Here is a 113,316-nt window from a genome sequence, read left to right as displayed (position 1 = left end):
ACGTCGGGATCAGCGAGGGCCGCATCGCCGCGATCGGGGACTCGCTCACCGGGCGCCGGGTGATCGACGCGGACGGGCTCGTGCTCGCACCCGGGTTCATCGACATGCACTCGCACTCGGACCTGCAGATCCTCGCCCAGCCGGACCACCTGGCGAAGGTGTCCCAGGGTGTCACGACGGAGGTGCTGGGGCAGGACGGGCTGTCCTACGCCCCGGTCGACGACGAGACGCTCGCCGCGTTGCGGCAGCAGCTCGCGGGCTGGAACGACGACCCGGCCGGTTTCGCGTGGTCGTGGCGGTCGGTCGGCGAGTACCTGGACCGGCTGGACGAGGGCATCGCGGTCAACGCCGCTTATCTCGTGCCACAAGGAACCGTGCGGATGCTCGTCGTCGGGCACGACGACCGGCCGGCGACAGAGTCCGAAATGGACCGGATGCGGGAGCTGGTGGCGACCGGGCTGCGGGAGGGCGCGGCAGGGCTCTCGTCCGGCCTCACCTACACACCCGGGATGTACGCCAGTACCGCCGAGCTGGTCGCGTTGTGCGAAGTCGTCGGCGAGCTCGGCGGCTACTACAGCCCCCACCACCGCAGCTACGGCGCAGGCGCGCTGGAGGCGTTCGCGGAGATGGTCGACGTGTCACGCCGTGCGGGTTGCCCGCTGCACCTGGCTCACGCGACGATGAACTTCTCCGTCAACAAGGGCAAGGCGTCCGACCTGCTGCGCCTGCTCGACGAAGCGCTCGACGACGGCGTGGACATCACGCTCGACACCTACCCGTACCTGCCCGGCGCGACCTACCTGTCCGCGCTGCTGCCGAGTTGGGCCGCCGAGGGCGGGCTGGACGCGACGCTGGCGCGACTGTCCGATCCGGACACCCGTGAGCGCATCCGCGCGGACATCGAGGAAACCGGGTCCGACGGCGCGCACGGGGTGCCGATGGACTGGTCGACCATCGAGATCAACGGCGTCCGGAAGGCCGAGAACGCGCACCTCGTCGGGCTGACCGTCGCGGAAGCCGCGCGGCGCCAAGGGGTTCCGCCCGCGCGGCTGTACTTCGACGTGCTCGTGTCCGAGCGGCTGGGCGCCTCGTGCCTGATGCACGTGGGGCACGAGGAGAACGTGCGGACGATCATGAAGCACCGCACGCACACCGGCGGCAGCGACGGGCTGCTCGTCGGCGACCGGCCGCACCCGCGCGCGTGGGGCACGTTCCCCCGCTACCTCGCCCGCTACGTGCGGGAGCTCGGTGTGCTGAGCCTGCCCGAATGCGTCGCCCACCTGACCGGCAGGGCCGCGCGGCGGCTGCGCCTGACCGACCGGGGGCTGGTCCGCGAGGGCTACGCCGCCGACCTGGTGCTGTTCGACCCGGACACCGTCCGGGACACCGCCACCTTCGACGACCCCCGGCAACCCGCCGAGGGCATCTCCCACGTCTTCGTCAACGGCGTCGCCGCCCTCGACGACGGCTCCCCGACCGGCGCGCTCGCCGGGCACTCGCTCCGACGGAGGTCCGTTTGATCCACTGGTTGCAGCACACGACGGGCGGGCTGCTCACGCTCGCCGCCGTGTCCATCGCCGTCCTGCTGCTGATGATCATCAAGCTGAAGGTCGAGCCGTTCATCGCGTTGATCGTGGTGGGCCTGCTGACCGCGCTCGCCGCGGGACTGCCCGTCGGCACGATCGTCGGCACCGCGCAGAAGACGTCGGATTCGTTGCTGGAAAAGGGTTTCGGGGGCATCCTCGGGCACATCACGGCGATCATCGGGCTCGGCACGCTGCTCGGCTCGATACTCGAACGCTCCGGCGGGGCGCGCGTGCTGACCGGGGCGCTGCTGCGGTCGTTCGGCGAGAAGCGGGCGCCGCTCGCGATGGGGCTGGCCGGCCTGATCTTCGGCATCCCGGTGTTCTTCGACATCGGCATCTTCGTGCTCGCGCCGCTGGTGTACGTCGCGGCGCGGCAGGGTGGCCGGTCGATCCTGCCGTACTGCCTGCCGCTGCTCGCGGGCCTGTCGATGACGCACGCGTTCATCCCGCCGCACCCCGGGCCGGTCGCGGCCGCCGGGCTGCTGCACGTGGACCTCGGCTGGATCATCCTGATGGGCGCGGTGTGCGGGATCCCCGCCTGGTTCGTCAGCGGCGTGCTGTTCCCGAGCTGGATCGGCAAGCGGATGAACCGGTCCGTGCCGGAGGAGATGATCGTCGTCGAGGAGGAGGACGAGCACCCGCCGTCGCTGGGCCTCGTCACGGGCATCATCGCGGTGCCGCTCGTGCTGATCCTCGCGGGCACGTTCGGCAGCATCTGGCTGCCGAAGAACTCGGTGCTGGCCGGGATCGCGGCCTTCGTCGGCACGCCCGCGGTCGCGCTGACGATCACCGTGCTGCTCGCGTCCTGGCTGCTGGGCTACCGGCGCGGGATGAGCGGCAAGGACCTCTCCGAGCTGGCGGCGGCCTCGCTGCGGCCGGTCGCGATGCTGCTGCTCGTGGTCGGGGCCGGGGCGTTCTTCGGGGCGGTGCTGTCGGCGACCGGGATCGGCAAGGCGGTCGCGGACTCGTTGCACGACGCGGGCCTGCCCGTGATCTTCGCGGCGTACGTGATCAGCTGCGGGCTGCGGATCGCGCAGGGTTCGGCGACCGTGGCGATCGTGACGACGAGCGGCATCATCGCGCCGACGGTCACCGAGCTGGGCTACTCGCAGGTGCAGCTGGCGCTGCTGGTGGTCGCGATCTCCGCCGGGTCGATCATCGCCTCGCACGTCAACGACGGCGGCTTCTGGATCGTTTCGCGCTACTTCGGGCTGTCGGTCGGTGACACGCTCAAGACCTGGACCGTGCTGGAAACCCTGTTGTCCGTGACCGGTTTCGCCGTCGCCGCGGTGCTGATGGCCGTCGTGTAGGAGGTCGCCGGGCTGCATGGCTCGCAGTACCGGCCGGTCCACCTCGGCGAGATCGCCGCCGAGCTGGACCGGCCGGAGTGCGCCGTCACTGCTGCGGATAACCCTGCGGCTGCTGGTACTGCTGCTGCGGCGGGGCGTACTGCTGGTACTGCTGCGGCTGTTGCTGGGGCGCGGCCTGCTGCTGGGGCGCCTGCTCGGCACCCTCCGGCACGACGTACACCGCGGTGCCGTAGGCGGCGATCTCGCTGGCGGTCTGGGCGATCTCGTTGCAGTCGAAGCGCAGCGCGAGCACCGCGTTCGCGCCGTAGTTCATCGCCTCCTGCGCGAGCCGGCCGAGCGCCTCGTACCGGGAGTCCGAGAGCAGTTTGGACAGACCCTTCAGCTCACCGCCCGCCATCGCCTTGAACCCCGCGCCCATGGTGGAGAACATGTTCCGGCTGCGCACGGTGAGGCCGAAGACCTCGCCGAACACCCGGACCACTTTGTAGCCGGGCAAATCGTTCATCGTGGACAGCAGGATCGGGAACTGCTGCTGGGGATATCCCTGGGTCATGGCCGCAGCCTAAGCGATGAGGGGTTCGCGCGGTACCAAACCTCCGGTCTGCCCACGTGCCCGTAGCGCGGCTCGCGTCGCGCGAGCCCGTTGTCGGCCAGGTACTCCAGGTAACGGCGCGCCGTCACGCGGGACACGCCGGTCACCTCCGCGGCGGTACCCGCGGGCATCCCGTCGGGCGCGGCCCGCAGCGCGCCGACGATCGCGTCCATGGTCTGCGCGCTCATCCCCTTCGGGAGTGCGTTGTGCCCCGGCGTGCGCAACGCGGCGAGCGCGCGGTCCACGTCGGTCTGGTCGGCCGCCTCGCCGCTGCTCCCGCGGAACTCCGCGTACCGCTCCAGTTTGTCCCGCAGGGAACCGAAGGTGAACGGCTTGAGCAGGTACTGCACGACCCCGACGGACACCGCCGCCTTCACCACGGCGAGGTCGCGCGCGGAGGTCACGGCGATCACGTCGGCGGGATTCCCCGACGCCCGCAACGCACGGCACACCGCGAGCCCGTGCGTGTCGGGCAGGTAGAAGTCGAGCAGGACGAGGTCGACGGCGTGCCGTTCGCAGAACCGCAGCGCCTCGCCACCCGAGTGCACCACGCCGGCGACCGTGAACCCGGCGACGCGCTCGACGTACTGCCGGTGCGCCTCGGCGGCGACCGGGTCGTCCTCGACCACCAGCACCAGGATCACCGCGCCACCTCCCGGCGCAACGGCAGGCGGACGCTGAACACCGCGCCGCCGTCGTGGCCGAGGGTGATCTCCCCGCCGTAGCGGCGCACCACCTGCCCGACGAGCGCCAGTCCCAGCCCGTGCCCCTCCTGCGGTTTCGTCGTCCAGCCGCGCTGGAACACCGCGTCCTTCGCCGATTCCGCCACGCCCCGGCCGCTGTCCGCGACCCGCAGGAGCAGGCGCCCGTCGTCGTCCCGCACCGTGACGGTTACGCGCGGGCGGGCGGCGGCCGCGTTCTCGATGGCGGCGTCGATGGCGTTGTCGACCAGGTTGCCGAGCACCGTGACGAGGTCACGCGGTTCGAGGTCCAGCTCGTCGAGCGCGGTGTCGTCGGTGAGCACCAGCTCCACGCCGCGTTCGCTCGCCTCGGCGGCCTTGCCCAGCAGCAGCGCGGCGAGCACCGGCTCGGCGACGGCGCCCACGACCCGGTCGGTCAGCCGCTGCGCGATCTCCAGCTCCGCCGTCGCGAACTCGACCGCCTCCTCGGTACGGCCCATTTCCACGAGCGACACCACGGTGTGCAGCCGGTTGGCCGCCTCGTGAGCCTGGGAACGGAGGGATTCCGCGAGCCCGCGTGTCGTGTTCAGCTCACCGGTGAGCAGCTGCAGATCGGTGTGGTCCCGCAGCGTCACCACGATGCCGCGGGCGCGCTCGTCGGAGCGGACGGGCGCGGTGCTCACCACCAGCACCCGCGTGTCGGTCAGGTGGATCTCGTCGGTGCGGGGCTCGTCGTCGCGGAAGGCGGTCACCAGGTCGGCGGGCAGCCCCAGTTCCGCGATGGGCTTGCCGACCGGGTCGTCCCGCAGACCGAGCAGCGCCCGGGCGCCGTCGTTGCACAGCACCACACGGCGGTCCTCGCCCAGCAGCACCAAACCCTCGCGGACCGCGCGCAGCGTCGCCTCGTAGTAGGCGAACACGCTGCTCAGCTCGGCCGGGGCGAGGCCACGCGTCTGCCGCCGCAGCCGTCCGCTGACGAGCACGCTGCCCGTCAGCCCCACCACGAGCACGGCGGCCGCGACCGCGAACAACGGCCGCAGCCGCTGCGCCAGCTCCGCGGAGATCGCCTCGACGCGGATGCCCACCGCGACGAGCGCCACCACCCGGTGCTCGCGGTCGAACACCGGCACCACGGCACGCATCGAAGGCCCGAGGGTGCCGCTGTAGGTCTCGACGACGACACCGCCCTGGCGCGCCTCCGCCGTGTTGCCGAGGAACCGCTGCCCGATCACCGCCGGATTGGGGTGCGTGTAGCGGATGCCGTCGGGGTCCATGATCGTGACGAAGTCGACCCCGGTGTCGGCCCGCACCTGTTCCGCGTACGGCTGCAGCCGCGTGCTCGGGTCCGGAGTGGACAGTGCGTCGAGCACGGTCGGCGCGTCGGCGATGGTGCGGGAGACCGCCAGCACCTCGCGCGTGGCCCGCTGGTCCGCGGAGCGCGACGCGTCGAGGAACGCCAGCCCCGCCCCGACGCCCACCAGGGCGACGACGCCCGCGACCTGCACCAGCAGCAGCTGGCGGGCCAGACTCCAGCGCCGGTTCCGCACCCGTCGAGCCTAAAAGAGCTGACAGGACCGCGGCGGGGTGGGCATGCTTGCGGCGATGAGCGAACGGGCGGTGCGCCGCGTGCGCGAGCTGACCGGTGGGCCGAGCGTCCTGGACGGGCTCACCGGGTCCGACCTGACGACGTTCCTGCTCGACGTGTTCCGGCGTCGCGCGCGGGAGCGCCGTCCGGCCGACGTGCTGCGCCGCTACCGGGAGGACCGGTTCGCGACGCCTGGCACCGTGGACCTGTTGTCGCTGCGCCGGGCCGAGGACGCGCTGCTGACCGCGCTCCCGCCCGGCACCGACACCGTGTCGCTGGCTCCGCTCGTGCCGCTCGGCACGCACTGGGTGCTGGGCGGGGTGGACCCGCGCAAGGCGGTCGCGACCGTGCGGGGCACCGAGGTCGCGGCCGACTCGACGGTGGGTCTCGCACTCGAAGCCGCCGCACGGCGGACGGGTGCGGGCACGGTCCGGCTCGCTACCACTCAGCGCGTGACGCGGGCCCAGCTGTTCGACGGGGCGGGAGCGCACTTCCAGCTCTTCGCGTTCGTGACGGCGGGCCGTGCTCCGGATTTCGAACGGGAGCACCTCGCCGAGCACCTGCGGTTCCTGATCGAGGCGCTGCGGGGGCGGGAGTTCCGGATCGCGTTGACGTGCCTCGACCGCCAGGGCGAGGCGATCGCCGAGTCCGTCCGGTCCCTGCCCGGCGTCGTCGACGATCCCGCCAGGGAGCGCGGGCGCGACTACTACCGGCACCTCTGTTTCAAGGTCTTCCTGACCGGCGGCGAGGACCGGTTCGAGATCGGCGACGGCGGCTTCACCGACTGGACGGCGAAACTGCTCAGCGACCGCAAGGAGCGGCTGCTGACGACCGCGATCGGCGTGGACCGGCTGGCGCTGCACGCCAGGACGGGGTGAGGCGGGCGCGGGCCGCGTGAACTCAATGAACACAACCGTGACCGCGGCCACGGCGCCCCGCATAGTTCCCTGTCGAGTCGCGCCGGTGAGGGCGCGCCGTCCCCACTTGGAGGCAAGGGTGCCGACAACGCAATCCGCCGACGCCACGCCACGGCGCCGCGACCGGATGCACTACCTGTATCTCGCCGTCGTCGCGGCGGTCGTGCTCGGCGTCATCGTCGGGTTCCTCGCGCCCGGGTTCGCCAAGGGCCTCGCGCCACTGGGCACCGGGTTCGTCAACCTCATCAAGATGATGATCTCGCCGATCATCTTCTGCACCATCGTGCTCGGGATCGGCTCGGTCGCGAAGGCCGCGAAGGTCGGCAAGGTCGGCCTGATCGCCATCGGGTACTTCCTCGCGATGTCCACCGTGGCCCTGATCATCGGGCTCGTCGTGGGCAACGTGCTGCACCCGGGCTCGGGGCTGCACCTGGACCCCAGCGCCGCAGCGAAGGCGCACCAGCAGGCGACCGGCGGCGAGGGCAGCACGGACTTCCTGCTCGGCATCATCCCGACGTCGCTGCTGTCGGCGTTCACCGAGGGCTCGGTGCTGCAGACGCTGCTCGTCGCGCTGCTGGCCGGGTTCGCGCTGCAGAAGCTCGGGCCGGCGGGCAAGCCGATCCTGCGCGGGATCGAGCACATCCAGAAGCTGGTGTTCCGGATCCTGTCGATGATCATGTGGGCCGCGCCGATCGGCGCGTTCGGGGCGATCGCCGCCGTCGTCGGCAACACCGGCTGGGCGGCGCTGCGGAGCCTGCTGGTCGTGATGCTCGGGTTCTACATCACGTGCGTGCTGTTCGTGTCCATCGTGCTCGGCGCGATCCTGTGGTTCGGGGCGCGGATCAACATCTTCAGCCTGCTGCGGTACCTCGCGCGGGAGTTCCTGCTGATCGTGTCGACCTCGTCGTCGGAGTCGGCGCTGCCGCGGCTGATCGCGAAGATGCAGCACCTCGGCGTGAGCCGGTCGGTCGCCGGGATCACCGTGCCGACGGGGTACTCGTTCAACCTCGACGGCACCGCGATCTACCTGACGATGGCGACGCTGTTCATCGCGACGGCGCAGGGCAGCCCGCTGTCCATCGGGGAGCAGATCTCGCTGCTGGTGTTCATGATCATCGCGTCGAAGGGTGCGGCGGGCGTGAGCGGCGCCGGCATCGCGACGCTCGCGGGCGGGCTGCAGTCGCACCGGCCGGACCTCGTCGACGGCGTCGGGTTCATCCTCGGCATCGACCGGTTCATGTCGGAGGCGCGTGCGGTGACCAACTTCGCGGGCAACGCGGTGGCGACCGTGCTGATCGGCTCGTGGACGAAGGAGTTCGACCGGGAGAAGGCCGCGGCGGTGCTGGCGGGCCGGGAACCGTTCAACGAGACCACATTGCTGGACGAGGACGAGCAGACCCCGGAGGAACCCGCCAGGGAGAAGGCGCTCGCCTGAGTGCTGGTTCGTCGGCGCCCGCCCGGGTTTTCCCGGGCGGGCGTCTTTCGTGGGGGTCAGGCCAGGCGGTCGAGGAGACCGCGCCGACCTCGGCGCATCATGAGCGCGTGGTTGAGCTGGAAGAGCGGGCGCGCGACCGGGGAGAGGCGGCGCAGCAACGGTTTCGTGGCCACGACCTCCTGCGTGATGTCCAGCGTCGTGCCACGGGGGTGGCCGAGCACGCGCGCGGCGAGTGAGCCCTGGAGGTCACCGTCGAGGTGGACGCGCAGGCGGCCCGCGGACGCGTCCTGCTCCGCGCGGCGCATGCGGATCACCAGTCGGTACGGCAGCGTCGCCCGGCAGACCAGCTCCGCCGTGTCTTCGTCGATCTTGCGCACCGAACGGACGTCGGGCCACCAGCGCGGGTAGCCCTCGAGATCGGCCACGGCGTCGAACACGGCCCGCCGCGGGGCGGGCAGGAACCACGTGTCCCGGAACCGGTAGCCGTTGAGCCGCACGACCTCCAGTATGAGCGATCTTTCGCGGCAGCCCGCGAACCCCGGTGAGGCCGGCGTGGAAAGGTCGGATGTGCCCCATCGGGCACACGTCGTTGCGCCGGTAACGGTTCCAGCTGAGCGCGAATCAGTGGCTGTCCACGGCAAACCTCGTTTTCCCCGCTACTGGCGGCGGGCCTCTCACGACGCGATCCCGGATAACGGTGAGATAACGATCGCAACACGAAGGCGCCCCTCCGGCGCCTTGTGGGGCGTCAAGCGCAGAAAGCGATGGGGGTCCTTGTTGAGAACAAGAAGACGGCCGGCATCGATGCGGAACGCGGTGCTGTCCCTGCTGGCCGTGCTCGGCCTGCTGCTCGCCGGGTGCACGGGTACCGGATCAGCCGGCGCGGGCACCACACCACCCGCGGAAAACGCCGGGGGCCCGGTGACCGTGGCGGTCGCGGACCCGAGCGCGGTGGACATCCCGAAGATCGGGGCGCACTCGAGTCTCGTCCCGCTGGGGGTGAACGCCGACGGCACCGTCCAGGTGCCGCCGGTGGAGACTCCCCAGCAGGCGGGCTGGTATCACGAAGGCCCTCCGCCCGGTGACGTCGGGCCCGCGGTGATCCTCGGTCACGTCGACGGGAAGGGGCAGAAGGGCGTCTTCTACCGGCTGCACGAACTGAAGCCGGGAGACGAGGTCACCGTGTCCAGAGTGGACGGTTCCGTCGCCAGGTTCTCCGTCACCCGCGTCGATCAGGTCGACAAGGACCAGTTCCCCACCGAGGCTGTCTACGGCGACACCTCCGATCCCGAGCTGCGCTTGATCACGTGTGGCGGCAGCTTCGACCACGCCGCGCACAGCTATCGCGACAACATCATCGTCTACGCCAAACTGTCCTGAAAGGAAAACCCATGCCCACCATGAAGCTCCTCACCGCGGCCGGCCTGCTCGCCGCTGCCGGCAGTCTCGTCGTCCTGCCCACCGCGAGCGCCTCGGCCCCCAGCCCCTGCGAGGCTCTGTCGGACAAGGCGGCCACCCAGGCCGACGCAGGCAAGCTCGCCGCTGCCCGCGACGCCGAGTGCCTGAAGGCGCTGGAAGCCAAGAAGGCCCGGGCGGACGCGCATGCCACGCCGGACAAGGACGCCCGGGCCAAGGCGCTGGCCAGGGCCAAGCAGGTCCGCGTCCTTCCGCACGGTGCGCCGGAAACCGGCGACGGCTCGCTGGCGGGCTGAGCATCTCCCCGCGTTCCGGCGGGCGGCTCTCGTGGAGTCGTCCGCCGGAACGGCGGTCACGATCGTCCACGACCCGGTGGTCGCCGGTTCCGGCTGGAACGACTTCCTCACGACAGCGACAGCAGTGGTCGGCCCTTGAGCCCGAGGGGCCTGCGAACTCCGGTGAGACCGGCCCGGAAACCGGCCTCACCGAGCTGCCTCAGGCGCCTGCCAGCACCGTGCGGAGGAACTGGCCCGTGTGGCTCTCCTCGACCTCGGCGACCTGCTCCGGCGTGCCCTGCGCGACGACCGTGCCGCCGCCCGAACCGCCCTCCGGGCCCATGTCGATGATCCAGTCCGAAGTCTTGATCACGTCCAGGTTGTGCTCGATCACGATGACCGTGTTGCCCTTGTCCACCAGGCCGTTGATCACGCCGAGCAGCTTGCGGATGTCCTCGAAGTGCAGACCGGTCGTCGGCTCGTCGAGGACGTACACCGTCTTGCCCGTCGACCGCTTCTGCAGCTCGCTCGCGAGCTTCACGCGCTGCGCCTCGCCACCCGACAGCGTCGGCGCGGGCTGGCCCAGCCGCACGTAGCCGAGCCCGACGTCCACCAGCGTCTGCAGGTGCCGGTGGATCGCCTTGATCGGCTCGAAGAACTCCGCGGCCTCCTCGATCGGCATGTCCAGCACGTCCGAGACCGTCTTGCCCTTGTAGTGCACCTCCAGGGTCTCCCGGTTGTACCGGGCGCCCTTGCACACCTCGCACGGCACGTACACGTCCGGCAGGAAGTTCATCTCGATCTTGATCGTGCCGTCCCCGGCGCAGGCCTCGCAGCGGCCGCCCTTGACGTTGAACGAGAACCGGCCCGGCTGGTAGCCGCGCACCTTCGCCTCGGTGGTGGCCGCGAACAGCTTGCGGATGTGGTCCCACACCCCGGTGTACGTCGCCGGGTTGGACCGCGGGGTGCGGCCGATCGGCGACTGGTCCACCCGCACCAGCTTGTCCACCAGGTCCAGCCCGCGCACGCGCGTGTGCCTGCCCGGCACCTGCCGCGCGCCGTTGAGCTTGTTCGCCAGCACCGTCGCCAGGATGTCGTTGACCAGCGTGGACTTGCCCGAACCGGACACGCCCGTCACCGACACGAGGCAGCCCAGCGGGAACGACACGTCGACACCGCGCAGGTTGTGCTCCCGCGCGCCCACGACCGTCAGCTGCCGCTTGCGGTCGACCGGCCTGCGGATCTCCGGCACCGCGATGCCCTTGCGCCCCGACAGGTACTGCCCCGTCAGCGACTCCTTGCTGCGCAACAGCTTCTTGTACGGTCCACTGTGGACGACCTGACCGCCGTGCTCACCGGCACCCGGCCCGATGTCGACGACCCAGTCGCTGGAGCGGATCGTGTCCTCGTCGTGCTCGACGACGATCAGCGTGTTGCCGAGGTCGCGCAGCCGCGTCAGCGTCTCGATCAGGCGGTGGTTGTCCCGCTGGTGCAGGCCGATCGACGGCTCGTCCAGCACGTACAGCACGCCCACCAGGCCCGAGCCGATCTGCGTCGCGAGCCGGATGCGCTGCGCCTCGCCACCGGAGAGGGTACCGGCGGCGCGGTCGAGCGAGAGGTAGTTCAGCCCCACGTCGAGCAGGAAGCGCAGCCGCGCCTGGATCTCCTTGAGCACCGCGCCGGCGATCATCTTCTGCCGCTGGCCGAGCTTGAGCCCGTCGAGGAAGTCCGATGCCTCCTCGATCGACAGCGCGCACACCTCGGCGATCGACCGGTCACCGTACTCGGCGTGCTCCAGCGTCACGGCGAGGATCTCCGGCTTGAGGCGGGTGCCCTGGCACGCCGGGCACGGCACCTCGCGCATGTAGCCCTCGTACCGCTCGCGCATGTACTCCGACTCGGTCTGGTCGAGGCGGCGCTCCAGGAACGGGATGACGCCCTCGAAGTTCGCGTAGTACGAGCGCTGGCGGCCGTAGCGGTTGCGGTAGCGGACGTGCACCTGCTCGTTGACGCCGTGCAGCACCGCCTTCTGCACCTTCGCGGGCAGCTTGCGCCACGGCGTGTCCATCCGGAAGCCGATGGTCTCCGCGAGCGACTCCAGCAGCCGCTGGAAGTACTCGGCGCTCTGCCCGCCCGCCCACGGCGCGATCGCGCCCTCGGCCAGCGACAGCTCGTCGTCCGGCACCACGAGCTCGGGGTCGACCTCCTTGCGGATGCCGATCCCGGTGCACTCGGGGCACGCGCCGTACGGCGAGTTGAACGAGAACGAGCGCGGCTCGAGGTCCTCGATGGTCAGCGGGTGGCCGTTGGGGCAGGCCAGGTTCTCCGAGAAGCCCCGCACGCGGTGCGGGTCACCCTCCGGCAGGTCGACGAACTCCAGCTCGACCAGCCCGTCGGCCAGCCGCAGCGCCGTCTCCACCGAGTCGGTGAGCCGCTGCTTCGACGACGGCTTGACCGACAGCCGGTCGACCACGACGCCGATGTGGTGCTTCTCCTGCTTCTTCAGCTTCGGCGGGTCGGTGAGCTGGTACACCTGCCCGTCGACGCGGGCGCGCGAGTAGCCCTGCTGCTGCAGGTTCGCGAACAGGTCCTGGTACTCGCCCTTGCGGCCGCGCACGACCGGCGCCAGCACCTGGAAGCGCGTCCCCGGCTCCATCTCGAGCACCTGGTCGACGATCTGCTGCGGCGTCTGCTTGCTGATCGGCTCGCCGCACTGCGGGCAGTGCGGCTTGCCGGCGCGCGCGAACAGCAGGCGCAGGTAGTCGTAGACCTCCGTGATGGTGCCCACGGTGGACCGCGGGTTGCGCGAGGTGGACTTCTGGTCGATCGACACCGCGGGCGACAGGCCCTCGATGAAGTCGACGTCCGGCTTGTCCATCTGCCCCAGGAACTGCCGCGCGTACGCCGAGAGCGACTCGACGTACCGGCGCTGCCCCTCGGCGAAGATCGTGTCGAACGCCAGGCTCGACTTCCCCGAGCCGGACAGGCCGGTGAACACGATCAGGCTGTCCCTGGGCAGGTCGAGGTCGACGCCGCGGAGGTTGTGCTCGCGGGCGCCGCGAACAACGAGGCGATCAGCCACGCCAAGGTCCCTTCACTGGATATTCCGGCCGTCAGGCTGCGGCCGCGGCCATGCTAGGACGGACCACCGACAGAAACGGGCGCCGGCGGACCGCCCGCCCGCTCGGGCAGGAGGTCGTCCGGCGCGGATCGGGGCGATGGCGCCGTCCGGCGCGGTCGGGTCAGCCGCTCGTGCACCGGTCGTTCAACCAGTGTAGTGAGCAGCCAGCCGGTCAGGATCGCCGCGGCGACGACGAGCGGGAGCCGCGCCCAGCCCGGCACCCCGAGGTCCAGCAGCACCCTGGCGAGCACGTAGCCCAGCTCCTGGTGCACCAGGTACACGCCGTAGGAGATCCCGGCCAGCCACCTGATCGCCGGGGCCAGCGGGCGCAGGAACGTCCAGTCCGGCCCCTTCGCCGCGGCGCAGATCGTGACGAGGAGCACGGCGAAACCGAGGTCCGACGGCAGCCGCGCGGGATCGGTGGGCAGCGCCACGTGGTCAGGGTAGAGGTGCAGGTCCTGCGCGCACACCACGGCGGCGAGCAGCAGCGCCAGGTGCGCGCCGCGCATGCGGTCGCGGGACCACAGCCACACGGCGATGCCCGCGGCGAAGGCGTGCATCCGGTGCAGCCCGAAGCCGAACACCACGCTGTACGCCCACGGCGCCGGGTTGTGCACGCCGATCACGACGAACCGGACGAACAGCGGCACCAGCGTCAGCCCCCACGCGAGCGCCTGGAGCCGCCGGTCGCCCCGCAGCCACGGCACGCGCGCCCACAGCAGCGCGGCCGCCGCGAACACCATCAGCTGCACCGGCAGCGTCCAGTACGAGCCGTCGAGCCAGATGAACGACTGGTGCCAGCCCTGCACCATGAACAGGTTGATCAGCAGGTCCTTGCCGACGGGGACGTACCACGACGTCTTCCACGCGATGCCGTCCGAGGTCGGGCCGAACAGCGTCGCGAACCAGCCGCCGCCGAAGCCCTGCCCGTTGAAGACCGCGCCCGCCGTCCGCATCACGAAGTAGGTGACGACGACGGCGACGAGGTACGGCGGCAGCAGGCGCGCGACCTTGCGCCACAGCCAGCGGCCCGTCGAGCCGCGCCGGATCGTCTGGCAGACGAAGAAACCGGAGATGACCATGAGCCCGGCGGCGCCGAACTGGCCGGTGACGCGGAACGGGTAGTCGGCGAGTTCGGGGTGCGCGAGCGGGCCCTGGTGGGTGATGTGGCCCAGCATCACCGCCAGCACGGCGGCGACGCGGACGGCGTCCCAGCTGATTCTGCGCGATTTCTGGCGGGGCACGGGCTTCCTGGGGAGTTCGAGCGGGGTCTGGCAACGGGAAGCGAGGTTACGTTACGAATCTGAGACCGGGCTGAACGGGTGGAACTCGCCGCAGCGCGACGGCTACCGTGTGCCAGGTGAACGTCGTGGAGGACTACACCGGGCACGTCGAGCCGGGCGGGGACGCCGCACGGCGCACGCTCGGGGCGCTGACCATCACCAAACTGTCCGTCGGGCCGATGGACAACAACGCGTACCTGCTGGTGTGCCGGGCGCAGAACGAGGCGCTGCTCATCGACGCGGCCGCCGACCCCGAGCGCATCTCGGACCTCATCGGGCACGGCCCCGACCGGCCGGCGCTGCGCACCGTCGTGACGACGCACCAGCACGGCGACCACTGGCAGGCGCTGGGCGCGGTGGCGGGCGCGAACGGCGCGAACACGGCCGCGCACCCGCTCGACGCCGGTCCGCTGCCGGTGCCGCCGGACTTCCTGGTGGAGCACGGCGACACCCTCACCGTCGGCGACTGCACGCTCGAGGTGATCCACCTGCGCGGGCACACGCCGGGGTCGATCGCCCTGCTGTACCGCGACCCGGACGGCCCGCCGCACCTGTTCACCGGTGACTCCCTGTTCCCGGGCGGCGTCGGCCGCACCACCTCTCCGGAGGATTTCCGCTCACTGATCGACGACGTGGAGTCACGGATCTTCGACGTGCTGCCCGACGAGACGTGGTTCTACCCCGGCCACGGGGACGACTCCACGCTGGGCGCGGAGCGCCCGAAGCTCGCCGAATGGCGCGAACGGGGCTGGTGAGCCGGAAATCACCCGAACGGGGCCGCCCAGGTGCTGGGCGGCCCCGTTTTGTTGTGGGGCCGGTAGCCCGGTGGCAGCACCCGCGGCGCTGACGCCGGTGACGACCTGAGCGCGTGTAATGCCAGCGACGGGCGGCGCGACTCAACGCGCGTGAGCGAGATCGAGTCAGGCCGGCTGGCGCAACTCGTCGAGCTGCTCACCCAGGCATCCGTCCGTGTCCACCGCGAAGGGTCGTTGCGGGGTTCCGGGTTCTTCGTCGCCCCGGGCACCGTGCTGACCTGCGCGCACGTGACGGACGGAGTTTCCGGCGCTGTCGAGGTCGAATGGGGTGGACGGCGGTTCGCCGCCGACGTCGTGCACGCAGAGCCCGCTGTGGTCAACGCCAACCCCTGCCCACCGCCGGACCTGGCCGTACTGCGCCTGTCCGATGCGGAGGCGGTGGACCACCCGTGCGTGGTTCTCGACGATGAGCCGCTGCGGACCACGGACCGGGTGCTGGCCTGCGGGGTGGCTCCGGCGTTCGGCCACGCCCTCGAATCGGAGACGTTCGACGTGACCGGGCAGAAGTGGTTCAGCGGTGGGGACATCGTCAAGCTCGGACGGGGTCAGGCCGTGCCGGGGATGAGCGGCAGCCCGGTACTGAGCCTGCGTACCGGTCGCGTCGGCGGGATGTTGCGCACCACCCGCGACGCGACCAGCGCACTCGGTGCCTGGGTGGTGCCCGCGGCGCGGCTCCGGCAGACGCTCGCGGAACTCGCGCTCGAAACCGTCGAGCGGATGGATTGGACGCGGGTCGCCGAAGGCTGGGACGAGGTGGTCCGTGACGCGTTCGTCCCCCGGCCCGTCCTGCCGGAAGACGCCCCGCCGAGCCTGCTCCTCAAGAGCGAATACGAATTCGTGCCCTTCCTGGGCCGCAACGACCTGATCGAACGGATCGAGACGTGGCAGCGGCAACGCGGCCACCTGGGGGTGGCGCTGCTGACCGGGCGGGGCGGGGAGGGCAAGACCCGTCTCGCGAGGCAGCTCTGCGCGCGGGCGGCCACGCGGCCGGGAACGATCGCGGGCCTGCTGCACAAGGACGTGCCCGCGGAGGTCGTGGACCGGCTCGCGGCACTGAGCGGAACCGTACTGCTCGTCGTCGACTACGCCGACACGCGTGAGGACGAACTGGTGCGGTTGCTGGACACGCTCGCGCGGAACGGGGAGCGGACGAACGTCGTCCGGGTACTGCTGCTGGCCAGGTCGACCGGGGACTGGCTGGAGCGCCTGCAAGCCCGAAGTCCGGATCGCGTGGCCCTGATGCTGGAGTCGGCGCCGGTCTGGGCACTGCCCCCACTCGCGGAGGCAGCACCGCTGCACGCGGAAGCCCTGCGCCGGTTCGCGGAGCGGTTCGGCACGGCTGTCCGCGAGGAGTTCGCTCCGCCGGCGGACGGACACGCACTCACGGTCTGCCTGACCGCGCTCACCCAGGTCCTCGACGAGGCAGTACCCACAGCCGCCACGGAAGACTCCGGGCCGAGTGCCCGCCTGCTGCACCACGAGGCCCGCTATTGGCTCGATGCCGCCCACGCCGAACAGCTGCCGGACACCCATCCGGAGCTGCTCCGCACCCTCGTGTGCGCGGCAACGCTGCTGGGGGCGGACGATCCCGCCGAGGCCGAACACGTCGTCGCCGCCGTGCCGGAGTCCCCCGCAGGATACGAATGGCGGTACCTGCAGTGGTTGCGCGGGTTGTACCCCGCCGAAGCCGGTGTCGCACCGCTGGAACCCGACCGGCTCGGTGAGGACCTCCTGGCCCGCTGCCTACGACGTCGGCCAGACCTGCTGCAGATCCTGCTGACCGGAGCCACCGAGGCGCAGAGCGATCGAGCGTGGACGGTCGCGGCTCGCGCGGCCGCCCGGCACCCCGCGGTGGCGGAGGCGCTGTCGGCCGCTGTGCGGGCGGATGCACGCCGGTGGCTCGGGCCCGCTGTGTCCGGCGCGATCTCCGCCGGCGAACCGGCCGTCGCGGCCCCCCTCATCGAGGCCGGAACGCCGCTGATCCCCGATCCCCTCGTGCTGACCGAGGTGGAGCAGCGGATTCCGGCTACCTCGTTGGCTCTGGCCGGTGCCGCGCTGACGCTCGCGGAGACCGCGGTCGTGCTGTCGGCTGAACTACCCCCGACGGACAGGGCACTGCTGTTGAGCAGGTGTGCGACACGCCTGAGCGACGCGCGGCGTTATCCCGAAGCGCGCCGCCACACCGAGCAGGCGCTGGCGATCCGCCGGGAGCTCGCGGCGGCGGACCCGGCCGCGGAACCGCTGCTGGCCCAGTCGGTGCACCAGATGGCGATCCGGCTGGCCCGTGCGGGAGAACACGAGGACGCCGGCGCGTACGCACGCGAAGCGGTCGAGATCCGCCGACGGCTCGCCGAGGCCGGGACGGAGGACTCGCGCCGGGAGCTGGCCGCGTCGCTCAACAATCTGAGCGTGCGGCTCGCGGAGCTCGGGGAGGACGAAGAAGCGCTCGCCGCGATCGAGGAAGCCGTTGCCCTCAAACGCGGACTGTACCGGGAAGACTCGGACACCTCGCAGGCCTCGCTCGCCGTGTCGCTGAACAACCTCGCGGTACGGCTGTCCAGGCTGGGACGCGAGTCCGAGGCCCGAGACGTCGTCGGCGAGGCGGTGGAGTTGCGCAGGCTCCTCGCGGAGAGGTCTCCGGACTCGTACCTGCCCGCTCTCGCGCTGTCGTTGAACAACCTCGCCGCCCGGCTCGCGAACTCCGACCCGGAGGCGGCGTGGAAGACGATCCAAGAGGCCGTACACATCCGGGAACGGCTGGCGTACCTGATGCCGGACCGCTACCGATCGTCGCTCGCGGTTTCGCTGAACTCACTGGCGGCCCGCCTGGGTGCACTCGGTTATCACGAGGAAGCGCTCCCCCACGTCGACCGGGCGATCGCGCTCAAGCGAGAACTTCCGCCCACAGTGCCCGCGAACCGGGAGAGCCTGGCGACGTCGCTGCTCCAGCGAGCCAGCCGCCTGCAGGATCTCGGGCGGCTGGCCGAGGCACTGGACTCCGCGCGCGAGGCGGTCGCGATCCGGCGGGAGTTGCCGGACACGCCGCGGTACCGGAAGGCACTCGCCCGGGCCGAAGAACGCTGTGCGTTCCTCGTGAACGCGTTGAACGGGGGTCAGCCGTAGAGGTCGTCCACGAACGCGCGCAGATCCCGCAGGGCGGCGGGTCCGCCGGGGCGGACGGTCACGTCGCTGAGCCCGTCCGGTGCGACCGGTTCGGTGAAGCTGCGCACCGCGGCCACGACGGCTTCGCCCTTGATCCTCTCTTCGACAGCGCGCCGGTCGGCGGCGGCCGCCTCCTCGGTCTTCGCCCGCGCCTCGGATCGTGCCGCGTCGGCGTCGTCCTGCGCCGCGGCCGCGTTCTGCCGGGCCGCCGTGACAGCACCGCGGCCCACCTCGCGTCCGAAGATCCAGCCGACCGCTGTGAACGTGAGGGCTTCGACGGCACCGAACAGGTACACACGCCGCTGCCACACGATCTCGTCGCCGCCGGAGTTCAGGAACATGACCACCACGAGCACCGTGAACGCGAGCACGATGCCCACGGCGGTCCAGAACCGCCACGTCCACTGTGGCCGTTGATCATCCGCTTCAGCCACGGGCACCACCTCCGCGATCAGATTCCGGCCTGCCGGAAGGCCTGGGCGAACCCGGCGTCCGTGACCGCGCCGTTGCCTCCGCCGCCCGTCGAATAACCCTGCTGCGCCAGAGCCTGCACCGGGTCGAGGACCTCGACGCGAAAGTGGTGGACCCAGCCGTCTTCCCCCGCCAGCGGGACGAGCAGCGCGAGGCTTCCGCTGGGGTGAGGAACCACTCCCCAGAAGACGCGGTACATGCCGATCCGGCTGGTGCTCAGCCCGTCTGTCCTGATGTCCCGGTCTTCTGCCAGCCTCGGGGCGGCGGTGAGGATCGCTCGCTCCGTGGTGCCCGCAGGCGCCGTGCCAGAGACGGTGACGACGAAGCCGGCGGCACCGACCAGCTTGTGCAGCGTCTCCACCGGGGTGCCGACCGCCCGCGGGTCCAGAATGAGCTCGAACACGCCCCGGAGTCGGAATACTCCGTGGTGTCGTTACACCGAGAACCCCCACACCCTGAAACCCGACCGCACCGAGTGGCCGCTTTTCGCCCGGAACGGCGTCCCCGTGCCGTACAACTGGACCATGGTCGAGCGGCACAACGAGATCAGCGGCGGCCGGTTCGACGGTCCCGTCGTGCAGGCGGGCAGCATCGACCGGCTGACGCTGCACTTCCACGGCGGGCCCGTCGAGCCGGACCGGCCGCTGACGTCCTGGCGGGACCGGCCCCCGCTGTCCCCGGCCCTGCGTGACCTGCTGGAGGCCCAGCAGCGCGCGACGGAGGCGCTGCCGTACAAGCTGCTCGGCGTGCGTCAGCCCGAGCTGACGCAGGTGTACGTGCAGCAGACGATCCGCCCCCAGCTCGCCGAGCGGCCGCCCGAGCCCGGGCGCAAGCCGGAGCCGGAGCGCAAGCAGGCACCGGAGTCCGCCGAGCGCGTGCTGAGCATCACCGAAGCGCTCGACCGCGGCGGGCACCTCGTGCTCACCGGCGAACCGGGCAGCGGCAAGTCGACCGTCGGCTACCTGTACGTGCAGCAGCTTTCCGCGTACTGGCTCGGCGACGGTGACGGCCAGCCCCCGCTGAGCGAGCCCCTCCTGCCGTTGCGCGTGCCCGCGCGGGCGCTCGCGGCGAACCGGGCCTGGGCGGAACTGCTCGCCGCCGGCACCGAGGAAGCGCTGGGCCGCCTGCTGTCGGAACGGCCGCGGCCCGAGGTGTTCGCGCGCCGCGCGCTCGGCGCCCGCTGGCTGGTGTTCGTCGACGGGCTGGACGAGATCATCGAGCCGGAGACCCGCGCGCAGGTGATCGACGCCATCGCCTACCAGGTGCGCCGCGGCGCCGACCACCGCCTGGTCGTCACCACCCGCCCGCTGCCGGGCCGCGAGCTGGCGCCGTTCGAACGGGCCGGGCTCGACACCTACCACCTCCAGCCGTTCGGTCCCGGCGAGCTGGCCGAGTTCGCCGGCGCGTGGTTCCGCGCGCAGAACCCGGTCACCGCGACCGGCCGGGCCGCCGAGTTCGTCCGCCAGGTCGGCGACGGCCGGTTGCGGGAGCTGGTCCGCAACCCGCTGCTCGCCACGATCGCGGCGATCGCGCACACGCTCGAACCCCAGCGCCCGCTGCCCAACAGCCGCGTCGACCTCTACGACCGGTTCATGGCGTACCTGCTCGACGAAACGCCCAGCAGGCGCGACACCGTGGCCGAGCTGCGCCGCTCCCTGCGGGACCAACCGGAACGGCTCGCGTTCGCCGAATGGCTGCGCAAGCACCGCACGGACATCGTCGAGCAGCTCGCCGCGCACCGGCTGGAGAGCGAGTCGCCGCTGTTCGAAGCGGCGTGCGAGTGGGTGGCCGGCCAGGGCCTGGAGCTGCCGGAGGGCTGGCAGGAGGACCTGCGGGCGCTGCTCGCGAGCACGGGCGTGTTCGAGCAGACCGACGACGTCCTCGACTTCCGGCACTACTCGTTCGCCGAGTTCCTCGCCGCGCGCAGGCGCGCCCGCGAGATCTCCGCCGACTTCCCCGGGCTCGACGAGTGGATCGAGCGCGGCATGGGCCTCGCGACGCAGGCGTTCGCCCTGTTCACGTTCGTGCTGTGGGGCCGGGCGGGCAACGAACTGGGCCGCGTGTTCGAGGTGCTGCTCGCCGGGGCGAAGGACGAGGTGCTCTTCGCGGGACGGCTGCTCGCCGAGGGCATCGAGATCGGGGACCGGCTCGCCGCCGCTGTCGTGGACCGGATCCTCGACGCGTTGCTGGCGAACGGCGCCCGCAGGCATCCCTGGTCCGACGTGGAGGAGATCGGCCAGGTGCTCGTCTCGTTCGTGCCCGAGACGCTCGGCGCGCCCGCGATCGCCCGGCTGCGGGAACTGCGGGACGCTCCGGAGCTGTCGGAGGCCACCAGGCTCGAGTGCGCGGCGGTGCTGGGCCGCGTCGCCGACACCGCCGAAGCCGCCCGGTGGCTGGAGTCCTTCGCCGAGCGGGCGAGCCTGCCCGCGCTGCACCGGTGTGTGCTGGTGCTCAAGGAGCTGGTCCCCGACGGGGCGACGATCGGCGAACGCCTGCTCGTGCGCCTGGTGGCCGGCGCGGCGGCGGACTTCGCGAGGCAGCTCGCCCTGCTGTACCTGCTGGACGAACTCGGCCGCGGCGAGGCAGCGGCGCCACTGCTGCGGGAGGTGGTGGTGCGGTTGCGGGCCGATCCCGCGGTGACCGACGGCGCGGGCTTCCCGCTCGGCTCGCGGCTGGTGGACGTCTGGGAGGACGGCACCGCGAGCTGGGGCAACCTCGCCGATCTCGCGGTCCGGCTGCACTGCGCCGAGGAAGGGCTGTGGGCCGCGGAGAAGGTCTTCGCGCGGGAGTCGTCGTCCGCGGACGAGCTCAACGACGCGGTGCTGGCCGTACTGGCGGCGAAGGGCGGCGACGGCGTACCGGAAATCCTCGCGGCGACCGAAACGCGGCCCGTCGAACACGTGCTCGGCGTGGCGGTGACCCTGCAGGAGGAGTCGCACCCGCGAGCGGCCGCCGCGTTGGCGCGCAACGTGCTGGAGCGGCCCAACGCGGGGCCGTACGAGTTCGTGCGGGCCGCCCGCGTGCTCGCGAACTGCGGCGAGAGCGGTGAGCTCCTGCGACTGGTCGAGAACAAGCCGGGCCTGGGGATCGAGTACAAGCTCCGGCTCCTGGCGCTGGGTTCCGACCTCGGTGACCAGGGCGCCCTTCGCGAAGAGGCACTGTCCAGTTTGGACCATCCGGGGCTGGACAAGTGGGACCTCGCCAACGTCGTGCAGGCCCTGCTCGAGGACGGGGACGCGGCCACGGCGGAACGCGTGGTGCGGGCGGCGAGCGTTCGCGGCCCGGAGTACTGGGCGAGGCTGGCGGGGGTGCTGTGCGCGCAAGGGCACGGCGAGGCCGCCGACGAACTCGCCGGCAAGCTGCTCGCCGCCCAGGCGCAGACGGACCTCCTGGTCGAGGTGGCGCTGGCCGCCGCCGAGCACCGCCCCGCGCTCGCGGCGAAGCTGCTGGACGCCGCCTACCCCCGCCTGCTCGACTGCGACGGTTACCAGCGCCACCAGCTCGTGCGTGCGCTCACCAAGATCGGGCGGCGCGAGCAGGCGGTCGCGGCGGCCCGCCTGGCGACGCTCGCGACCGACGAGATCTGGGTGTCGTACTGCGTCGAGAACTGGATCGACGCCGGCGGCGCCGAGGCCGGGCGGGAGATCGTGGCGGTGCTGGTCAGCGTGGACACCCCGGCCGACAAGCGGATGGAGGCCGCGGACAAGCTCGCCAAGCTCGGCCTGCTGGAGCCGGCCGCGCGGCTGTGGCTGGACGTGGTCCGCCACCACGGCAGAGCGCTCGACCAGGCCGTGCTCGCCGCCCGCTGCCTCGTCGAGAGCGGGCACCGGGACGAGGTGGCCGCCCTGCTCGGCGAGCGGGGTGACCCGGTGCTGCGGGCCTGCGTCACGGCGCCGTTGCTAGATTCCTGACGTGGGGGAAGCCTTCGTCGAGATCTACACCGACGGCGCCTGCAGCCCGAACCCCGGGCCGGGCGGCTGGGGTGTGGTGCTGCGCTACGGCGGTCACGAGCGGGAGCTGTACGGCCCGGATCCGGGGCCGACGACCAACAACCGGATGGAGCTGATGGCGGCCATCCAGGCGCTGGAGACCCTGAAGCGGCCGTCGGCGGTGCGGCTCTACACGGACAGCACGTACGTGCGCAGCGGTGTGCTGTCGTGGATGCCGCGCTGGAAGGGCAACGGCTGGCTGACGTCGGCGAAGCAGCCCGTGAAGAACGCCGACCTGTGGCGGCGCCTGGACGCGGCGCTGCACCGGCACGAGGTCGAGTGGCACTGGGTCAAGGGCCACGCGGGGCACCCGGACAACGAGCGCGCCGACCGGCTGGCCGTGCGGGGCGCGAAGGAGGCGGCGAAGCTGCCGCCGGCGCCGGTGGCTCCGGAGCCGGAGCCCGTCGAGGAGGAGGGGGTGCTGCCGCTCGCCGTTCGGCGGCAGGTCCCCGGGCCGCAGGCGTCCGGGTCGCGGGCGTCCGCGACGCAGGCCTCCGGCGGCGAGCGGCGGCAGGGCGGGGCTCCCGGCGGCGGCGAGCGGCGGCAGGGCGGGGCTCCCGGCGGCGGTGAGCGGCGGCAGGGCGGGCCTGCTCCCGCTGCGGGGGCTCCGGCGACCACCGGCCAGGCACGCCCGGCTTCGGCGGCGGCAGCCGCGGGCGGGCGGCCGCGCCCGGCTACCGCGGGCGCCGCCAGCCAACCGGACCGCGCTCCCTCGGCGGCCGCCACCGGCGCGCGACAGCAGAGCGGCCCCACGGCGCCCGCCACGCAGCCGGGCGCCGCTGCCCCGGCAGCCACCAGACCGCGCCCCGGTTCCGCAGCGCCCGCCGACGGCAGGCGACAGCAGGGCAGGCCCCCGGCGCCCGCCACGCAGCCAGGCGCCGCTGCCCCGGCAGCCACCAGACCGCGCCCCGCTTCCGCAGCGCCCGCCGACGGCAGGCGACAGCAGGGCAGGCCCCCGGCGCCCGCCACGCAGTCGCACGCCGCCCCGGTACCCGCCACGAGCCGCTCCGCCACGGCCCCAGCATCAGCCACCAAGCCGCCCCCGGCACCCGCCACCGGCCCGCTCGCCGCTGCCCAGCAGCTGCCCGCGACCGCCCCCTCCCCTGCGGCCCCGGCAGCCACCAGACCGCGCCTCGCCTTCGGAGCGCCCACCGCCAGCGAGCGGCAGCAGAGCGCAGCGCCCACCGACCCCTCCCCCACACCCCCAGCCCCCACCAAGCCACCCCCCGACGAGGACGAGTGCGTCCACCAGATGCCCGTGTCCTGGTGCGCGCTCTGCAAACCCCTGCCGCCGGGGGTGTTACCGCGCGGGTACCGCGTCGAGGGGTACGCGTACCACAACGATCCGCACTGCCTCTGGCTCCACAAAGGACAGCGCCGCGCCGCCCGCCAGGGCATGAACATCCACGAGCCGGTGCCGATCGCGTGGGCGGAGGTCAGTCCCGGCGAGCTGGTGCCCTGCGAGTACTGCTGCACCCCCGCCTGGGTGCGACGGCACGCGCGCTGATCAGCCCCCGCCTGGGTGCGACGGCACGCGCGCTGATCAGCCCCCGCCTGGGTGCGGCGGCACGCCCGCTGATCAGCCCACGCCTGGGTGCGACGGCACGCCCGCTGATCAGCCCACGCCTGGGTGCGACGGCACGCCCGCTGATCAGCCCACGCCCAGCGCCTCCGCCGCGGGAAAGCGGTTTCTGCGCAACTCCGCTTCCGTGTACCGCACGCATTTTCGGTGCCACTCAAGGATTCCCGACATCCAGTACTTCAGGTGCTCCGCATGCCCCAGCAACGCTTCGCGCGTTTCGGCGGGGAGCGCGAGGTCCTCGAACAGGCCCGGCAGGTCGTTCGCCACGATGTGCTCGAACTGCTCCAGCCGCGCCCCCATCAGGCGTGCCACCAGCTGCGCCGCTTCGTCCCGTGACGTGCCGAGGAAGTTCTCCACCACCAGCACCAGGTTGTGCACTTCGCCCTCGTACTCGACCTCCTTCTGGTACGAGAACAGGTCGTTGGTGAAACACGCGTAGTCCTGCGCCGCCGTGTCCAGCTCGTGCAGCACGCGGTTGCGGTACAGCTCCGGCGGCACGACGTCCGCGTGCGCGAGGCGCGCGAGGCTCATCGTCATGTCCGAACCGAACGTGCGGCGCCGCATCTCCACGTAGTCCACGGGATCGGGGATCCGGTGCTGCGCCTGGTTCCACAGCTCCCACAGCCAGCTCTCCGTCATGTCCTCGACAGACCGCCGGAACGTCGCGCGATGCGTCTCAGACATCGGTCCCGCTGTGCGCCGCCACAGGTCCGCGAGGCCGCGCTCGATCGGGTTCGCCGGCGGAGGCGTCTCCCCCGCGTCGAGCGGCATGAACAACGGCAGGCGATCGGTGAGGTGCTTCGCCGCCGCGAGGTTGCGCGTCGCGCCGAACACGGCCGGGTAGTAGTCGTCGCCGTAGGTGCCCCACGACAGCCAGTCCGTCGACAGGTACAACTGCCCCGGCGTCGCGTCGGAGTGGATCATCGACGCGCAGTGGGCCAGGTCCAGCCCCCGGAACCGGCGCTCCGTCCACACCCCCTCCGAAAGCATCCCCATCTCCCGCGCCCACCCCACCGAGTACTCACGCGCCGCGTCGAGGTGCGGGCTCATCCGGACCGGGTAAGGCATGTACAGCTCGGGCACCTCCAGCGGCCCCACCGGCTGGAACGGCACGTGCGCGTGCTGCCGCGCCTTGCCCCGGATGCCCGGCAGGAACGACAGCCGCCCCGACGACGTGCCCAGCCCGGTCGGGCCGCCGAGCGCCGAATCCGCCGCCGCGCCCTCGTTCATGTACCGGCTCGACCGCGCGTGCCACTCGTGCCCGCCGGCCTGCCAGTCCTGCAGCCCCTTCACGTAGGCCGCGACCCCGGCCTGCTCGTGCGGTGGCACGGCGCGGTCGGCGAGCAGCGCGGGCACCTCGGTGAGCGCGGTGTTCTCGAACTGCTGCAGGCGCGAGGTGAGCAGGTCGTTGACGAGGTCGGCCGCCTCCTGCGTCGGGATGTCGAGGAACCGCTCGAACACCAGCACGGCGTTGGAGTTCTCGCCCTCCTCCCGCACCTCGCGCTGGTAGGAGAACAGATCGTTGCGCAGGTGCACCGCGTCGGCGAAGGTGTCGGTCAGCACCTGGATCTGCCGGGTGCCTGCCAGCTCGTCGGGCACCTCCGCGCCCACGGCGTACTCGACGAGGTTCGCCGACCACGGGGCACCGCCGACCTTCCGCCGCATCTGGATGTACTCGATGGGGTTGGCGATGCGGCCGCGGTCGATGTTGTCCAGTTCCCACATCGATTCGACCATCAGGTTGTGGGTGCTGGTGACGAACCGCCGGCGCCAGCCCTCCGACATCGCGGGCACGGTGCGGCGCCACAGGTCGCCCAGCCCCGCCTCCGCCGGGTTGGTGACTTCGGGCGGGTCGTCGGTCATGAACAGTTCGAGGCGGTCCAGGTACGCCTTCGCGCCGCCGAGGTCGCGGGAGTACTTGAACTCCTCGAGGAAGTGGTCGTCGAAGAAGAAGACCCACACGTACCAGTCGGTGACGAGGTCGAGGGTCGGCCCGTCGCAATCCGGGTGGGTGTACGCGCACATCAGCGCGTAGTCCATTTTGGCCAGCCGGTCGGCGTCCCAGACGAGCCCGCCGCCGGGGGTCGGCGCGTCGAGCATCCCCATCTGCCGCGCCCATTCCTCGCTGTGGGCGCGGGTGCGCTCGAGGTGCGGGTTGAGGCGGGCCGGGTACGGCAGGTAGAAGTCGGGCAACGCGAAAGCCTGCATGCGTCCGACCGTTCCAGCCCGGCCCCTCGCGCGGCGACGGCCATTCCGGCGGGACGGCCCCCCTGTCCGGTTGACGGGTGGCACCACCCTGGGTGCCGGTCCTCGCCGGGACGGCCCGCGTTTCCCGTTGCGCGGCACCGGGAAATCGGCGGCCGAGCAGGGGAACTCACCCGCTCGGCCGCGCCTCCCCCGTTCGGCTCAGTCCAGGAAGGACTCCACCATCGGCGCGACGAGGTCCGTCCGCCGAAGGACCTGCGTGTGCGTCGTGTGGGGCAGGATCGCCAAGTGCGCCTCCGGGATGAGGCCCGCCATCTCGGTGGCGTGCTCGAGGCGCACGAAGTCGTGGTCACCGAAGACGAGCAACGTGGGTGCCCGCAGTCCCCGCAGCTGCTCGGGCGACCAGCCGGTGAAGGCCCCCACCAGTGCGGACGTCTTCACGGCGACCGCGTCGAACCGCGACGGGTCGGGCGCGACCTGCTGGTAGGCCGTCACCATGTCCCGGAAGTCGTCCGCTGTCGGCATGCGGGTGGAGTTCGCCTGCAACGCGGGGTCTCGGATTTCGTCGTGGTAGCCGTCGGGCCGGTAGTGCGCCGACGCGAGCACCAGCCGGTCCACGCGTTCCGGCCGGGACACCGCCAGCTGCAGGGCGACGAGGCCGCCGAGGCTGAACCCGAACAGGTCCGCCCGCGCCAGGCCGAGGTGGTCGAGCAGCCCGGCGACGTCGTCGGCGAAGGCGGGCAGGGACGGCGGGCGGTCGGTGTCCGGCGTGTGGCCGTGGCCTTGCAGCTCGACGCCGATGACCTGCCGGCTCTTCGTGAGGCGGGGCAGGAGCGGGCCGAAGGAGGACTCGAAGGTGAGCAGACCCCCGTGCAGCAGCACGACGGGCCTGCCCTCCCCGTGCACCTCGTAGTACAGCTGCTGCCCGTTGACGGTCGCGTAGTCACCCATGCCAGTGCAGACCGCGGCGGCGCGGGAAACTCATCGCCGCAGCAGGATTCCCCTGACGTAAGCGGCCTGGCCGGCGTGCTGGAGGTCGTCGGACAGGACGCTGACCAGCCGCACCCCGAGGCTCACCGGCGGGTCCCAGTTCTCGTCGACGATGCGGTCCAGCTGGGACTCCTCCAGCCCGGCGAGCCACGCCACGGTCTGGTCGTGCACGGCGTCGTGGTAGCCGGTCAGCAGGTCCGCGGACGCCCGCACCGCGGCGACGTCCTCCGCGCTCTGGCCGTAGCCGGTGGCGCCGGGGCTGAACGGGAGATCGAAGCGTTCGTGCCAGCCCTGGGAGGTCCACACCTGGTCGGCGTCCTCCAGGTCGGCGAGGTGGTCGTCCTGCACGCGGGTCAGGTGCCAGACGAGCCAGGCGATCGTGTTGGCGCCCTCCGCGGGCGGGGTGGCCAGCTGGTCGTCGGTCAGTCCCTTGACCGCGCCGTGCACCACCTGCTGGACGCGGTCGAAACCATCGATCACGAGATCGGCGAGTGTCATGCCCCCAACCTAGGACCGCGCGATCGATCCCGCCGCCACGAGCTGCACCGCCACCAGCACCGCGACCGCCTCGGCCGCGAGCAGGCCGACGAGCACGAGCACCTGCGTGACGCCGGCCTGCAGCGGGCTGGCGCCCCCCAGCAGCACGCCGACGTAGGCGCCCGGCAACGTCACCAGGCCGACGGTGCGGGTCTGGTCCAGCGCGGGGATCAGGGCCTGCCCAGCGGACGGGCGGCAGATCTCCAGTGCGGCGGCCCGTGGCAGGAAGCCGAGGGCCAGCGCCGCCTCGTACTCGCCGTGCCGCGTCTTCAGCTCGTCGAGGGCGCGGCGGGCCGCCTGCGAGGTCGCCGACATCGCGCCGCCGATCACGATGCCCGCGATCGGCACGACCGCGATCGTCCGCCACGGCACGACGCCGGTGACCAGCACGAGCGCCAGCACGGGCAGCACCCCGGCGCCGATCGCCGCGGCGACGGCGGGCACGGCACGCGGCACGCCGATGCGGCGGGCGGAGGTGACCGCGGCGACGGCGAACATCAGCAGCACGAACAAGGCGGTGAGCCACCCGGCCCGCAGGATGGCGGTGATCACCAGGGACACCGCGGCCAGCTGCACGACGGCCCGCACCGCGGCGGTGACCACGGCCCGCGCGGGCCCCAGCTCGCCCAGCCACAGCACGACCGCGCCCAGCGCGGTGAGCGCCACCAGCACAACGGCGAACAGCGGGCCGAGGACGATCATCCCACCCGTCACGGGGGTGATCGTGCCATGAACTCCGGTCCGGGGGGGTTGGAGCGGCGGTGGGGGGTGGTGGGGAGGCGCCGAGGGGGGGTGGGGGCCGCAGGTGGCGAGGCTGCCCGCGGCGGCGGGTAGCCGCCGAGCGCCGAGACCAGCGGCGGTGGTGGGGCCGCCGAGCGCCAGGATGAGCGGCGGGGGTGGGACCGCCAGCGAGCGGCCGGAAGGCGCTGACTACGGCGGCCGACGGCGCAGGTGAGGGCCGCAGGCGGCGGGAAGCTGCCGAGGACCGAGACCAGCGGCGGGGCCGGGGCCGCCAGCGAGCGACCGGGCGGACGGCGCCGACCGCGGAGGCGGACGGTGCAGGCGGAGGCGGACGGTGCAGGCGGGGGCCGCAGGCGGCGGGAAGCTGCCGCGACGGCGGGACCCACGGTGGCGGGAAGCCGCCGAGCGCCAGGATGAGCGGCGGGGTTGGTAGCGCAGGTGGGCGCCACAAGTGACGAGGCCGCCAGCGAGCGGTGGGCAGCCGCCGAGTGCCGAGACCAGCGGCGGGTGGGGCCGCCAGCGAGCGACCGGAAGGCGCCGACTACGACGGCGGACGGCGCAGGCGGGGCCGTGGCGGAACGGCGCAGGAGGCCGCAGGTGGCAAGGCTGCCAGCGGGCGGCGGAAGCCGAGCGCCGGTGGCCTCGGAAGGCCACACCTCCGGCGGAAGGCGGAAAGCCGCCAGACCATCACGACGGAACGGCCGAGGCGCCGTCGGCGGGAAGGCGGCGAGGCGCCGTCGGCGGGAAGGCGGCGGGGCGCCGACCGCCGAGACGAGCGGCGGGCTGGCGATCGCGAGGCGCCGTCGGCGGGAAGGCGGCGAGGCGCCGACCGCCGAGACGAGCGGCGGGCCGGCGATCGCGGGGCGGCGGAAGCCGAGCACCGGGATGAGTGGCGAGGCTGGTGGCCTCGGGAGGCGGGCCCCCGCGGGCGGCGGAAGCCACCGACTGCCGCAGCGAGCGGGGTGCGGTGGGTGAGCCGTCGAGCGGTCGGCCGCACTCCCGGCGTTCCGCCCCCGAAGCCACGCCGATCAGATCAGGGCCGCCGCCCGCGCCGCCGCCCTCTCAGTCCAGGGATTTCGAGCAGCGGAGCATGGCCTCCGGGGTGCTCACGGTCGACGAGCTGACCGCCACCCCGTCGACGAGGATGTGGCACGTCAGGGTGCCCTCGCCGGCGTGCTGGGCGGTCAGGCTGACGTACCGCGCGGCGCTGCCCTCGACGGTGACGCTCCACGGCGCCCCCGCCTGCGCGACCTGCTCGATGGCCGCGCCCTTGCCCACGTAGGTGACGTTGCGGGCCGTGCCCGTCCCGGACAGCTCGTAGGTGATCACGTGCGTCACGACGGGGGGCGGCGGCGCGGCCGGGACGTTGACGCCGTTCAGCGTCGCCGGTGCCGGGCCGTCCGCGCGCTGCACGGCGACCAGCACCGAAACCACCCCGATCGCCAGCACCGCACCGAGCCCGGCCAGCAGCACGACCGTTCCGGACCGGAGCCTCCGCCTTGGCGCGGGGCCTACCGCGGGGACTACACCCATGGCAGGTCTTCTTCCGACTCATCGCGCTTCCGCCGAGCGCGTCAACTACTACTCGGGAGAAGAGCACGAATCGTTACCGTGCTGACGCCGTGCCAACTTCTTTCACTCGGACGGGGTAGGGAGCTGATCACTCACTTCGATCATCGATATCGCCGGTCTCCACGCCGACGACGCCCGGCTGGTCGGCCAGCACGGCCAGCAGCTCGTTCACGTTCCGCGGCCCGACCAGGCGCATCCGCAGGTCGATGAGGTGGCGGGCCTGCACCATAGTGCGGCCGTGCTCGTCCTCCTCCTCGCGTTCCAGGCTCCGCTGCTCGGTCACGGCGTGTTCCACCGCGTAACCCGATCGTGTGGCCAGCTCCAGGACCTTCCGCAGCACCCCTTCGCCGTCACGGTAGGTGACGCGCACCACGGACGTCGCGGGCCTGCGGCGCGTCGCGAGCCGGATCAGCGGCGGGTAGCCGTACACGACGAGGAAGTGCGCCGCGGTCACCACGGTCGCGAGCACCGGCAGGCCCGCCGCACACGCGCAGCCCACCGCGACGCTCATCCACACCACGGCCGCGGTGGTGAGACCACGCACGACGTCGCGGCGGACGAAGATCAGCCCGCCGCCGATGAACCCGATCCCGGACACGATCTGCGCCGCGACCCGTGACGGGTCCAGCACGATCCGGCCCTCCGCCAGCACGTCGGTGAAACCGTACTTGCTGACCAGCAGGAACAGCGCCGCGCCGACGCCGACGAGCGTGTGCGTCCGCAGCCCCGCGCTCTTCTGCTTGAGCTCGCGTTCGAGCCCGATCAGCGAGCACAGCAGCAGCGCGAGCAGCAGTTCCCAGATCTGCGTCCAGCCCTGGCCCATCGGCTCGCCGAACGACACCGCGACCACCTCCTCCGCGTCGGGGATCAAGAGCCCTTCATGATGCCCCGGTGCGGTCGGCGGCCTGCTGCTGGGCGGCGAGGAAGTGCGCGGTGTCCCTCGTGGCCGGGTAGAGCGCCCGGTAGTGGGCGTAGAACTCCTCGTACACGGCGGCACGCGTGGAATCCGGCCGCACCGTCGTGGCGACCGGGTTCCAGGAGCCGGGCTCGGCGCCGGTCGCGACGGCGGCCAGCAGGGCGTCGCCGTACGCCGCGCCGATCGTCTCGGCGGGCACCTGCTGCTCGCTGCCCGTCACGTCGCTCACGATCTGCGTCCACAGCCCGCCCTGCGTGCCCCCGCCGACCGCGACGAGACGCCGCGCCTCGCCGCCGGAGGCGTGCATCGCTTCGAGGTTGTGCCGCACCCCGTACGCGATGCCCTCCAGCGCCGCCCGGTACAGCTCGCCCAGCCCGTGCCCGGTCGTCAGCCCGGCGATCACGCCCCGGGCGTCCGGGTCGAACAGCGGGGTGCGCTCGCCCGCGAAGTACGGCAGCAGCAACAACCCACGGCTGCCCGCGGGCACGGCGGCGGCCTGCCGCACCAGTTCCGCGAAGTCGCCGCCGACGAGCTTCCGCAGCCAGTCGGTGATCGCGCCGGACGTCGCCATGCCCGCCGCGAGCGAGTACGTGCCGGGGAACGCCCCGCACGTCGTCCACAGCCCGGTGTGCGGCCTCGGGTCGGCGAGCACCTGGACGAGGAACATCGTCGTGCCGTACATGACCATCGTGTCGCCGGGGTCGGACACGCCGACGCTGGCCGCCTCCGCCCACGCGTCGACCGTGCCGCCGGTGACCGGAAGTCCTTGAGGCAGACCGGTTTCCGCGGCCGCGGCGGCGGTGACCGTGCCCGCCACCTCGGTGGGCCACACGAGCCGCGGCAGCTCGATGCCGGGTGCGACGCGCCCGGCCCAGTCCGTGGCCCACTCCCCCGCGCGCAGGTCGTACATCGGGTCGCACTGGCTCGCCGAGTGGTGGTCCAGCACGTACTCACCGGTGAGTCGGTGCACGAGGTACGAGCTGGCCATCAGGAACAGCCGCGCGCGCTCGAACACCTCGGGCTCGTGCCGCGCCAGCCACCGCCACTTCGGCCCGACGGCCTGCGACGACAACGCCGTGCCCGCCCGCTCCAGGATCGCCTCGGCGCCGAACTCCTCGGTCAGCTCCTCGATTTCCCGGTGCGCGCGGGTGTCCACGCCGTACAGGATCGCGGGCCGCAGCGGCCGTCCGCCGGCGTCGGCGGGCAGCAGCACCGGACCGATGCCGCTGACGGCCAGTCCCGCCAGCGGCCTGCCGTCCGCCGCCGCCACCAGCTCCCGGCACAGTGCCAGGAAGTCCTGCCACCACACGGTTTCCGCGTCGTGCTCCACCCAGCCCGGGTGCGGGTACGACGTCTCGTGCGAGCGCGAAGCGCGGGCGAGGATCTCGCCGCGCGACGTGACCAGAACCCCCTTCGAACTCGACGTGCCGATGTCGATCCCGAGCAGCAGGCCGCGCTCAGCCACGGGACCACTCGTCGACCCGCACGCCCAGCAGTGCCGCGGCGGCGCGCAGTTCGGCGCGGACGTCGCCGGGCACGGCGTGGATGTGGTTGGCCCCGAACTCCGACAGGAACCGCTCCCCCGCCACGTCGAGCCGCGCGAACGCGTGCGGCCACTCCGGTGTGGACTGCCGCATCAGCTCGGTGTTCGTGGCGTCGTCGTAGCTTTCGAACTCGCCGAGCATGAGCTGAAGCCGGTACTCCCCCGCCTCGCGGGTCAGCCGGCCCAGCGTCATCCGCCCCGGCGCGGCGATGTGCTGGACGGACGCGCCGCCCGCGGGGAAGAAGAACACCTCGGGGTAGAAGTGCACCTTCGCCAGGTTTTCCGCCGGGTCGTCGCTGCGGGCGGCGTACCAGGTGGCGTGCTGGCCGGAGTTGCACAGGTCCCAGATGTCGCGGTCGGCGTGGTAGTGCCGGACGTCGGCGAACAACACCGGGGTGCCGGTGATCCGGTGGAACAGCTGCATGGTCAGCGCGCCGTCCATGTCCGCCTCGGTGGCGGTGACGTGCACGTCCTTCGGACCGTTCCAGTCGTACGGGTCGTTGAGGAACGCTTCGGTGACGTCCATCGTGGCGAAGTGCTCGGTCAGCTCGGGCTGGCCCTTGATGCCGGAGAAGTCCAGCTTCCGCTCGGCGATGATGTCGCGGATCGCCAGGTACGAGCGGATCTGCCGCTCCAGCAGTTCCGGGGTGAGCTTCCTGCCGTCGTAGTGCACGCCCGCGGCGTGCGCCTCGATCCACTCGCGCGCCTTGGCCGCTTCGCCCGCGTCGGCCCGCTCCGCGCGCAGGACCAGTTCGTACTGGTCGATCTCCTCCACGTCGATCCCGAACTGGCGCATCCACTGGTCGGTGTTGGCGACGGCGGTGTTCATGCCCATAGGACGCCCGCCGAAGCGGCCGAACGTCGACCCCCGCAACGACGCGACGGCGCTCGCCGCGCGCGCTTGCACACCGATCTTTTCGACCAGCTCCGCGTCGTCCGGTGCGCCCCACAACCGCGTGTGCGCGCGGCCGATCTGGTCGAGCGCCCCGCCCGCGGCGAGCATGCCGACGAGCCCCGGCTCCGTCGGATCGGTGCTGGCGACGAGCACGAGCGGGCTGCGCGTGGCGTCCGCGGCGAGCATCGTGAAGTGCGGGAAGCTCCAGACGGCGTAGTAGAACACGGTGACGTCCACGCCGGCCGCGGCGACCTCGCGGGCGACGGACGTGGCGAGGGTGTTGGTGGCGACCAGTTCGCTCCCCGCGACCACGTCGTGCCCCGCTGCGCTCAGCGACCGGACGAGCGCGTCCTGTTTGGACTGGATGAACCCCGCGTTGCGGGCGTGCACATGGTCACGCCCATCGGAAATACTGACGACGCCGATGCGGGCCACAATGCCTCCTAGTGCGGGTAATCGATTACTCGGGACGCTATGCTTCGACGGACGGCACTGTCAAGGGTGCCGGGAAGGGAGGTCGCCGTGGCGACCATCAGCGACGTCGCCAGGAGGGCGGGCGTCTCCACGGCGACGGTGTCCAGGGCGCTCAACGGCAAGTCCACAGTGGACCCGGCGCTGGTGGCGAGGGTCCGCGCGGCGGCCGACGAGCTGGGCTACCACCCCAACGGACTGGCGCGGAACCTGCGTCGCCAGGAGACGGCGGTGCTCGCGCTGATCATCGCCGACGTGGAGAACCCGTTCTTCACGGCGATCGCGCGCGGGGTCGAGGACGTGGCGCAGACCGCCGGGTACTCCGTGGTGCTGTGCAACTCCGACGAGAACGCCGAAAAGGAGCTGCGGTACATCGACGTCGCGTTGCAGGAACGGGTCGCGGGCGTCGTGCTCTCCCCCGCCGACGCGTCCTCCAGCGTCGAACGGCTCCGGCAGCGCGGCACCCCCGTCGTCGCCGTGGACCGCCCGCTGACCGAATGCGACCAGGTGCTCGTGGACTCGCGGCTCGCCGCGCGGCAGGCCACCGAGCACCTGCTCGGCGCCGGGTACACGCGCATCGGCTGCGTCACCGGCCCCGCCGGCGTGCGCACGGCCGACGACCGCCTCGCGGGCTACCGCGACGCGCTCGAAGCCGCGGGCCGCGACCGCTACCTCGAACGCCGGGGCGAGTACCGCGCTTCCGGCGGCAGGCAGGCCACCGAGGCCCTGCTCGCCGAGTCGCCCGACGCGCTGCTCGTGGCGAACAGCGCGATGGCGATCGGCGTGCTGGAGGTGCTGGGCGAGGCGGGCCTGCGCCCCGGCCGCGACGTCGGCGTGGTCGCGTTCGACGACGTCCCGTGGGCCACGCTCGTGGACCCGCCGCTGACGGTCGTCGCCCAGCCCGCCTACGACATCGGCACCGCCGCCGCGCGGCTGCTGCTCGCGCGGATCGCCGATCCCTCGCTGCCGCCCTCCTCGACCGTGCTCGAGGCCCGGCTCATCGAGCGCGGCAGCACCCGGCGCGTCACCCCCCGGCGTTGAGCCTCGCGTAGACCTGGGCCGCGTTGTCCCTGGTGACCAGCTGCGTGCCCAGGGTCTGCGTCTTGGGCACCGGCTGGCAGTCCAGCAGGATGCGCTTGGCAGCGTCGATCGCCTCCTTGCCGCCGGTGGGGTAGAGGAAGGTGGCGGACAGCCTGCCCGCCTCGACGGCCTTGATGCCGCCGGATTCGATGGGCAGCCCGTCGATCCCGGTGATCGGCAGGTCCGCGCGGCCGGCGTTCTGCGCCGCGATCCGCGCGCCCTCGGCCATCGGGTCGTTCTGCGAGTAGATCGCCTGCACCTCGGGGTGCGCCTTGAGGATCGCGTCGGCCTGCTGCTGCCCCTTGTCGCGCAGCCAGTCGCCGTCCTGCGTGGCGACGATCTGGATGCCGCTGCCCTCGATGCCCTGCGCGAACCCGTCGCCGCGCTCCTTCGCCGGGGTCGAACCGGCGAGCCCGCGGATCTCGGCGATCTTGCCGCCGTTCGGCAGCAGCACCTTCGCGAAGTACTGCCCGGCCTGCCTGCCGATGTCCACGTTGTCCGCGCCGATGAACTCGGTGTACGCGTCGCCGTCGACCTTGCGGTCGAGGACCAGCACCGGGATCCCCTTGTCGTAGGCGCGTTTGACGGGCGCGGTCAGCGGGGTCGCCTCGTTCGGGCTGATGATGAGCAGGTCCACCTGCTGCGTCACGAAGTTGTCGACCTGCTCGACCTGTTTGGAGTTGTCCTGCGCGGCGTCGGCGAAGTTGACCTTGAACTGCGGCACCTGCGCCGCGGCGGCGCGGATGTCGTCGTCCATCCGCTGCCGGTAGGGCTCGGCGACGTTGGCCTGGCTCATGCCGATCGTGTAGCTGCTGGACGGGCCCCCGCACTTCCCCGGGGCGGACGGCCCGCCCGCGCCGGTGTTCTCGTGCGTCGTCCCGCAGGCCGCCAGCACGACGCACGCGCCGAGGACGAGGGCTGACTTCCTTGTCATACCAACCCCTTTTGTAGTCTGTTCAGGACACCGAGGCGGGCCGCAGCCGCTGCAGGCCCGCCGCGAGGACGATCACCAGCCCGATGACCAGCAGCTGGACGTTGGAGTCCACGTTGTTGAGCGCGAGGATGTTGCGCAGCACCCCGACCAGCAGCGCCCCGGCCACGGTGCCGACGACGGAGCCGCGGCCGCCGGACAGGCTGGTCCCGCCGATCACGACCGCGGCGATGGCGTCCAGTTCGTACATCGCGCCGTCGTTCGGCCCGCCGAAGTTGAGCTGCCCCGCGTGCACGATGCCCGCGAGCGCCGCGAGCAGGCCGCAGATCCCGAACACCACGACCTTCACCCGGCGGACCGGCACCCCGGACAGCCGCGCGGCCTTCTCGTTGCCGCCGATCGCGTAGACGTGCCGGGAGAACGCGCTGACCCGCAGCAGCACCACCGCGAGCGCGGCGACCCCGACGAAGATCAGCGCGGGGATCGGCACCACGCCGTCGAACGTCCGCTCGCCGAGCAGCGAGAACGCCACCGGCGCCTGCCCCGGCGCGTCGCCGTAGGTGATCGTGACGCCCTGCCCGCCCGACCAGATCCGGGCCAGGCCGCGGGCGATCTGCATCCCCGCGAGCGTCACGATGAAGGCCTGGATCTTGAACTGCGAGACCGCGAACCCTTGCAGCAGACCGAAACCGAGCCCGATCGCCAGCACGGCGAGCACCACCGGCACGACGCCGAGGCCGTTGTCGACGAGCAGCACCGCCGAGCCGACGCTGGCCAGGCCGAGCACCGAGCCGACCGACAGGTCGATCCCGCCGATGAGGATCACCAGCGTCATCCCGACCGCGAGGATGCCGATCTCTGAGATCGAGCGGACGACGTTGAACAGGTTGCCGGAGTCCAGGAACAGCAGCTGCCCGTTCTTGCTCGGCGAGTACACGACGGCCGCGAGGAACACCACCACCAGCCCGAACAGGCTCTGGAACCGGAACACCGCCGCCAGCACGTCGTGCCGCCGCGCGGGGACCTCCGTCAGTTCCGCCGTCATCGCCTGCCTCCCACCAGGTCCTCCAGCTGCCCCTGCCCCATCGCGGCGGCGAGCAGGTCCGCCTCGGAGGTGTGCCCGGTGTCCAGCTCCCGCACCGTGCGCCCGCCCTGCAGCACGACGACCCGGTGGCAGACGCCGATCAGCTCCGCGGGCTCGGACGAGGCGAGCAGCACGCCCACCCCGCGCTCCGCGACCTCGCCGAGCAGCCGGTAGATCTCGGCCTTGGCGCCGACGTCCACCCCTCGCGTCGGCTCGTCGAGCAGCAGCAGGCGGGGCTCGGTGAGCAGCCCGCGCCCGAGCACCACCTTCTGCTGGTTACCGCCGGACAACGCGCCCGCCGGGGCGCGCAGGGACGCGAGCTTCACCCCCAGTCGTTCCACGGAAGCCCGTGCCACCTGCTGCTCGCGCCTGCGCGGCACCCAGCCCAGCCGCGCGATCCTGTCCACAACGGACAGCACCGCGTTGGCGAGCACCGAGTGCTCCAGCGCGAGCCCGGAGATCCGCCGGTCCTCCGGCACGAACGCCAGCCCGAGCCGGAGCGCGTGCCGCGGGCTGCGCGGCCGGACCTCCTCGCCCGCCAACAGGACCTTCCCCTGCCAGGTCCCCTTGGTGCCGGCGCCGTACAGCGTCTCCAGCAGCTCCGTGCGCCCCGAGCCGAGCAGCCCGGCGAGCCCGACGATCTCCCCCTTCCCGACCCGCAGGTCGACCCCGGCCGGGTCCCTGCGCCCCGGCCGGGGCCGCCGCGTCCGCACCGCCAGACCCTCGACCCGCAGCAGCTCCTCCCCCGCCGCGGCGTTCCCGGTGGTGCGGAACACGAGGTGCACCGGGCGCCCGACCATCGCCTCGGACGCCTGTGCCGCCGTCATCGACCGCGCGTCGAACCCCGCCACCACCCGCCCGTTGCGCAGGACGGTCGCGCGGTCGGCGACGCGGCCGATCTCCTCCATCCGGTGCGAGATGTAGACGATCCCGGCGCCCGCGCGCCGCAGTTCACCGATCACCTCCAGCAGGCGCTCCACCTCGGGCGCGGACAGCGCGGACGTCGGCTCGTCCATGACGAGGATGCGGGCGTCGAGCGAGAGCGCCTTCGCGATGACGACGAGCTGCTGCTCGCCGGTGCGCAGCTGCTCCACGGGCCGCCGCGGGTCGAAGCCGACGCCGGCCCGCTCCAGCAGCGCGGCGGTGCCGCGCACCATCCGCCGCCGGTCGACGGCGCCGAGCCGGGTGCGGGGCTCGCGGCCGAGGAACACGTTCTCCGCCACGGACAACGCGGGCACGAGGTCGAGTTCCTGGTGGATCATCGCGATGCCGGCGTGCTGCGCGTCGGCGGGTCCGGTGAGGCGGACGGGCCTGCCGTCGATCCTGATCTCGCCGTGGTCGGGGGTGAGCTCGCCGGACAGCACCTTCATCAGCGTCGACTTCCCGGCGCCGTTCTCGCCCAGCAGCGCGTGCACCTCGCCGGCGTGGAGGGTGAAGTCGACCCCGCGGACGGCCTGGGTGCCGCCGAAGGACTTGCTGATCCCCGTCAGCTGGGCCAGCGGAGCGCCGTCGTGGTCCACGCGCACCTCCGCCGTCGCCCGGGAAATCGATTACCAGGCAAGCTAGAGTGACACAGGACACATGTCAAGCACATTCCCCGCGACCGCGCACGGAAGCGCACACCTGCGCTAGCCTGAGGGACGTGACGGTCGCGCTGAAAGCCGTGCTCGCCAGGGCGGGCCTCCGGATCGACGCCGCGGACTTCCTCGCGCTGGTCGAGGACGCGGCCCGCCGCCTGGACGCACCGGACCCGGAACCGTCCCGGTTCTTCACGCCCGCGCAAGGGAAAGCGCTCGCCGAAGCGGGTCTCGACCTCTCGCCCTACCACGAGGACGAGCCCGACCCCCGCGCCCGCGCGGTCGCCGCACACGCCGTGCTGGCCGAGTCCGCGCTCACCGTGCCCGCGGCGGCCGACCGGCTCGGCGTCGACGCCAGCCGCGTCCGGCACCGCCTCGCCGAGCGCAGGCTCACCGGCTGGAAGGACCAGGGTGGCTGGCGGCTGCCCGCGTGGCAGTTCACCGACGACGGCGTGCTGCCGGGCCTCGACACCGTGCTCGCCGCTGTGCCCGCCGACCAGCCCGCGCTCGTGGTCGCCGCGTTCATGACCCACCCGCAGGACGACCTGGTGATCGCCGGTGAACCGGTCAGCCCGCGGCAGTGGCTGCTCGCCGGTGGCGATCCCCGTCCCGTGGCGGCGCTCGCCGCCACGCTCGGCACGGCCTTCTGAGGCGGGCCCCCGCACCTGATGGCCCGGCTCCCCCTGCCGCCCGGACGCGGCACGCTCATCGCCGCTCGGCGGAACGAGGACGTCGTCGCCGTGCACCCGGCCACCAGCCTGGTCCGGATCTTCAGCGCGGGCGGCTCGCACCCGCAGCGCTGGAACACCTTCCGCCGCTTCGGCCCGCTGCCCCACGGCCGGTTCGACCCGCAGCCGCCGGGGCACGGCGGTGCCCCCGCCGAGGACCCGGGCAACGGCGTGGCGTACTTCGGGCTTTCCGTGCGGACGAGCGTTGCCGAGGTGTACCAGACGACGTCCATTGTGGACCGTCACACGAACGCGCCGCAGCTGGTCGTCGTGCACCCCTCCCGGACGTTGCGGCTGCTCGACCTGTCCGGGCTGTGGCCGACGCGGGCCGGCGCCTCGCAGGAGATCTCCAGCGGCCCCAAGCAGGTCACGCAGGCGTGGGCGCGGGCGATCCGCGCGGCCTTCGACGACCTCGACGGCCTGTGGTACCGCTCGTCGATGGACGGCGGCGGGCCCTCGGTGTGCCTGTGGGACCCGCCGGCCGCCGGGGCGCTGCCCGCCGAACCGGACGTGCTGCTGCCGCTGGACCACCCGGGCCTGGACATCCCGCTGGCCAGGGTGTGCGAGCAGCTGAACTACGTCCTGCTCTCCTGAAGCGGCCGCGAGTACCGCACCTCCGGCACGGCCTCGCCGCCGACGTCCAGGTCCGCCGACACCTCGTCGCAGCTCCAGCCGCGCGCCTCGTAGAACCGCCGCGCGGGCAGGTTCCCCCGCAGCACCCACAGCACCGCGTGCCGGAACCCGTGCGCGGCCAGGTGCCCGAGCGCCGCCTGGTGCACGGCGAACCCGGCACCCGTGCCACGCCACCGGGGATCGGCGTAGATCGCGCACAGCTCCCCCGTCGGCAGCACCGGGTGCCGGTCGGACTCCTGCCGCGCGGCGCTGACGAACGCGTACGCGCACGGCACGGAGTCCTTGCCCACCGCGACGAACATCGCCGAGGGCTCGGCGTCACCGCGCAGGCGGGCCGCCCACCGCTCCCGCACGGTCTCCTGTCTCATGCCGTCGAGGTAGGCGTCCGGCAGCAGTCCCCGGTAGGCGGCGCGCCAGCCCGCGATGTTGATCTCGGCGATCCGCGCCGCGTCCGCGGGCACGGCGCGCCGCACCGTCCAGTTCACGGTCCGAGTCCCTACAGGTACCGCGCCCACCAGTCGAGGATGGCGTCGAACCGCTGGATCCGGTGCCGCGGCTTGCCGGAGCGGCTCAGCTCGTGCCCCTCGCCGGGGAACAGCAGCATCTCCGCCTCCGTGCCGTTGCGCTTGAGCGCGACGTACAGCCGCTGCGCCTGCTCCAGCGGGCAACGCCAGTCGTGCTCGGAGTGCATGACCATGAACGGGATGCGGATGCGGTCGGCGTAGGTCAGCGGGCTGCGGTCGAGCTGCGTCTCCAGGTCGCCGCCGACGTACGCGTCGACGAAGGACCAGCCGATGTCGGAGCTGCCGACCATCGAGTCCCACGCGTTGACCGCGCGCTCGCTCCACGCGGCGCGGAAGCGTTCGCCGTGGTGCGCGGACAGCCACGTGGTCATGAACCCGCCGTAGGAACCGCCCATGACGCCGACGCGCGAGGAGTCGAGGTCCGGCTGCGCCAGCGCGGCGTCCAGCAGGGCCAGCAGGTCGTCGGCGTCCACGGTGCCGAAGGCCTTGACGATCGCGCGGCCGTGGCTCTGCCCGTAACCCGCCGACCCGCGCGGGTTGCCGAGCACGACCGCGTACCCGGCCGACGCGTACACCTGCGCCTCGTCGAACAGGCCCCAGTCGTACGCGGCGAAGGGGCCGCCGTGCACGACGAGCAGCACCGGGTGCGGGCCCTCGCCCTCGGGCCGGACCAGCCAGCCGTGCACGGGGTAGCCGTCGGGCGCGGTCGCGGTCAGTTCCTCCAGCGGCCGGGTCCCCTTCTCCCGCAACGGCTTCGACCAGTCGGTGAGCACCCGCTGCGTGTCCCCGTCGATGAGCACGACGTCACCGGCGCTGTCGGGACGGGCGATGACGGCGGCGATCCGGTTCCCGTCCGCGGTGAACGACCGCACCGCGGCCCGCTCCCCCGCGACGAGGGTGAGCTTGTCCAGCGGCGCTTCCTCCGCGTCCCGCGGCACCGCGCGCAGCTCGACCGCGCCGCGGTTGAGCACCGCCACGAGCACCTGGTCGCCGAACACCGCGGGCGCTCCGGCGCCGCCGAAGCAGTGCACGGTCTCGGCGTCGGTGACCCGGCGCGGGGTGGCGACGCCCTCGGACAGCTTCGCCGACCACAGCCCGGGGTTGCGGGCCTCGGCGAAGGGCCAGGTGAACTCGGCCCCGATGAACCACACCGTGCCGTCTTCGGTGACCGTCAGCTTCTCGACCCCACCGGCGCTGCGCACCACGAGCACCGGCTCGCCCCCGGCCGCGGGCACGGCGTAGAGGTCGGTCTCCTCCGTCTCCGCGTCGCCCCACTCGCGCTGCGCGACGACGAGAATCCTTTCGCCGTCAGGAGTCCACGTCGGCTCGGAGACATCGACCCGCTCGTCGGTCAGCGGCGAAAGTTCCTCGGCGGGTGCGTCGGTGTCGACGACGAACAGCCGCTGGGGCCGGTCCCGCAGGAAGCCGATGTTGTCGATCCGGTAGTCGTACCGCGTGATCCGCCGCGGTGCCTCCTCGGCGGGTTCGAGCTTCTCGCCGTCCTCGGTCGGCACGCCGTAACGGCCGGGCTCGGGCACGCGCGCGGTGAACGCGATCCGGCGCGAATCCGGTGCCCACACCGGCTGTCCCACCCCGAGCGGCAGGTCCGTCAGGCGCCGGGCGTCGCCGCCGTCGACGGGCATGACGTACAGCTGCGGGCTCGCCTTGGCCTCCGCGCGGAGGAAGGCGACCCGGCGCCCGTCGGGGGAGAGGACGGGCGCCGAGTCACGCTCGCCGTGGGTCCACTGGGTGGTTTCGCCGTCGAGGCCGATCCGCCACAGCGCGCCGCGGTAGGTGTTGCCTTCCGCGTGCGGGGCGGAGTCCCCCACGAGCAGCAGGTCCCCGTGGAGGGCCGGCGTGCCCGGGGTGCGGAGCAGTTCGATGTCGGTGGGACGCATACCCGGACAGTACAACTCAGCGTTCGCTTGCCTGCTCCACAGCCGCTTCCCGTGCGGAGTCCCGCCTGCTCTTCAAAAGGCTCGCGACGGTCGTGATCGTCAGGACGACGACGATGACGCCGAGCGACATCCAGTTGTTGATGTCCAGCCAGTCCGGCACCGCGTGGTACTCGTGCAGCGCGTGCAGGATCAGCTTGGCGCCGATGAAGCCGAGGATCACCGCGAGCCCGTAGGACAGGTAGACCAGCTTGTTCACCAGCCCGCCGAGCAGGAAGAACAACTGGCGCAGGCCCATCAGCGCGAACGCGTTGGCGGTGAAGACGAGGAACGCCTCCTGCGTGATGCCGAAGATCGCCGGGATCGAGTCGACCGCGAACAGCAGGTCGGCGCTGCCGATGGCCACGATCACCACGAACATCGGGGTCAGCCACCGCCTGCCGTCCCGCTTGACGGTCATCTTGTGGCCGTGGAATTCGTCGGTTACGGGGTAGACCTTGCGGATCCACCGCACGACGGCGTTCTCGCGGTACTCGTCGTCGTGGTCGTTGCCCCGCACCATGCTGATCGCCGTCCACACCAGGACGGCGCCGAACAGGAAGAACACCCACACGAACTGGTTGATGAGCGCCGCGCCGATCGCGATGAACACGCTGCGCATGGCCAGCGCGAGCAGTATCCCGACGAGCAGCACCCGGTGCTGGTGGATCAGCGGCACCTTGAACGACGCCATGATCACCATGAAGATGAACAGGTTGTCGACCGAGAGCGAGTACTCGGTGAGGTAGCCGGTGAAGAACTCGACGCCGGGGTCGTGCCCGGCGAAGATCCACACGCCGGCCCCGAACAGGACGGCGCACGAGACGTAGAAGACCACCCACTTGGCGGCCTCACGAGTAGTCACCTCGTGGGGTTTGCGGTCGACGATCACGAGGTCGATCGCGATCAGGACGAGCAGGCCGACGATGGTGGCGGCCCACAGCCACAGGGGCACGGACATCTGAGAAACAACCTCCGGTTAGCGCGCACAGCAGCTAGCCGGAGGTCTCTTCCGCCGGTTCCGAAGAACCGGCCGGCGGTACCGGGGGCCCCGAAGGGCCGCCGTGCTGACGACACCGCCGCGAAGGAATACTCCCCTCCACTATCCGGTCCATTCTGTCCGATCTCGGGCCGGCCCGCCAGCTAAGGTCAGCCTTATCACTCTTGACCGGGACCGCCGCCGCTCGTTCTCAGCAAACTTCCCATACGGTTTCGGGGTGCCCCGAATACCGCTGCCACACACCCGCCGCTCCCGGTTGCTGACGCTGGGTGTCGTCGTGGTGCTGCTCGCCGCCGCCGGGCTCGTCTGGGCCGGAGCCGGTGACGACGCCCCTCCCGTCGCGAGCCAGGACGCCGTGCTCGACGTGCCCGCCGCCCCCGGTTCCGCCGAGCTCGTGCACCTCGACACCACGCTGTACCTGCCCGACCGCACCCCGGCGCCGGCCGTCCTGCTGCCGCACGGGTTCGGCGGCGACAAGACGAGCGTGGCCGGGCAGGCGCAGGAGCTGGCGCGCCGCGGGTTCGTGGTGCTGACGTGGTCGGCCCGCGGGTTCGGGCACAGCACGGGCCAGATCGGGCTCAACGACCCGAACCTCGAAGTGGCGGACGCCGCCCGGCTCGTCGACTACCTCGCGAAGCGGCCCGACGTGCGGCAGGACGGCCCGGGCGACCCGCGCGTGAGCGTCCTCGGCGCCTCCTACGGCGGCGCGCTCGCGCTGCTGCTGGCCGGCACCGACAAGCGCGTCGACGCGATCGCACCGGTGATCACGTACAACGACCTCGCGCAGGGGCTCGTGCCGAACGCCGCGAGCGCCACCGCGCCCGCCGCGACCCCGGCCGCCGGGGCCTTCGGCGCGGACGGCGTGTTCAAGCGGTCCTGGGCCGGGATCCTGTTCTCCGCGGGAGCCGGGGGCACGGGCGCGGGAGCCGGAGGCGGTGCGGAGGCACCGGAACCCGGGCAGGAGAGCGAAAACGACAGCGGTGCGCAGGGCGGCGGAGGCGGTGCCGCGCCCGCCGCGGCGCAGCAGCAGCTGCCCTCGTCGGCGGCCGTTTGCGGGCGGTTCACGGCCGAGATCTGCCAGGCCTACACGGAACTCGCCACCACCGGCCGGGTCAGCCCGGCCACCGCCGACCTGCTGCACCGGCTCTCCCCCGCGACCGTGACGTCGAAGATCACCGTGCCGACGCTGCTCGTGCAAGGCGAGAACGACACGCTGTTCGGGCTCGACCAGTCCGACGCGACGGCACGGCAGATCGCCGCGGCGGGCGGGAAGGTGCAGCAGATTTGGTACGCGGGCGGGCACGACGGCGGGCAGCCGGGGCCGCGGCTGCGCGCGAAGATCGCCGACTGGCTGTGGTTCCAGCTCACCGGTGAGGGCAGCGACCCGGTGACCGGGTTCGCCTACGACGTGCAGGGTTCGCTGCGGGCGTCCGGTTCGCCGTCGGTGCGGATCGTGACCGCCGACGGGTACCCCGGCCTCGACGGCGGTGCGCCCCAACGGAACCCGCTCGCGGTGCGGGGTGGCGAGCAGACCGTGGTGAACCCGCCGGGCGGCGTGCCCGCGGCGGTCAGCGGCATCCCCGGCCTCAACGGCCTCGCCGGGTCCTCCCGCGTCTCCGGGCTGTTCGGCATCGATCCGCCGGGGCAGTCCGCCCGGTTCACCACCGCGCCCGTGGACTCCCAGCTGCTCGTCGCCGGGTCGTCGACGGTCCGCCTGCGGATCGCGGGCACCGCGCCCGAGGCCGTGCTGTTCGCGAAGCTGTACGACGTGAGCCCCGACGGCACGCGGACGCTGCCCGCGAACGCGGTCGCGCCGATCCGCGTGCCGCTCGCCGGTGGTGCCGCCGAGGTGACCGTGACGCTCGCGGGGATCGTGCGGCCGATCGAGTCGGGGCACGCGCTGCAGCTCGTCGTCACCACCACCGACCAGGCGTTCGCGACGCCGATCGAGCCCGCGGCGTACCAGATCTCGGTCGAAGGCGGGCTTTCCGTGCCGGTGGTCCCCGGGACGGCGGCGGGCGCGGGCTGGCCGCTGAGCAACCTGCTGGCGATCATCGGCGTCCTGCTCGCCGCGCTGGTGGTCGCGGTCGTCGCGGCACTGCGGCGGCGCCGGGCGCACTCCACGGATCCGGAGCTGGCCGGCGTGCCGCTCGTGATCGAAGGGCTCACCAAGTCCTACCCCGGCGGGCTCACCGCGGTGCGGGACCTGTCGTTCCGGGTGGAGGCCGGGCAGGTCCTCGGGCTGCTCGGGCCGAACGGCGCGGGCAAGACGACGACGCTGCGCATGCTGATGGGCCTCATCACCCCGACCGCGGGGCAGATCAGGGTGTTCGGCCACCAGGTGCGGCCCGGCGCGCCGGTGCTGTCGCGGATCGGGTCCTTCGTGGAGGGTTCGGGGTTCCTGCCGCACCTGTCCGGCGAGCTGAACCTGCGGCTGTACTGGGACGCGACGGGACGGCCCGCCGAGCAGGCGCATTTCGCGGAGGCGCTGGAGATCGCGGGGCTGGGCTCGGCGGTGCACCGCAAGGTGCGCACCTACAGCCAGGGCATGCGGCAGCGGCTCGCGATCGCGCAGGCGATGCTCGGACTGCCGGAGCTGCTCGTGCTCGACGAACCCACCAACGGGCTCGACCCGCCCCAGATCCACCAGATGCGCGAGGTGCTGCAGCGCTACGCCTCGACCGGCCGGACCGTGCTGGTGTCGAGCCACCTGCTGGCCGAGGTCGAGCAGACCTGCACGCACGTCGTGGTCATGCACCGGGGCGCGCTCGTCGCGGCCGGCCCGGTGAGCGACATCGCCGCCGAGGGCGGCGAGGCGACGTTCCGGGTGGACGATCCGCAGGCCGCGGCCGCGGCGCTGCGCTCGGTCGGCGGGGTGTCCGATGTGGACATCGAGGGCGAGCTGGTGCACGCGAACCTGGACGGGCTGCCGCGCGCGGACGCGGTCGCGGCGCTGGTGCGGGCCGGGGTGGCGGTCGAGCAGGCCGGGCCCCGGCGGCGGCTGGAGGACGCGTTCCTGCGTCTCGTGGGTGAGGAGTCGTGATGGCCGACAACGGGGTGCACACCGATCCCGCGGCGCTGGACGAGCTGACCGAACTGGCCTCGCGCGAGCAGGTGCGCAGCGGGCCGGACGGCGCCGTCGCGGGCTACCGGGCGGGGCGGACGCTGCGGCTGGGGGTGGAGCTGCGGCGCCAGCTCCGCCGCCGCCGCACCCAGCTGGTGCTCGGGTTCGTCGTGCTGCTGCCGTTCATCCTGGTGGTGGCGTTCCAGATCGGGCAGTCCAGCCCGAACCGGCGCTCGGGCGGGTTCGTCGACCTCGCGACGGCCAGCGCGCCGAACTTCGTGGTGCTGGCGTTGTTCGTGGCGGGCAGCTTCCTGCTGCCGACGATCGTCGCCTTGTTCTTCGGGGACACGATCGCGAGCGAGGCCTCGTGGTCGAGCCTGAAGTACCTGCTGGCGATTCCCGTGCCACGGCACCGGGTCCTGCGGCAGAAGGCGGTCGCGTCGGGGCTGCTGTCGGTGCTGGCGCTGGTGCTGCTGCCGCTGGTGTCGCTGGCGGTGGGGCTGATCTGGTACGGCGCGGGGGACGCGATCAGCCCGACCGGGGACGCGATCCCGTTCGGGCGGAGCCTGCTGGTGATCGTGGTCGCGACGGTGTACATCGTGATCCAGCTGGCGTGGGTGGCCGGGTTGTCGCTGCTGCTGAGCGTGTCGACGGACGCGCCGCTGGGCGCGGTCGGCGGTGCGGTGCTGGCGGCGATCCTGTCGCAGATCCTGGACCAGATCACGGCGCTCGGCAGTCTGCGGAACTACCTGCCGACGCACTACTCCTACGCGTGGCTCGACCTGATCGCGACGGACATCGACTGGGGCACCATCGCGGCGGGGGTGCTGTCGGCGGTGGTCTACGGGACGGTGCTGACCCTGCTGGCCGCGCGGAGGTTCGCGACGAAGGACATCACGAGCTGAGATACTGCGCGGCATGAACGCTGTCACGGTGACGCGGCCGCCCGCCGCGGTGGTGCGGTTGCTGAACCCGGCGGTGCTGGCGGCGTTGCGCACGCCGCTGGGCGGGCCGCTCGGGCGGTCGGTGCTGGTGCTGCGGTTCACCGGCCGCCGGACCGGGCGGCGCTACCGGGTGCCGGTGACGGCGCACCGGTGGGACGACGGGCTGATGGTGCTCACCAGCGCGCCGTGGCGGGTGACCTTCCGCGGCGGGCGGGACGTCGACGTGACGTTCGAGGGGCGGACGACGCCGATGCGCGGGGTGCTCGTGGAGTACGCGCGCACGGTGGCCGAAACGTACGCGAAGCGGATCGAGGAGCTGGGGCCGGAGCAGGCCCAGCGGCGGCTGGGGCTGAAGTTCGCGGCGGGCCGGACGCCCACGGTCGACGAGCTGGTGGCGGCCGTGGAGCGGGAACACCTTTCGGTGCTGTGGCTGAAGCCGCGATGACGGGGGCGTCCGGTCGCGTAAACTCGACCGATCCCGTCCCCACAGGCGAGGAGGTGTCCATGCCTCGGCCGGTCCACTTCGAGATCCACGCGAGCGACCCGGAACGCGCGATCACGTTCTACAAGACGGTGTTCGACTGGTCCTTCGAGCGGTGGGGCAGCAACCGGTACTGGCTCATCAGCACCGGCGACGGTCCCGGGATCGACGGCGGGCTCGTCCCCCGGCAGGGCCCCGCCCCGGTCGACGACGCGCCGCTGAACGCCTACCCGAACACGATGGAGGTGCCGGAGCTGGACCTCGCCCTGCGGCGGGTGCGGCAGGCCGGTGGCGGGGTCGTGGTGCCGAAGACCGCGCTGCCGGGCATCGGGTGGCTGGCGTACTGCAAGGACACCGAGGGGAACCTGTTCGGGCTGCTGGAGAACGATCCCAGCGCGGAGTAAGCGCTTTCCCGGCTTTTCGGTGTCACCAGGCGGGGTCGCGGCCGAGTGTCGCGACGATCCGGTCGAGCAAGGCGCCGTCCCGTGCCGGGACGGCGGGCTGGAACGCGGCGTCCGGGCGGCGCCGCTCCTCACCGTCGGGCACCTGGCGCGCCACCTCCCACGCGGGCGCGAGCACCGTGTCGTCGAGGGGTACGTCGGTGCCGATGGCGCGGGCGAGGTCCCAAGCGTGGACCACGTAGTCGATGAAGTGGAAGGCCATGGCCTGCTCGGCGGGGAACGGCTGTTCGCGGATTTCGGGCAGCAGCAATGCCGAACCCGCTTCCCGGAACGCGATGAGCACGTCCGCGCCGGCGGCGAGGTAGTCGGCGACCGGATCCGGCGCGGGCGCGGGCAGCCGCCAGTCGGCTCGTTCGCCGCGGGCGGCGGCCGCGAAGCCGCGGTGCTGGACGGCCATGTGGGTGAGCAGGTTCGCGACCGTCCATTCGGTACACGGCGTGGGGCGGGAGAGATCGGCGTCGGTCACCCGGGTCGCGACGGCCACGCTGGCGAGCACGGCCGCGCGGTCGAGTTCTTTGATGTGCATGAGTAGACGATATGCAGGTGCTTATCATCTGTGCAAGCTATATTTTCCTGCGTGACGGACCGACCGGATCTCGCGGCGATGCTCGTGCCGCTGGGGCGGAGCCTGATGCGCGCGGAGGAGCCGGTGCTGCGGGCGCACGGCCTGACGATGTGGGCGTACTCCGTGCTGCTCGCGCTGCGGGAACAGGGCGCGCGGACGCAGGCCGCACTGGCGGCCCGCATCGGTGCCGACAAGACCCGCCTGATCCCCGTCCTCGACGACCTGCAGGACCGCGGTCTCATCGAACGCCGCCCCGATCCGGCCGACCGCCGCGTCCGGCTGCTGTCGATCACTGTCGAGGGGCGGCGCCTCGCGGAGCGGGCGCAGACGGAGATCCAGCGGAACGAGGAGCAGGTGCTGGGCAAGCTGCCACCCTCGGAGCGGGCCGTGTTCCTGCGGGCGTTGCGCACGTTGGCGGATGCGGTGCGGGAGTAGAGGCGGCGGCGGGGCGGGACGCTGGGGGCGGCGGTCGGGGGCACCAGCGGTGGGGCGCCCGGGGCCGGTGGCGGCACGCCCGGCGCGACGGGACGCACGGTGGCCCGCCAGGCACCGGCGGTGAGGATGCCCCGGGGCGTGGATGCCGAGGATGGCGGTCGCGGCTCAGCGGCACTGGCCCGCCACGGGCAGGGCACGGCATTCCGCCGGGACATCGGCGGCAGGAGGCCTTGCAGTAGGCGCCAACCAGCGGGTCACGGCATGGCACGGCCACCCGCGCCGGAAGCCGCCGGACCCGCCAGGGCGGTGCGCGGCCCTGCGAGATCTGCCGAAAGCCGCCGGACCGCGCGACGCCTGCCGGGCCCGCGAGACCCGACCGCCCGGTGAGGCCTGCCTGACGGCGCCCGGCCCCGCGAAGCCCCGAAGCCCGCCGGGCCCACGAGATCCGCCGAAAGCCGCCAAACCGCGTGGCGAGGCCTGCCAGGCCCACCAGATCCGCCGAAAGCCCGCCGGGCCCGCGACGCCCGCCGGTCCCCCGAACCCCCGAGACCCGCCCGAACCTACTTGATGCCTGCCGCGTCCATGCCGCGCAGTTCCTTCTTCAGGTCCGCGATCTCGTCCCGGAGGCGGGCCGCCAGTTCGAACTGGAGGTCGCGCGCCGCCTGCATCATCTGGTCCGTCATGGACTGGATCAGGTCCGCCAGCTCCGCCCTCGGCATGGCCGACACGTCCCGGTCCACGAGGACTCCCGACGAGCGGCCGCCCCCACCCTGGACGGGCTTCTTCCCGCGCGACGCGTTCCGGCCCGACCCTCCGACCTCGATGTCCTTCTCCGAGTCCTCGGCCTCGCTGTACACCCTGTCCAGGATGTCGGCGATCTTCTTCCGCAGCGGCTGCGGGTCGATGCCGCGCTCCTCGTTGTACGCGATCTGCTTGGCGCGCCTGCGGTTCGTCTCGTCGATGGCGTACTGCATCGAGTCCGTGATCTTGTCGGCGTACATGTGGACCTCGCCCGACACGTTGCGGGCCGCGCGGCCGATCGTCTGGATCAAGGATGTGCCGCTGCGCAGGAAGCCCTCCTTGTCGGCGTCCAGGATCGACACCAGCGAGACCTCCGGCAGGTCCAGCCCCTCACGCAGCAGGTTGATGCCCACCAGCACGTCGAAATCACCGGAACGCAACTGCCGCAGCAACTCCACGCGCCGCAGGGTGTCCACTTCGGAATGCAGGTACCGCACCCTGATCCCGAGCTCCAGCAGGTAGTCGGTCAGGTCCTCGGCCATCTTCTTCGTCAGCGTCGTGACCAGCACGCGCTCGTCGCGCTCGGCGCGCACCCGGATCTCGTGCACCAGGTCGTCGATCTGCCCCTCGGTCGGCTTGACGACGATCTCCGGGTCGACCAGCCCCGTCGGGCGGATGACCTGCTCCACGAACTCGCCACCGGTCTGCCCCATTTCGTACGGCCCCGGCGTCGCCGACAGGTACACCGTCTGCCCGATGCGGTCGCTGAACTCCTCCCACGTCAGCGGCCGGTTGTCCAGCGCGCTCGGCAGCCGGAAACCGTGCTCCACCAGCGTGCGCTTCCGCGACGCGTCACCCTCGTACATGCCGCCGATCTGCGGCACCGTCACGTGGGACTCGTCGATGACCAGCAGGAAGTCGTCCGGGAAGTAGTCGATCAGGGTGGCCGGGGCCGACCCCGCGGGCCGGTCGTCGATGTGGCGCGAGTAGTTCTCGATGCCCGAACAGAACCCGACCTGCCGCATCATCTCGATGTCGTAGGTCGTGCGCATGCGCAGCCGCTGCGCCTCCAGCAGCTTGCCCTGCTTCTCGAGCTTCGCCAGCTGCTCCTCCAGCTCCGCCTCGATGCCGCGGATCGCCTTCTCCATGCGCTCCGGGCCCGCCACGTAGTGCGTCGCCGGGAAGATGCGCACCTCGTCGACCTCGCGCACGATCTCGCCGGTCAGCGGGTGCAGGTAGTACAGCTTGTCGACCTCGTCACCGAAGAACTCGACCCGGATGGCCAGCTCCTCGTACGCCGGGATGATCTCCACCGTGTCCCCGCGCACCCGGAACGTGCCGCGCGAGAACGCCAGGTCGTTGCGGGTGTACTGCACGTCGACCAGCGCCCGCAGGAACGTGTCGCGCTCGACCTCGGCGCCCACCGCCAGCTTCGTGGACCGGTCGAGGTAGGACTGCGGCGTGCCGAGGCCGTAGATGCACGACACCGACGCGACCACGATGACGTCCCGCCGGGAGAGCAGGTTCATCGTCGCCGAGTGGCGCAGGCGCTCCACGTCGTCGTTGATCGACGAGTCCTTCTCGATGTACGTGTCCGTCTGCGGGACGTACGCCTCGGGCTGGTAGTAGTCGTAGTAGCTGACGAAGTACTCGACCGCGTTGTGCGGGAACAGCTCGCGCAGCTCGTTGGCCAGCTGGGCGGCCAGGGTCTTGTTCGGCGCCATCACCAGGGTGGGCCGCTGCACGCGCTCGATCAGCCACGCCGTGGTGGCCGACTTGCCGGTGCCGGTGGCCCCGAGCAGGACGACGTCCTTCTCCCCCGCCTTGAGCCTGCGCTCCAGCTCGTCGATGGCCGCCGGCTGGTCACCGGCGGGCTGGTAGTCGCTGACGACCTCGAACCGCCCACCGGTCCGGGGGATGTCGGAAACCGGGCGGAACTCGGACTGCGCGAGCACGGGGTGTTCGGTTGCGAAAGCCACGAGACCAGGGTAGGCGCACCCACCGACAATTTGCGGCGGTCCCGCTCCGGCGCAGGTCAGCGCAGCTGGAGGCTGGCGCGGCGGGCCTGCCGGGCCAGGCACGCCTCGCACGGCATCCCGGCGATGCCGTCGAGCACCTCGGCCTGCGAGGGCAGGATCGTGGCGCCGCACAGCGCCACCAGCTCGGTCGGGATGGGGCCGGTGGCGGGCAGCGGCACGATGTGGCTCACGCGACGGCACTCGCCCACCACGCCGCGGCGCAGGCGGATGACCGCCAGCAGCTCAGCCGGTTCGGCGTGGACGAGGTTTCCCATGGGGGAATCTTAAACCGGAATAATCGCGATCGCTTCGTGCCAACGGCCCAACGATCACCCGGACAGCTGGTGCCTTGAACCGAAAACAAGACCGGCGCCCGCCCGCTGTTCACCCTTTCGTGCGACGGATTTCAGGGTGCGGCCAGCACGGCGGGCCCCAGCCGCTGGCACACCTTGAGCGCCAGCTCGACGTCCAGCCGGTTGTCGGTGATGGGGCGGCCGAGCGTCTCCTCCGCCTTGCGCACGCGGTACTGGACCGAGTTCTTGTGCATGGTCAGCCGCGCCGCCGCGGCGGTGTAGCTGCCGCCCGTCGCGAGGAACACCAGCAGCGTCTCGCGGAGGCGTTCGTGCTGCTCGTCGTCGGTCGCGAGGGGGCCGAGGATGTCGGCGACCCAGCTCCTGGTCGCCGCGAGGTCGGAGGTCATCAGCGCGATCGTGCCGACGTCGCGGAAGGTCAGCGCGCGCTCGCACTGCTCCCCCGCCGTCACGGCGAGCGCGTGCACGCGCTCGGCCTGCCGGTGGCTGCGCCGGAACCCGTCGATGCCCTCGCCGGGGTCGCCCAGCACGAGCCGGACCGTGGACTCCGCCGAGTCCAGCACGCGCCGCACGTGTTCCTCTTCGGGCAGCACGGCCTTCTCCAACGGGAACCACACCCACGCGCAGCGCTCGTCGGCGGGCACGAGCAGCGGCTGTCCCGACGTGGGCAGGCCGCCGGCGACCGCCGCGGTGACCGATTCCAGCGCGCCCAGCGCGTTGCCCTGCGCCGGTTCCACCGCGTGCCAGACGATCATCGCCAGGTGCGTGCCCCGCAGCCGGTACCCGAGCGAGGTCTCCACACCGGCCGCCTCGGCGCCGCCGCCGCCCTTGAGCAGCTCGCGCACGCGCGCGGCCCGCACCGCGCTGCGGTTGAGCAGCCAGCGGTCGCGCTCCTCCTGGTAGGCGGACACGACCTGCTGCGTGACGCGGTCGATGAAGGCGAACGCGCCGGTGAGCGCGCGCTGCATCATCGCGCCCAGCAGGTCGGGATCGCGGATCTGGTCGCGGCCCTCGGCGAGCGCGTGGTTGAGGATCGCGGTCTGGCCCAGGTAGTAGGCGCGGATGAGGTCGATGACGGGGGTGCCGCGCTGGGCGAGGCGCCGCGCGTACTCCATGGCCGCGGCCGGCGCTTCGACGCGCGTGGGGTCGATCCCGTGCTGGAAGATCCGCATGGCGGTGTCGAGGTTCTGGAACAGGCTCGCCGCGAGCAGGCTGACGACGCTCTCGTCGTCGTTCACCAGGTTCGGCAGTTCCGTCGCGTACAGCTGCACCATCTCGCCGGTGAGCTCGCCGACCCGTTCGCCCAGCCCCGCCGCGATGCGCGCGACGGCTTCGGTCACGACAGCTTCGTCCAGCACGCGATCACCCTACCGGCGTGACACTCGTCGACGGCCCGTAAACCCGTAAAAATGGGCCGCATGGCAGACCACGCGGGCTCCGTGCACCCGCCGAAGATCGAGACCTTCGACGTCGACGCGCGTACGAACACCGACCCGAAGGGCACGGTGCGCGCGGTCGAGGAGTACCGCGTGGAGCCGTTCGGCCTCTACGTCGCACGTCCCACACCAGGCCGCGCGCAGTTCTCCTACCTCGAATCGTGGCTGCTGCCGGAGCTCGGGCTGCGGCTGACGGACTTCTGGTTCACTCCGGGGCACGAGCGCGACCAGGACTTCTACCTCGACGTCGTCACGGTGGACCGCGACGGCGGGAAATGGCGCTCCACCGACTGGTACCTGGACATCGTGCTGCGCGAGGGGCGCGGGCTGGAGGTGCTCGACACCGACGAGCTGCTCGCCGCGGCCGCCGCCGGGCTGCTCAGCCCCGCCGACGCGCGGCGGGCGCTGGAGATCACCTACCGGACCGTGGCCGGGCTGGCCGTGCACGGCTACAAGCTGCACGACTGGCTCGCGACGCTGGACATCCGGCTCGCCTGGCGCAGGCACTGACCCCCGCGTAGTCAACCGATCGGTTGACCGCGGGAGGACCGCGAGACCGATTCGCCGCCCCCGTCCGCCCGAAATGCTGGGAGGCACCAGCTTTCGAGTAAGGGGGCACAGGCGATGACAGTGGTCGAGGTGGCACACCTGACCAAGCGGTACTCCGAGCGCGTCGCGGTCGACGACGTGTCGTTCTCCGTCGAACGGGGGGAGATCTTCGGCATCCTCGGGCCCAACGGCGCCGGGAAGACGACGACGGTCGAGTGCGTGGAGGGGCTGCGCTCGCCGGACGGCGGCACGATCTCGGTGCTCGGGCTCGACCCGGCCCGCGACACCGCCGAACTGCGCCAGCGGCTGGGCGTGCAGTTGCAGGAAAGCGAGCTCCCCGACCGGATCCGCGTCGGGGAGGTCCTGCACCTGTACGCCTCGTTCTACCGGTCCCCGGCGGACCCGGACGCGCTGCTGGACGAGCTCGGGCTCGCCGAGCACCGCGGCAGGGCGTACCGGAAGCTCTCCGGTGGCCAGAAGCAGCGGGTGGCGATCGCGCTCGCACTCGTCGGCAACCCCGAGGTCGCGGTGCTCGACGAGCTGAGCACCGGGCTGGACCCGCAGGCGCGGCGCGACACGTGGGACCTCATCGAGCGGGTCCGCGATCGCGGCGTGACGATCGTGCTGGTCACGCACTTCATGGCGGAGGCGGAACGGCTCTGCGACCGCATCGCCGTGTTCGACGCCGGACGCGTGGTCGCCGTGGACACCCCGGCCGGGCTGGTGCGGCAGGTGGGGGCCGAACAACGCATCCGGTTCCGGCCGTCGGCGCCGGTCGACGACGCGGTGTTCACCGCGCTGCCCGAGGTGCGCCGCGTGGAGCGCCACGGCGGACGGCTCGTGGTGACCGGCACCGGCGACGTGCTGCGCGCGGTGACGGTCGTACTGGCCCGCACGGGGGTCGTCGCGGACGAGCTGCGGGTCGAACAGGCGGATCTCGACGACGCGTTCGTCGCGTTGACCGGGCGGAAAGGGCGGTGAAGTGGTGCTGACGAAGCTGACCGCGGTGGAGGCGAGGCTCTTCCTGCGTGACCCGGCCGCGCCGTTCGCGGTGCTGGCGATCCCGGTGGGCCTGCTCGTGGTGTTCGGGCTGCTGGCGGACGGCGGCCGGCCGAGCGAGGACTTCGGCGGGCAGCCCGCGCTGTCCGCGTTCGTCGCGCCGCTGGCGGTGACGGTCCTGCTCGCGATGCTCGCCGTCCTGCTGTTCCCGACGACCATCGCCACCTACCGCGAGAAGGGGGTGCTCCGGCGGTTGTCGGCGAGCCCGGTGCCGCCCGGCCGCCTGCTGACGGCGCAGTTGCTGGTCAACCTGGCCGCCGCGCTCGTCGCGGGTGTGCTCGCACTGGGGGTCGGGGTGCTCGGGCTGGGGTTGTCCCTGCCCGAGCACCCCGGCGGGTTCGTCCTGTCGGTCGCGCTGGGCGCGCTCGCGTTGTTCTCCGTGGGCATGCTGATCGCGGCGCTGGCTCCGTCGGGCAAGGCGGCCAACGCGATCGGCCTCGTCACCTTCTTCCCGATGCTCGCGCTGGGCGGGGTGTGGGTGCCGAAGGAGCAGCTGCCGTCGTTCCTGCAGCACGTGGCCGACGTGCTGCCCGTGGGCGCGACGCTCAACGCGGTGCGCGGGACGTGGACGGGGACCGGCGCCAGTGCGCTCCAGCTCCTCGCGCTGGCCGCGTGCGCGGTGCTGTGCGGCGGCATCGCGGCACGGTGGTTCCGGTGGGAGTGAACGGATAATGGACCGGTGAGCAGCTTCTGGTCGTCCTCGCTGGAGCCGCCGTCCGGCACGTACTCGCTGTGGCGGCCCTACACCCGGTGGCTGGCTCCGGTGCTGCTGCTGGTGTCGGTGGTGGTCAGCGCGGTGCAGGGCATCGACCCCGGCACGCTCGGGGTGGCCGGGCTCGCACTGGTCTGGCTCCTGCTGACCCACGGGCTGCCGCCCGAACGGTTCCGCGAAAACAGCTGGCTGCGGGCGATCTCGTTCGCCGGTGCGCTGTCCGCCGCGGCCGTGCTGATGGCGAGGGACCTGCTGTTCCTGGTGTTCATGATCAGCTGCTTCTTCCTGGCGCTGCGGCTCAGGCCGGTGCCGCTGGCCGTGCTGGGCACCGCGGCGACGTCACTGCTGATCAACACGCTCGGTTCGGGCGGTCCGGTGGAAGCGTTGCGGGAGCACGGGTTCCTGTTCGTCACGGTGGTGCTGGTGCAGACCGGCGCGATCATCGGCGGCGCGCTCGGCGCGGCCAGGATGGCCGCGACGGTCGAGGCCCGGCGCCAGGTGGTCGCGGCGCTGGAGGCGGCGCAGGAGGAGAACGCGGGACTGCACCGCCAGCTGTTCGCACAGGCACGGGAGGCGGGGATCCTCGACGAGCGCCAGCGGTTGAGCCGGGAGATCCACGACACGCTCGCCCAGGGGCTGATGGGGATCATCACCCAGCTCGAAGCGGCGGAGGACGCGCCCGACCGGGAGCGGCGGGTGCGCACCGCGCTGGCGCTGGCGAGGGAGAACCTCGCCGAGGCGCGGCGTTCCGTGGACGCGCTGCGCCCGGAGGCGCTGACCCGTGACCGGCTGGACGACGCGCTGCGCGGCGTGGCCGGACGCTGGGCGGAGCGGACCGGGGTGCCCGTCGAGCTCACCACCACCGGTGACGTGCGGCCGCTGCACCCCGAGGTCGAGGCGACCCTGCTCAGGATCACCCAGGAGGCGCTGGCGAACGTGGCGAAGCACGCCGGGGCCGGCCGGGTCGGCGTGACGTTGTCCTACATGGAGGACCAGGTGACGCTCGACGTCCGCGACGACGGGAAGGGGTTCGACCCGGATTCGGCGCACGGCGGTTTCGGGCTGCCCGGGATGCGCCAGCGGGCCGCGCGGCTGCTCGGTTCGTTCGCGGTCGAGTCCGAGCCGGGTGGCGGTACGGCCGTCTCGGCGAGCCTGCCCGCCGTGGTGGCGGCGTCGTGACCATCACGCTCGTGATCGCCGACGACCACCCCGTGGTGCGTGACGGGCTGCGCGGGATCTTCGAGGGCGCCGAGGGGTTCGAGGTGCTCGGCGAGGCGGCGGACGGCGCGGAGGCCGTCGTGCTCGCGGACCGGCTGCGGCCCGACGTCGTGCTGATGGACCTCCGCATGCCGGGCACGGACGGCGTCACGGCGATCAGGCGGCTCGCGGAGCGCGGCAACCCGGCCCGCGTGCTCGTGCTGACGACGTACGACGCGGATTCCGACGTGCTGCCCGCGATCGAGGCGGGCGCCACCGGTTACCTGCTGAAGGACTCGCCGCGCGAGGCGCTCTTCCAGGGCGTGCGTGCCGCTGCCCGTGGTGAGGCGGTGCTCTCGCCCGCCGTCGCGAGCCGCCTGATGGGTCAGCTGAGGGCGCCGGCGCGGGAGGAGCTGAGCCGGCGCGAGCTCGACGTGCTCCGGCTGATCGCGGACGGCTGCACGAACAAGCAGGCCGCCGCGCGGCTGTTCATCAGCGAAGCCACCGTCAAGACGCACCTGCTGCACGTGTACGCGAAGCTCGGGGTGAAGGACCGGGCGGCGGCCGTCGCCACCGCCTTCCAGCGGGGGCTGTTCCGCTGACCCGCGTTCAGGGGGTCCAGCCGGTGCGTTCCGCCCACGCCTCCGCCCGGCGGAAGGCCGCGTTGACCCACTCCTGCTTCTCGTAGGCGTAGCCCTCCACCGTGCCGTCCGCCGCGTGGGAGTCGGCCAGGCGGCGCTTCACCTCCGCGTAGGCGGCCCGCTCGTCCGGGTGCTGCCGCAGCCACTCCGGGAACAGCAGGGCGAGCCGCCACGCGGGGGTCTCCTGGGACCGGACGTGCAGGTTCACCGCGCGCCCCGGGTCGCCGCCGAAGTGGAACCGCTTGTGCCACCGCTGCGCGGAACCGTCCTGCGGGTCGTCCCACCACTCGCCTCCCGCGCGCGGGAAACCCGCGTCCGACAAGGCGTCCGCGACCGCGTCCGCGTCGTCCAAAGTGGACACCGTGAGCTGGAGGTCGACGATGTCCTTGGCGGGCAGGCCGGGCACGGACGTCGAGCCGATGTGGTCGGCCCGCAGCGCTCGCTCCCCCGCGGCGGCCCGGACGCGCGCGAGGAGCCTGGCGGCCTGCGCCGGCCACCGCTCGTCGTAGTCGGCCAGCTTCGGCGACATCGGCGGGCGCGGGCGGCGCAGGCGCACGTTCGCCTCGTACGGCACCAGCCGGTCCGCCCACAGCCGGTCCACCTCGGCGAGCACGACGTCGGGGGTCTCGCTGTTGTCCAGCCACACGTCGGCCGCGGCCCGGCGGGCGGCCTCGTCGGCCTGGGCGGCGATGCGGGCGCGGGCGTCGGCCTCCGCCATGCCGCGCACCTCCACCAGCCGCCGCACGCGGACCTCCACCGGCGCGTCCACGACCAGCACCAGGTGGTAGCCGGCGCCGAGGTTGCCCTCGACGAGCAGCGGGACGTCGTGCACGACGACCGCGTCCGGCGCCGCGGCCGCCATCAGCTCGGCGGTCCTCACCCCGATGAGCGGGTGCATGATCCCGTTGAGCCGCAGGCGGGAGTCCTCGTCGGCGAAGGCCTTCGCCGCGAGCGCGGGCCGGTCGAGCGCGCCGTCGGCGGTGAGGATGTCCGTGCCGAACGCCTCGGTCAGCGCGGCCAGGCCCGGCGTGCCGGGCTCGACGACCTCCCTCGCCAGCCGGTCGGCGTCGATGAGCACCGCCCCGTGCTCGGCGAGCCGGGCGGCCACCGTCGACTTCCCCGCTCCGATACCCCCGGTGAGCCCCACGCGCAGCATGCGGGCATTCAACCAGGTGAGGTTTTGACGTGATCGAACCGATACGGGTGACACGCCGAGCGGGTTCAGCCGCTTCCGGGCGTCCATTGCGTACGGTGCGCGGCGGAAGGTCGCCCACACGGAGGAACGATGCGAGCGAAGCACGTCGGGAGGCACCGGCTCGGTACACCGGGACTGGTGCACTGCGTCGAGCATCGTTCGATCGCGCTCGCGCTGGAGGAGTACCGGCGCACCTGGCTGACCGCCCTGCTCGTCCCCGCGAAGCACAGCCTCGCCGGGCTGCGCCGCCGCGCGAGCCTCGCCGCGCGCGAACGCGCGTGGATCCCGGCGACCACCTGAGCCGTCACACACGGGAAGAGGCGGGGCACCGGCTGTGCCCCGCCTCTTTTCGTTCCGCGCTCAGCCGGTGACGAGGGTCAGGCCGTAGGCCGACAGGATCTCGTTCACGGGCTGGAAGTACGTCGTGCCACCGCGGGTGCAGTCACCCGAGCCGCCCGACGTGACGCCCTGCGCCTGGCTGCCGCTGACCCACGAGCCACCCGAGTCACCGGGCTCGGCGCACGCGTTGGTCTTCGTCAGCCCGGACACCGTGCCCTCGGCGTAGTTCACGGTCTGGTTGGTCGCCTGGATCGTGCCGCAGTGCCAGCCGGAGGTGGAGCCGGAGCGGCACACCGAGGCGCCGACCGCGGCCGCGGTGTGGCCGGTGACCGTGACGTCGCCGTGCCCGTAGCCGTTCACCCGCGCGGTGGGGGTCCAGCTGGAGTTGGTGCGCACGTAGGAGTAGTCGTTGCCGGGGAAGGACGAGCCCTGGAACGTGCCCATCGCGGAGCCGTCGGGGCCGGTCACCGAGTCGCCCGCGCTGCCGCAGTGGCCCGCCGAGACGAACCCGCCGCGGACGGAGAAGCCGACGGAGCAGCGGGCCGCGTTGTTGATGTAGTAGGCGTTGCCGCCGACGACGCTGCCCGCGTACAGCCGCGGGGTCTCGGTCACGGAGTCGACGCGCACGGGGCCGGTCGCCTTCGCCTGGTCGAGGAACCGCTGCACCGCCGGGTCGGCCGTGCCCAACTTCACCGTCACGACCAGCGAGTTCGCCTGCTCGTCGACGTACCAGCCGGTGACGTCCTTCGGCGCGGCGAGACCGTCGAGCGCGGACTTCGCCGCGTCCAGCGCGGCCTGCGTGTGCGCGACCGGGACCGCCTCGGCGCCGGTGGCGCGCACCGCGGCGGTCTTGGCCGCGTCGGTCACGCCGACCACGAGCTTGCCCGCCGCCGCGTCGTACCAGGACCCGCCGAACGCCTCACCCGCCGCGGCCCGCGCGGCCGGTGCGACGTCCATCGCCGGCGCCTCCTGCGCCAGCCGGGCCCGCACCTGCTCCGTGGTCAGCCCGAGGTCCCGCTGCATCGCGTCGGACACGGGCTGGACGGCGCTCGCCGACGGTGCGAGGCACACGGCCAGCGCGGCCCCGGCGGCCAGCGCCGCCGCGCCCGCGGATTTCACCAGGCTCGTTCGCTTCATCAACTTCGCCCTCTTCGTTCGGCTACAGGGACCGGGTCGCGACTCCGCCCCCGCAGTCTCACCCGATCGTGTGGTCCGACGAAACCCGGCGAAAGTAGGTTGGGAATTTTCTTCCCGGAACGATCAATTGACGCAGCCCGTGAGATCGGTGCTGTTCGCGCTGGGCACAAGGGACGTCTCGGTGGTCGGCGGCGTGCTGCTGTCCGCCGCCTGTGCGGCCACGCTCGACGGCTCCGACGACGTGGACGCCGAGGTCCCGCCGCTGTCGCCGAGCAGCGTGGCGATGAACGAGCGCACCTGCCCCGGGTCGACCTTCACCGCGTCGCCGTCCGACGTCCGCATGCTCAGCGACTGCACGGGGATGGTGGCGAAGGTCAGCCCGTCCGAGCTGAGCGAGCGCATCTGCTGCGCGAACGTGAGGATGTCCCAGCCCTGGTCGATGAGCACGGCCTGCTGCACCGCCTCGATGAGGCTCTCCAGCTTGACCGGGTTGGCGAGCGTGCCCGCGGCCAGCACGACCTTCGCCGCGCTCGCGAGGAACGCCTGCTGCCGGGCGATGCGGTCGAGGTCGCCGTTGACGAGCCCGTGCCGCTGCCGGACGAAGGCCAGCGCCTGCGCGCCGGACAGCGTCTGCCGCCCCGCGGGGAAGTCCGCGCCGGAGTAGCTGTCGTGCACCGGTTCCTTCAGGCACACCGGCACCCCGCCCACGGCCAGGCTGAGCGTGTAGAAGCCGACGAGGTTCACCGCGGCGTAGTGGTTGATGGTCAGGCCGGTGAAGTTCTCGACGGTCTGGATCGCGGTGCGGGCACCGGCCTGGTCGGCCAGCCGCTCGCGCGCCGCGCCGGTCACGCCCTGCCGGGTCAGCTCCTCGTACCTCGCGTGCTTGCCGTAGCTGTACGCGGCGTTGATCTTGTGCTTGCCGTAGCCGCCCGCGAGCTGGACGTAGGAGTCGCGCGGGATGGAGATCGCGGTGGCCTCGCCGCCGCCCTCCGGGATGTGCACGACGATCATCGTGTCCGTGGTGTCGCCGCCGTCGCTGCCGTCACCGGCGTGCAGCTGGTCGAGCACGTCCTGCGGCAGCGGGTTGCCCTGGGCGTCGGTGCGCGAGTCGATGCCGACGAGCAGGATGTTCTGCTCCGGCACCGGGACGTTGGGGCTGCTGCTGGGCAGCTGGGCGGCGGGTTCGATGACGTCCGCGGTGGCCAGCCCGCTCGCGAGCCTGCCCAGCTGCGTCCAGGCGTAACCGGTGGTGCCGAGGACGAGGACCGACACGAGCCCGACGGCTGTGTACGCGACGGGCTTCCAGCGCACGCCGACCCCTCCCCCTGCTCACCTGATCCGGTGAGTTCCATTCTCCAGGTTGTTTCTGACAGTTTCCTGTGAATTCGACGGTCCACTCGCGTGAACATCCTGTCACCGAATGGAGTGGGAGCGCGGCGACGTGCTGTCACGGGCAGGCTGGGCACGCCGCCGCGCCCGCCGGCGGACCGAGGGGGAGGACGGTCGGCGCCGGCTGTTTCTCGAGGTGGCCGCTCCAGGATGCGCCGCCGGTCCGCCAGGCGAACCGGGAGTTCTACGGAGCGGGGTACGTACTTCCGTCACCGGCCGCGAGCCAGGCGGCGATCTGCGCGCGCGACGAGAAGCCGAGCTTGGCGAGGATGTGCTCCACGTGCGTCTCGGCCGTGCGCTGGGCGATCACCAGGCGCGCGGCGATGTCCCGGTTGCTCAGCCCGTCCGCGACCAGCCCGGCGATCTCGCGCTCCCGGCGGGTGAGCCCGCCGGGGCGCGGGCCGGCGGGCACCGGCTCCTTGCGTTCCCGCAGCGCCAGCGCGATCGCTTCCCCGGTCCCGGCCCGGGCGGCCGCGTCGAACGCCGAGGTGAAGGCCTTGGCCCCGAGCGAGCGCCTGAGCCGCTCGGCGCACCGCTCGTCGAGTTCCGCGAGCAACCGTTCGCCGGACTCACGGCGCAGCGCGTGCGCGGCGCCGAGCAGACCGGCGGCCCGCTCGGGCAGGTTGTCTGCCTCCGCGCACCAGGCGAGCGCGCTCACCGCGAGCGCGAGCAGTGCACGATCGGGCAGCCGCAGCGAGATCGCTTGCCGCAGCAGCGTTTCGGCCCTGCGGCCCCCGCCCCGGCGCCACTCGGTGATCGCGACCGCCCACAGCGCGTACCCCCGCGACCAGTCCGCCTGCCGCGCCTCGCACAGCGCGAGCGCGTGGTCGGCCGCCGCCCCGGACCGGCCGTCGAGGAGGTCCACGACCGCCAGCAGGACCAGCGTCGTGCAGACCTGCGCCTCGTCGCCGAGCCCGCGGTACGCCGCGAGTGCGCGCCCCAGCCGCGCGCGGGCACTCGCGAGGTCGCCGCTCCACAACCGCGCCAAGCCACTGCACTGCGCGTACCCGGCGTGCAGCCGCCGGTCGCCGTGCTCGGCGAGCAGGGCCCGCAGCTCCCCGAGCAACGGGCGCGCCGCCTCCGCGGCGCCCTCCCACAGGGCCAGGAAGGCGGCCGCCTCCAGCGCCCGGGCACGGAGTGGTCCAGACGCGTGGTCCAGCGACGCAGCGAGCAGGCGGCGGCCCTCGCCCGGTGCCGCGACCGCCCAGAAGTCCCGCAACGCGGTCACGATCGGCAGCGCCCGCACGTCGGCTGCCACGGCGCTCAGGTTCTGCTGCTCACGGCACAGCCGCTCCAGCCAATCCCGCTGGGCGGGACCGAACGATTGGCCGAACTCACGGGCAAGTCCGGCGTAGTGGGCCAGGCGGCGGTCGAGGACGGCGTCCTCCTGCCCGGACCCGGCGAGCCGGATGCGCCCGTACTCGCGGAAGGTACCGAGCATCTCGTACCACGCGCTGCGGCCGTACGTGCCCGTGCGGCGGCTCAGGACCGACTTGTCCACCAGCGCCGCGACGAGGTCGAGCACCTCCCCCGCGTCGAACGCGCACACCGCCTCGGCCGCCTCCAGGTCGAACCCGCCGGGCAACACCGACGTCGCCGCCCACACCTCCTGTTCCCGCGGCGTGCACAGCTCGAAGCTCCACGCGACGGCGGCTTCGAGCGTCTGCGTGCGGGGCGGATCGGTGCGCTTTCCCGTGGCGGCGGCAGATCCGGCGCACCGCCTCGCGGTCGCCGTCGCCGAGGCGGCAGCCGGGCACCGCGGCGGCGCGCTCGGTGAACAACGCGACGGCGTCGCCGTCGGGCGGCAGCGGCGGCACCACGAGCACCTGTTCCCCGTCCGCCCGCAGGATCTGCCTGCTGGTGACCAGGATCCGCAGTTCCGGGGCGGCGGACAGCAGTTTCGCGGCGAGCACCGCGCAGGCGTGCACGACCTGCTCGCAGTTGTCGAGCACGAGCAGCAGCCGCTTGTCCCGCAGGTGCTCGGACAGGCCGGCCTCCCGCGCGGCCGGCCCGAGCTCCGCCGTGATCGCCACCGGCAGCAGCGACGGCTCGGTGACGTCGGCGAGCCGCACGAACCAGACGCCGTCGGGAAATGCACGCCGCAGCACGGTGGCCGCGCGCAGCGCCAGCCTCGTCTTGCCGACGCCGCCCGCCCCGGTGAGCGTGACCAGCCGGGCGGCGCTGAGCAGCCTCCTGGTCGCGGCCAGCTCCTCCCGCCTGCCGACGAAACTGGTCAGCTCCGCCGGCAGGTTGCCCCGGGTTCTCGGCGCCTCGGCCACATCCGCGAGTGTAGGCCGGTTCCGATCCGGACGATGCTCACGAAGTGTTGTGGTACAAGGAAAATCAGTCGCGCCGGTACGGCAGCACCGGCAGCCCGCGCACGCCGGGCCGGTACCGGAACAGCGCACCGGCCTCGGGCTGCCCGTCGACGCCCTGCTGCGAGGTCGTGATGTAGAGCTCGTCGAGGTCCGCGCCGCCGAACGTGCAGGCGGTGACCTGGCTGGCCGGCAGCTCGACGTGGTCCTCCAGCGTCCCGTCGGGCCGGTAGCACCGCACGGCGCTGCCGCCCCACAGCGCGATCCACAGGCGGCCATCGGCGTCGACGGTCATCCCGTCCGGCGCACCCGCTTCGGCCGGGATCTCCAGCAGCGTCCGCCGTCCGGTCAGCTCGCCGTCGTAGTCGAAGGCGCCGACCCGGTGCGTGGGCGTGTCGATGTAGTACGCCGTGCCACCGTCGGGGCTCCAGGCGAGACCGTTGGAGATCGTGACGCCCGTGAGCACGGTTTCCGTGGAACCGTCCCGGTTCAGCCGGTACAGGCTGCCGCGCCCGGCCTCCTCGCGGTAGGACATCGATCCACAGTAGAACCGGCCGTCGGGGTCGCAGCCGCCCTCGTTCATCCGGATGTCGTTGTCCTGCCACAGTTCCGGCAGTGGTTGGACCTCCGTGAGCGACGCGTCGGCGAGGGCGAAACCCCGCTCGACCGCCAGCACGACGCCGCCGTCCGCACGGGGCCGCAGCGCCGCGGCGACGGTGCCGACGTGGTGTCGCCGCACCTGGCCCGCGTCGAGCTCCAGCACGTCCCCCGCCAGCATGTCCACCCAGCGCAGCCCGGGCCACGACGCGTGCCACACCGGCCCTTCCCCGTGCGCCGCAACGGGATCGGTCACCTGCTCCACAGTGGACACTACTGCTCCTCCCCCATCCGCCGGACGGCGTCGGTCGTCGTCTCGATCAGTTTGCGCATCGCGCGCGCGGCGGCGACGGGCCGCCGCCCGCGCACCGCCGTGAGCACCGCCTGGTGCAGCGGCAGGGTCGCGGCGACCCCGCCCGGTGCGTGCGAGCTGGCCTCCAGCCCGTGGTAGAGCCCGGTCTCCAGCAGCCTGCCCAGCTGCTCGATGAGCTGGTTGCCGCTCGCCCGCAGCAGCGTCAGGTGGAACACGAGGTCCGCCTCGACGAACGCGTCGTCCCGCTCGGGCAGCCGAGGGGCGTGCGCCGCCATCCGCTCGTACGCGTCGGTCAGCACCGCCACCTGCTCGGCCGTCGCGCGCTCGGCGGCCAGCTGCGCGGCGCCGGGCTCGACCATCAGCCGCAGTTCGAGCAGGTCGGTGAGAAAGTCCGACTTGGCCAGTTCACCATGCCAGTTGATCACCTCGCGGTCCATCAGGTTCCACTGCTCGCGGGGCAGGACGCGGGTGCCCAGCCGCGGCCGCGCCTCGACCAATCCCTTGGCCGCCAACGCTTTCACCGCTTCGCGGACGCCACCGCGGCTGACGTTGAGCTGCGCGGCGAGCTCGGCCTCGTTGGGCAGCCTGCTGCCCGCGGGCAGCTCACCGGAGACGATCCGGTGACCGAGCCACTCGACGACCCTGCCGTGGATGGTCCGGTGCCTGCCGAGTGGCCCCTCCTTGGTCATGCGCACGGAGTAATCCTCAAATCATATATCCACAAAGTCAAACGGCCGGTCTTGCCCGGGTGACTCCCCCTCCCCGATCGAGCCTTGACTGATTGGCTGAATCATCGAATGATTCAGGCACGCTGCAGAACCCGGGTTCCCCGCCGAAGTGGATGGGTGGTTGACATGAGCGATGCGCAGGCCGCGACCTCTCGGAGGGCCGCACTGAAATTCCTGGGGGCAGGTGGTGGCGCGGTCGCCGCGAGCGCACTGCTGACGGCGTGCAACGGGGTGCAGGGCAACTCCGGCTCCGGCGGGGCCGGCGCGTTCCCCAGCACCCCGGCGTGGCGGTTCACCTTCATCAACCACGTCACGACCAACTCCTTCTTCGTCCCGACCAAGAACGGCATGGCCGACGCGGCGAAGCTGCTGGGCCTGCCCGAACCGCAGTGGACCGGCTCCGCCGAGGGCAACGTGTCCGAGATGGCCAACGCGTTCTCGACCGCCGTCAACGGCAACGTCGACGGCATCGCGATCGCGCTGACGGACAACAACGCGTTCGTCGAGCCGACCAAACGGGCGCTCGCGAAGGGCATCCCGGTGATCGCCTACAACGCGACAGCACCCGGTAACTACCCGCTCACGTACGTGGGCCAGGACCTCTACCTGTCCGGGTTCCAGATGGGACAGCGGATCGCCAAGGACGTCACGTCGGGCACGATCCTCGTCGGCATCTCCCAGCCCGGCGGCAACAACGTGCAGCCCCGCCTCGACGGCATCACCGACGCGCTCAAGCAGGCCGCGCCGGGCGTGCAGGTGCTGTCGATCAACACCGGCGCCGAGCAGGCCAACGAGCTGAACGCGATCACCGCCGCCTACGACGGGCACACCGACGCCAAGGGCATCTACGCCGTGGACGCCGGCAGCACCGCCTCCATCGCGCAGCTGATCGCGAACCGGGGCCTGCAGGGCAAGATCCACGCCGGCGGGTACGACACGCTCGCCGACACGCTCAAGGGCGTCGACTCGGGCGCGCTGGACTTCACCATCGACCAGTCCGCCTACCTGCAGGGCTTCCTGCCGGTGCTGTACATGTACCTGTTCCGGCTGTCCGGCACGCTCGTGGCGCCGCCGGTCACCGACACCGGCCTGACGTTCGTGACCAAGGAGAACGTCGGCCCCTACCTGTCGGCGAACAGCAAGTTCGAGGGCGGCCCGAAGACCGACCTCGTGCCGATGCCCGCGTCGATCCCGCTGCCCGCGGCGACGACGCTGACCCGATAGCGGAGGACCGCGAGCATGACCGACGCGCTCACCGGCAAACGCCCCGGCCGCACGGAGCCGGGCACGAGCCCGCCGGACGGCGGGTTCCTGCTGAGCCTGATCCGGATCAAGGAACTGAGCATCCTGCTCGTGACGATCGCGGCGGCGATCTACTTCAGCCTCACGAGCGGGCCCGGTTTCGCGACCTCGGACAACTACCACACGATCGCGCAGTACGTGGCGCCGTGGGCGATCGTCGCGGCGGGCGAGGTGCTGGTGCTGATCTGCGGCCAGATCGACCTGTCCGCCGGGTTCGTGTTCACGCTGTCACCGTTCGTGCTGATGTTGTTCTACAACAACGGTTTCCCGCTGCTGCTCGCGGTCATCGGGGCCGTCGTCGTGAGCGCGGCGATCGGCATGGTCAACGGGCTCGTGCACACCCTGTTCGGGCTGTCGTCGTTCATCACCACGCTCGGCATGGCGTTCCTGCTGTGGGGGCTGTCGCTGATCATCTCGGGTGGTTCGCCGGTGAGCGCGCCGACGGACAGCTGGGTGGTGTCGGTGTTCGGCGGCTGGGGCTGGTCGGAGTTCCTGTGGGCGCTGGTGGTCGTCGCCGTGATGCAGGTGGTGCTGTCCACCACCCGCTTCGGCATCGCCACGCAGGCCACCGGCGGCAACCCGGTCGGCGCCGCCGAGTCGGGCATCCGCACCAACCGCGTGAAGGTGATCTGCTTCGCGATCACCGGCGGCCTGGCCGGGCTGGCCGGCATCCTGCAGGGCACGCGGGTCGGCTCCTACGACCCGACGAACGGCGGCTTCAACACGATGTTCTACGCGGTGGCGGCGGCCGTCATCGGCGGCACCGCGTTGCTCGGCGGCTCCGGCACGGTGCTCGGCGCGTTCCTCGGCGCGCTGCTGCTGGGCCTGGTCTACGACGGGTTCAACCTCACCGGTATCAGCGCGAACGCGTTCTACGTGGTGCTCGGTGCCGCCATCCTCATCGCCGCACTGCTCAACGTCTACGTCACGGTGCTGCGGAAACGGCTCGGGTCACGGAGGAACTCATGAGCGACGAGGTGATGCGTGCCGAGCACATCAGCAAGGGCTTCGGCCCCGTCCGGGCGCTGACCGACATCAACCTGTCCGTGCGGCGCGGGGAGATCCTCGGGCTGATCGGCGACAACGGCGCGGGCAAGTCCACCCTCATCAAGATCCTCACCGGGTTCCACCAGCCCGACGGCGGCCGGCTGCTGTTCGAGGGGCAGCCGGTGCAGCTGAAGTCGGTGACGCACGCGCGGTCGATGGGCATCGAGACGGTGTTCCAGGACCTCGCGATGGTCAACGACCTGCCCGTCTACCTCAACCTCCACCTGAACAAGGAGCTGGTGCACAAACCACTGCCGTTCCTCAAGCGCAAGGAGATGAAGCGCCGGGCCCGCGAGGCGCTCGACGCGGTCGGCATCAACATCCCGTCGGTCACCGCCGAGGTGGGCCGGCTGTCGGGCGGCCAGCGGCAGGCGATCGCCGTGGCGCGCTCGGTGTACTCGAACAACGCGAAACTACTGCTGCTCGACGAACCACTCGCCGCGATGGGGGCCAAGGAGGGCGGGCTGATCCTGCGCCTGCTGGCCCAGCTGAAGCAGCGCGGCGACATCGCGATCATCCTCATCGCACACAACTACAGCCAGGTGGTCGACGTGTGCGACCGCGTGAACCTGTTGCAGCACGGTGAAATCACGTTCGACAAGGCGTCCGGTGAGACCTCCGTCGCGGAGCTGCTCGAGCTGGTGCACGCCGAATACCGGGTGAACACAGCGACCTGACCGACTGGGAGGACAAGATGGGAACCGGATTTTCCCGGCGCAGCGCGCTCGCCGTCGGTGCGGCGGGCCTGGCCACAGTAGGCTTGCCGACCGTGAGTGCGACTGCCGCGGCCAAGCCGCCTTCGGTGAGCAAGGAGTACTTCGGCCGGGCGAACGGTGTGGCGGTCTACCGCTACACCCTCGACAGCGGCCACGGGCTGCGCGTGCGGATCCTCTCCTACGGCGGCATCATCCAGACGCTGGAGGCACCGGACCGCCGCGGCCGCACGGCCAACGTGGTGCTCGGCTTCCCGACGCTGGCGGACTACGTGGCGAAGAACAGCCCGCCCGAGGGCGGCGGCGTGTACTTCGGGGCGCTGATCGGGCGGTACGGCAACCGGATCGCGAAGGGCACGTTCACCCTGGACGGGAAGACGTACCACGTGCCGGTCAACAACAACGGCAACAGCCTGCACGGCGGGCTCGAGGGGTTCGACAACAAGGTCTGGGACGTCGCGACGATCCCGGGCGGGCTGCGGCTGAGCCTGACCAGCCCCGACGGCGACGAGGGCTACCCCGGCACCCTGCGCGTCGTGGTGACGTACACAGTGGACAGCCGCAACCGGCTGACCATCGGGTACGAAGCCACCACGGACAAGCCGACGGTGGTGAACCTGACCAACCACACGTACTGGAACCTGGCGGGCGAGTCGTCGGGGGACATCTACGACCAGCGGCTGCAGATCGCGGCGAGCCGGTACCTGCCCACGGACAGCACGCAGATCCCGACCGGGCAGCTCGCCCCGGTGCAGGGCACGCCGTTCGACTTCCGCAGGCCGACGGCCATTGGGGAACGCGTCGCCGAGGACGACCCGCAGCTGCTGATCGGCCAGGGCTACGACCACAACTGGGTGCTCGACCAGTCCGGTTCGCTGGCGGTGGCGGCGCGGGCGAGCGACCCGGGCAGCGGGCGGACACTCACGGTGCTGACGACCGAGCCGGGGCTGCAGTTCTACTCGGGCAACTTCCTGGACGGCACGCTCGTCGGCACCGGCGGGAAGACCTACCGGCAGAGCTACGGGTTCGCGCTGGAGACACAGCACTTCCCCGACTCGCCGAACCACCCGTCGTTCCCGAGCACCGTGCTGCGGCCGGGCCAGACCTACCGCTCGACGACCGTTTTCGCTTTGGACGCCTAGGAAGGGGTTTCTGAAGCGGCGGAGCCGCTTTCACCACGCAGTCAGCTGGCACCGCCGCGGGTTTGAATCGGGGCCGCCGCGCGGAGCGCGTCCGTTGAGGGTGGTGGTGGGCGACGGGTGGGCGGTTCCTCGCGAGGACAGCGCCTCCGTGGTGACCTGGCGGTCATGAGGAGGCGATCCCGGAGCGAGGGGCCGCCCCAGGTTCCGCTACCCGCACCGCCACGCAAGCCGTTTCCGAAATGTCGCTAGGAAGTGGCGAGCGGCGTGGCCCACTCGGGCTGGACGACGGGCTCCTGCGGCGCGGACTCCGCGAAGTAGGGCTTGACGTCCAGCACCGGGCTGCCGTCGACGGCGTCGAGGCCGCGGACCTTGAGCGTGAGGTCCCCGACGCCGAGCAGGCGGCAGCGGGTCACGCCGATGCCGTTGGGCCGGTTGCGGCCGCGCTGCGCGAACACGCCGACACCCGGCTGGTCCGGGTTGCCGCGGTGCCCGGTCTGTTCGAGGGCGTAGACGATCTCCACGTGGGAGAACTCCTCGATCCCCCGCAACGACGCCGGACCGAACCGGGCGCCGTCGAGTTCGACCAGCGAGGTGACCGAGTCCCAGTCGTCGTCGGTGGGCTCGGTCCGGGGGGACCGCACACGGCCGATCGGGTGCAGGATCATGCGCCCAGTCTGCCTGACGCGGAATTCGTTCGCGCCGGGGCCGTCTCTCGCCTACGTTCGATCAGGTGAAGATCAGGCCGGTGCGCGCGGCGGAGCACCCCCGGGTGAGGGAGGTGCACGAGCGCGCGTTCGGGGATCCGCGGATCCCGGTGCTCGTCGACACCCTCCACGCCGCGCCCGCGCCGCTGCCGCCGCTGTCCTTCGTGGCAACGGTGGACGACCGGGTCGTCGGGCACGTGATGTTGTCGGCAAGCAGGCTGGACGCGCCGCGGCGGCTCGTGGACGTGTACGTGTTGTCGCCGCTGGGAGTGCTGCCGGAGTGGCAACGGCAGGGCGTCGGCACCCGTCTGGTCGCGCACGCACTGGACGCGGCGGGCGACGTCCCGCTGGTGTTCCTCGAAGGTTCTCCCGGCTACTACGGGAAACGCGGCTTCGCGCCCGCCACACCGCTCGGCTTCCGCGCCCCGTCGCTGCGGATCCCGGAGCCGGCGTTCCAGGTCGCGGTGCGGCCGTCGTACGAACCGTGGATGACGGGGTCGCTCGTGTACTCGGCGCCGTTCTGGGATCTCGATTGCGTAGGGTTACGGGCATGACACCGGATTTCGTCGAAGAGTGGGTCAAGGCGTGGAACGCGCACGACCTCGAAGCCCTGCTGGCGCACTTCACCGAGGACGTGGTGTTCACCTCCCCCGTCGCGGCGCAGCTGCTGCCCGGCTCGGACGGCGTGATCCGCGGCAAGGCGGCGCTGCGCGAGTACTGGGCCGAAGGACTGCGCCGGATCCCGGACCTCCGCTTCGAGGTCGTCGGCGCGTACTTCGGGGTCGGCACGCTGGTGATCAACTACCGCAACCAGCGCGGCGGCCTGGTGAGCGAGGTCCTGCGCTTCGACGGGGACCTGGTCGCCGAGGGCCACGGCACGTACCTGGACACGGGCGCGAACCCGGCCGGCGTCAGCGGCTGAGGCCGGAGAGGTCGATCTCGACGGGGCCGTCGAGGGTGCGCAACGTGGTGGACGACGTGCGTGTGGACGAGCGTTCCGTTCAGGACTTCGGGCTGCCTTCGGGTCTCGCCCTCCGGCGCACGTTCCGCGTCAGCGCGCGATGCGCCGCGCCACGATGCTGCCGCCCAGGATGAGGATCAGGGCGGTCAGCGCCCAGTCGCGTTTCACCTTCGTCGCGGCGAGGGGGTCGGGGGCCGCGTCCGGGGTCTTCTTCGGTGGCGGGGGCGGATGACGCGGCGGCGGGGGCGCCGGCCGGACGATCGGCACCGGTGACGGCGCCGGGGTCACCGAAGGCGCCGGAGGCGGCGGGGGGTGTGACACGACCGCAGCCGGTCGCGGCGGGACCGGGTGCGGGGGTGGCGTGACCACCGGCGGAGGTGGGGGCTTCACCACGGGTGGCGGAGGCGGCGTGACCACCGGCGGCGGTGGTGGCGGAGGCGGCGTAACCACAGGCGGAGGCGGTGGAGGCGGAGCGGGGGGCGCTGGGAGCGCCGCCAGGCAACCCGCCGCATCACTGCCCTCCAGCGCCGTGCCCGTCGCCAGCAGGGTCACCGACGTCACGGTCCGCCCCGACAGCACGACCCGGTACTCCCGGCTCCGGCCCAGCACGTTGTTCGCCGTCACGTAGAGGCTGCCGTCGGACGCACGCACGACCGAGCCGTACGCGCTCGCCCGTGGCAGTCGCGTGCCCGGCAGCTCCCGGATCACGCCGCTGCCCGGGTCGATGCTCACCACGGCGCCCTCGGCCGCGACGCCGTACAGATCGCCGTCCGGCCCCGCCACGAAGTCGTCCACGTCCGCCGCCAGCGTGGCCGGCGACAGCACCACCCGTGACCGCGCCGACAACTTCCCCGGCTTGATGTCCACAAGCGACAGTACGGCCCCGCGCTTCACGTACCACACGTCACCGGAGATCGTGCCCGCCGTCGCGCCGTCGAGCGCCAGCCCCGCGGGCTCGCCCAGGTCCGACGTCCGCCCCCGGCGGTCGACCGTCACCACGCGGCCGTCCCGCGTCACGCCGAACGCGAGGTCCCGGGACCGCAGGTAGCCGAGCGCGTTGAGCCGGTAGGGAACCGGCCCCAGCCGGGTCGTCGCCACCGCCGGGTACTCGCTTCTGTCCACAGTGGATGGTCTCCCGAAGTCGCGCACCCGCAGCGCGACGCAGCTCGCGCCCGCCGCCGCCACACCGGGCGCGGCACTCGTCATCGCCAGCAGCGCGGTCACCGCGACGGCGTGGGAAATCCGCCTGGCCGACATGGGTCAGCGCAGCCGGGCGATCGCCTGGGCGAACGCGTCCGAGCCCACCTTCGCCCCACCCGCGAACGGGTTCTGCATCTGGTAGATGGCGTACAACAGCAGCGTCGTGGTCGCGGCGAGCGTGGACACGATGATCACGTGCGTGAGCAGTTTCGTGCCGCCGAAGAGGTTGGGCAGCAGCACGAAGATCACGCTGCCGACCGCGAGCACGAACCACAGCACGAGACCCACGTCGTTGTCCCGCACCGCGTTGAGCCGGGCCTGCCGCTGCTCGTAGACGTCCGTCAGGTCGCTCGCCGCGTCGGTCTTCTCGTTGACGAGCCAGTCGTCGTCCGGCAGCTCGGTGTTGTCGAGCGACTCCCGCATCCGCTTGACCAGCGACCAGCCCTCCGGCCCCGGTTCGAGCCCCTGCTGCAGGCGCGGCCACTCCTGCGCCACCACCGTCTGGGCGTACTGGCGGGCCAGCGCGGGCACCTCCGAGTGCGCCGGCTCCGGCAGGGACTCCGCCCGCCAGGCGGCCGACACCAGTGCCTGCGTCTCCTGGTAGGAACCGTCGCGCACGGTGCCGGCGGCGTCGAACAGCGAGATCAGCACGAACGCGACCACGACCGCGTGCAGGCCGCCGACGATCGTGAACGCCTGCCCGGCGGCGTCGTTGTTGTCCGGCCGCCCCTCGTCCAGCCCGTAGCGGCGGACGAGGTAGGCGATGACCGCCCCGGCCACGACCGCCCCCGCCACCCACAGCAGACCGGTCACGTAGACGTTCATGCGGGTTTTCCGTTCGCGCCGGGGACGATTTTCACCGGCCTCACGCTAATTCTCCGCAGAACCGCCGACAAGGCCGGTCAATTCCTTTCATTCGGCAGCGCGGCCCCACTTCGGATAAACCCCCGCACGGAGCAGGAGAAACGTCTCGAACACGTTTTTCCCGATGGTCAGCGACCCGGCCGATGACCCGCACCGGCGGCCCGGCTGGGCCGACCGGGTCACCCCGGTCACCAGCCGTGACGACACCGCCCCTGACCTGCGGCGGCGCCGAAAACCCCAGTAGATCAACAAAAATCGGCTCGCACTGGGCGGATCAGGCGAACGGTGACGCCGCCGCGACCGCACCCGGCCCCTCGTCCGGCCCAGCCGGAAACCCGCTGCCCCACCTCCGCTCACCTGGTCGGCCGCGGCCCGCCACCTCCTTCAGGTGAGGCTTTTTCCCGGCCCGTCACCCACGGTTCTTGACGAGCCAATTGTCCGGCGGGCACACTGTCGAGTGACTGTACGGTCCGGATAGCCGGTGCTAACGTCGTTCTCGCCCGCCGAATTGGGCCTTTTCCGATATCCGGACGCTGCCGCGGAAATCGCGGGACGGCGTATGAGCATCGATAGGTGGTATTTCTCGTGACCGTTACCGAATCGGCCGAGGCACGCGCCGAGGACAACGAACGGCGGCAGAGCCTGAGCACCGCGGCGGCGCGGCAGCTCGCGACCACGACGAAGTCCGTCCCGCAGATGCAGTCCATCACGTCGCGGTGGCTGCTGCGCGTCCTGCCGTGGGTCCAGGCCGACGGCGGCACGTACCGGGTCAACCGCCGGCTCACCTACACCGTCGGCGACGGCCGGGTCACGTTCGTCAGCACCGGCACCGACGTCAGCGTGATCCCGGCGGAGCTGGCCGAGCTGCCGCTGCTGCGGGGGTTCGACGACGAGACCGTGCTCCGCGCGCTGGCCGACCGGTTCGTGCAGCAGACCTACGAAGCCGGCGACGTGATCGTCGAGTTCGGCTCCCCCTCCGACCAGGCCTTCCTCATCGCCCACGGCAAGGTGTGCAAGATCGGGCCGGGGCAGTACGGGAACGAGACCACGCTCGGCGTGCTCGCGAACGGCGACCACTTCGGCGACAAGACGCTCGCCGATCCCGAGGACATCTGGGAGTACACGGTCAAGGCCCTCACGTCGTGCACCGTCCTGATGCTGCCGCAGCAGGCCTTCGACGAGGTCTACGAGTCCTCCGAGGCGCTGCAGCGGCAGGTGGCGGACTTCCGGGCGGGCCGTCTCGCGCCGCAGAACGACTACGGTGAGGCCGCGATCGACCTCGCGTCGGGGCACGACGGCGAGCCGGACCTGCCCGGCACCTTCGTGGACTACGAGCTTTCGCCGCGCGAGTACGAGCTGAGCGTCGCGCAGACCGTGCTGCGCGTCCACTCGCGCGTCGCCGACCTCTACAACAAGCCGATGAACCAGGTCGAGCAGCAGCTGCGGCTGACCATCGAGGCGCTGCGCGAGCGGCAGGAGCACGAGCTGATCAACAACCTGGACTTCGGGCTGCTCAACAACGCCGCGGTCGAGCAGCGCATCCACACCCGCTCCGGCCCGCCGACGCCGGACGACCTCGACGACCTGCTGGCGACGGTGTGGAAGGAACCGACGGTGTTCCTCGCCCACCCGCGCACGATCGCCGCGTTCGGCAGGGAGTGCTCGGCGCGCGGCGTCTATCCCTCCAATGTGGACTTCTTCGGGCAGCAGGTGCCCGCCTGGCGCGGGGTGCCGATCCTGCCGTGCAACAAGATCGGCGTGTCCGACACCAGGACCAGCTCGATCCTGCTGCTGCGGGCCGGGGAGAAGAACCAGGGCGTGGTCGGCCTGCACCAGACCGGCCTGCCGGACGAGTTCGAGCCCGGGCTTTCGGTGCGGTTCATGGGCATCAACGACAAGGCGATCATCTCCTACCTCGTCACGGCGTACTACTCCGCGGCGGTGCTGGTGCCCGATGCCCTGGGCATCCTGGAGAACGTCGAGATCGGCCGCTAGGACGGGTTGGTCCCGGTGACGACGACAGTGGAGGCGCGGGCCAGGCTGAGCCTGAGCACGACCGCGGCACGACGGCTGGCGACGACGACGAAGTCCGAACCGCAGATGCGGGCGATCAGCTCGCGGTGGCTGCTGCGCATGCTGCCGTGGGTGTCCACCGACGCGGGCACGTACCGGGTGAACCGGCGGCTGAGCCACCTGACGGGCGAGGGGCGGGTGGCGTACCACGGCACGGCGGACGACGTCCGGATCGTGCCCGAGAGCCTCACCGAGCTGCCGCTCCTGCGGGGGTTCGCCGATCCCGTGGTGCTGGCGGCGGTGGCCCGGCTGTTCGAGCAGCGCACCTACCGGCCCGGTGAGCTGCTCGCCGAGGCGGGACAGCCCGTCGACGCCGGGTTCGTCGTCGCCTCGGGGAAGGTCGCCGCGGTCGGGTCCGGCCGGTACGGCGATCCCGTGTCGCTCGGGGTGCTCGCCGACGGCCAGTACCTCGGGCGGCAGCTGCTCGCCGCGTCCCCGGGCACGTGGCCGCACTCTGCGAAAGCGCTTACAGCGGTGACGGCACTGGTGTTGCGTCACGAGGATTTCCTGCGGTTGCTGGAAAGCTCGGATCCACTTCGGTCGCATGTGGACGATTTGCGGCAGGCCGCCTCGCGCCCACAGAACAAGCTGGGCGAGGCGGACATTGCCATCGCGTCAGGCCACAGCGGCGAGCCCGTGCTGCCCGGCAGCTTCGTGGACTACGAGCTTTCGCCGCGCGAGTACGAGCTGAGCGTCGCGCAGACCGTGGTGCGGGTGCACACCCGCGTGGCCGACCTGTTCAACAAGCCGATGAACCAGGTCGAACAGCAGCTGCGGCTCACCGTGGAAGCCCTGCGGGAGCGCCAGGAACAGCAGCTGATCACCAACCCGGACTTCGGGTTGCTGCACAACGTCGACTTCCGGCAGCGGGTGCAGACGAACAGCGGCCCGCCCACCCCCGACGACCTCGACGAGCTGTTGTCGCGGCGCCGGAAGACCGCGTTCTTCCTCGCCCACCCGCGTGCCATCGCCGCGTTCGGCCGGGAGTGCAGCAAACGCGGGATCACGCCGCGGCAGACGGAAGTGGAAGGGCACCGCGTGACGGAGTGGCGCGGGGTGCCGCTCCTGCCCAGCGACAAGATCCCCGTCTCGGCGGCGAACACGACGTCGATACTCGCGATGCGGACCGGGGAGAAGAGCCAGGGGGTGATCGGGCTGCACCAGCCCGGGCTGCCCGACGAGCTCGAACCCGGCCTCAACGCGCGGTTCATGGGCGTGGACGACAAAGCGATTCTGTCCTATTTGGTCAGTGTGTACTACTCGGTGGCGGTACTGGTGCCCGACGCGCTGGGCCTGCTGGAGAACGTGGAGCTGGGACGATGAAGATCGAACTGCCGACCGAACCGACGGCACTGACGGAGACCAGGACCGCACGGGAGATCCTCGGCTGGGCGAGAGAGCTGGTCGAACCGGAGCTGCGCGCGGCGGCCGCCGGGCTGCCGCCGTCGATGCGGGCACCCGTGTGGCACCACTTCGGCTGGGACGACGACGGCGGCAGCGGCAAGGCGGTCCGGCCCGCGCTCGTCCTGCTCGCCGCGCAGGCCGTGGGCGGCACGGTGCGGCCCGCCCTGCCCGCCGCGGTCGCCGTCGAGCTGGTGCACAACTTCTCCCTGGTGCACGACGACGTGATGGACTCCGACGAGACCCGGCGGCACCGCCCCACCGTCTGGAAGGTGTTCGGCAGCGACCAGGCGATCCTCGCCGGGGACGCGCTGCTCGCGCTCTCCGCCCAGCTGCTGGCGGGCCATCCGGACCAGTTGCGCGTGCTCATGAGCGCGGTGCTCGACCTCGTCGAGGGCCAGAGCGCGGACCTGGAGTTCGAGCGGCGCGAGTTCGTCGGTGCCGAGGAGTGCCGTCAGATGGCCGCGGGCAAGACGGGGGCGCTGCTGGGCTGCGCGTGCGCGCTCGGCGCACTGGCGGGCGGCGGCACCCCGGACCAGATCCGGCAGCTCGGCCGCTTCGGCGAGGAGGCCGGGCTGGCGTTCCAGTTCGCCGACGACCTGCTCGGCATCTGGGGCGAACCGGCCGTGACGGGCAAGCCGGTGTTCTCGGATCTGCGCAACCGCAAGAAATCCCTGCCCGTCGTGGCCGCGCTGGCGTCGGGCACGCCCGAGGGCCGTGCACTGGCGGAGCTGTACCGGTCGCCGGACGGGCTGTCCCCCGACGAGCTCGCGCACGCGGCGGACCTCGTCGAGCGCGCGGGTGGCCGCGCGTGGAGCGAAGCCCAGTCCGAGATCCTGCTCGGCCGCGCGCTGGCCCACCTCCGCGCCGCCACCCCCCGAGACCGCCCCCACGCCGAGCTGGCCGCGCTGGCCCAGCTCCTCGCCCGCCGCGATTCCTAGGAGAGCCATGTCCTTCACCGCAGCCCAGAGCATCCTCGCCGCGAACGATCCCGGCCGGTCGGCGCCGGGGAGCGTGCTGGTCGCCGACGACCTCCTGTGGCCCAGCAGGCCCGCCGTGCCGTGCCCCGCGGCGGTGCTGCTGGAGGGCGAGCTGCGCCGGCGCGGGGTGCGGGCACCTGCACGCGGGTACCGCCGACCGGGGTGCGGTGGCGCTGCGGACGGTGTTCCCGGTGGCGGGCGGGGAGGCGGGGCTCGGCCTGGCCCTGCCGAACCCGCCGTCGCCGGAGCTGACCGCGGCGGTCTGCGCGGCGGGTGCCGCGTGGCTCGCGGCGGCGGGGCGGGCGCGGAAGGTCCTGCTCGCCTCGCCGCGTTCCTTCTGCGCGGGGGTGGAACGCGCGATCGAGGTCGTCGAACGGCTGCTCGACCAGCGCGGCGGGCCGGTCTACGTGCGCAAGCAGATCGTCCACAATCGACATGTCGTCGCCGGTTTGGAGGCGCGGGGCGCGGTTTTCGTCGACGAGCTGTCGCAGGTGCCGAGGGAGGCGACGGTGGTGTTCTCCGCGCACGGTGTCTCCCCCGCCGTGCGGGCCGAGGCGAAACGCCGGCGGCTGGCGGTGGTCGACGCGACGTGCCCGCTGGTGACGAAGGTGCACGCGGAGGCGCAGCGGTTCGCGGCGCGCGGCGACACGGTGCTGTTGATCGGGCACGCCGGGCACGAGGAGGTGGAGGGCACGCTGGGCGAAGCGCCGGCGCGGACGGTGCTCGTGCAGTCGGTCGAGGACGCGCGGCGCGTGCGGGTGCCCGATCCGTCCCGCGTGTCGTACCTGACGCAGACCACGTTGCGCGTGGAGGAGACGGCGGAGGTGGTCGCGGTGTTGCGGGACCGGTTCCCGAAGCTGCGCGGCCCGGCGACCGACGACATCTGCTACGCCACCACCAACCGCCAGGACGCGCTCCGCTCGGTCGCGGCGGACGCGGACGTGCTGCTCGTGGTGGGTTCGGCGAACTCGTCGAACTCGGTGCGGCTCGTGGAGCTGGCCCGGCGGCAGGGCACGCCGGCGCACCTGATCGACGACGCCCACGACATCCGGCCGTCCTGGCTCGCGGAGGCGAACGTCATCGGCCTGACGGCGGGTGCCTCGGCGCCGCCCCGGCTGGTGGAGGAGGTGATCGCCGCACTGGGCGGGCTCGGCCCGCTCACCGTCGAGGAACGGGAAACCACGCACGAAACCACGCATTTCACGCTGCCGTTGGCGGTGCGTTAATCAGTCCCGCAGTTGACCATGGTGCCGCTAGGGTCGGCGCCATGGACGTGGAAGAGCTGACCTCGGAGGAAGAACTGCGTGAGCTGCTCGGCGAGCCGGCGGCCGCCGCGCTGCGGAAGGAGCGCCCGGCGCTGCACGAGTTCGACCGGCAGTGGCTGGCGAGTTCGCCGTTCTGCCTCATCGCCACCTCGGGCCCCGACGGCTCGTGCGACGTCTCCCCGAAGGGCGATCCGCCCGGGTTCACGCTCGTGCTCGACGACATCACGATCGCCCTCCCGGAACGGCCGGGCAACAAACGGGCGGACGGGTTCCGCAACATCCTCGCGAACCCGCACGTCGGGCTCATCTACTTCGTGCCGGGCCGCGGCGACACGCTCCGGATCAACGGGCGGGCCCGGCTGGTCCGCAAGGCGCCGTTCTTCGACGACATGGTCGTGAAGGGGCACCGGCCGGTGCTGGCGCTGGTGGTGGAGATCGAGGAGATCTTCCACCACTGCGCGAAGGCCTTCATGCGCTCCAAGCTGTGGCGGCCGGAGACGTGGCAGCCGGAGTCGGTGCCACCCCGGCCCGTGATCGCCCGGACGCTCGAGCGCCCGGAGGACTCGCTGGAGGAGCTGGAGCGCTACTACGGCCCGGAGTACGCCGCGAAGCTCTACGGCTGAGGGGTTTGCCCGCTGGGCTGGGGGTTGGGGGCGGGGCTGGGGCTGGGTGCCTGCCGCGGGGGCTGGGGCTGGGGCGCCGGAGGTGCCGGGCGCCTGGGCCGGGACCGGGGGCCGGGGCCGGGGGGCGGAGGCCTGGCGCCTAGGCCGCCTCCCGCCGGGGCGGGCGCCGGGGCCGGTGTGCCTGCCGCCAGGGCTGGGTGCGCCAGCCGTTGGGGACTGGTGCCTGGACCCGGGTCGGGGTGCCGGGGCTGGGGCCTAAGCCGCCTCTCGCCAGGCGGAATGCCTCCTGCCGCCGGGGTCGCCTCCAGCCGGGGCGGGCGCCGGGACTGCGGTGCCTGCCGTCGGGGCCTGGCGCCTGGACCTGTGCCGGGACCGGGGTGCCAGGGCCGGGGGTGCTCAGGCCGGAGCCTGGGCCGCCTCCCGCCGGGGCGGGCGCCGGGGCCGGGGTGCCTGCCGTTGGGCCTGGTGCCTGGACCTGGGCCGGGGTGCCGGGGCTGGGGCCTGGGCCGCTTCTCGCCAGGGCCGGAACGCCTCCTCCCGCCGGGGCCGAGGGCCCCTGCCGCCGGGGCGGTGGCGATCGCGCCCAGCCCGGCCGGTACCGGAGGCGCTGCCCCTGGAGCGGTTTCCCGGTAACTCCCGCCGAGGCCCCTGCCTCGCGGCCAGAGGACGGCAGCACTACCCCGACGACTGCCCGCCCACTCCAGCGACAATCGCGCGGCGAAGGCCACCGCCCGGCGCTACCCCTGAGACGCCCCAGCAGGCGGCACCTCGGGATCATCATCCGCAGGGGGTTCCGGATCGCGCCATTCTTCGGCGCGGCTGGGGCCGTTGCCTTGCAGCATGCCCCGCAGCTCGGCCTTCAGCGCGTCGTCCTCGCGGGGGCCGTTCTTGTCGCTGCCGCGCTCCATCAGCGCGCTCCCTTCAGCGGGTCGTGCCCCAGCGACATCAGGCGGTGCCGCCAGTTCTCCTGTCCCGCGGTCGGTTCCAGGTCGTCCCGCCGTTCGGCGTGGATCCGGTCGACGACCTTCCGCATCACGCGCTCGTCGTCATCCGTGAGGTCCACCCGGCGCTTCTGCAGGATGTCCAGCACGTGCCTGCCGGTCTGGGTCCCCGCCTGGTCCGGCAGCTCCTCGGCGTCCGGCTCGGCGGACCGCACCCGCAGCCACTCGCTCAGTTCCCGCGACGACATGTTGACGACGCGGTGGAACTCGTCCCACAGCTCCTGGTCGACCTCGACGTGGTGGACCATGCTCACCTCCTGCTGACGAGCTTCTTGATCAACAGCACCAGCAGCACCGCCGCGCCGACCGCCGCACCGGTGGTGAGCGCGGCACGCTGCGTCGTGTGCGCGGTCTCCTTGACCTTTTCGGCCAGCGCCTCGGCGGTCTCACCCAGCTCCTGCCGGGTCAGCTCGGCGTCCAGGCGCGCCTGTTCCGCGTTGCGCGGGAAGGTGTCAGGCTCGGGCATTGCCGTGCCCCCTCTGCTTCACGATCTCGACGTCCTTCTGCACACCCGCCGCGGCCTCCTCGGGGATCGGCGGCACCGCGGCCTTCAGCTGCTTCGTGCCCACGAGCGCGGCGATCCCGGCGATGGCGAGCAGCGCGACGCCGATGATCACCGCTGCGGCCCAGCCCGGCAGGACGAGCGCGAGCCCGAGCACGGCCGCCGCGATCAGCACCGCCGCGCCGAAGAACGCCGTGACCCCGGCGACGCCGGTGAGCCCGGCGCCGAGGCCGGCGTGCCTGCCCTTCTGCTTCAGCTCCTCGGTGGCCAGACGCAGCTCGTCCCGCACGAGACGGCGCATCTGCTCGGACAGGTCCTGGATCAGCTGCGCGATCGAGCGGTCCTCGACCGCCGTCGACCCGCGACCGGCTGTGTCACTCATCGTCGTCTCCTCCAAGTCGCCTCTGGCGACCGGCTACCCGGGGACGACGAGCACTAATCGTGAGGAGTGCTGGCCTGAGACGCCTTTTCCGAAGGCGTTTCCTGCGCCTCCGAATGCGGCACCGTCTTGCCCGTGAGCGTGATGTGCCCCTCTTCGTGCAGGCGGTCGATCATGTGCGGGTAGTGCAGCTCGAAAGCAGGCCGCTCGGAGCGGATCCTCGGCAGCTCAAGGAAGTTGTGCCGCGGCGGCGGGCACGTCGTGGCCCACTCCAGCGAGTTGCCGAAGCCCCAGGGATCGTCCACTTCGACCGGATCACCGAAACGGTAGCTGCGGACCACGTTGTAGATGAACGGCAGCATCGACGCGCCGAGGATGAACGCGCCGATCGTCGAAATGGTGTTCAGCACCGTGAAACCGTCCGAAGGCAGGTAGTCCGCGTACCGCCGCGGCATGCCCTCGTCACCGAGCCAGTGCTGCACGAGGAACGTCGTGTGGAACCCGATGAACGTGGTCCAGAAATGCAGTTTCGCCAGCGGTTCGTTGAGCATCCGGCCGGTCATCTTCGGGAACCAGAAGTACACCCCGGCGAACGTCGCGAACACGATCGTGCCGAACAGCACGTAGTGGAAGTGCGCCACCACGAAGTAACTGTCGTGGATGTGGAAGTCCAGCGGCGGCGACGCGAGGATGATCCCGGTCAGCCCGCCGAGCAGGAACGTGACGAGGAACCCGACCGACCACAGCATCGGGCTTTCGAACGAGATCCGGCCCTTCCACATCGTGCCGATCCAGTTGAAGAACTTGATGCCCGTCGGCACCGCGATGAGGAACGTCATGAACGAGAAGAACGGCAGCAGCACCGCGCCGGTGGCGAACATGTGGTGCGCCCACACCGCGAACGAAAGCGCGGTGATGCCGATCGTCGCGAACACCATCAGCCGGTACCCGAACAACGGTTTCCTGCTGAACACGGGGATGATCTCGGTGACGATCCCGAAATAGGGCAGCGCGATGATGTAGACCTCGGGGTGGCCGAAGAACCAGAACAGGTGCTGCCACAGTATCGCCCCGCCGTTCGCCGGGTCGAGCGCGTGCGCGCCGATCAGCCGGTCGGCCAGCAGCGCGAACAGCGCCGCCGTGAGGATCGGGAACACCGCGAGCACCAGGATCGACGTGAACAGGATGTTCCAGGTGAAAATGGGCATCCGCCACATCGTCATCCCGGGACACCGCAGGCACACGATCGTCGTGACCATGTTGACCGCGCCGAGGATCGTGCCGAGACCGGACACGATCAGGCCCGCCGCCCACATGTTGCCACCGATACCCGGCGAATGCGTGAAGTCCGAAAGCGGGGTGTACGCCGTCCAACCGAAATCGGCCGCGCCTCCCGGCGTGGCGAACGACGACAACACGATCAGCCCGCCGAACAGGAACAGCCAGTAGGAGAACGCGTTCAGGCGCGGGAACGCCACGTCGGGAGAACCGATCTGCAACGGCAGGATCAGGTTGGCGAACGCGAACACGTTCGGCGTCGCGTACAGCAGCAGCATGATCGTGCCGTGCATGGTGAACAGCTGGTTGTACTGCTCGTTGGACAGGAACTGCAGGCCCGGCCTGGCCAGTTCACCGCGCATGAGCAGGGCGAGCGACCCGCCGACGACGAAGAAGCCCAGCGAGGTGAACAGGTACATCATCCCGATCTTCTTGTGATCGGTGGTGCGCATGAGGTCGAGCAGCATGCGGCCCCGCCGGTGCCGCGCCGGCAGCTCGTACCTGTTCCCCAGGACGATGGGCCGGGCCCGCAATTCCGTCATCCGAAATCCTCGCCTTCGTCGCACTCGCTGCCGACCGGGCTTACCCACTGTCCTCCGGACTCAAAAGTGAATCAAGACCCCAGTCCGTAGGTGGCGAACGCGCTGCGGATGACCGGCTGGGCGACGTTGCGGACCCGGACCCCGCCGGGGGTCACGCCCTGCTCGCAGCCGAAGTGCGCGTGCCCGTGGACCGCCAGGTCCACACCGCACTCGTCGATCACCTCGCCCAGCTGGTAACAGCCGAGGAAGGGGTAGATCTCGGGCGGTTCACCCCGCAGCGTTTCGGGGATCGGCGAATAGTGCGTCAAAGCGATCTTCACGTCCGTGTCGAGACTGCGCAGCGCTTCCCGCAACCGCTCGGACCGCTCGATCGTGTGACACACGAAGGCCTTCATCTCGCGTTCGCCGAAATTGCTCGCGCATTTCCCGGCGAATCCGCCGCCGAATCCCTTGACCCCCGCGATGCCGAGGCGCTGGTCCCCGACGTCGATCGTCACCGCGTCCCCTTCGAGCACCCGGATGCCGTGGTCCTCCAGCAGCTTGGCGATGTCGTCGGCGGCGTCGCCGTGGTGGTCGTGGTTGCCGAGCACCGCGACGACGGGCACCGGCAGGTCGGCGAACTCCTCGGCGGCCACGCGCGCCTCGTCGAGCGCGCCGTGCCGGGTCAGGTCCCCCGCGAGCAGCAGCACGTCGGCGTGCCCGCCCAGCTTGTCCAGCGCGGGACGCAGCTGCCCCCGCGCGTCCTCACCGAGGTGCACGTCCCCGACGGCAGCGATCCGGATCACCGCAGCTCCTCCCGTCGTGCCGGTTCGCGGGTGTCGGACACCCGCACGTCGTTGTGCAGCTCCACGTCGGGGACCACCTCGGCGAGCACCTGTTCGAGCTCGGCGCGCCGCTGCTCGGTGGCGACCTCGCCGGAGAGGTGCACGTGGTCCCCGCGCACGTTGACCCGCACGCCCAGTTCGGCCGTGCGCGGGTCCTCGGCCAGCGCACGCCGCACGTGCGCGACCCGGTACTGCGGGCTCTGTTCGGGCTCGGTCATGATGCCGTCCTCTCGGCCTCGGCTGTGTCCGCCGTGTCGGCTGTGTCGGCTATGGAAAGCGCTTCCAGCAGGGTCAGGAACGAGCGGGCGTACGGCGACTCGGCGGTTTCCGCGGCGACCCGGTCCCAGTCGACCTGTTCCCGCAGGTCACGGGCGATCGTCAGGAGCGGGGTGAAGTCGCAGCGGTGCGCGTCGAGCACCAGCAGCTTGTCCACCATGAGGTCGGTGCCGGTGACCACCTTCGCGAGCGCGGGGCCGACCCGCATCCGCTCGGCCCTGTCCAGCACGTCGTCGAGCTGGGGGCGGTAGTTGGGCCGGAAGATGAGGTCGACCAGCACGTCGCCGTCGTAGACCTTGGTGAGCCAGTCCTCCGGCGGCTCCTCGGGGCGCATGCCCGCGTCGACGAGCGCCCGCTGCGCCGCCCGCACGTCCGCCTCGCGGACGAACACGTCGACGTCGTGGTCCGAGGAGGGGCCGCCGCGGGCGTAGACCGCGCACCCCCCGGCCACCGCGAAGTCGATGTCCGCCGCGGCCAGGGTGTTCACCACCTTCGTCAGCGTGTGGAGCAGGCTCTTCTCGTCCATTCCGCTGGGCTACCCGGCCCTGACCACGGGAAAACTCGGTCCACTTTGGACTCGGGGGGTCCGGGTTTCCGGCTCCGGCGGCGAGGGTAAACCCCGTCCGTGACGAGGAGTATGGGGTGAGAAGTCCGATGCGAAGCCGTGCGGAGATCACGCTCGGAAGAAGCCCGGAGGCACCACGCAGAGCCCGCCGGTTCGTCGACGGGGTGTGCCTCGACTGGCGCATCACCTCGGTCACCCCGGACGCGGAGACCGTCGCGAGCGAGCTGGTGGAGAACACCCTCCGGCACACCGGGTCCACCCCGCTGCTGACACTGGAGCTCGACCGCGGCGAGCTGACCGTGGCGGTCACCGACGACAGCCCCGAGCGGGCCTTCGTGCGGGCCGGCGGGGCGCAGGGCGGCTTCGGGCTGAGGATGGTCGAGCAGGCGGCCAAGGACTGGGGCTGCACGCCCTCGGAGCGCGGCGGGAAGACCGTCTGGGCGACGCTCGTCGCGTAAGATCTTTCACGAATTACCGCGTGTAGCAGGGGCTTTACCCGACTCAGCGCCTTGCGGGCCCGCCATCGGAGTCCGTACGGTCGAGGGTGAGCGGTTGAAGACGCAGCCGCGCCGGGAGAGCGTTCCGCATCCGCCCGGCGGCCCCCATGACTGCCCTGTGGATGTGCGGGCTCTTCCCCAACCCTCGACAAGATCGGAAGACGCCGTGCACACACTGAACGACGTCCGGATCGAGGCGGAACTCCGCCAGGATGGCATCCTGCTGGCCCGCACGGCCGGTGAGCTGGACGCACTGGGCGCCCCCGTCCTGCGCGACTACCTCGACACCGGGCTCGGCACCTCGGACTTCGTCCTCGACCTCGAGGACGTCACCTTCCTCGGCTCGTCCGGGCTGCAGGTCCTGCTCGACACCGACGCCGCCACCACGCGGCGGGGCCAGCGCTGGGCGGTGGTCGGCAGCCACCGCGCCGTGACCCGTCCGATCGAGCTCACCGGGCTGGCCGGCCTGCTGCCCCTCCGCCCCGACGTGCCCGCCGCGATCAGCTGGCTGACGCTGCCGCGGCCCGCGGCCGCCGCGCACTGACCGTCCGGTCCGGACACGCCGCGAGCACGTCCGCGGGCGTGATCCGCAGCAGCCCGGGGTCCGGTTCGTCCGCGAACGGGTCGGCGAAGCTGCCCCGCCACAGCACGGCGTGCCGGCCCCCGGTGCCGGGCGGCGGTCCCCACTGAGCAGGGGTGACCGGGCCGAACAGCAGGACCGAAGGCGTGCCGTAGGCCGTGGCGAGGTGCCCGGCCCCGGTGTCGCCGCAGATGACGAGCGAGGCTCCGGCGACGAGCGCCGCGAACTCCAGCACGCTCGTCCGCCCGGCCAGCACCGCCTCCTCCCCCAGTCCGGCTCCCGTCGCCACCGCACGCGCCAGCTCCGCCTCACCGGCGCTGCCGGTCACGACGACCTGCCGCCCCTCCGCCGCGAGTGCGCGGGCGACGGCGGCGAAGCGGTCCGCGGGCCAGCGCCGCGAGCCGTAGGCCGCCCCGGGGTGCACGACGACCGCGCCGGGAGCCGGGCTCACGACGTCCGGTTTCGCGATCGCCAGGTCGTACCGGTCGGCGCGGATGCCGTGGTAGCCCAGCAGTTCGCACCACCGTTCGGCCTCGTGCACGTCCCGCCGCCAGGCGGGCCCGGCGAGCGTGGGGTGCACGGGATGCGCGTGCGTCAGCAGCCGCGCCGGACGCGTGGTGAGCAGGTCGTCGATGCTCTGCGGGCCGCTGCCGTGCAGGTTGACGGCCACCTCCGGCGGCGGGCCCGGCCAGCGCAGGTCGCCGAGCCCGGTCGTGGGCAGCACGTCGTCCACGGCGCCGGTGAGCGCGGCGAGTGGGCGCAGGCCCGCGGGCGCGGCGAGGGTGAGGCGCGCCCGCGGGAAGGCCCGGCGCAGCCCGCGCAGCGCGGGCACGGACACGAGCAGGTCGCCCATGCCCAGTGCCCGCAGCACCAGCACGTCCGTCACGGCCAGGAGCCCTCTTCGGAGGCGGCGACGACCAGTTCCCTGACCTCGCACCCGGCGGGCTGGGACAACGCGAACAGCACGGCCTTCGCCACGTTCTCCGGGTGGTTGAGCTTCGCGTCCGCGGGCGGCTTGTACTGCTCGTCGCGGTTGTCGAAGAACGCCGTGTGCATCCCGCCGGGGATCAGCAGGGTCACGCCGACCTCGCCCGCGGTCTCCGCGGCGAGCGCCCGCGTGAAGCCGACGACCCCCCACTTCGACGCGCAGTACGCCGTGGCGTCGCTGACGGCCTTGATGCCCAGCGTCGAGGCGACCGTGATCACCTTGCCGTGCGAGCGCTTCAGGTGCGGCAGCGCGGCACGCACGACCGCGGCCGTGCCGAACAGGTTGAGCTGCACGACGCGTTCCCAGTCCGAAGTGGACACCGAGTCGAGCTTGCCGGGCGTGTCGATCCCGGCCGCGGTGAACACCGCGTCCAGCCCGCCCGCCGTTTCGGCGATCTCGTGCACGGCACGCTCGGTGGCGGCGGTGTCGGTCAGGTCCACCGGCACGTACGGCACGTCGGCGGCGGGCGGCTTGAGGTCGAGCACGAGCGGCTGCCCGCCCGCCTGCGCGACCGCCTCGACGGTCGCGGCGCCCAGTCCTGACGCGCCACCGGTGATCAGCACCTTGCCGGGGTTACCCATGGGAGACTCCCTCCAGAAGTCGGGTCGTCGAATAGCCGTCGACGAACGGAACCAGCACGATCTCGCCGCCGTGCGCACGCACGACCTCCGCCTCGGGCAGCTCGGTGCCCGCGTAGTCGCCGCCCTTCACCCACACGTCCGGCCGGATCTTCTCCAGCAGCGCGGCGGGTGAGGACTCGTCGAACACCGCGACCGCGTCGACGGACTCCAGCGCGGCGAGCACCCGCACCCGGTCGGCCGCGGGCACGACGGGCCGCGTCGGGCCCTTGAGCCGGCGCACGGAGGCGTCGGAGTTCACGCACACGATGAGCGCGTCACCCAGCGAACGGGCGTGCCGCAGCAACGACACGTGCCCGGGGTGCAGCAGGTCGAAGCAGCCGCCCGTGGCCACCAGCCGCCCGCCCCGGCGCCGGACGCGCTCGGCGAACTCCAGCGCGTCGCTCACCGGCTCGGGCTCGGTCTCGTCGACGGGCTGGGACACGGCGGTCGCGGCCCCCGCGGCGACGAACCGCGCGGCGGACTCGACGGCCGTCGCGACGGCGTCGGCCAGCGGCGCGCCCTCGAACAGGGCGGCGGTGGCGGCACTGGCGAACCGGTCGCCCGCGCCGCACGTGTCGGGCCGCAGGCTCGCGGCGACCTTCGCGGAGTTCGGGATCGGCACGCGGCGCACGCCGTCGCCCGAGGCGAGCACGGCACCCTTCGAGCCGAGCGTGACGGCGACCGCGTGCGCGTTCCACTTGTCGCGCAAGGCTTTCGCCAGCTCGTCCGGGTCGGCGTCCGCACCGGAGAACTTGACGGCCTCGCTGTCGTTGGGCGTCACGAGCCGGGCGCCCGGCACGGGCGCGCCGCCGCGCGGGTGCGGGTCCCACACCACCGGCACGCGCGTGGCCGCCTCGGCCAGCAGCTCCCGGATCTGCGGGTGGTCGGCCACACCACGGCCGTAGTCGGCGACCAGGACCGCGCCGGCGCCCCGCAGCACCGAAACCGTGCGGTCGTCGAGCGCGCGCCGGGAGGCGCGGCCGCCACCGCGGTCGAGCCGGGCGACCGACTGCTGGGCCGCGCGGATGCGGGTCTTGCACGGGGTTTCACCGTCGAGCGGCTGCGTGCACAGCTCGACCTCGCCCTCCAGCAGGGAGGCGAGCCGGGCGCCGCTCTCGTCGGCGCCGATCGCGGTGATGAGCACGACCTCGGCTGCTGAGCGGGCGGCGAGCAGCGCCGCGAGCCCGGCACCGCCAGGACGCTGCCACTCGCGCCCGACGTCGACCACGGGCACCGGCGCTTCCGGGCACAGGCGTTCGGAGGTGCCCTCGACGTCGATGTCGAGCAGCGCGTCGCCGACCACCACCAGCGGCCCGCTCACGAGGGCACTCCCAGCGCGTCGTCGAGCGCCGCGCACAGCCCGTGCACGACTGCCAGGTGCGCCTCCTGCACGGTGCCCGTGCGCTCGGCGTCGATGGTGATCGCGTCGTCGCACAGCGAGGCGAGGTCGTTCGGCGCGGGGCCGGTGAGCGCCCACGTCGTCATGCCGATCTCGTGCGCCGCCTTCACCGCGAGGATCACGTTCTGGCTGCGGCCGCTGGTGGACAGCGCCACCAGCACGTCACGGGGACGGCCGTGCGCCCGCACCTGCCGGGCGAACACCTCGTGCTCGCCGTAGTCGTTGACGATCGCGGTCGTCGCCGACGTGTCGCCGTGCAGCGCGATGGCGGACAACGGCTGCCGGTCGTTGACGAACCGGCCCACCAGCTCGCCGGTCAGATGCTGGGCCTCCGCCGCGCTACCGCCGTTGCCGCACGCCAGCAGCCTGCCGCCGCGTGCGAAGACGTCGGCGAGATGTCGGCCCCAGGCCTCGATCCTCGGCGCGTCCGCGCTCAGCCTCAGCATGGCGTCGGACAACGCTCCGAACCGCTCTTCGATCACGCTGCACCTCCTAGTTTCTCGACGGCCTGGCAGACGTCCTCGGGCGTCACGCCGGCCAGGCACGGGTGCCCGGGTACCGGGCAGACGCGCGCACGGGTGTCCCGGCACGGCGCGTCCTGGTCCCCGAGCAGCACGACGGGCACCCCGTACGGCGCCCACCGCTCCGCTGGCACCACGGGGGCGAACAGCGACACCACGGGGGTGCCGACGGCCGCCGCGAGGTGCGCGGGTCCGGTGTTGGGGGCGACGAGCGCCCTGGCCCCGGCCAGGACCGCCGCCAGTTCGGCGAAGGTGGTCGCCCCGGTGAGGTCCACCGCGGTGTCCCCGGCAACCCGGGCGGTCAGCGCCGCCTCCCCGCGGCCGCCGGTGACGACGACCCGGTAACCGCTTTCCGCCAGCAACCGCACGGCTTCGGCGTTGTGCTCCGCGGGCCACTGCCGCGCGGGCACCGAGGCCGCCGGGTGCACCACCACGTAGCCGGGTTCGCCGACCAGGTGGGAGACGTCGGGCAGCGGGCGCCGGACGGCGAGCCTGCCGTCGTCGCCGGGCGGCAGCTCGAAACCGGCCGCCCGCGCCAGGGAAAGCGCTCTCTCGGGTTCAGGCGGATCGCCGTCCACACGGTGGCGCAGGTCCAGCAGGGCCCCCGGGTAGTCCTCGCTGATGGCTCCGATCCACGGCACCCCGCACTCGCGCAACAGCAGCGCGAGCGGCAGCGCGGACTGGTGGAACGACGTGAAGATCAACGCCTTGTCGAAGTTCCCGGCACGCACGCGGTCGCGCAGCTCGTCCAGGTGCTCGCGCGTGATCGCGGGCGGTTCGGGGTCGATCCAGGGTGCGCACCACGTGACGACCTCGTCGACGCCGGGCAGCACCTCGGCGGCGGCGCGGCCGTGCGGTCCGGCGAGCATCGTCACCGAGTCCGCACCCGCCGCGACGGCCCGCACGGCAGGCCCCGTGATCAGCACGTCACCCGCGTTGTCCAGGCGTGCCACCAAAACCTTCACCACGACCGCTCCCCCATCGCCAGCCCGACCGCTTCCACGAGGTCCCGCGCCACGTGTGGCGCCGACCGGACCTCCTCCTCCCGCGTGCGCGAGGTCGGCACGAGGATGCCGGTCGCCCCGGCCGCCCGCGCGGCCTCGACGTCGGCACCGATGTCCCCGATCACCACGCAGTCCCGCGGCCGGACGCCCAGCGCCCGCGCGGCCTGCCGGACCAGGCCGGGCTTCGGCTTGCGGCAGGCGCAGCCGTCGGCCTCGCCGTGCACGCACACCTGCCACGTGCCGAACGGCCCGAGCAGTTCCTCGACCCTGGCGTTGACCTCGGCGAGCTGGCCGGGCGTGATGAGCCCGCGCGCGATCCCGGACTGGTTGCTGACGATGCCGACCGGCACGCCGGCTTCGCGCAGCCGCCGCAGCACCTGCTCGGCGCCGGGCATCGGCCGCACGAGCTTCGGGTCGTTGAGGTAGGGCTCGTTGACGATGATCGTGTCGTCGCGGTCGAACAGGATCGCCCGCGGTGTCCGTGGCTTCTCCCGCAGTGCGGAGATTTCGCCGTAGAGCCGGGAAAACACGGCGGCGGGCGGGATCAGCGCACTGGTGACCGCGATCCGCGCCACCTCCGCGCGGGAGCGCGGGCCGGGCAGGATGCGGCGCAGCGCGGAGTCGACGGTCAGTCCCAGCCAGGCCGCGCCGGCGGCCGCCGCTCCCTGCGGTTTGCGGGCCACCGCCAGCCCCGCGGCCGCGAATCCCGCGGCCGTGGCGAGGAGGTGCCTGCCCAGCGGAGCGGCCGGCGTGCTGTGCTTCCGGCGCAGCAGCGCGGCGTCGGCGTGGGCGCGTTGTTCCAGGACACTGGCGAAGAAGCCGCGCTGCCGCGAAGGGCGCAGCGCCAGCCGCGCGCCGTGCTCGACGTCGAACCCCGCACGCCGCAGCCGCTCGACGAAATCCGCTCCCGGGGCGGAAAGCCGGTCGTCGAACCCGCCCAGCGCGGCGAGAACCTCGTGACGGCAAGCGAAATCGGCCAGGCTCCAGCCGTGGGCTTGTTCGGCGTCGCGGCGCTCGTCCTCGGTGGGGCGGCGGCCGCCGGTGGCGGGCGGGACGACGAGGTGTCCCCGCGAGGCGGCCACCCGCGCCGGCAGCGCTGTGAGGTCGACGGTGAGGCGTTCGCGCCAGTCGGCGGGCAGCCGCACGTCCTCGTCGAGGAAGACGACCCATTCAGTGTTCGCGGCCCGCCAGCCGTCGTTGCGCGTCCCGCCGGGCAACACCCGTACCGGCAGGGAAATCTCGGGGGTCTCGGTGGGCGTGCCGACCACGAGCACCTCGGCGGGTGCGGGGCCGGTACCCGAGTCGAGAGAGGCCAGGAGGGCCCGCAACGATGCCCGGCCCGCCGTCGGCACGACGACGGTGTAACCGGCTCCGGTCATCCGCATGGTCACCTCCTTCTCCTCCGACTGCTACCCGGCGCAGCGACTTCTAAACAGCGGCGAGCCCGCACCGGAATCCGGGGAGCGGGGTGGGATGCCTTCACCTGCCGCCATTCCGCACCACGCGGGAAAAATCCGTGCGGTGGATGCGCACGGTCCGGCCTACCAGCCGTGATAGCCCGAAAGAGGACACCCCGGGCGACCAGCGGAAAAACACGCCCGCTATTCGGATCCGCGAATTTTCCGGATTTTCTTCCGGCTCGCCCTGTGTTTATCGGCGCACACGGAGCGTGTCCCCCGGTTGTCCCCTCTCCCACAGCAGCTCTGTTACCCCTCGTGGCGACTTCTCAAACGGAGTGGAGTGACTTCTGCCGCTGACCTCACCGCGCCCGAAAAGAGGAGAAATCCGAGGAATAGCCAGGCCCGCAAGGGGAAGCCCCACCGGGCACGCGCAGAGCGCACGGCGAGCGAAGGGACAGGATCCAGTGTTCAGGCACACCAAGATGTTGCAGTTCGAAGCCAAGCCGGAGCGGCCGGACCCGGTGTACGCGCACAAGCTGCAGGAGCTCATCGGCGGGGCGTACGGTGAGATGACCGTGACGATGCAGTACCTGTTCCAGGGGTGGAACTGCCGCATCGAGGGCAAGTACAAGGACCTCATCATGGACACCGCCACCGAGGAGATCGGGCACGTCGAGATGCTCGCGACGATGGTGGCGCGGCTGCTCGAAGGCGCCCCGGCCACGGCGACCGCGGAGGCGGTCAAGGACCCGGTCATGGCGGCGGTGATCGGCGGGATGGACCCGCAGCAGGCCATCGTCGCCGGTGGGGGTGCGTTGCCCGCGGACTCCAACGGTTATCCGTGGAACGGCAAGTTCATCGTGGCCAGCGGTAACCTGCTGGCCGATTTCCGCGCCAACGCCGCCGCGGAGGCGCAGGGACGGCTGCAGACCGCGCGGCTGTACAACATGACCGACGACCCCGGCGTCAAGGAGATGCTGAAGTTCAACCTGGCGCGCGACACGGTGCACCAGAAGCAGTGGCTGCGGGCGATCGAGGAACTCGAAGCGGACGGCCTGGAAACCGATGTGGCGCCGAGTGCCCTGTTCGACGAGGAGAACCAGGAGCACAACCACACGATCTGGCACCTGTCCGACGGCCCCGACGGGAACAAGGGCGGCTGGAGCACCGGCGAGGACCGCCTCGACTACCTGATGGACCCCAAGCCCCTCGGCGGCCCCGGCACGGCCCCGAAGCCCGACCCGGCCCTGTACGGCACGTACTCCGCCACGCAGGACACGGTCGGCGTCGTCAAGGGCAAGGCCCAGGAAGTCAAGAACAAGCTGAGCTGAGCGAGACAAAAGGGAGGGGCGCCCAGGCCAAGGCGCCCCTCCCTTCTTGCCACAGCGGCAAAATCAGGCCCGGCTGGCCGCGGCCCGCGACGTGGCGGGCTTTTCCGCCAGCGCCTTTTCGTACACGCGCAGGATGTCCACGGCGATGCGGTCCCACGAGTACCGCGACTGCGCCCGGTCCATCCCCGCCACGCCGTACGCCTCGCGCTGCGCCGGGTTCTCCAGCAGCCGCCGCAGGGTCGCGGCGAGCACCTCCGGCCGCTTCGGCGGCACGAGCTCGCCGGTCACCCCGTCCACCACGGTGTCGGTGAGCCCGCCGACCGCGGCCGCGACCACCGGACGGCCACACGCCATCGCCTCCAGCGGGACGATGCCGAACGGCTCGTACCACGGGGTGCACACGACGAGGTCGGCCGAGCGCAGCAGCGCCGGCATGTCGCTGCGCGACACCTTGCCCAGCAGGTGCACCCGGTCCGCGACGCCGCACCGCTCGGCCAGCTCACGCAGGCGGCGCGCCTCGGGGTCGTCGGCGAGCCTGCCGTGGTCCGGACCACCGGCGATGACCAGCTCCGTGTCCGGCACCCCGGCCAGCGCGGCGATCGCGGTGGCGAAACCCTTGCGCGGCACCAGTCTGCCCACGCTGACTACGCGGTACTTGGCGCCACGGGACGCCGACGGCCCCTCCGCACCGAACCGCTCCAGGTTCACGCCACACGGCACGACGGACATCTTCGGCCGCGGCAGGCCCATGCGCGCCAGCTCGAACACCTCGTCCGAGCACGTGGCCGCGACCTGCGCCGCGTTCTTCCCGATCAGCCGCTCCAGCCGCACCCGGTCCGGCGGGCTGGTGTCGGCCGAACCCTGGTGCCTGCGCTTGACCGCCCCCAGCGCGTGAAAGGTCTGGACCACAGGGAGGTCGCTGCCGCGCGTGGCGAGTATCGAAGCGAGCCCGGACATCCAGAAGTGCGCGTGCACCACGTCGGGCTGGTCGGCCGCCCACTGCCGGGCCAGGAACCGGCCGAACTCGGTCATGTGCGGCAGCAGCTCGTCCTTCGGCACGTACCGCGCCGGTCCGGCCGGCACGTGGACGACCTCGTACCCGGCTTCCGTGCGCACGCGCTCCGGCTGGCCCGCGTCGTCGCGACGGCTGTAGACCGTCACCTCGTGCCCCTGCCGGCACAGCGCCGCCGACAGCTCGGCGACGTGCACGTTCTGGCCCCCCGCGTCGACCTCGCCGAGCGCGGCCAACGGGTTGGCGTGCTCGGAAACCATCGAGATCTTCATGTCTACCTCCAGACGTCTCAGCTCCGCACCAGCCGCTCGAGCAGGTCGTCCCAGTTGCGCAGGAACGCCTCGAGCCCGTAGTGCGCCAGCGCGTACTCGCGGGCGCTCTTGCCCATGCGGTGCGCGAGTTCGGGTTCGGAAACGAGTGCACGGACCGCGTCCGTCAGCTCCGCGACGTCGGCCGAGACGAACCCGGCCTCCCTCGGCACGGCGCGGGCGGCTTCCGTGCTGGCCACCGCGACCACCGGCATCCCCAGGTGCATCGCTTCCAGCAGCGAAAGCCCCAGCGACGTCCAGCGCGGGGTGTGCAGGTACAGCCGGCACCTGGCCAGTTCGTCGTACATCTGTTCCTGGCCGAGGTCGCCCTTCGGCCGCACCCGGTCACCGAAGGCCAGTTTCTCGACCCCGATGCCGAAGACGTGCAGTGGTGCCGCTTCCGCGAACACGGGCAGCAGGTCCGCCCCCACCGCCCTGCCGCGGCGGACCGGTTCGTTCATCACCACACCGGCCACCGGGTCCTCGCCGGTGTAGCGCTCGCCGGGGTCGACGATGCCGTGCTCGATCACGGTCGTCGGCGCCCGGCCCGAGTCCCACATCAGCCGGTTGTAGTGCGTGACGTGGACGATGGGGATTTCGCCGGTGTCGGCGAGGAAGTGCCGCGTGCGCGGCACGTCCCCGGTGGGCGTGTTGTGCTCGAGGAAGACCGCGGGCACGTCACGGCCGGGCTTGCGCCCGGTCCAGCGCTCGACCAGGTCGAGCTCCTCGCGGCGCTGCAGGACGACCACGTCGAACCCGTCGTCCCGCAGCTGCCGCGGGCTGACCTCCTTGGCCGAGTCCGGCCAGTCCCGGCCGGCCCGGCCCATCCCCCATTTGCCGCCCTCGGGAAGGGCCGGCAGCAGGTACTCGTGCCGCCCGCGCACGAACGCCCCGGTGTAGGAACCGTGCGAGTGCCACACGAGTACCCGGAGCCGCTCCTCCTCTGCCCTCTTCATGGTCGAAACATTCACCCGGGAAGGAGCAGCTAAACGCACCCGAGAGAACTGCTACTCTCCGTGTTCAGACTTCACCTGAGCGTGTGCGAGCCCGCTGCGGCAGCAGTCCCATGACCAGGCCCAGGACAGCGGTGACGCCGTGCAGGACGTTGTCGCCCCAGCCCACGTCGAAGAAGTGCCGGACGTCACCCGGCTGCATGGTCGCCGCGGACAGCGAGCCGTACACCGTGAACGCGGCGAGGCCGAAGAACAGCACGAACCCGGCGACCTGCGCGGCCGCCCCGCCGCGCCACGCCGCCCCGAGCGCCAGCAGGCCGAGCGCGGTGCGCACCACGTCGAGCAACGGGCCGGTGTGGAACACCCACAATGGCTGGTCGATCAGGAAGAACCCGACGACACCCAGCGCCAGGTACACGACCCCGATCACCAACGCGAGTGCCCGGGACACCGCCGTGCGCGGGCGCGAGCGGATGTCGGAAGTGGTCATCGTTGTTACCTCCTCGCCGGTTACCTGGGCCCGGGGTTTCCCGTACCGGGTCAGGTCAACCAGGATTGAGCGCTGTTCCACCGGGGTAGCCCGGACCATGCGACCAGACCACAGGACCTGCTCGGTCCGCGTTCCGCGGGCGTCCGGGGCATGACGGTGGCCAAGTCCCGCACCCAGGCAGGTACCGGCGAACTGTCCGACGAGGAAAAGATCTCGCTGTTCAAGCAGCTGGCCGCCACCGATCCCGCCGACCCGCGGCGGGAGAGCCTGCGGACCGCGCTCGTCACGGAGTACCTGTCCGTGGCCGAGCACATCGCCCGCCGCTTCAGCGGCCGCGGCGAGGCCTACGACGACCTGGTCCAGGTCGCCCGCGTGGGGCTGATCAACGCGGTGGACCGGTTCGAACCGGACCGTGGCAGTGACTTCCTCTCGTTCGCGGTGCCCACGATCATGGGCGAGGTGCGCAGGCACTTCCGCGACGCCAGCTGGTCGGTGCGGGTGCCCCGGCGTCTCAAGGAACTGCACCTGCAGATCGGGCAGGTGAGCGGTGAGCTGGGCCAGCGCCTCGGACGCGCCCCGACGCCGACGGAAATCGCCCGCGCGCTCGACCTCACGGTCGACGAGGTGAGCGAGGGGCTGCAGGCGGGCAACGCGTACTACGCCATCTCCGTCGACAAGCCGGCCGGAGAGGAAAGCGAATCCGCTTCGCTCGCGGACACGCTCGGCGAAGAGGACAACGGGCTCGAATCCGTCGAAAACCACGAGGCGCTGCAGCCGTTGCTGCGCGAGCTCCCCGAACGGGAGCGCACGATCCTGATGCTGCGCTTCTTCGGCAACATGACGCAGACGCAGATCGCCAAGCGGGTCGGCATCTCCCAGATGCACGTGTCGCGGCTGCTCGCGCAGACGTTGCAGCACCTGCGGGAGAAGCTCACCGACGAGCGGTGAGCCGTTTCGCGGCCACGGGCCCCGGGTAGCCGCCCTGCCATGACTGGTTTCTTCCCCGGCGCGGGCGGCCCGAGCCCGTTCGACCAGTTCCTGGCCCAGTTCTTCGGCAACGCGATGCCAGGGCGGCGGCCGCAGGCGGTGGACATCACCCGGTTGCTGACCGACCAGGCACGTGAGCTGATCTCCGACGCCGCGGACAAGGCGGCCGAGCAGGGCCGGGACGACGTCGACACCGAGCACCTGCTGTGGGCGGCCACGCGCCTGCCCGCGACCCGCCAGCTGCTCGAAAACGCCGGTGCGAAGCCGGAAACCATCGCGAGCGAACTCGAAGGGCATCCGGGGTCCGAGCGCTCCACCCCCACCGCGCTCGCGCCCGGCGCGAAGCGCGCGCTGCTGGACGCGCACGGCATCGCCCGCAGCCTGGGCTCGTCCTACATCGGGCCGCAGCACCTGCTGCTCGCGCTCGTGGTCAACCCCCACTCGGAGGCGGGCCGCATCCTCGCCCGCGCCGGAGTGGATCCCCAGTCGCTGCAAGGGCCGCCGCCCGGGCGGCCGCAGCAGAGCGGTCCGCAGCAGCGGCGTGGCGACACGCCGACGCTCGACCAGTACGGCCGTGACCTCACCGAGCAGGCGCGCGAAGGCGGCGTCGATCCGGTCGTCGGCCGGGACGAGGAGATCGAGCAGACGATCGAGGTGCTTTCCCGGCGTACCAAGAACAACCCGGTGCTGATCGGCGAGGCCGGGGTCGGCAAGACGGCGATCGTCGAGGGGCTCGCGCAGCGGCTCGCCGACGGCGACGTGCCCGACAGCCTCGCCGGGCGCCGCGTCGTGCAGCTGGACCTCACCGCGATGGTCGCGGGCACGCGTTACCGCGGTGACTTCGAGGAGCGGATGACGAACCTGCTCAACGAAATCCGCGGGCACCGTGACGACCTGATCGTGTTCATCGACGAGCTGCACACCGTGGTCGGCGCCGGTTCGTCGGAGGGGTCGATGGGGGCGGGCAACATGCTCAAGCCCGCGCTGGCCCGGGGCGAGCTGCACATCGTCGGTGCGACCACTTTGGACGAATACCGCGAGAACATCGAGAAGGACCCCGCGCTGGAGCGGCGGTTCCAGCCGATCCTCGTGCCCGAACCCAGCGTCCAGGACACGATCTCGATCCTGCACGGGCTGCGGGACCGGTACGAGGCGCACCACCAGGTCCGCTTCACCGACGAGGCCCTCGCGGCGGCCGCCGATCTGTCCGACCGCTACCTGACCGACCGGTTCCTGCCGGACAAGGCGATCGACCTGATCGACCAGGCGGGCGCGCGCGTGCGGCTGCGCGCCGGGCGCAGGCCGAACCAGGTGCGGGAGCTGGAAAGCAGGCTGGAACAGCTGAACCGCGACAAGGAGCAGGCGATCGCCGAGGAGGACTTCGAACGCGCCTCCCGCGCCCGCGACGAGATCAACGCGATCCGCGAGCAGCTGCGGCACGCCGACTCGGCGGGTCGTCCATCCGGGACGGTGGAGGTGACGCCCGAGGACATCGCCGAGGTGATCTCGCGGCTCACCGGGGTGCCGGTCAGCCAGCTCACCGAGGACGAGCGCGACCGCCTGCTGCGCCTGGAGGACCACCTGCACGAGCGCGTGATCGGGCAGGACGAGGCCGTGGCTGCGGTGGCCGAGGCGGTGCGCCGCTCGCGCGCGGGACTCGCCGAGCCGAACCGGCCGTTCGGCAGCTTCCTGTTCCTCGGGCCCACCGGCGTGGGCAAGACCGAGCTGGCGCGGGCACTCGCCGAGGCGCTGTTCGGCGACCAGGAGCGGATGATCCGCATCGACATGTCGGAGTACGGCGAGCGGCACACCGTCTCCCGGCTGATCGGCGCCCCGCCCGGTTACGTCGGCTACGAGGAGGCCGGGCAGCTGACCGAGGCCGTGCGGCGGCGCCCGTACTCGGTGGTGCTGCTCGACGAGGTCGAGAAAGCGCATCCCGACATCTTCAACGTGCTGCTGCAGGTGCTCGACGACGGGCGGCTCACCGACGGCCGCGGCCGCACGGTGAACTTCGGCAACACCGTGCTGATCATGACGAGCAACATCGGCTCGGAGCTGATCACCAGCGGCACGCAGGGCGCGCTCGGGTTCGTGCAGAGCGGCGCCGGGGACACCGACCGGCCGTTGCGGGAACGCCTGATGCGGCGGCTGCGGGACACCTTCCGGCCGGAGTTCCTCAACCGGATCGACGAGATCATCGTGTTCCGCAAGCTCGACGCCGCCCAGCTGGAACGGATCACGGACCTGTTGCTGGACCAGACGAAACGGCGTGCGCACGCGCAGGACATCACGGTGGAGTTCACCCCGGAGGCGATCTCGTGGCTGGCGCGCGAGGGCTACCAGCCGGAGTTCGGCGCCCGGCCGATGCGCCGCACGATCCAGCGTGAAGTGGACAACCAGCTGTCGAAACTGATGCTGCGCGGCGACGTCGGGCCGGGTTCGCTGGTCCGGGTCTCCGCGGGCGAGCAGGGCCTGTCCTTCGACGTCTCCGCCACCGCGGGAAGGTGACCCGACCATGAGCAACCCCGATCCCGAGCCCGACCGCACCCCCGGCCTCGAACCGGGCGGCGGCGTGCAGCCCGGCGACACCCCACCGGACTCCGGCTCGACGACGCTCGGCCTGTCCCACCACGAGCCGGACCAGCACCGGTCGGTGCCGGTGATCGCCATCGTGCTGTCGGTGGTGCTGGCCGTGCTCGTCGCCGCGCTGCTCGTCTCACTGGCCGTGGGCTGGCTGCGCTTTTAGCCCGCCTCAGGGTTCCGGTGCTCCGACCGGGTTCGGCGTGGGCACGACCGCCGGCACGAGCGCCTTCGCCAGCGGCCGCAGCACGGCGTCGAGTTCGTGCAGCTCGGCGTCCGTGGCGGCGGCGTACGGCTGGGCGGCCAGCTCGTCCGTCCGGCGTTCGATGTGCTCGCGCAGACGGCGTCCCTCGGCGCTGAGCCCGCCCTCGGCGAGCAGCCCCCGTGCCGTCAGGCGAGCGGCCGCGGCCTGCCACTCCTCCTCCGTCCAGCCGCGGCTCCGCAGCATGAGTTGCCTACTGCCGTCCTCGGCGTCACGCAGGACGTGCGCCTCCAGGCCGCCGATGTCCTCGGACACGAGCAGCGCCACGTGCCCGTCACCGCGGTGCTCGCGCAACACGCTGGTGGCGTGCCACAGCGCGGCGACCGGGTCGTCCGGCCACTCCAACTCAGCGTTGGCCGCCGCGAGCGGGCGCCCCTCGCAGCGCGCCGACCCGACGATCCGCCGCAGCACCGCCGTGACCTCGGCCAGCGGTTCCGCGTCCAGCCCCGGCAGGTGGGCGCGCAACGCGGCCACCGCCCCCTCGTTGCGAGCGGCTAGCGCCTGCGCGGGAGACGCCATCGTCCACACCTCCGGCACGGCCCGAGCCACGAAGGACGGGGCGAAGTTGTGGAACACCGCGGTCACCGTGCCGGCCCCGGCCTCGCCCAGCGGCGCCGCGCGCATCGCGAAGTAGCCACGCCAGAAACCCCGCAGCCCCACGGCTTCGTGCGCCGCGCGCGCCTCCGGGGCGAAGTACGTGACGTCGTGGATGGCCTCCAGGACCGTCCACAGCTCGCGCGGTCCCGTCACGGCCGCGTCACCAGGCAGCTCCCCGAACCGGTCGCCAGCAGGTTGCCCTGCTCGTCCCGCAGTTCCGCCTCGCCGAACGCCACCCGCGAACCCACCTTCACCACCCGGCCCGACGCCCGCAGCTCGCCCGCCGAGGGGTGGATCGCCTTGAGGTAGTTCACCTTCAGCTCGATGGAGGAGTACAGCACCCCCGCCGCCAGCTTCGTGTGGACCGCGCAGCCGATCGCCGAGTCGAGCAGCGTCGCGGCGACCCCGCCGTGGATCAGGCCGATCGGGTTGTACAGGGACTCGTCCGGCACGGCGGTGAAGATCACCTCCCCGTCGGCCACCTTCACCAGGCGCATGCCGAGGTGGGCGGCGATCGGCGCGCCGGGGATCCGGCCCTCGGCGATCTCCGTGAGGTACTCCAGCCCCGGCAGCTCACGTCCCCGTGCCGCCGCCGCGAGCGGGTCCTCCCACGTGATCGTCTTCTGCCGCACCGCGTCGTCCGCCATCGAAACCCTCCTAAGACAGCTGTCATAACCGACGTCATCTTATGACAACTGTCTTAATCCGTCACCGGTCTGCGCCGCCCGAACCCCGTCGCCCCCTCGAAGGCGTGCCCGGCCTGCAGCACCGCGAAGTCGGCGAGGTGCGGCCCGACGATCTGCACGCCGATCGGCAAGCCCGCCGGGGAGAACCCGGCGGGCACCGCCAGCGCGGGGCAGCCGGTCACCGAGACGAAGTACGCCGAGCGCATCCAGTCCAGGTACGTCTCCATCGGCACCCCGTCGACCTCCGCCGGGTACTCCAGCGACGCGTCGAACGGCGGCACCTGGCTGACCGGCAGCACGAGGAAGTCGTACCGCGTGAAGAACTCGTGCACGCGCCGGAACAGCTCCGTGCGCAGGACCTCCGCCCGCCCCAGGTCCGGCCCGGTCAGCCGCCTGCCCTCCTCGGTGTTCCAGCGGATGGTCTCCTTGAGCGCCCCCGAGCCGAGCAGCGGCCCGAACTGCACCTCGAACTGCCACGCCCGCAGCGTGCGGAACGCCTCGTCGGCGCCGGAGAAGTCCGGGCAGTCCCGCTCGACGAGGCAGCCCAGCTCCTCGAACACCTTCGCCGACGCCTCGACGGCCGCCCGCACCTCCGGCTCGACCGGCACCGCGCCACCGAGGTCCGGCGACCACGCGACCCGGGCCCCCGCGAGATCGCGCGCGAGCGGCCGCGCGAAGACGGCGCCCGGTTCGGCGAGGGAAATCGGCGAGCGCGGGTCCGGCCCCGCCACCGCCGACAACAACAGCGCGACGTCCTCCACCGACCGAGCCATCGGCCCCTGCACCGACAACGTCGCCCAGCCCAGCCGCGCGTCCGGGCTTGGTACCCGTCCCGGCGAGGGCCGGAAGCCGACCACGTTGTTGAAGGACGCCGGGTTCCGCAGCGACCCGCCCATGTCGCTGCCGTCGGCCAGCGGGTGCAGGCCGCACGCGAGCGCGGCCGCCGCTCCCCCGCTGCTGCCACCCGCGGACCGGCTCAGATCGTAGGGGTTGCGCGTCAACCCGAAGACCGGGTTGAACGTGTGCGAACCGGCCGCCCACTCCGGCACGTTCGTCTTGCCCAGCGTGATCACGCCCGCCGCCCGCATCCGCGCCACGATCAGCTCGTCGCGCTCGGGCACGTGGTCGGCGAACAACGGCGAACCGTAGGTGGTGCGGATCCCGGCCGTGTCGTGGGTGTCCTTGTGCGCCACCGGAAGCCCGTGCAGCGGCGGCAGCGGCGCGCCCGACGCGGCCAGCTCGTCGGCGGCCTTCGCCGCGGCCAGAGCCTTCTCGGGCACGAGGGTGACCACCGCGTTGACGGCCGGGTTCACCCGCTCGATGCGGTCGAGGTGCGCCTGGACCACCTCGCGCGCGGACAGCTCCCGCGCGGCGAGCGCGTCCCGCAACTCCACAGCGGAGGCGAAGCAGATTTCATCCATTGTTCGATGATGGGCCATGTCACCGCCTCGATCAGCCGCGATGAGACCATGACGCCATGCCCGAGGAGCCGGAACGCCGTGTGATCGACCCCGCCGCGGTCGCGGCCGCGCTCGAGGGCCTCGGCGACCGGGCCGTCGTGCAGCGGTGGGCCGAGCGCTTCTCGATCCTCGCCGACCCGTCGCGGCTGACGCTGCTCGTGTGCATCCACTACGCCCGCGAGATCGCTGTGACCGATCTCGCGGCGGCGGCCGGCATGACCGACACCGCGGTCTCCCAGGCGCTGCGGCTGCTGCGCGCACACGGCCTCGTGACCGGCCACCGCACCGGGCGGGTCGTGCGCTACCGGCTCGCCGACGCCACCGTGCACGAGCTGATCCACCACGTCCGGCCCCACCCGGACGCGCTGCCGTAGCCCGTCCGGCCGGGTACGGTGCGAGGCATGATCGGCCTGCCCGAAGGAATCACCGCCTGCCTGTTCGACCTCGACGGTGTGCTGACCGGCACCGCCGCCCTCCACCGCGAAGCGTGGAAGGAGACCTTCGACGCGTTCCTGCGCGAACGGGACGGAGAGGGCTTTCAGCCCTTCACGGACGCCGACTACGCGACCTACGTGGACGGACGTTCGCGCGCCGACGGCGTCCGCGAGTTCCTGACGTCCCGCGGTATCACGCTGCCCGAGGGCACCCCCGACGACGCACCGAGCACGCCGACCGTCAACGGCCTCGGCAACCGCAAGAACGAGCTGGTGCTCAAGGTCATCGAGGAACACGGCGTCGACCCGTACCCGGGTTCGGTGCGGTACCTGGAGGCCGCCGAGCAGGCCGGGCTGGCGATCGCCGTGGTGACGTCGTCGGCGAACGGCGCCGCGGTGCTGGAGGCCGGGCACCTGAGCCGGTTCGTCAAGGCCCGCATCGACGGCATCGTGATCCGCGAAGAGCGCCTGCGCGGCAAGCCCGCGCCCGACTCGTTCCTCGCGGGCGCCAGGGCGCTCGGTGTCGCGCCTGAACACGCCGCTGTGTTCGAGGACGCATTGGCGGGGGTGCAGGCGGGCCGGGCGGGTAACTTCGGTTACGTGGTCGGCGTCAACCGCGCGAACCAGGCGGACGAGCTGCGCGCGCACGGCGCCGACGTGGTGGTGAACGACCTCGCGGACCTGCTGGGGGACCAGGGATGACCGGAGCGGCCGAAGGCTACGAAACCGCGCCATGGCACCTGACGTGGCGCAACCTGGCGGTCGACCAGCTGCAGCGGACGGAATCGACGTTCGCGCTCGGCAACGGGCACATCGGCATCCGCGGCACGTTCGAGGAAGGTGAGCCGCGCGGTCTGCCCGGTACCTACCTCAACGGGTTCTACGAGGAGCACGACCTGCCCTACGCGGAGGCGGGCTACGGCTACCCCGAAGCGGGCCAGACGGTCGTCAACGTCACCGACGGCAAGGTCATCCGGCTGCTCGTCGAGGACGAGCCGTTCGACATGCGGTACGGCACGGCGACGGCGCACGACCGCACGCTCGACTTCCGCGCGGGCACGCTGACCCGCAACACCGAGTGGGTCTCCCCCACCGGCCGCCACGTGCGGGTGCGCACGCAGCGGCTGGTGTCGTTCACGCAGCGGGCCGTCGTCGCGATCCGGTACGAGGTGGAGCCGCTGGACGCCGACACGCAGCTGGTGCTGCAGTCGGACCTGCTCGCCAACGAGCCGATCGAGTCCGACACCAGCGACCCGCGGGTGGCGGCGGCGCTGCAGAACCCGCTCGCGTCGGAGTTCTCGTTCGCCGAGGACTTCCGCGCCGTGCTGGTGCACCGCACGAAGCGGTCGGGGCTGCGCGTGGCCGCGGCCATGGACCACCTCATCGAGTCACCGGACGGGCTGCGCACCACCATCAGCGCCGAGGACGACCTCGCCCGGCTGACCATCGCGGTGGACGTGCCGCGCGGGAAGGTGTTGCGGCTGACCAAGTTCCTCGCCTACGGCTGGTCGGCGCAGCGCTCGATCCCCGCGCTGCGGGCGCAGGTGGACGCCGCGCTCGCCGGGGCGGTGCAGACCGGCTGGGACGGGCTGCTGGCCGAGCAGCGCGCGTTCCTTGACGACTTCTGGGACACCGCGGACATCCAGCTCGACGGCGATCCGGAACTGCAGCAGGCGGTGCGGTTCGCGTTGTTCCACATCCTGCAGGCCGGGGCCCGCGGGGAGAGCCGCGCGATCCCCGGCAAGGGGCTGACCGGCCCCGGCTACGACGGGCACGCCTTCTGGGACACCGAAACGTTCGTACTGCAGGTGCTCACGTACACCATGCCCGAAGCCGCGCGCGACGCGCTCCGCTGGCGGCATTCCACTTTGGACAAAGCGCGGGAGCGCGCGGCCCAGCTGGGGCTGCGGGGCGCGGCGTTCCCGTGGCGGTCGATCAACGGCGCCGAGTGCTCGGCGTACTGGCCGGCGGGCACGGCGGCGTTCCACGTCAGCGCCGACATCTCCGACGCCGTCGTGCGGTACCTCGCCGCGACGGGTGACGAGGAGTTCGAACGGGGCTGTGGCACCGAAATCCTGGCCGAGACGGCCCGGCTGTGGATGTCGCTGGGCCACTTCGACTCGCACGGGCGGTTCCGCATCGACGGCGTGACCGGGCCGGACGAGTACTCGGCGGTGGCGGACAACAACGTCTACACGAACCTGATGGCCGCCAGGAACCTGCGCGAGGCGGCGGCTTCGTGCGAGCGGTGCCCGGAGGTGGCCGAGGCGCTGGGCGTGACCGCGCGCGAACTGGGCGACTGGCGCGAGGCGGCGGCGCGGATGCTCGTGCCCTACGACGCCGAGCGGGGCGTGCACCCGCAGTCGGAGGGGTTCACCGAGCACAAGGACTGGGACTTCGGCAACACCCCGCTGGAGGACTACCCGCTGCTGCTGCACTACCCGTACTTCGACCTGTACCGCAAGCAGGTCGTGAAGCAGGCGGACCTCGTGCTGGCGCTGCACCTGTGCGGCGACTCGTTCACGCCGGAGGAGAAGGCCCGCAACTTCGCCTACTACGAGGCGCGGACGGTGCGGGACTCGTCCCTTTCGGCGGCGACGCAGGCCGTGATCGCGGCGGAGGTCGGGCACCTGGACCTCGCGTACGACTACCTCGGCGAAGCGGCGCTGACGGACCTGCACGACGTGCACAACAACGTGCAGAACGGGCTGCACATGGCCTCGCTGGCCGGAGCGTGGCTCGGGATCGTGGCGGGCTTCGGCGGCATGCGCGACCACAACGGCGAGTACGGTTTCGCGCCCCGCCTACCGTCCGCTTTGGACAGGATCGAGTTCCGGATGTGCGTGCGCGGCAGCCGGTTCGCGGTCGAGATCCACGCCGACCGCGCCACCTACCGGCTCCTCTCGGGCAAGCCGGTCGAGATCACGCACCACGGCCAGGCGTGCACGGTGGCGGAGGAGCCGGTGACGCTGCCGATCCCGCCCATCGACCCGGGCCCGGCGCCGCGGCAGCCCCCTGGCCGCGCGCCGTCACGGCGGCACCCGGAGAGCCTGCGGCCCGAGGAGCCGGTCCCGGCGACCTGACGACGTCGTGTCCGGAAGGCGCCGGCGCCGACGGCCCATCTCCGGTTGACTACCCGCGGTACGCGGAAGCCGGGCACGGAGGAGCGTCATGGAACGCGGTGGGCAGTTCGCGGTCGTCGTCCAGTTCTGCCTGCTGGCGCTGGCGTGGGGAGCGAGCTTCCTGTTCATCAAGATCGGGCTCACCGCCCTGTCCCCCGCCCAGGTCGTGTGGTCGCGGCTGGTCTTCGGGGCACTCGCGCTGGTACTGGTGGTGATCGTCCGCCGCACGGCGGTGCCACGGGAACCGGCGCTGTGGGGCCACCTCGCCGTGGTCAGCGTCCTGCTGTGTGTGGTGCCGTTCCTGCTGTTCGCCTGGGCGGAGCAGCGCGTCTCCTCCGGGCTGGCCGCCATCTACAACGGAACCACCCCGTTGACCACGACGGCGTTCGCCGCGGCGGTGCTCCGCACCGAGAAGCTCACCCGCGACCGGGCCGCCGGACTGGTGCTCGGTTTCCTCGGCGTGCTGCTGATCATCGGCCCGTGGTCGATCACCGGGCAACACGATCTTTTGCCCCAGCTCGCCTGCCTCGGCGCGACCACCTGTTACGGACTGGCCTTCGCCTACCTGCGCAGGTTCGTGTCCCCGCGGGGGGTGCCGGCGCCGACGGCGGCGTTCGTCCAGGTCACCGTCGGCGCTGTGCTCATGCTGGCGGCCACCCCGTTCCTCGCCGCCGACCCGATCACCCCGACCTGGCCGGTCGTGCTGAGCATGATCGCCCTGGGGGCGGTCGGCACGGGTCTGGCCTACATCTGGAACACCGCCGTCGTCAGCGCGTGGGGCGCGGCGAACGCCGCGTCGGTCACCTACCTGACGCCGGTCGTCGGAGTCGTGCTGGGCGTCGTCGTGCTCGGCGAGCCGCTGACCTGGCACCAGCCGGCCGGCGCCGCGCTGGTGCTCGCCGGCATCCTCGCCGCACACGGCCGGTTGAGCACGCGGCGGAAGCGGGAACCCACCGCCCACGACATCGGCGCCCGGGTCACCCCGACCTGGCCGGTCGTGCTCAGGAAGCGCTCGCCTGCAGGTACCGGGCGAGCGCGTCGCGGTGGTGGGCGAGCCTGTCCATCCGGGACTGCACCTCGCGCATGGCGTCGGCCAGGATGGCGGTCAGCGCCGGGCAACCGTTGAGGCGCGGTTCTTTTCCTTCCGCGCACGGGAGCAGGTCGCGGATCACTTCGGTGGGGAGACCGGCGTCGAGCAGCCCCCGGATCTGCGCGACGATCATCGGGGCGTCGTCGGCGTAGTCGCGGTACCCGTTGGCCTTCCGCGACGAGACCAGCAGGCCCTGCTGCTCGTAGTAGCGCAACAACCTGGGACTGACCCCCGTCAGCCGCGACAGCTCACCGATCCGCACGTGATCTGCTCCACATCCGTTGGACCTTGCCACCAGTGTCACACTTTACCTTCGGCCGCATGGAACACACCCATCTCGGCCGGACCGGGCTGCGGGTCTCGCGGCTCGTGCTGGGCACCATGAACTTCGGCCCGGACACGTCCGAAGAGGACAGTCACGCGATCATGGACAGCGCACTGGCGCACGGGATCAACTTCTTCGACACGGCCAACATCTACGGGTGGCGGACCGGCGAGGGCTGGACCGAGCGGATCGTCGGGCGCTGGCTGGAGAAGTCCGGCCGCCGCGACGAAGTCGTGCTCGCCACCAAGGTGTACGAGCCCATGGGCGACGGCCCCAACGACCGCGGGCTGTCCGCACGCCACATCCGGCAGCAGGTCGAGGGATCCCTGCGCCGCCTGCGGACCGACCACATCGACCTCTACCAGGCACACCACGTCGACCGGCACACGCCGTGGGAGGAGTTCTGGCAGGCGATGGACACCCTCGTCGCCCAGGGCAAGGTGCTCTACGTCGGCTCCTCCAACTTCGCCGGGTGGCACATCGCGCAGGCCAGCGCGGCGGCGACGGGCCTCGGCCTGGTCAGCGAGCAACACCTCTACAACCTGGCCGAACGCACCGCCGAGCTGGAGGTGCTGCCCGCCGCCCGCGCACACGGGCTCGGCTTCATCCCCTGGTCGCCGCTGCACGGCGGCGTGCTCGCCGGCATCCTGCGCAAGTCCGGCCGCCGCGGCAGCGGCTCGGAGATCACCGCGAAACGGCTCGCCGACAACCGCGAGCGGGTCGAGGCGTACGAGGCGTTCTGCGACGAGCTCGGGCACCACCCCGCCACCGTCGGCCTCGCCTGGCTGCTGCACCAGGAAGGCGTGACCGGGCCGATCGTGGGCCCCCGCACGGTCGCGCACCTGGAACAGTCGCTCACCGCGCTGGACGTCCACCTCGGCGAGGCCGAGCTGGCCCGGCTGGACGAGATCTTCCCCGGCCCCGGACCCGCACCGGAGGCCTACGCCTGGTGAGCCCCCTCAGCGGGTGGGCAGGCGGATCGTGAAGGCGGAGCCCCTGCCCGGGGTGCTCGCGACGGTGAGTGTGCCGCCGTGGGCTTCGACGAGGTGCTTGGCGATGGCGAGCCCGAGGCCGCTGCCGCCGGGGGACGCGGATGCGCGGTAGAAGCGGTCGAAGACGTGGGGCAGGTGCTCCTCGGCGATGCCCGGTCCGGTGTCGGTCACGGTGAACTCCACGGCGTGCGCGCGCCCGAGCACCGTGACCGACACGGTCCCGCCGGCCGGGGTGTGCCGGATCGCGTTCGACACGAGGTTGCCCAGCGCCTGGCGCAGCCTGGTGGGGTCGGCGTGCACGACCACGGGTTCGGCGGCCACCACGCGCAGCTCGACCGCGGCCGCCTCCGCCCGCGCGCGGTGCGCGGCGACGGCCTGCCCGGCGAGGTCGGCCGCCTGCCGGTCCTCCGGGTGGACCCGCAGCATGCCCGCGTCCGCGAGCGCGAGGTCGTGCAGGTCGGCGACGAGGCGCTCGAGCAGCACCTGCTCCTCCAGCAGCGACGCGACCAAGGCCGGGTCGAGCGGGAGCACGCCGTCCTGCACCGCTTCCAGGTGGGTGCGGACGTTCGCGAGCGGGGTGCGCAGCTCGTGGGTCACGTCGCTGACGAACGCCCTGCGGTGCCGCTCCGTCCTCCCGATCGCGTCGGCCATCGTGTTGAACGCGGCGGCCAGGCGCGTGACCTCGTCGTTGCCGTGCACCTGGACACGGGCCGCCCGGTCGCCGTTCGCCATCCGCCGGGCCGCGGCGGTCAGCGCGCTGATCGGCCGGACCAGCCGGCGCCCGGCCCACACCGTGACCACCGCCGCGACGGCCAGGACGGCCGCCGCGGTCGCCGCGGTGCGCAACCAGCCTTCCGGCGAGAACGGGTCGAACCGGTCGCTCTCGCCGAGGTACAGGTCCGCGGGCGCGGCCACATACGGTTCCTTCGCCTCGGCCCGCGCGTTCTCCACACAGCCTGTCCACTGTGGACTCACGGCCTGCCGTGGGCGCAGCACTCTTGCCCCGGCCTGATCGGTCCCGGTCTCGAACGCCAGGCCGTGCGCGGTCAGGCACGGAGCGGCGAGGTCGACGACCCGGTCGTCGAGCGCTCGGGTGGCCGCCGAGGGCGCGGACAACGCGGTGGGCACACACGGGTCCTGCGGCGCAGCGCCGGAGCCCCGCTCGCTGATCTGCCGGTTCGGGACGGTGCGGTCCGCCGCCGTGCGCCGCAGGCAGTCGAGCGCCTCCTGGACGTGGGCCTGCCGTTCGCGCTGTTCCTCCTCGGTGAGCTGCCAGACGTAGAACCCGATGTCCACGCCGAGCGACGGTTCCCGCACCACCACGTTCGGCTCCGGCCGGCCGGTGCCGGGCGGCGGCCGGGTCGCGTCGATCCTCGCCGCGGGCGTCGACGGCAGCGCGGCGGCGCCCTTCCCGAGCAGCGCGGCCGAGTCCGCGAACGGCTCACCGCCGGGGGCGGCGAGCGCTATGCGGCGGCCCGTGCGCTCGGCCAGCTCACGCACCAGCGCCTCGACGCCGTCCCAGCCGCGGTGCTCGTCGGCATAGGTGTACAGCTGGGCGAGGATTGCGCTGTCGGTCGGCAACAGTGCGGCGTCGGCGGCCAGCTCGTCCCGCAACTGGCTACCCGTGCCGTAGGTGGCGAGCACGGCTGTCGCACCCACGGCGAGCGCCGCCACCGCCAGTGACAGCCCGACCAACCGGGCCAGGAGGCTACGGCGCACCGCCGGTCCCCTCCTCGCGCGGCTCGGCCAGTTTGTAGCCGACGCCGTACACCGTCAGCAGGTACCGCGGCCGGGTGGGGACGGGCTCGACCTTGCGGCGCAGGTTCATCACGTGCATGTCGATCGTCCGGCTGGTGACGTCGAACCCGCCGACCCGCTCCAGCAGCGACTGCCGCGTGAACGCCCGCCCCGGCGAGGCCGCGAGGCAGGCCAGGATCGTGAACTCCGCCGGCGTCGTGGCAACCGGGCGACCACCGGCGTGGACCTCGTGCCGGGCGAGGTCGACGACCAGGTCGCCGACGCGGTACCGCTCGGGATCGGCACGCGGGGCGCGGGCCGCGCGCCGCAGCACCGCGGCCACCCTGGCGACGAGCTCCCTCGGCCGGTAGGGCTTGGTGAGGTAGTCGTCGGCGCCGAGCGCGAGGCCGAGCAGCAGGTCGTCCTCGGCGGCCCGCGCGGTCAGCATGATGATCGGGATGTCCCGGTCCGACCGCAGCGACCGGCACACGTCCAGCCCGTCCACACCCGGCAGCAGGACGTCGAGCAGCAGCAGGTCCGGCGCGCGGTGCCGCGCGTGGTCGAGCGCGGCTCGCCCGTCGTGCACGACCGTGGCCTCGTGCCCCTCGCGTTCGAGGTACCGGCGGATCAGCTCCGCCTGCTTGCGATCGTCCTCGGCGACCAGGATGCGTGCGGGCATACCGCGAAGTCTGGCCGACCCGGCTGTGAACTCCCTGAAAGAACCGCGCGCCCGCCCGATCCTGACAAGATCCTGACCACCGCCCGGCAGGCTCCGGGCCATGACCACGAACGACACGACCGCGACCTCCCGCCGGACCGTGCTCGCCGCGCTCGGCGTCGGCACGCTCGCCGCCGGCGGTGCTCTGACAGCCACCGGCTCCGCCGGGGCCACCAGCGCCCGGCTCCCCGCCGCACTCCGGCCCGGCGGCGAGTTCGACCGGTACCTCGCCCAGCTCGCCCGGGATGACGCGTTCTCCGGCACCGTCCTGCTGACACACGACGACAGAACCGTCCTGTCCCGCTCGCACGGCCTGGCCGACCTGGCGCGGGGCATTCCCAACGGACCGGACACGCTCTTCGCGCTCGGTTCCATCACCAAGCTCTTCACCGCGACCGCCATCCACCAGCTCGCGGAGCGCGGCGCGCTGTCCTACGGCAAGCCGCTGAAGAACTACCTGCCGGGTTTCCGGCCGGAGGTCGCCGAGTCCGTGACCGTCCACCAGCTCCTCACCCACACCTCCGGCCTCGGCCGTCCCTCGATCAACCCGCCGCGACCGCCCGGCTCCGAGCAGTGGAAGACACTGGACGAGATCTTCACCGGCACCCTCGACTTCATCCGCGGCCTGCCGCTGAACTTCACCCCGGGCAGCAGGAACGCCTACAGCAACGACGGTTACTTCGTGCTCGCCGCGATCGTCGCCGAGCTGACGGGGCAGCGGTACTTCGACTACGTGCGCGAGCACGTCTTCCGCCCCGCGGGCATGTCCACCGCGGGTTTCTTCACCGCCGCCCAGTGGCGCGAGGACCGCCGCATCGCCCACCCGTACGACAAGTCCGGCGGCGGGTGGACCGACGTGATCGACATGTCCGACGGTGCCATCATCGGCAGCCCGGCGGGCGGCGCGTTCGCCAGCGCCGCCGACCTGGCGCGCTTCGCGAGTGCGTTCCAGCGGAACAGGCTCCACTCGGCGGCGTACACGCACCTCGCGGCGAGTCCCAAGTGGCCACTCGCGGCGGACAACTCGTTCTTCGAGGGGTACGGGCCGACCACCCAGTACACGAACGGCCGGCTCAGCAACGGCCACAACGGCGGCGCGAGAGGGGTGTCCACGAACCTCGACTGGTTCCCCGGCTCCGGCTGGACCGCCGTGGTGCTCACGAACCACGAGGCGGCTGCCGTGGGCGTGGCCCACAAGGCCCGCGAGCTGATCACCGCGGCGCCCTGACCCGGCCGGGAACCGCCGTGCTGTGCGGGACGGCGGTTCCCCCGGCGGCTTAGTGAACAGTTCAGAATGGGCTGGCGTGTCGGCTTTGCTTGCGGTGCAGGATGTTCCAGGATCACGGCGTGCGCGAGGAAGTCCTGACCGATGAG

The 113,316-nt window shown here is 72.1% G+C and carries 103 protein-coding genes and 2 pseudogenes (1 of these 105 only partly in view); 47 read left to right on the top strand and 58 right to left on the bottom strand.

The features are described 5' to 3' along the window. Together BMZ92_RS27315 and BMZ92_RS27310 are read left to right on the top strand one after the other, a co-directional pair. Nucleotides 1–1,520 carry the 3' portion of an N-acyl-D-amino-acid deacylase family protein gene (locus BMZ92_RS27315; protein ID WP_091513214.1) on the top strand. It extends 64 nt beyond the left edge of the window, so the window shows 1,520 of its 1,584 coding nt (coding positions 65–1,584); its start codon lies beyond the left edge, outside the window; the stop codon is at nt 1,518–1,520. After that, the gene (locus tag BMZ92_RS27310) at nt 1,517–2,896 is read left to right on the top strand and encodes a GntP family permease (RefSeq protein ID WP_091513212.1); all 1,380 of its coding nucleotides are present in this window, start codon (nt 1,517–1,519) and stop codon (nt 2,894–2,896) included. Before BMZ92_RS27315 ends, BMZ92_RS27310 begins: the two co-directional genes overlap by 4 nt. Nucleotides 2,897–2,981: 85 nt before the next feature. On the opposite strand, the gene BMZ92_RS27305 is transcribed toward BMZ92_RS27310, so the two are convergent. From BMZ92_RS27305 to BMZ92_RS27295, 3 genes are read right to left on the bottom strand one after another with little or no spacing between them, the layout of a single operon-like run. Continuing rightward, complete coding sequence (locus BMZ92_RS27305; RefSeq protein ID WP_091513210.1) at nt 2,982–3,449, bottom strand: YbjQ family protein; 468 nt, start codon at nt 3,447–3,449, stop codon at nt 2,982–2,984. Beyond that, a complete protein-coding gene (locus tag BMZ92_RS27300; RefSeq protein WP_091513207.1) occupies nt 3,446–4,132 on the bottom strand; it encodes a response regulator in 687 nt (228 codons plus the stop codon). The genes BMZ92_RS27305 and BMZ92_RS27300 overlap by 4 nt, the downstream gene beginning before the upstream one ends. Next, on the bottom strand, nt 4,129–5,715 hold the full coding sequence (locus tag BMZ92_RS27295; protein WP_245783278.1) for a sensor histidine kinase: 1,587 nt from the start codon (nt 5,713–5,715) through the stop codon (nt 4,129–4,131). The genes BMZ92_RS27300 and BMZ92_RS27295 overlap by 4 nt, the downstream gene beginning before the upstream one ends. 55 nt (nt 5,716–5,770) lie before the next feature. Here BMZ92_RS27295 and BMZ92_RS27290 point away from each other — a divergent pair, with 55 nt between their 5' ends. Further along, a complete protein-coding gene (locus tag BMZ92_RS27290; protein ID WP_091513204.1) occupies nt 5,771–6,631 on the top strand; it encodes a hypothetical protein in 861 nt (286 codons plus the stop codon). A 166-nt stretch (nt 6,632–6,797) separates the two neighbouring features. Continuing rightward, complete coding sequence (locus tag BMZ92_RS27285; RefSeq protein ID WP_091513298.1) at nt 6,798–8,105, top strand: cation:dicarboxylate symporter family transporter; 1,308 nt, start codon at nt 6,798–6,800, stop codon at nt 8,103–8,105. Nucleotides 8,106–8,161: 56 nt separating this feature from the next. On the opposite strand, the gene BMZ92_RS27280 is transcribed toward BMZ92_RS27285, so the two are convergent. Beyond that, nucleotides 8,162–8,602: an SRPBCC family protein gene (locus BMZ92_RS27280; RefSeq protein WP_091513202.1), complete on the bottom strand. Its 441-nt coding sequence runs from the start codon at nt 8,600–8,602 to the stop codon at nt 8,162–8,164. A 307-nt stretch (nt 8,603–8,909) separates the two neighbouring features. Here BMZ92_RS27280 and BMZ92_RS27275 point away from each other — a divergent pair, with 307 nt between their 5' ends. Together BMZ92_RS27275 and BMZ92_RS27270 are read left to right on the top strand one after the other, a co-directional pair. Then, on the top strand, nt 8,910–9,485 hold the full coding sequence (locus tag BMZ92_RS27275) for a class F sortase (RefSeq protein WP_091513200.1): 576 nt from the start codon (nt 8,910–8,912) through the stop codon (nt 9,483–9,485). Nucleotides 9,486–9,496: 11 nt separating this feature from the next. Continuing rightward, nucleotides 9,497–9,817, top strand: a complete 321-nt coding sequence (locus BMZ92_RS27270; RefSeq protein ID WP_091513198.1) for a hypothetical protein — start codon at nt 9,497–9,499, stop codon at nt 9,815–9,817. Nucleotides 9,818–10,016: 199 nt separating this feature from the next. Here the strand turns inward: BMZ92_RS27270 and uvrA are convergent, their stop codons facing one another. Together uvrA and BMZ92_RS27260 are read right to left on the bottom strand one after the other, a co-directional pair. After that, a complete protein-coding gene (gene uvrA / locus BMZ92_RS27265; RefSeq protein WP_091513196.1) occupies nt 10,017–12,878 on the bottom strand; it encodes an excinuclease ABC subunit UvrA in 2,862 nt (953 codons plus the stop codon). A gap of 53 nt (nt 12,879–12,931) precedes the next feature. Next, the gene (locus BMZ92_RS27260) at nt 12,932–14,161 is read right to left on the bottom strand and encodes an acyltransferase family protein (RefSeq protein WP_245783277.1); all 1,230 of its coding nucleotides are present in this window, start codon (nt 14,159–14,161) and stop codon (nt 12,932–12,934) included. Between the two features lie 116 nt (nt 14,162–14,277). Here BMZ92_RS27260 and BMZ92_RS27255 point away from each other — a divergent pair, with 116 nt between their 5' ends. After that, complete coding sequence (locus tag BMZ92_RS27255; protein WP_091513193.1) at nt 14,278–14,955, top strand: MBL fold metallo-hydrolase; 678 nt, start codon at nt 14,278–14,280, stop codon at nt 14,953–14,955. Nucleotides 14,956–15,105: 150 nt separating this feature from the next. Next, nucleotides 15,106–18,138, top strand: a complete 3,033-nt coding sequence (locus BMZ92_RS27250; RefSeq protein ID WP_091513191.1) for a tetratricopeptide repeat protein — start codon at nt 15,106–15,108, stop codon at nt 18,136–18,138. Here the strand turns inward: BMZ92_RS27250 and BMZ92_RS27245 are convergent. Both BMZ92_RS27245 and BMZ92_RS27240 read right to left on the bottom strand, forming a co-directional pair. Then, nucleotides 18,129–18,611, bottom strand: coding sequence for a hypothetical protein (locus tag BMZ92_RS27245; protein WP_143249953.1), 483 nt, complete (start codon nt 18,609–18,611; stop codon nt 18,129–18,131). The genes BMZ92_RS27250 and BMZ92_RS27245 overlap by 10 nt on opposite strands. A gap of 17 nt (nt 18,612–18,628) precedes the next feature. Then, the gene (locus BMZ92_RS27240) at nt 18,629–19,051 is read right to left on the bottom strand and encodes a hypothetical protein (RefSeq protein WP_091513187.1); all 423 of its coding nucleotides are present in this window, start codon (nt 19,049–19,051) and stop codon (nt 18,629–18,631) included. A gap of 103 nt (nt 19,052–19,154) precedes the next feature. Here BMZ92_RS27240 and BMZ92_RS27235 point away from each other — a divergent pair, with 103 nt between their 5' ends. Then, nucleotides 19,155–22,559, top strand: coding sequence for an NACHT domain-containing protein (locus BMZ92_RS27235; RefSeq protein WP_091513184.1), 3,405 nt, complete (start codon nt 19,155–19,157; stop codon nt 22,557–22,559). 1 nt (nt 22,560) lies between these two features. Beyond that, nucleotides 22,561–23,001: pseudogene (gene rnhA, locus BMZ92_RS27230) on the top strand (ribonuclease HI); the annotation flags it as partial. A 1,287-nt stretch (nt 23,002–24,288) separates the two neighbouring features. Here rnhA and BMZ92_RS27225 read toward each other — a convergent pair. From BMZ92_RS27225 to BMZ92_RS27190, 8 genes are all read right to left on the bottom strand, one after another. Beyond that, the gene (locus BMZ92_RS27225) at nt 24,289–26,427 is read right to left on the bottom strand and encodes a terpene synthase family protein (RefSeq protein WP_091513182.1); all 2,139 of its coding nucleotides are present in this window, start codon (nt 26,425–26,427) and stop codon (nt 24,289–24,291) included. Between the two features lie 198 nt (nt 26,428–26,625). Further along, a complete protein-coding gene (locus BMZ92_RS27220; RefSeq protein ID WP_091513180.1) occupies nt 26,626–27,375 on the bottom strand; it encodes an alpha/beta fold hydrolase in 750 nt (249 codons plus the stop codon). A gap of 30 nt (nt 27,376–27,405) precedes the next feature. After that, the gene (locus BMZ92_RS27215; RefSeq protein ID WP_091513178.1) at nt 27,406–27,912 is read right to left on the bottom strand and encodes a mycothiol transferase; all 507 of its coding nucleotides are present in this window, start codon (nt 27,910–27,912) and stop codon (nt 27,406–27,408) included. 9 nt (nt 27,913–27,921) lie between these two features. Continuing rightward, nucleotides 27,922–28,653 (bottom strand): ABC transporter permease, encoded by a 732-nt coding sequence (locus BMZ92_RS27210; RefSeq protein ID WP_091513175.1) that lies wholly within the window; start codon nt 28,651–28,653, stop codon nt 27,922–27,924. Between the two features lie 1,101 nt (nt 28,654–29,754). Continuing rightward, complete coding sequence (locus BMZ92_RS27205; RefSeq protein WP_245783276.1) at nt 29,755–30,165, bottom strand: MmpS family transport accessory protein; 411 nt, start codon at nt 30,163–30,165, stop codon at nt 29,755–29,757. A gap of 187 nt (nt 30,166–30,352) precedes the next feature. Next, entirely contained in the window at nt 30,353–31,087 is a 735-nt protein-coding gene (locus tag BMZ92_RS27200) for an MgtC/SapB family protein (protein WP_091513294.1), read from the bottom strand. A gap of 55 nt (nt 31,088–31,142) precedes the next feature. After that, complete coding sequence (locus BMZ92_RS27195) at nt 31,143–32,645, bottom strand: FGGY-family carbohydrate kinase (RefSeq protein ID WP_091513171.1); 1,503 nt, start codon at nt 32,643–32,645, stop codon at nt 31,143–31,145. Next, entirely contained in the window at nt 32,638–34,053 is a 1,416-nt protein-coding gene (locus BMZ92_RS27190) for an L-fucose/L-arabinose isomerase family protein (RefSeq protein ID WP_091513169.1), read from the bottom strand. The genes BMZ92_RS27195 and BMZ92_RS27190 overlap by 8 nt, the downstream gene beginning before the upstream one ends. 87 nt (nt 34,054–34,140) lie before the next feature. Here BMZ92_RS27190 and BMZ92_RS27185 point away from each other — a divergent pair, with 87 nt between their 5' ends. Then, complete coding sequence (locus tag BMZ92_RS27185) at nt 34,141–35,130, top strand: LacI family DNA-binding transcriptional regulator (RefSeq protein ID WP_091513167.1); 990 nt, start codon at nt 34,141–34,143, stop codon at nt 35,128–35,130. On the opposite strand, the gene BMZ92_RS27180 is transcribed toward BMZ92_RS27185, so the two are convergent. The 3 genes from BMZ92_RS27180 to BMZ92_RS27170 are packed head-to-tail and all read right to left on the bottom strand — an operon-like array spanning nt 35,114 to nt 38,704. Continuing rightward, nucleotides 35,114–36,103: a substrate-binding domain-containing protein gene (locus BMZ92_RS27180; protein WP_091513164.1), complete on the bottom strand. Its 990-nt coding sequence runs from the start codon at nt 36,101–36,103 to the stop codon at nt 35,114–35,116. The genes BMZ92_RS27185 and BMZ92_RS27180 overlap by 17 nt on opposite strands. Nucleotides 36,104–36,125: 22 nt before the next feature. Further along, nucleotides 36,126–37,145, bottom strand: coding sequence for an ABC transporter permease (locus BMZ92_RS27175; RefSeq protein WP_091513161.1), 1,020 nt, complete (start codon nt 37,143–37,145; stop codon nt 36,126–36,128). Then, a complete protein-coding gene (locus BMZ92_RS27170) occupies nt 37,142–38,704 on the bottom strand; it encodes a sugar ABC transporter ATP-binding protein (protein ID WP_091513159.1) in 1,563 nt (520 codons plus the stop codon). Before BMZ92_RS27170 ends, BMZ92_RS27175 begins: the two co-directional genes overlap by 4 nt. Nucleotides 38,705–38,826: 122 nt before the next feature. Between BMZ92_RS27170 and BMZ92_RS27165 the strand changes: the two genes are divergently transcribed. Both BMZ92_RS27165 and BMZ92_RS27160 read left to right on the top strand, forming a co-directional pair. Further along, a complete protein-coding gene (locus BMZ92_RS27165; protein WP_091513156.1) occupies nt 38,827–39,411 on the top strand; it encodes a DNA-binding protein in 585 nt (194 codons plus the stop codon). An 18-nt stretch (nt 39,412–39,429) separates the two neighbouring features. Further along, entirely contained in the window at nt 39,430–40,083 is a 654-nt protein-coding gene (locus BMZ92_RS27160; RefSeq protein WP_091513154.1) for an RES family NAD+ phosphorylase, read from the top strand. Here BMZ92_RS27160 and BMZ92_RS27155 read toward each other — a convergent pair. From BMZ92_RS27155 to BMZ92_RS27145, 3 genes are read right to left on the bottom strand one after another with little or no spacing between them, the layout of a single operon-like run. Further along, nucleotides 40,065–40,607 (bottom strand): GNAT family N-acetyltransferase, encoded by a 543-nt coding sequence (locus tag BMZ92_RS27155; RefSeq protein WP_091513152.1) that lies wholly within the window; start codon nt 40,605–40,607, stop codon nt 40,065–40,067. The genes BMZ92_RS27160 and BMZ92_RS27155 overlap by 19 nt on opposite strands. Before the next feature lie 11 nt (nt 40,608–40,618). After that, nucleotides 40,619–42,544: a S9 family peptidase gene (locus tag BMZ92_RS27150; protein WP_091513150.1), complete on the bottom strand. Its 1,926-nt coding sequence runs from the start codon at nt 42,542–42,544 to the stop codon at nt 40,619–40,621. Between the two features lie 16 nt (nt 42,545–42,560). After that, nucleotides 42,561–43,541 (bottom strand): TerC family protein, encoded by a 981-nt coding sequence (locus BMZ92_RS27145; RefSeq protein ID WP_091513147.1) that lies wholly within the window; start codon nt 43,539–43,541, stop codon nt 42,561–42,563. A 256-nt stretch (nt 43,542–43,797) separates the two neighbouring features. Between BMZ92_RS27145 and BMZ92_RS27140 the strand changes: the two genes are divergently transcribed. Genes BMZ92_RS27140 through BMZ92_RS27125 form a run of 4 tightly spaced genes read left to right on the top strand, consistent with a single transcriptional unit; the run spans nt 43,798 to nt 48,473 of the window. After that, entirely contained in the window at nt 43,798–46,623 is a 2,826-nt protein-coding gene (locus BMZ92_RS27140; protein WP_091513145.1) for an alpha/beta fold hydrolase, read from the top strand. Beyond that, nucleotides 46,623–47,549: an ABC transporter permease gene (locus tag BMZ92_RS27135; protein ID WP_091513142.1), complete on the top strand. Its 927-nt coding sequence runs from the start codon at nt 46,623–46,625 to the stop codon at nt 47,547–47,549. The genes BMZ92_RS27140 and BMZ92_RS27135 overlap by 1 nt, the downstream gene beginning before the upstream one ends. A gap of 13 nt (nt 47,550–47,562) precedes the next feature. Beyond that, nucleotides 47,563–48,033 (top strand): hypothetical protein, encoded by a 471-nt coding sequence (locus BMZ92_RS27130; RefSeq protein WP_091513141.1) that lies wholly within the window; start codon nt 47,563–47,565, stop codon nt 48,031–48,033. A gap of 59 nt (nt 48,034–48,092) precedes the next feature. Beyond that, the gene (locus tag BMZ92_RS27125; protein WP_091513138.1) at nt 48,093–48,473 is read left to right on the top strand and encodes a VOC family protein; all 381 of its coding nucleotides are present in this window, start codon (nt 48,093–48,095) and stop codon (nt 48,471–48,473) included. A 22-nt stretch (nt 48,474–48,495) separates the two neighbouring features. Here the strand turns inward: BMZ92_RS27125 and BMZ92_RS27120 are convergent, their stop codons facing one another. After that, nucleotides 48,496–49,056, bottom strand: coding sequence for a TIGR03086 family metal-binding protein (locus BMZ92_RS27120; RefSeq protein WP_091513135.1), 561 nt, complete (start codon nt 49,054–49,056; stop codon nt 48,496–48,498). A gap of 51 nt (nt 49,057–49,107) precedes the next feature. Between BMZ92_RS27120 and BMZ92_RS27115 the strand changes: the two genes are divergently transcribed. Next, a complete protein-coding gene (locus BMZ92_RS27115; protein ID WP_245783275.1) occupies nt 49,108–49,530 on the top strand; it encodes a MarR family winged helix-turn-helix transcriptional regulator in 423 nt (140 codons plus the stop codon). Nucleotides 49,531–50,090: 560 nt separating this feature from the next. Here the strand turns inward: BMZ92_RS27115 and uvrB are convergent. From uvrB to BMZ92_RS27100, 3 genes are all read right to left on the bottom strand, one after another. Next, on the bottom strand, nt 50,091–52,250 hold the full coding sequence (gene uvrB, locus BMZ92_RS27110; RefSeq protein ID WP_091513130.1) for an excinuclease ABC subunit UvrB: 2,160 nt from the start codon (nt 52,248–52,250) through the stop codon (nt 50,091–50,093). A gap of 56 nt (nt 52,251–52,306) precedes the next feature. Further along, nucleotides 52,307–52,564: a hypothetical protein gene (locus BMZ92_RS27105; RefSeq protein ID WP_091513127.1), complete on the bottom strand. Its 258-nt coding sequence runs from the start codon at nt 52,562–52,564 to the stop codon at nt 52,307–52,309. 131 nt (nt 52,565–52,695) lie between these two features. Beyond that, nucleotides 52,696–53,958 (bottom strand): PucR family transcriptional regulator, encoded by a 1,263-nt coding sequence (locus BMZ92_RS27100; protein WP_091513124.1) that lies wholly within the window; start codon nt 53,956–53,958, stop codon nt 52,696–52,698. Nucleotides 53,959–54,018: 60 nt separating this feature from the next. On the opposite strand from BMZ92_RS27100, the gene BMZ92_RS27095 reads away from it, so the two are divergent. The 5 genes from BMZ92_RS27095 (at nt 54,019) to BMZ92_RS27075 (ending at nt 58,155) form a co-directional block, all read left to right on the top strand. Further along, nucleotides 54,019–54,546, top strand: coding sequence for a ribonuclease FAU-1 family protein (locus BMZ92_RS27095; protein WP_091513290.1), 528 nt, complete (start codon nt 54,019–54,021; stop codon nt 54,544–54,546). A gap of 114 nt (nt 54,547–54,660) precedes the next feature. Beyond that, the gene (locus tag BMZ92_RS27090; RefSeq protein WP_091513122.1) at nt 54,661–55,566 is read left to right on the top strand and encodes an ABC transporter ATP-binding protein; all 906 of its coding nucleotides are present in this window, start codon (nt 54,661–54,663) and stop codon (nt 55,564–55,566) included. Nucleotides 55,567–55,570: 4 nt separating this feature from the next. Then, entirely contained in the window at nt 55,571–56,308 is a 738-nt protein-coding gene (locus BMZ92_RS27085; RefSeq protein ID WP_091513287.1) for an ABC transporter permease, read from the top strand. A 15-nt stretch (nt 56,309–56,323) separates the two neighbouring features. Continuing rightward, nucleotides 56,324–57,535, top strand: a complete 1,212-nt coding sequence (locus BMZ92_RS27080) for a sensor histidine kinase (RefSeq protein ID WP_218153562.1) — start codon at nt 56,324–56,326, stop codon at nt 57,533–57,535. Continuing rightward, complete coding sequence (locus BMZ92_RS27075; protein WP_091513120.1) at nt 57,532–58,155, top strand: response regulator; 624 nt, start codon at nt 57,532–57,534, stop codon at nt 58,153–58,155. The genes BMZ92_RS27080 and BMZ92_RS27075 overlap by 4 nt, the downstream gene beginning before the upstream one ends. A 7-nt stretch (nt 58,156–58,162) precedes the next feature. Here BMZ92_RS27075 and coaE read toward each other — a convergent pair whose 3' ends face one another. Next, complete coding sequence (gene coaE / locus BMZ92_RS27070; RefSeq protein ID WP_091513117.1) at nt 58,163–59,350, bottom strand: dephospho-CoA kinase; 1,188 nt, start codon at nt 59,348–59,350, stop codon at nt 58,163–58,165. 129 nt (nt 59,351–59,479) lie between these two features. Here coaE and BMZ92_RS27065 point away from each other — a divergent pair, with 129 nt between their 5' ends. After that, nucleotides 59,480–59,689 carry a hypothetical protein gene (locus tag BMZ92_RS27065; RefSeq protein WP_091513114.1) on the top strand — a complete coding sequence of 70 codons (210 nt, stop codon included), beginning with the start codon at nt 59,480–59,482 and terminating at the stop codon, nt 59,687–59,689. Between the two features lie 60 nt (nt 59,690–59,749). On the opposite strand, the gene BMZ92_RS27060 is transcribed toward BMZ92_RS27065, so the two are convergent. The 5 genes from BMZ92_RS27060 to BMZ92_RS27040 form a co-directional block, all read right to left on the bottom strand. Beyond that, nucleotides 59,750–60,865 (bottom strand): S1 family peptidase, encoded by a 1,116-nt coding sequence (locus tag BMZ92_RS27060; protein ID WP_091513112.1) that lies wholly within the window; start codon nt 60,863–60,865, stop codon nt 59,750–59,752. Nucleotides 60,866–60,988: 123 nt separating this feature from the next. Continuing rightward, a complete protein-coding gene (locus BMZ92_RS27055) occupies nt 60,989–62,176 on the bottom strand; it encodes an LCP family protein (RefSeq protein ID WP_091513110.1) in 1,188 nt (395 codons plus the stop codon). Nucleotides 62,177–62,438: 262 nt separating this feature from the next. Continuing rightward, the gene (locus BMZ92_RS38325) at nt 62,439–63,860 is read right to left on the bottom strand and encodes a LuxR family transcriptional regulator (protein ID WP_483860455.1); all 1,422 of its coding nucleotides are present in this window, start codon (nt 63,858–63,860) and stop codon (nt 62,439–62,441) included. A gap of 737 nt (nt 63,861–64,597) precedes the next feature. Next, nucleotides 64,598–65,440, bottom strand: a complete 843-nt coding sequence (locus BMZ92_RS27045) for an SMP-30/gluconolactonase/LRE family protein (RefSeq protein WP_425425863.1) — start codon at nt 65,438–65,440, stop codon at nt 64,598–64,600. Beyond that, a complete protein-coding gene (locus tag BMZ92_RS27040) occupies nt 65,440–66,168 on the bottom strand; it encodes a FadR/GntR family transcriptional regulator (protein WP_245783273.1) in 729 nt (242 codons plus the stop codon). The genes BMZ92_RS27045 and BMZ92_RS27040 overlap by 1 nt, the downstream gene beginning before the upstream one ends. A gap of 165 nt (nt 66,169–66,333) precedes the next feature. Between BMZ92_RS27040 and BMZ92_RS27035 the strand changes: the two genes are divergently transcribed. The 4 genes from BMZ92_RS27035 (at nt 66,334) to BMZ92_RS27020 (ending at nt 70,411) form a co-directional block, all read left to right on the top strand. Beyond that, a complete protein-coding gene (locus BMZ92_RS27035) occupies nt 66,334–67,431 on the top strand; it encodes a sugar ABC transporter substrate-binding protein (protein WP_091513105.1) in 1,098 nt (365 codons plus the stop codon). 15 nt (nt 67,432–67,446) lie between these two features. After that, nucleotides 67,447–68,478 (top strand): ABC transporter permease, encoded by a 1,032-nt coding sequence (locus BMZ92_RS27030; protein ID WP_091513103.1) that lies wholly within the window; start codon nt 67,447–67,449, stop codon nt 68,476–68,478. Beyond that, nucleotides 68,475–69,233 (top strand): ATP-binding cassette domain-containing protein, encoded by a 759-nt coding sequence (locus BMZ92_RS27025; protein WP_091513101.1) that lies wholly within the window; start codon nt 68,475–68,477, stop codon nt 69,231–69,233. The genes BMZ92_RS27030 and BMZ92_RS27025 overlap by 4 nt, the downstream gene beginning before the upstream one ends. Before the next feature lie 92 nt (nt 69,234–69,325). Further along, the gene (locus BMZ92_RS27020) at nt 69,326–70,411 is read left to right on the top strand and encodes an aldose epimerase family protein (RefSeq protein ID WP_245783272.1); all 1,086 of its coding nucleotides are present in this window, start codon (nt 69,326–69,328) and stop codon (nt 70,409–70,411) included. Between the two features lie 245 nt (nt 70,412–70,656). On the opposite strand, the gene BMZ92_RS27015 is transcribed toward BMZ92_RS27020, so the two are convergent. Further along, nucleotides 70,657–71,076 (bottom strand): SAM-dependent methyltransferase, encoded by a 420-nt coding sequence (locus BMZ92_RS27015; protein ID WP_091513097.1) that lies wholly within the window; start codon nt 71,074–71,076, stop codon nt 70,657–70,659. A 65-nt stretch (nt 71,077–71,141) separates the two neighbouring features. On the opposite strand from BMZ92_RS27015, the gene BMZ92_RS27010 reads away from it, so the two are divergent. Further along, nucleotides 71,142–71,669 carry a GNAT family N-acetyltransferase gene (locus BMZ92_RS27010; protein ID WP_091513088.1) on the top strand — a complete coding sequence of 176 codons (528 nt, stop codon included), beginning with the start codon at nt 71,142–71,144 and terminating at the stop codon, nt 71,667–71,669. Continuing rightward, nucleotides 71,666–72,037: a nuclear transport factor 2 family protein gene (locus tag BMZ92_RS27005; RefSeq protein ID WP_091513086.1), complete on the top strand. Its 372-nt coding sequence runs from the start codon at nt 71,666–71,668 to the stop codon at nt 72,035–72,037. The genes BMZ92_RS27010 and BMZ92_RS27005 overlap by 4 nt, the downstream gene beginning before the upstream one ends. 129 nt (nt 72,038–72,166) lie before the next feature. Here the strand turns inward: BMZ92_RS27005 and BMZ92_RS37555 are convergent, their stop codons facing one another. Both BMZ92_RS37555 and BMZ92_RS26995 read right to left on the bottom strand, forming a co-directional pair. Further along, nucleotides 72,167–73,333 (bottom strand): DUF6923 family protein, encoded by a 1,167-nt coding sequence (locus tag BMZ92_RS37555; protein WP_091513084.1) that lies wholly within the window; start codon nt 73,331–73,333, stop codon nt 72,167–72,169. Nucleotides 73,334–73,336: 3 nt separating this feature from the next. Beyond that, nucleotides 73,337–74,101: a bestrophin-like domain gene (locus BMZ92_RS26995; RefSeq protein WP_091513082.1), complete on the bottom strand. Its 765-nt coding sequence runs from the start codon at nt 74,099–74,101 to the stop codon at nt 73,337–73,339. A 624-nt stretch (nt 74,102–74,725) separates the two neighbouring features. Here BMZ92_RS26995 and BMZ92_RS26990 point away from each other — a divergent pair. The 5 genes from BMZ92_RS26990 (at nt 74,726) to BMZ92_RS26970 (ending at nt 80,482) form a co-directional block, all read left to right on the top strand. After that, entirely contained in the window at nt 74,726–76,135 is a 1,410-nt protein-coding gene (locus tag BMZ92_RS26990; RefSeq protein WP_245783271.1) for a family 2B encapsulin nanocompartment shell protein, read from the top strand. A 6-nt stretch (nt 76,136–76,141) separates the two neighbouring features. Beyond that, entirely contained in the window at nt 76,142–77,536 is a 1,395-nt protein-coding gene (locus BMZ92_RS26985; RefSeq protein WP_425425862.1) for a family 2B encapsulin nanocompartment shell protein, read from the top strand. Continuing rightward, complete coding sequence (locus BMZ92_RS26980) at nt 77,533–78,555, top strand: polyprenyl synthetase family protein (RefSeq protein WP_091513079.1); 1,023 nt, start codon at nt 77,533–77,535, stop codon at nt 78,553–78,555. The genes BMZ92_RS26985 and BMZ92_RS26980 overlap by 4 nt, the downstream gene beginning before the upstream one ends. Nucleotides 78,556–78,908: 353 nt before the next feature. Continuing rightward, nucleotides 78,909–79,820 carry a 4-hydroxy-3-methylbut-2-enyl diphosphate reductase gene (gene ispH / locus BMZ92_RS26975; protein WP_425425864.1) on the top strand — a complete coding sequence of 304 codons (912 nt, stop codon included), beginning with the start codon at nt 78,909–78,911 and terminating at the stop codon, nt 79,818–79,820. 41 nt (nt 79,821–79,861) lie between these two features. Next, nucleotides 79,862–80,482 carry a pyridoxamine 5'-phosphate oxidase family protein gene (locus BMZ92_RS26970; protein ID WP_091513076.1) on the top strand — a complete coding sequence of 207 codons (621 nt, stop codon included), beginning with the start codon at nt 79,862–79,864 and terminating at the stop codon, nt 80,480–80,482. A gap of 737 nt (nt 80,483–81,219) precedes the next feature. Here the strand turns inward: BMZ92_RS26970 and BMZ92_RS37550 are convergent. From BMZ92_RS37550 to BMZ92_RS26935, 8 genes are all read right to left on the bottom strand, one after another. Continuing rightward, the gene (locus BMZ92_RS37550) at nt 81,220–81,390 is read right to left on the bottom strand and encodes a hypothetical protein (RefSeq protein WP_177228886.1); all 171 of its coding nucleotides are present in this window, start codon (nt 81,388–81,390) and stop codon (nt 81,220–81,222) included. Next, complete coding sequence (locus BMZ92_RS26965) at nt 81,390–81,731, bottom strand: DUF3140 domain-containing protein (RefSeq protein WP_091513073.1); 342 nt, start codon at nt 81,729–81,731, stop codon at nt 81,390–81,392. The genes BMZ92_RS37550 and BMZ92_RS26965 overlap by 1 nt, the downstream gene beginning before the upstream one ends. Nucleotides 81,732–81,733: 2 nt before the next feature. Continuing rightward, nucleotides 81,734–81,949, bottom strand: a complete 216-nt coding sequence (locus BMZ92_RS26960) for a DUF3618 domain-containing protein (protein WP_091513071.1) — start codon at nt 81,947–81,949, stop codon at nt 81,734–81,736. After that, entirely contained in the window at nt 81,936–82,367 is a 432-nt protein-coding gene (locus tag BMZ92_RS26955) for a phage holin family protein (protein ID WP_091513069.1), read from the bottom strand. Before BMZ92_RS26955 ends, BMZ92_RS26960 begins: the two co-directional genes overlap by 14 nt. Nucleotides 82,368–82,420: 53 nt before the next feature. Then, a complete protein-coding gene (gene ctaD / locus BMZ92_RS26950) occupies nt 82,421–84,184 on the bottom strand; it encodes an aa3-type cytochrome oxidase subunit I (RefSeq protein ID WP_091513066.1) in 1,764 nt (587 codons plus the stop codon). Nucleotides 84,185–84,255: 71 nt separating this feature from the next. Next, entirely contained in the window at nt 84,256–84,969 is a 714-nt protein-coding gene (locus BMZ92_RS26945; protein ID WP_218153561.1) for a metallophosphoesterase family protein, read from the bottom strand. Then, entirely contained in the window at nt 84,966–85,226 is a 261-nt protein-coding gene (locus tag BMZ92_RS26940; RefSeq protein WP_091513063.1) for a BON domain-containing protein, read from the bottom strand. The genes BMZ92_RS26945 and BMZ92_RS26940 overlap by 4 nt, the downstream gene beginning before the upstream one ends. Then, complete coding sequence (locus BMZ92_RS26935; RefSeq protein WP_091513060.1) at nt 85,223–85,810, bottom strand: nucleotidyltransferase family protein; 588 nt, start codon at nt 85,808–85,810, stop codon at nt 85,223–85,225. Before BMZ92_RS26935 ends, BMZ92_RS26940 begins: the two co-directional genes overlap by 4 nt. Before the next feature lie 128 nt (nt 85,811–85,938). On the opposite strand from BMZ92_RS26935, the gene BMZ92_RS26930 reads away from it, so the two are divergent. Together BMZ92_RS26930 and BMZ92_RS26925 are read left to right on the top strand one after the other, a co-directional pair. Beyond that, the gene (locus BMZ92_RS26930) at nt 85,939–86,307 is read left to right on the top strand and encodes an ATP-binding protein (RefSeq protein ID WP_091513057.1); all 369 of its coding nucleotides are present in this window, start codon (nt 85,939–85,941) and stop codon (nt 86,305–86,307) included. A 205-nt stretch (nt 86,308–86,512) separates the two neighbouring features. Next, a complete protein-coding gene (locus BMZ92_RS26925) occupies nt 86,513–86,890 on the top strand; it encodes an anti-sigma factor antagonist (RefSeq protein ID WP_091513054.1) in 378 nt (125 codons plus the stop codon). Here BMZ92_RS26925 and BMZ92_RS26920 read toward each other — a convergent pair. Genes BMZ92_RS26920 through BMZ92_RS26895 form a run of 6 tightly spaced genes read right to left on the bottom strand, consistent with a single transcriptional unit; the run spans nt 86,847 to nt 92,843 of the window. Then, nucleotides 86,847–87,779 (bottom strand): glycosyltransferase family 9 protein, encoded by a 933-nt coding sequence (locus BMZ92_RS26920; protein ID WP_091513271.1) that lies wholly within the window; start codon nt 87,777–87,779, stop codon nt 86,847–86,849. The genes BMZ92_RS26925 and BMZ92_RS26920 overlap by 44 nt on opposite strands. 29 nt (nt 87,780–87,808) lie before the next feature. Beyond that, nucleotides 87,809–88,495, bottom strand: coding sequence for an SDR family oxidoreductase (locus BMZ92_RS26915; protein ID WP_091513052.1), 687 nt, complete (start codon nt 88,493–88,495; stop codon nt 87,809–87,811). Then, nucleotides 88,488–89,855: a D-glycero-beta-D-manno-heptose 1-phosphate adenylyltransferase gene (gene rfaE2 / locus BMZ92_RS26910; RefSeq protein ID WP_091513048.1), complete on the bottom strand. Its 1,368-nt coding sequence runs from the start codon at nt 89,853–89,855 to the stop codon at nt 88,488–88,490. Before rfaE2 ends, BMZ92_RS26915 begins: the two co-directional genes overlap by 8 nt. After that, the gene (locus BMZ92_RS26905) at nt 89,852–90,415 is read right to left on the bottom strand and encodes a D-sedoheptulose-7-phosphate isomerase (protein ID WP_177228885.1); all 564 of its coding nucleotides are present in this window, start codon (nt 90,413–90,415) and stop codon (nt 89,852–89,854) included. The genes rfaE2 and BMZ92_RS26905 overlap by 4 nt, the downstream gene beginning before the upstream one ends. After that, nucleotides 90,412–91,422, bottom strand: a complete 1,011-nt coding sequence (locus BMZ92_RS26900) for a glycosyltransferase family 9 protein (RefSeq protein ID WP_245783268.1) — start codon at nt 91,420–91,422, stop codon at nt 90,412–90,414. Before BMZ92_RS26900 ends, BMZ92_RS26905 begins: the two co-directional genes overlap by 4 nt. Then, the gene (locus tag BMZ92_RS26895; RefSeq protein ID WP_342743522.1) at nt 91,416–92,843 is read right to left on the bottom strand and encodes an HAD-IIIA family hydrolase; all 1,428 of its coding nucleotides are present in this window, start codon (nt 92,841–92,843) and stop codon (nt 91,416–91,418) included. The genes BMZ92_RS26900 and BMZ92_RS26895 overlap by 7 nt, the downstream gene beginning before the upstream one ends. Nucleotides 92,844–93,322: 479 nt before the next feature. Here BMZ92_RS26895 and BMZ92_RS26890 point away from each other — a divergent pair, with 479 nt between their 5' ends. Further along, nucleotides 93,323–94,189, top strand: a complete 867-nt coding sequence (locus tag BMZ92_RS26890; protein ID WP_091513046.1) for a manganese catalase — start codon at nt 93,323–93,325, stop codon at nt 94,187–94,189. Nucleotides 94,190–94,252: 63 nt separating this feature from the next. Here BMZ92_RS26890 and BMZ92_RS26885 read toward each other — a convergent pair whose 3' ends face one another. The 3 genes from BMZ92_RS26885 to BMZ92_RS26875 form a co-directional block, all read right to left on the bottom strand. Continuing rightward, on the bottom strand, nt 94,253–95,473 hold the full coding sequence (locus tag BMZ92_RS26885) for a glycosyltransferase (protein WP_091513044.1): 1,221 nt from the start codon (nt 95,471–95,473) through the stop codon (nt 94,253–94,255). A 17-nt stretch (nt 95,474–95,490) separates the two neighbouring features. After that, a complete protein-coding gene (locus tag BMZ92_RS26880; protein WP_091513042.1) occupies nt 95,491–96,465 on the bottom strand; it encodes a glycosyltransferase in 975 nt (324 codons plus the stop codon). Nucleotides 96,466–96,529: 64 nt separating this feature from the next. Continuing rightward, a complete protein-coding gene (locus tag BMZ92_RS26875; protein ID WP_177228884.1) occupies nt 96,530–96,952 on the bottom strand; it encodes a DUF4383 domain-containing protein in 423 nt (140 codons plus the stop codon). A gap of 150 nt (nt 96,953–97,102) precedes the next feature. Here BMZ92_RS26875 and BMZ92_RS26870 point away from each other — a divergent pair, with 150 nt between their 5' ends. From BMZ92_RS26870 to BMZ92_RS26860, 3 genes are read left to right on the top strand one after another with little or no spacing between them, the layout of a single operon-like run. Further along, nucleotides 97,103–97,900, top strand: coding sequence for a SigB/SigF/SigG family RNA polymerase sigma factor (locus BMZ92_RS26870; RefSeq protein ID WP_177228883.1), 798 nt, complete (start codon nt 97,103–97,105; stop codon nt 97,898–97,900). A gap of 39 nt (nt 97,901–97,939) precedes the next feature. Then, nucleotides 97,940–100,447 (top strand): ATP-dependent Clp protease ATP-binding subunit, encoded by a 2,508-nt coding sequence (locus BMZ92_RS26865; protein WP_091513036.1) that lies wholly within the window; start codon nt 97,940–97,942, stop codon nt 100,445–100,447. A gap of 7 nt (nt 100,448–100,454) precedes the next feature. Then, the gene (locus BMZ92_RS26860) at nt 100,455–100,685 is read left to right on the top strand and encodes a DUF6480 family protein (RefSeq protein ID WP_091513034.1); all 231 of its coding nucleotides are present in this window, start codon (nt 100,455–100,457) and stop codon (nt 100,683–100,685) included. A gap of 6 nt (nt 100,686–100,691) precedes the next feature. Here the strand turns inward: BMZ92_RS26860 and BMZ92_RS26855 are convergent, their stop codons facing one another. The 3 genes from BMZ92_RS26855 to BMZ92_RS26845 are packed head-to-tail and all read right to left on the bottom strand — an operon-like array spanning nt 100,692 to nt 103,485. Beyond that, nucleotides 100,692–101,531: an SCO6745 family protein gene (locus tag BMZ92_RS26855; RefSeq protein WP_091513031.1), complete on the bottom strand. Its 840-nt coding sequence runs from the start codon at nt 101,529–101,531 to the stop codon at nt 100,692–100,694. Continuing rightward, a complete protein-coding gene (locus BMZ92_RS26850) occupies nt 101,528–102,025 on the bottom strand; it encodes a PaaI family thioesterase (RefSeq protein WP_091513029.1) in 498 nt (165 codons plus the stop codon). The genes BMZ92_RS26855 and BMZ92_RS26850 overlap by 4 nt, the downstream gene beginning before the upstream one ends. 53 nt (nt 102,026–102,078) lie before the next feature. Next, on the bottom strand, nt 102,079–103,485 hold the full coding sequence (locus BMZ92_RS26845) for an amidase (protein ID WP_091513027.1): 1,407 nt from the start codon (nt 103,483–103,485) through the stop codon (nt 102,079–102,081). A 56-nt stretch (nt 103,486–103,541) separates the two neighbouring features. On the opposite strand from BMZ92_RS26845, the gene BMZ92_RS26840 reads away from it, so the two are divergent. From BMZ92_RS26840 to BMZ92_RS26825, 4 genes and pseudogenes are all read left to right on the top strand, one after another. Continuing rightward, the gene (locus BMZ92_RS26840; RefSeq protein WP_091513024.1) at nt 103,542–103,898 is read left to right on the top strand and encodes an ArsR/SmtB family transcription factor; all 357 of its coding nucleotides are present in this window, start codon (nt 103,542–103,544) and stop codon (nt 103,896–103,898) included. Between the two features lie 27 nt (nt 103,899–103,925). After that, a complete protein-coding gene (locus BMZ92_RS26835) occupies nt 103,926–104,660 on the top strand; it encodes an HAD family hydrolase (protein ID WP_091513022.1) in 735 nt (244 codons plus the stop codon). Beyond that, complete coding sequence (locus BMZ92_RS26830; protein ID WP_091513019.1) at nt 104,657–107,041, top strand: glycoside hydrolase family 65 protein; 2,385 nt, start codon at nt 104,657–104,659, stop codon at nt 107,039–107,041. The genes BMZ92_RS26835 and BMZ92_RS26830 overlap by 4 nt, the downstream gene beginning before the upstream one ends. An 88-nt stretch (nt 107,042–107,129) precedes the next feature. Beyond that, nucleotides 107,130–107,930 (top strand): annotated as a pseudogene (locus BMZ92_RS26825) (DMT family transporter); the annotation flags it as partial. 151 nt (nt 107,931–108,081) lie between these two features. Here the strand turns inward: BMZ92_RS26825 and BMZ92_RS38315 are convergent. Continuing rightward, on the bottom strand, nt 108,082–108,432 hold the full coding sequence (locus BMZ92_RS38315; protein ID WP_091513016.1) for a MerR family transcriptional regulator: 351 nt from the start codon (nt 108,430–108,432) through the stop codon (nt 108,082–108,084). 59 nt (nt 108,433–108,491) lie between these two features. Here BMZ92_RS38315 and BMZ92_RS26815 point away from each other — a divergent pair, with 59 nt between their 5' ends. After that, entirely contained in the window at nt 108,492–109,448 is a 957-nt protein-coding gene (locus BMZ92_RS26815; RefSeq protein WP_091513013.1) for an aldo/keto reductase, read from the top strand. Between the two features lie 6 nt (nt 109,449–109,454). Here the strand turns inward: BMZ92_RS26815 and BMZ92_RS26810 are convergent, their stop codons facing one another. Both BMZ92_RS26810 and BMZ92_RS26805 read right to left on the bottom strand, forming a co-directional pair. Beyond that, entirely contained in the window at nt 109,455–111,206 is a 1,752-nt protein-coding gene (locus tag BMZ92_RS26810; RefSeq protein ID WP_091513010.1) for a sensor histidine kinase, read from the bottom strand. Continuing rightward, on the bottom strand, nt 111,196–111,903 hold the full coding sequence (locus BMZ92_RS26805) for a response regulator transcription factor (protein WP_091513008.1): 708 nt from the start codon (nt 111,901–111,903) through the stop codon (nt 111,196–111,198). The genes BMZ92_RS26810 and BMZ92_RS26805 overlap by 11 nt, the downstream gene beginning before the upstream one ends. 100 nt (nt 111,904–112,003) lie before the next feature. On the opposite strand from BMZ92_RS26805, the gene BMZ92_RS26800 reads away from it, so the two are divergent. After that, the gene (locus BMZ92_RS26800) at nt 112,004–113,170 is read left to right on the top strand and encodes a serine hydrolase domain-containing protein (protein WP_091513005.1); all 1,167 of its coding nucleotides are present in this window, start codon (nt 112,004–112,006) and stop codon (nt 113,168–113,170) included. Nucleotides 113,171–113,316 lie beyond the last annotated feature (146 nt).

This window comes from Amycolatopsis sacchari (assembly GCF_900114035.1).
GTDB classification, from domain to species: Bacteria; Actinomycetota; Actinomycetes; order Mycobacteriales; family Pseudonocardiaceae; genus Amycolatopsis_E; species Amycolatopsis_E sacchari.
Note: the sequence above shows the minus strand (reverse complement) of the source record. Positions and strands in the feature narration are given on the sequence as shown.

What these genes read in the sequence shown, in the direction of transcription:
- BMZ92_RS27305 (WP_091513210.1), bottom strand. Translation starts at nt 3,449, where the DNA reads ATGACCCAGGGATATCCCCAGCAGCAGTTCCCGATCCTGCTGTCCACG.
- BMZ92_RS27290 (WP_091513204.1), top strand. Translation starts at nt 5,771, where the DNA reads ATGAGCGAACGGGCGGTGCGCCGCGTGCGCGAGCTGACCGGTGGGCCG.
- BMZ92_RS27285 (WP_091513298.1), top strand. Translation starts at nt 6,798, where the DNA reads ATGCACTACCTGTATCTCGCCGTCGTCGCGGCGGTCGTGCTCGGCGTC.
- BMZ92_RS27275 (WP_091513200.1), top strand. Translation starts at nt 8,910, where the DNA reads ATGCGGAACGCGGTGCTGTCCCTGCTGGCCGTGCTCGGCCTGCTGCTC.
- BMZ92_RS27270 (WP_091513198.1), top strand. Translation starts at nt 9,497, where the DNA reads ATGCCCACCATGAAGCTCCTCACCGCGGCCGGCCTGCTCGCCGCTGCC.
- BMZ92_RS27225 (WP_091513182.1), bottom strand. Translation starts at nt 26,427, where the DNA reads ATGCAGGCTTTCGCGTTGCCCGACTTCTACCTGCCGTACCCGGCCCGC.
- BMZ92_RS27220 (WP_091513180.1), bottom strand. Translation starts at nt 27,375, where the DNA reads ATGGGTGACTACGCGACCGTCAACGGGCAGCAGCTGTACTACGAGGTG.
- BMZ92_RS27215 (WP_091513178.1), bottom strand. Translation starts at nt 27,912, where the DNA reads ATGACACTCGCCGATCTCGTGATCGATGGTTTCGACCGCGTCCAGCAG.
- BMZ92_RS27210 (WP_091513175.1), bottom strand. Translation starts at nt 28,653, where the DNA reads ATGATCGTCCTCGGCCCGCTGTTCGCCGTTGTGCTGGTGGCGCTCACC.
- BMZ92_RS27200 (WP_091513294.1), bottom strand. Translation starts at nt 31,087, where the DNA reads ATGGGCCAGGGCTGGACGCAGATCTGGGAACTGCTGCTCGCGCTGCTG.
- BMZ92_RS27180 (WP_091513164.1), bottom strand. Translation starts at nt 36,103, where the DNA reads ATGACAAGGAAGTCAGCCCTCGTCCTCGGCGCGTGCGTCGTGCTGGCG.
- BMZ92_RS27175 (WP_091513161.1), bottom strand. Translation starts at nt 37,145, where the DNA reads ATGACGGCGGAACTGACGGAGGTCCCCGCGCGGCGGCACGACGTGCTG.
- BMZ92_RS27160 (WP_091513154.1), top strand. Translation starts at nt 39,430, where the DNA reads ATGGCCCGGCTCCCCCTGCCGCCCGGACGCGGCACGCTCATCGCCGCT.
- BMZ92_RS27150 (WP_091513150.1), bottom strand. Translation starts at nt 42,544, where the DNA reads ATGCGTCCCACCGACATCGAACTGCTCCGCACCCCGGGCACGCCGGCC.
- BMZ92_RS27145 (WP_091513147.1), bottom strand. Translation starts at nt 43,541, where the DNA reads ATGTCCGTGCCCCTGTGGCTGTGGGCCGCCACCATCGTCGGCCTGCTC.
- BMZ92_RS27135 (WP_091513142.1), top strand. Translation starts at nt 46,623, where the DNA reads ATGGCCGACAACGGGGTGCACACCGATCCCGCGGCGCTGGACGAGCTG.
- BMZ92_RS27130 (WP_091513141.1), top strand. Translation starts at nt 47,563, where the DNA reads ATGAACGCTGTCACGGTGACGCGGCCGCCCGCCGCGGTGGTGCGGTTG.
- BMZ92_RS27125 (WP_091513138.1), top strand. Translation starts at nt 48,093, where the DNA reads ATGCCTCGGCCGGTCCACTTCGAGATCCACGCGAGCGACCCGGAACGC.
- BMZ92_RS27120 (WP_091513135.1), bottom strand. Translation starts at nt 49,056, where the DNA reads ATGCACATCAAAGAACTCGACCGCGCGGCCGTGCTCGCCAGCGTGGCC.
- BMZ92_RS27105 (WP_091513127.1), bottom strand. Translation starts at nt 52,564, where the DNA reads ATGGGAAACCTCGTCCACGCCGAACCGGCTGAGCTGCTGGCGGTCATC.
- BMZ92_RS27095 (WP_091513290.1), top strand. Translation starts at nt 54,019, where the DNA reads ATGGCAGACCACGCGGGCTCCGTGCACCCGCCGAAGATCGAGACCTTC.
- BMZ92_RS27090 (WP_091513122.1), top strand. Translation starts at nt 54,661, where the DNA reads ATGACAGTGGTCGAGGTGGCACACCTGACCAAGCGGTACTCCGAGCGC.
- coaE (WP_091513117.1), bottom strand. Translation starts at nt 59,350, where the DNA reads ATGCTGCGCGTGGGGCTCACCGGGGGTATCGGAGCGGGGAAGTCGACG.
- BMZ92_RS27065 (WP_091513114.1), top strand. Translation starts at nt 59,480, where the DNA reads ATGCGAGCGAAGCACGTCGGGAGGCACCGGCTCGGTACACCGGGACTG.
- BMZ92_RS27060 (WP_091513112.1), bottom strand. Translation starts at nt 60,865, where the DNA reads ATGAAGCGAACGAGCCTGGTGAAATCCGCGGGCGCGGCGGCGCTGGCC.
- BMZ92_RS27040 (WP_245783273.1), bottom strand. Translation starts at nt 66,168, where the DNA reads ATGACCAAGGAGGGGCCACTCGGCAGGCACCGGACCATCCACGGCAGG.
- BMZ92_RS27035 (WP_091513105.1), top strand. Translation starts at nt 66,334, where the DNA reads ATGAGCGATGCGCAGGCCGCGACCTCTCGGAGGGCCGCACTGAAATTC.
- BMZ92_RS27030 (WP_091513103.1), top strand. Translation starts at nt 67,447, where the DNA reads ATGACCGACGCGCTCACCGGCAAACGCCCCGGCCGCACGGAGCCGGGC.
- BMZ92_RS27025 (WP_091513101.1), top strand. Translation starts at nt 68,475, where the DNA reads ATGAGCGACGAGGTGATGCGTGCCGAGCACATCAGCAAGGGCTTCGGC.
- BMZ92_RS27015 (WP_091513097.1), bottom strand. Translation starts at nt 71,076, where the DNA reads ATGATCCTGCACCCGATCGGCCGTGTGCGGTCCCCCCGGACCGAGCCC.
- BMZ92_RS27005 (WP_091513086.1), top strand. Translation starts at nt 71,666, where the DNA reads ATGACACCGGATTTCGTCGAAGAGTGGGTCAAGGCGTGGAACGCGCAC.
- BMZ92_RS37555 (WP_091513084.1), bottom strand. Translation starts at nt 73,333, where the DNA reads ATGTCGGCCAGGCGGATTTCCCACGCCGTCGCGGTGACCGCGCTGCTG.
- BMZ92_RS26995 (WP_091513082.1), bottom strand. Translation starts at nt 74,101, where the DNA reads ATGAACGTCTACGTGACCGGTCTGCTGTGGGTGGCGGGGGCGGTCGTG.
- BMZ92_RS26980 (WP_091513079.1), top strand. Translation starts at nt 77,533, where the DNA reads ATGAAGATCGAACTGCCGACCGAACCGACGGCACTGACGGAGACCAGG.
- BMZ92_RS26970 (WP_091513076.1), top strand. Translation starts at nt 79,862, where the DNA reads ATGGACGTGGAAGAGCTGACCTCGGAGGAAGAACTGCGTGAGCTGCTC.
- BMZ92_RS37550 (WP_177228886.1), bottom strand. Translation starts at nt 81,390, where the DNA reads ATGGAGCGCGGCAGCGACAAGAACGGCCCCCGCGAGGACGACGCGCTG.
- BMZ92_RS26965 (WP_091513073.1), bottom strand. Translation starts at nt 81,731, where the DNA reads ATGGTCCACCACGTCGAGGTCGACCAGGAGCTGTGGGACGAGTTCCAC.
- BMZ92_RS26960 (WP_091513071.1), bottom strand. Translation starts at nt 81,949, where the DNA reads ATGCCCGAGCCTGACACCTTCCCGCGCAACGCGGAACAGGCGCGCCTG.
- BMZ92_RS26955 (WP_091513069.1), bottom strand. Translation starts at nt 82,367, where the DNA reads ATGAGTGACACAGCCGGTCGCGGGTCGACGGCGGTCGAGGACCGCTCG.
- ctaD (WP_091513066.1), bottom strand. Translation starts at nt 84,184, where the DNA reads ATGACGGAATTGCGGGCCCGGCCCATCGTCCTGGGGAACAGGTACGAG.
- BMZ92_RS26940 (WP_091513063.1), bottom strand. Translation starts at nt 85,226, where the DNA reads ATGACCGAGCCCGAACAGAGCCCGCAGTACCGGGTCGCGCACGTGCGG.
- BMZ92_RS26935 (WP_091513060.1), bottom strand. Translation starts at nt 85,810, where the DNA reads ATGGACGAGAAGAGCCTGCTCCACACGCTGACGAAGGTGGTGAACACC.
- BMZ92_RS26930 (WP_091513057.1), top strand. Translation starts at nt 85,939, where the DNA reads ATGCGAAGCCGTGCGGAGATCACGCTCGGAAGAAGCCCGGAGGCACCA.
- BMZ92_RS26920 (WP_091513271.1), bottom strand. Translation starts at nt 87,779, where the DNA reads ATGGGCGACCTGCTCGTGTCCGTGCCCGCGCTGCGCGGGCTGCGCCGG.
- BMZ92_RS26915 (WP_091513052.1), bottom strand. Translation starts at nt 88,495, where the DNA reads ATGGGTAACCCCGGCAAGGTGCTGATCACCGGTGGCGCGTCAGGACTG.
- BMZ92_RS26895 (WP_342743522.1), bottom strand. Translation starts at nt 92,843, where the DNA reads ATGCGGATGACCGGAGCCGGTTACACCGTCGTCGTGCCGACGGCGGGC.
- BMZ92_RS26885 (WP_091513044.1), bottom strand. Translation starts at nt 95,473, where the DNA reads ATGAAGATCTCGATGGTTTCCGAGCACGCCAACCCGTTGGCCGCGCTC.
- BMZ92_RS26880 (WP_091513042.1), bottom strand. Translation starts at nt 96,465, where the DNA reads ATGAAGAGGGCAGAGGAGGAGCGGCTCCGGGTACTCGTGTGGCACTCG.
- BMZ92_RS26875 (WP_177228884.1), bottom strand. Translation starts at nt 96,952, where the DNA reads ATGACCACTTCCGACATCCGCTCGCGCCCGCGCACGGCGGTGTCCCGG.
- BMZ92_RS26870 (WP_177228883.1), top strand. Translation starts at nt 97,103, where the DNA reads ATGACGGTGGCCAAGTCCCGCACCCAGGCAGGTACCGGCGAACTGTCC.
- BMZ92_RS26865 (WP_091513036.1), top strand. Translation starts at nt 97,940, where the DNA reads ATGACTGGTTTCTTCCCCGGCGCGGGCGGCCCGAGCCCGTTCGACCAG.
- BMZ92_RS26860 (WP_091513034.1), top strand. Translation starts at nt 100,455, where the DNA reads ATGAGCAACCCCGATCCCGAGCCCGACCGCACCCCCGGCCTCGAACCG.
- BMZ92_RS26850 (WP_091513029.1), bottom strand. Translation starts at nt 102,025, where the DNA reads ATGGCGGACGACGCGGTGCGGCAGAAGACGATCACGTGGGAGGACCCG.
- BMZ92_RS26845 (WP_091513027.1), bottom strand. Translation starts at nt 103,485, where the DNA reads ATGGATGAAATCTGCTTCGCCTCCGCTGTGGAGTTGCGGGACGCGCTC.
- BMZ92_RS26840 (WP_091513024.1), top strand. Translation starts at nt 103,542, where the DNA reads ATGCCCGAGGAGCCGGAACGCCGTGTGATCGACCCCGCCGCGGTCGCG.
- BMZ92_RS26835 (WP_091513022.1), top strand. Translation starts at nt 103,926, where the DNA reads ATGATCGGCCTGCCCGAAGGAATCACCGCCTGCCTGTTCGACCTCGAC.
- BMZ92_RS26830 (WP_091513019.1), top strand. Translation starts at nt 104,657, where the DNA reads ATGACCGGAGCGGCCGAAGGCTACGAAACCGCGCCATGGCACCTGACG.
- BMZ92_RS26815 (WP_091513013.1), top strand. Translation starts at nt 108,492, where the DNA reads ATGGAACACACCCATCTCGGCCGGACCGGGCTGCGGGTCTCGCGGCTC.
- BMZ92_RS26805 (WP_091513008.1), bottom strand. Translation starts at nt 111,903, where the DNA reads ATGCCCGCACGCATCCTGGTCGCCGAGGACGATCGCAAGCAGGCGGAG.
- BMZ92_RS26800 (WP_091513005.1), top strand. Translation starts at nt 112,004, where the DNA reads ATGACCACGAACGACACGACCGCGACCTCCCGCCGGACCGTGCTCGCC.